68 protein-coding genes are annotated in these 100,675 nt (G+C 44.5%); 53 read left to right on the top strand and 15 right to left on the bottom strand.

The features are described from left to right. Positions 1-343 precede the first annotated feature (343 nt). Together AB6735_RS23875 and AB6735_RS23870 are read right to left on the bottom strand one after the other, a co-directional pair. Positions 344-538, bottom strand: coding sequence for a hypothetical protein (locus AB6735_RS23875; RefSeq protein ID WP_370998640.1), 195 nt, complete (start codon positions 536-538; stop codon positions 344-346). A gap of 169 nt (positions 539-707) precedes the next feature. After that, a complete protein-coding gene (locus AB6735_RS23870) occupies positions 708-2,000 on the bottom strand; it encodes an esterase-like activity of phytase family protein (RefSeq protein ID WP_370998639.1) in 1,293 nt (430 codons plus the stop codon). Between the two features lie 392 nt (positions 2,001-2,392). On the opposite strand from AB6735_RS23870, the gene AB6735_RS23865 reads away from it, so the two are divergent. Both AB6735_RS23865 and AB6735_RS23860 read left to right on the top strand, forming a co-directional pair. Next, positions 2,393-3,136, top strand: a complete 744-nt coding sequence (locus tag AB6735_RS23865) for an SGNH/GDSL hydrolase family protein (RefSeq protein ID WP_370998638.1) — start codon at positions 2,393-2,395, stop codon at positions 3,134-3,136. Positions 3,137-3,330: 194 nt separating this feature from the next. Beyond that, on the top strand, positions 3,331-3,648 hold the full coding sequence (locus tag AB6735_RS23860) for a hypothetical protein (protein ID WP_370998637.1): 318 nt from the start codon (positions 3,331-3,333) through the stop codon (positions 3,646-3,648). 9 nt (positions 3,649-3,657) lie between these two features. Here the strand turns inward: AB6735_RS23860 and AB6735_RS23855 are convergent, their stop codons facing one another. After that, positions 3,658-4,563 (bottom strand): AraC family transcriptional regulator, encoded by a 906-nt coding sequence (locus tag AB6735_RS23855; protein ID WP_370998636.1) that lies wholly within the window; start codon positions 4,561-4,563, stop codon positions 3,658-3,660. A gap of 480 nt (positions 4,564-5,043) precedes the next feature. On the opposite strand from AB6735_RS23855, the gene AB6735_RS23850 reads away from it, so the two are divergent. From AB6735_RS23850 to AB6735_RS23750, 21 genes are all read left to right on the top strand, one after another. Continuing rightward, entirely contained in the window at positions 5,044-7,194 is a 2,151-nt protein-coding gene (locus AB6735_RS23850) for a hypothetical protein (RefSeq protein ID WP_370998635.1), read from the top strand. 39 nt (positions 7,195-7,233) lie between these two features. Then, positions 7,234-8,580: a sugar porter family MFS transporter gene (locus AB6735_RS23845; RefSeq protein WP_370998634.1), complete on the top strand. Its 1,347-nt coding sequence runs from the start codon at positions 7,234-7,236 to the stop codon at positions 8,578-8,580. Positions 8,581-8,597: 17 nt separating this feature from the next. After that, complete coding sequence (locus tag AB6735_RS23840; RefSeq protein ID WP_370998633.1) at positions 8,598-11,942, top strand: DUF5107 domain-containing protein; 3,345 nt, start codon at positions 8,598-8,600, stop codon at positions 11,940-11,942. Next, positions 11,939-12,982 carry an aldose epimerase family protein gene (locus AB6735_RS23835; RefSeq protein WP_370998632.1) on the top strand — a complete coding sequence of 348 codons (1,044 nt, stop codon included), beginning with the start codon at positions 11,939-11,941 and terminating at the stop codon, positions 12,980-12,982. The genes AB6735_RS23840 and AB6735_RS23835 overlap by 4 nt, the downstream gene beginning before the upstream one ends. A 524-nt stretch (positions 12,983-13,506) precedes the next feature. Next, positions 13,507-16,773, top strand: coding sequence for a SusC/RagA family TonB-linked outer membrane protein (locus AB6735_RS23830; RefSeq protein ID WP_370998630.1), 3,267 nt, complete (start codon positions 13,507-13,509; stop codon positions 16,771-16,773). A 28-nt stretch (positions 16,774-16,801) separates the two neighbouring features. Then, entirely contained in the window at positions 16,802-18,709 is a 1,908-nt protein-coding gene (locus AB6735_RS23825) for a RagB/SusD family nutrient uptake outer membrane protein (RefSeq protein ID WP_370998628.1), read from the top strand. Positions 18,710-18,759: 50 nt separating this feature from the next. Further along, entirely contained in the window at positions 18,760-20,004 is a 1,245-nt protein-coding gene (locus AB6735_RS23820) for a DUF4959 domain-containing protein (protein WP_370998626.1), read from the top strand. Between the two features lie 23 nt (positions 20,005-20,027). Then, positions 20,028-21,242 carry a DUF4998 domain-containing protein gene (locus AB6735_RS23815; protein ID WP_370998624.1) on the top strand — a complete coding sequence of 405 codons (1,215 nt, stop codon included), beginning with the start codon at positions 20,028-20,030 and terminating at the stop codon, positions 21,240-21,242. 320 nt (positions 21,243-21,562) lie between these two features. Then, a complete protein-coding gene (locus tag AB6735_RS23810; protein ID WP_370998622.1) occupies positions 21,563-22,423 on the top strand; it encodes a helix-turn-helix domain-containing protein in 861 nt (286 codons plus the stop codon). Between the two features lie 64 nt (positions 22,424-22,487). Then, positions 22,488-23,027 carry a carboxymuconolactone decarboxylase family protein gene (locus tag AB6735_RS23805; RefSeq protein ID WP_370998621.1) on the top strand — a complete coding sequence of 180 codons (540 nt, stop codon included), beginning with the start codon at positions 22,488-22,490 and terminating at the stop codon, positions 23,025-23,027. Between the two features lie 6 nt (positions 23,028-23,033). Beyond that, on the top strand, positions 23,034-23,444 hold the full coding sequence (locus tag AB6735_RS23800) for a nuclear transport factor 2 family protein (RefSeq protein ID WP_370998619.1): 411 nt from the start codon (positions 23,034-23,036) through the stop codon (positions 23,442-23,444). 26 nt (positions 23,445-23,470) lie between these two features. Continuing rightward, positions 23,471-24,157: a ribose 5-phosphate isomerase A gene (gene rpiA / locus AB6735_RS23795; RefSeq protein WP_370998618.1), complete on the top strand. Its 687-nt coding sequence runs from the start codon at positions 23,471-23,473 to the stop codon at positions 24,155-24,157. A gap of 14 nt (positions 24,158-24,171) precedes the next feature. Beyond that, positions 24,172-24,735, top strand: coding sequence for a Crp/Fnr family transcriptional regulator (locus AB6735_RS23790; protein WP_370998617.1), 564 nt, complete (start codon positions 24,172-24,174; stop codon positions 24,733-24,735). 100 nt (positions 24,736-24,835) lie between these two features. Continuing rightward, a complete protein-coding gene (locus tag AB6735_RS23785; RefSeq protein ID WP_370998616.1) occupies positions 24,836-25,306 on the top strand; it encodes a RidA family protein in 471 nt (156 codons plus the stop codon). 53 nt (positions 25,307-25,359) lie between these two features. Next, on the top strand, positions 25,360-26,559 hold the full coding sequence (locus AB6735_RS23780; RefSeq protein WP_370998614.1) for a glycoside hydrolase family 105 protein: 1,200 nt from the start codon (positions 25,360-25,362) through the stop codon (positions 26,557-26,559). A gap of 815 nt (positions 26,560-27,374) precedes the next feature. After that, positions 27,375-28,565, top strand: coding sequence for a DNA polymerase IV (gene dinB / locus AB6735_RS23775; RefSeq protein ID WP_370998613.1), 1,191 nt, complete (start codon positions 27,375-27,377; stop codon positions 28,563-28,565). Further along, positions 28,555-31,500: a DNA polymerase III subunit alpha gene (locus tag AB6735_RS23770; protein ID WP_370998612.1), complete on the top strand. Its 2,946-nt coding sequence runs from the start codon at positions 28,555-28,557 to the stop codon at positions 31,498-31,500. The genes dinB and AB6735_RS23770 overlap by 11 nt, the downstream gene beginning before the upstream one ends. 864 nt (positions 31,501-32,364) lie before the next feature. Then, on the top strand, positions 32,365-34,200 hold the full coding sequence (locus AB6735_RS23765) for a family 16 glycoside hydrolase (RefSeq protein ID WP_370998610.1): 1,836 nt from the start codon (positions 32,365-32,367) through the stop codon (positions 34,198-34,200). A 12-nt stretch (positions 34,201-34,212) separates the two neighbouring features. Next, positions 34,213-36,177, top strand: a complete 1,965-nt coding sequence (locus AB6735_RS23760) for a c-type cytochrome (protein WP_370998609.1) — start codon at positions 34,213-34,215, stop codon at positions 36,175-36,177. Positions 36,178-36,658: 481 nt separating this feature from the next. Beyond that, on the top strand, positions 36,659-37,510 hold the full coding sequence (locus AB6735_RS23755; RefSeq protein WP_370998608.1) for a ThuA domain-containing protein: 852 nt from the start codon (positions 36,659-36,661) through the stop codon (positions 37,508-37,510). 103 nt (positions 37,511-37,613) lie between these two features. Beyond that, positions 37,614-38,474: an alpha/beta fold hydrolase gene (locus AB6735_RS23750; RefSeq protein WP_370998607.1), complete on the top strand. Its 861-nt coding sequence runs from the start codon at positions 37,614-37,616 to the stop codon at positions 38,472-38,474. Between the two features lie 143 nt (positions 38,475-38,617). Here the strand turns inward: AB6735_RS23750 and AB6735_RS23745 are convergent, their stop codons facing one another. The 4 genes from AB6735_RS23745 to rhaT all read right to left on the bottom strand — a co-directional run bounded on the left by AB6735_RS23745 (position 38,618) and on the right by rhaT (position 44,766). Next, a complete protein-coding gene (locus AB6735_RS23745) occupies positions 38,618-40,003 on the bottom strand; it encodes an FGGY-family carbohydrate kinase (RefSeq protein ID WP_370998606.1) in 1,386 nt (461 codons plus the stop codon). A 1-nt stretch (position 40,004) separates the two neighbouring features. Next, the gene (locus AB6735_RS23740) at positions 40,005-41,279 is read right to left on the bottom strand and encodes a sugar isomerase (protein ID WP_370998605.1); all 1,275 of its coding nucleotides are present in this window, start codon (positions 41,277-41,279) and stop codon (positions 40,005-40,007) included. A gap of 182 nt (positions 41,280-41,461) precedes the next feature. Further along, a complete protein-coding gene (locus AB6735_RS23735) occupies positions 41,462-43,582 on the bottom strand; it encodes a bifunctional aldolase/short-chain dehydrogenase (protein ID WP_370998604.1) in 2,121 nt (706 codons plus the stop codon). A 104-nt stretch (positions 43,583-43,686) separates the two neighbouring features. Then, on the bottom strand, positions 43,687-44,766 hold the full coding sequence (gene rhaT / locus AB6735_RS23730) for an L-rhamnose/proton symporter RhaT (RefSeq protein ID WP_370998603.1): 1,080 nt from the start codon (positions 44,764-44,766) through the stop codon (positions 43,687-43,689). Between the two features lie 622 nt (positions 44,767-45,388). Between rhaT and AB6735_RS23725 the strand changes: the two genes are divergently transcribed. Next, the gene (locus tag AB6735_RS23725) at positions 45,389-46,885 is read left to right on the top strand and encodes a gluconokinase (RefSeq protein WP_370998602.1); all 1,497 of its coding nucleotides are present in this window, start codon (positions 45,389-45,391) and stop codon (positions 46,883-46,885) included. An 11-nt stretch (positions 46,886-46,896) separates the two neighbouring features. Here AB6735_RS23725 and AB6735_RS23720 read toward each other — a convergent pair whose 3' ends face one another. Continuing rightward, a complete protein-coding gene (locus tag AB6735_RS23720; protein ID WP_370998601.1) occupies positions 46,897-48,090 on the bottom strand; it encodes a GTP-binding protein in 1,194 nt (397 codons plus the stop codon). 105 nt (positions 48,091-48,195) lie between these two features. After that, positions 48,196-48,828, bottom strand: a complete 633-nt coding sequence (locus AB6735_RS23715; protein WP_370998600.1) for a phosphatase PAP2-related protein — start codon at positions 48,826-48,828, stop codon at positions 48,196-48,198. Positions 48,829-48,969: 141 nt separating this feature from the next. Between AB6735_RS23715 and AB6735_RS23710 the strand changes: the two genes are divergently transcribed. The 13 genes from AB6735_RS23710 to AB6735_RS23650 all read left to right on the top strand — a co-directional run bounded on the left by AB6735_RS23710 (position 48,970) and on the right by AB6735_RS23650 (position 65,504). Then, the gene (locus AB6735_RS23710) at positions 48,970-49,386 is read left to right on the top strand and encodes a MerC domain-containing protein (RefSeq protein ID WP_370998599.1); all 417 of its coding nucleotides are present in this window, start codon (positions 48,970-48,972) and stop codon (positions 49,384-49,386) included. Positions 49,387-49,488: 102 nt separating this feature from the next. Next, on the top strand, positions 49,489-49,935 hold the full coding sequence (locus AB6735_RS23705; protein WP_370998598.1) for a Fur family transcriptional regulator: 447 nt from the start codon (positions 49,489-49,491) through the stop codon (positions 49,933-49,935). Next, positions 49,932-50,762 carry an N-acetylmuramoyl-L-alanine amidase gene (locus tag AB6735_RS23700; RefSeq protein WP_370998597.1) on the top strand — a complete coding sequence of 277 codons (831 nt, stop codon included), beginning with the start codon at positions 49,932-49,934 and terminating at the stop codon, positions 50,760-50,762. The genes AB6735_RS23705 and AB6735_RS23700 overlap by 4 nt, the downstream gene beginning before the upstream one ends. Before the next feature lie 225 nt (positions 50,763-50,987). Further along, positions 50,988-53,282 (top strand): family 20 glycosylhydrolase, encoded by a 2,295-nt coding sequence (locus AB6735_RS23695; RefSeq protein WP_370998596.1) that lies wholly within the window; start codon positions 50,988-50,990, stop codon positions 53,280-53,282. Positions 53,283-53,512: 230 nt separating this feature from the next. Continuing rightward, positions 53,513-54,952 (top strand): serine/threonine protein kinase, encoded by a 1,440-nt coding sequence (locus tag AB6735_RS23690; RefSeq protein WP_370998594.1) that lies wholly within the window; start codon positions 53,513-53,515, stop codon positions 54,950-54,952. A gap of 114 nt (positions 54,953-55,066) precedes the next feature. Beyond that, positions 55,067-56,029: a hypothetical protein gene (locus tag AB6735_RS23685; RefSeq protein ID WP_370998593.1), complete on the top strand. Its 963-nt coding sequence runs from the start codon at positions 55,067-55,069 to the stop codon at positions 56,027-56,029. Between the two features lie 90 nt (positions 56,030-56,119). Beyond that, entirely contained in the window at positions 56,120-57,562 is a 1,443-nt protein-coding gene (locus tag AB6735_RS23680) for a PP2C family serine/threonine-protein phosphatase (protein WP_370998592.1), read from the top strand. A gap of 136 nt (positions 57,563-57,698) precedes the next feature. Next, positions 57,699-61,814 carry an FtsW/RodA/SpoVE family cell cycle protein gene (locus tag AB6735_RS23675; RefSeq protein ID WP_370998591.1) on the top strand — a complete coding sequence of 1,372 codons (4,116 nt, stop codon included), beginning with the start codon at positions 57,699-57,701 and terminating at the stop codon, positions 61,812-61,814. 338 nt (positions 61,815-62,152) lie between these two features. Beyond that, positions 62,153-62,947: an FHA domain-containing protein gene (locus tag AB6735_RS23670; RefSeq protein WP_370998589.1), complete on the top strand. Its 795-nt coding sequence runs from the start codon at positions 62,153-62,155 to the stop codon at positions 62,945-62,947. Continuing rightward, the gene (locus tag AB6735_RS23665; RefSeq protein ID WP_370998588.1) at positions 62,904-63,083 is read left to right on the top strand and encodes a hypothetical protein; all 180 of its coding nucleotides are present in this window, start codon (positions 62,904-62,906) and stop codon (positions 63,081-63,083) included. The genes AB6735_RS23670 and AB6735_RS23665 overlap by 44 nt, the downstream gene beginning before the upstream one ends. Positions 63,084-63,123: 40 nt before the next feature. Then, positions 63,124-63,612: a hypothetical protein gene (locus AB6735_RS23660; protein ID WP_370998587.1), complete on the top strand. Its 489-nt coding sequence runs from the start codon at positions 63,124-63,126 to the stop codon at positions 63,610-63,612. Between the two features lie 331 nt (positions 63,613-63,943). Then, the gene (locus AB6735_RS23655) at positions 63,944-64,879 is read left to right on the top strand and encodes a ring-cleaving dioxygenase (RefSeq protein ID WP_370998586.1); all 936 of its coding nucleotides are present in this window, start codon (positions 63,944-63,946) and stop codon (positions 64,877-64,879) included. 4 nt (positions 64,880-64,883) lie between these two features. Beyond that, positions 64,884-65,504 carry an alpha/beta hydrolase gene (locus AB6735_RS23650; protein WP_370998585.1) on the top strand — a complete coding sequence of 207 codons (621 nt, stop codon included), beginning with the start codon at positions 64,884-64,886 and terminating at the stop codon, positions 65,502-65,504. Positions 65,505-65,692: 188 nt separating this feature from the next. Here AB6735_RS23650 and AB6735_RS23645 read toward each other — a convergent pair whose 3' ends face one another. Then, positions 65,693-66,205 (bottom strand): hypothetical protein, encoded by a 513-nt coding sequence (locus AB6735_RS23645; protein ID WP_370998583.1) that lies wholly within the window; start codon positions 66,203-66,205, stop codon positions 65,693-65,695. A gap of 423 nt (positions 66,206-66,628) precedes the next feature. Between AB6735_RS23645 and AB6735_RS23640 the strand changes: the two genes are divergently transcribed. The 7 genes from AB6735_RS23640 to AB6735_RS23610 all read left to right on the top strand — a co-directional run bounded on the left by AB6735_RS23640 (position 66,629) and on the right by AB6735_RS23610 (position 82,885). Next, positions 66,629-69,892, top strand: coding sequence for a SusC/RagA family TonB-linked outer membrane protein (locus tag AB6735_RS23640; RefSeq protein ID WP_370998581.1), 3,264 nt, complete (start codon positions 66,629-66,631; stop codon positions 69,890-69,892). 91 nt (positions 69,893-69,983) lie between these two features. Further along, positions 69,984-71,480 (top strand): RagB/SusD family nutrient uptake outer membrane protein, encoded by a 1,497-nt coding sequence (locus AB6735_RS23635; RefSeq protein WP_370998579.1) that lies wholly within the window; start codon positions 69,984-69,986, stop codon positions 71,478-71,480. 218 nt (positions 71,481-71,698) lie between these two features. Beyond that, complete coding sequence (locus tag AB6735_RS23630; protein ID WP_370998578.1) at positions 71,699-74,488, top strand: family 78 glycoside hydrolase catalytic domain; 2,790 nt, start codon at positions 71,699-71,701, stop codon at positions 74,486-74,488. Between the two features lie 458 nt (positions 74,489-74,946). After that, positions 74,947-76,098 (top strand): acyltransferase family protein, encoded by a 1,152-nt coding sequence (locus AB6735_RS23625; RefSeq protein ID WP_370998577.1) that lies wholly within the window; start codon positions 74,947-74,949, stop codon positions 76,096-76,098. A gap of 14 nt (positions 76,099-76,112) precedes the next feature. After that, entirely contained in the window at positions 76,113-78,392 is a 2,280-nt protein-coding gene (locus AB6735_RS23620; protein ID WP_370998576.1) for a beta-N-acetylhexosaminidase, read from the top strand. Between the two features lie 11 nt (positions 78,393-78,403). Further along, complete coding sequence (locus tag AB6735_RS23615; RefSeq protein ID WP_370998575.1) at positions 78,404-80,713, top strand: glycoside hydrolase family 3 N-terminal domain-containing protein; 2,310 nt, start codon at positions 78,404-78,406, stop codon at positions 80,711-80,713. 3 nt (positions 80,714-80,716) lie between these two features. Continuing rightward, positions 80,717-82,885, top strand: a complete 2,169-nt coding sequence (locus tag AB6735_RS23610; protein WP_370998574.1) for a GH92 family glycosyl hydrolase — start codon at positions 80,717-80,719, stop codon at positions 82,883-82,885. A 264-nt stretch (positions 82,886-83,149) separates the two neighbouring features. On the opposite strand, the gene AB6735_RS23605 is transcribed toward AB6735_RS23610, so the two are convergent. Beyond that, positions 83,150-83,956, bottom strand: coding sequence for an SDR family oxidoreductase (locus AB6735_RS23605; RefSeq protein ID WP_370998572.1), 807 nt, complete (start codon positions 83,954-83,956; stop codon positions 83,150-83,152). 123 nt (positions 83,957-84,079) lie between these two features. Here AB6735_RS23605 and AB6735_RS23600 point away from each other — a divergent pair, with 123 nt between their 5' ends. Further along, entirely contained in the window at positions 84,080-84,610 is a 531-nt protein-coding gene (locus tag AB6735_RS23600; RefSeq protein ID WP_370998571.1) for a lipocalin family protein, read from the top strand. Between the two features lie 175 nt (positions 84,611-84,785). Here AB6735_RS23600 and AB6735_RS23595 read toward each other — a convergent pair whose 3' ends face one another. Both AB6735_RS23595 and AB6735_RS23590 read right to left on the bottom strand, forming a co-directional pair. After that, entirely contained in the window at positions 84,786-86,276 is a 1,491-nt protein-coding gene (locus AB6735_RS23595; RefSeq protein ID WP_370998570.1) for an OmpP1/FadL family transporter, read from the bottom strand. Between the two features lie 22 nt (positions 86,277-86,298). Continuing rightward, positions 86,299-87,192, bottom strand: a complete 894-nt coding sequence (locus AB6735_RS23590) for a hypothetical protein (RefSeq protein WP_370998568.1) — start codon at positions 87,190-87,192, stop codon at positions 86,299-86,301. A gap of 101 nt (positions 87,193-87,293) precedes the next feature. Here AB6735_RS23590 and proS point away from each other — a divergent pair, with 101 nt between their 5' ends. The 5 genes from proS (at position 87,294) to AB6735_RS23565 (ending at position 94,800) form a co-directional block, all read left to right on the top strand. After that, positions 87,294-88,766 (top strand): proline--tRNA ligase, encoded by a 1,473-nt coding sequence (gene proS, locus AB6735_RS23585; RefSeq protein ID WP_370998567.1) that lies wholly within the window; start codon positions 87,294-87,296, stop codon positions 88,764-88,766. An 85-nt stretch (positions 88,767-88,851) separates the two neighbouring features. Continuing rightward, entirely contained in the window at positions 88,852-89,991 is a 1,140-nt protein-coding gene (locus tag AB6735_RS23580) for a cystathionine gamma-synthase (protein WP_370998565.1), read from the top strand. A 93-nt stretch (positions 89,992-90,084) separates the two neighbouring features. After that, complete coding sequence (locus AB6735_RS23575; RefSeq protein ID WP_370998564.1) at positions 90,085-90,936, top strand: TIGR02757 family protein; 852 nt, start codon at positions 90,085-90,087, stop codon at positions 90,934-90,936. 511 nt (positions 90,937-91,447) lie between these two features. Further along, on the top strand, positions 91,448-93,445 hold the full coding sequence (locus AB6735_RS23570; protein ID WP_370998563.1) for a KUP/HAK/KT family potassium transporter: 1,998 nt from the start codon (positions 91,448-91,450) through the stop codon (positions 93,443-93,445). 299 nt (positions 93,446-93,744) lie between these two features. After that, complete coding sequence (locus tag AB6735_RS23565; RefSeq protein WP_370998561.1) at positions 93,745-94,800, top strand: GTP pyrophosphokinase family protein; 1,056 nt, start codon at positions 93,745-93,747, stop codon at positions 94,798-94,800. Positions 94,801-95,087: 287 nt separating this feature from the next. Here AB6735_RS23565 and AB6735_RS23560 read toward each other — a convergent pair whose 3' ends face one another. Next, positions 95,088-96,146 carry a nucleoid-associated protein gene (locus AB6735_RS23560; RefSeq protein ID WP_370998641.1) on the bottom strand — a complete coding sequence of 353 codons (1,059 nt, stop codon included), beginning with the start codon at positions 96,144-96,146 and terminating at the stop codon, positions 95,088-95,090. A 539-nt stretch (positions 96,147-96,685) separates the two neighbouring features. Between AB6735_RS23560 and mnmE the strand changes: the two genes are divergently transcribed. From mnmE to AB6735_RS23545, 3 genes are all read left to right on the top strand, one after another. Then, positions 96,686-98,104 (top strand): tRNA uridine-5-carboxymethylaminomethyl(34) synthesis GTPase MnmE, encoded by a 1,419-nt coding sequence (mnmE, locus tag AB6735_RS23555; protein WP_370998560.1) that lies wholly within the window; start codon positions 96,686-96,688, stop codon positions 98,102-98,104. 412 nt (positions 98,105-98,516) lie between these two features. Beyond that, entirely contained in the window at positions 98,517-99,083 is a 567-nt protein-coding gene (locus tag AB6735_RS23550; RefSeq protein WP_370998559.1) for a helix-turn-helix domain-containing protein, read from the top strand. Beyond that, positions 99,076-100,200 carry a site-specific integrase gene (locus AB6735_RS23545; RefSeq protein ID WP_370998558.1) on the top strand — a complete coding sequence of 375 codons (1,125 nt, stop codon included), beginning with the start codon at positions 99,076-99,078 and terminating at the stop codon, positions 100,198-100,200. The genes AB6735_RS23550 and AB6735_RS23545 overlap by 8 nt, the downstream gene beginning before the upstream one ends. Here AB6735_RS23545 and AB6735_RS23540 read toward each other — a convergent pair. Beyond that, positions 100,184-100,540, bottom strand: coding sequence for a helix-turn-helix domain-containing protein (locus AB6735_RS23540; protein ID WP_370998557.1), 357 nt, complete (start codon positions 100,538-100,540; stop codon positions 100,184-100,186). The genes AB6735_RS23545 and AB6735_RS23540 overlap by 17 nt on opposite strands. Positions 100,541-100,675 lie beyond the last annotated feature (135 nt).

The following is a 100,675-nucleotide window of genomic DNA, read 5'->3' as shown; positions in this document are numbered from 1 at the left end:
TAACGTTTATGAAGGATGGCTACTCTATCAAGATTACAACTAAAAGATGTGTCCACACAGTAGCCCCACGGGAGGGGTTTATTCATGCGGCATAAACCGGTATGATGTATAAACCCCTTCCTTCCCCTTCCCGAGGGAAGGAATCGCACGTGGCCCGGGCTTTTAATGGAGTGTTATGTTTCGATATTCAGAGTGACAGCCCCTTTATCAAACAAAAAAGCATTACCCTATTAAAGGTAATGCTTGTGTTGAGGCCGGTCAGGACCATTTAACTAAGCATATCACCAACAATATACTTAATTTTGTTTGCACTTTCTCAGGGTGCTTTTCATAGGTAGTATTCTTAATATACCCCCCTCAGGAGGTATGATATATTTGTAAACAACGCGATAACTGATCTCAGGTGTGGTATCAATCCCAAATGGAGATGTAAACTACTCACCATACCGTTCACCATCTGATAGCTTGGGCGTTGTACTATAATTGCCATCAGCAGGATAAAAAAAATAAGTGCCTTATCAGTTAACCTTAGCTTCATTATCAGCGGTTTTAGTAAAACGCCTTGATACAAATGTAAGTAGAGTAATAAGTCGCCGCAATCCGTGAAAACACCGTATTTTTAAGAGTAAAATTACGGTGTTTTAGCCATTCCGAACTTCGGGATGGCCTTGAGTACAATTGTTATCTTAACTTTTGACTCTAACCTCTTACAACTTGATCTTAACAAAGTAAATGCTGTTATGATCAACCGTGTTGGTAGCCGGCAGTATCTTGGCCGCGAAGCCACCTTTGCCATTATCCAGCACGCCAAAGTCATCATCGTTAGAGATGGCCAGGATATTACCCGGTAACAGGGCCAAACCTTCGGCCTTATCATGCGGATAAACGGTTGGCAGGTCTTTCAACAGATCAAGCACCAGTGTTTTGGATACCGGGGTAATACCGGCACCTTGCAAACCGGCCTGGTCGTTCAGCTCTTCTACGGTTTTGCCGCCATAAAGCTTGCCATTAGCACCGTTTGCCTCATCGGAGATATCCGTAGCGCCGGTAAGGCTGATTTTAAATACTTTTTTAAAGGTAGCCGGTTTTTTTGGATCACCACCGTACAAACCATCGCGCTCAATGGTTAAAAAGGTAGTGGCGTTCACCGCTACAATATCACTCACGCCGGTAAGCGATACATTGTCCATTACATAAGCGTATTGTTTGGTTGCACCCGAGGCGATATCGAAAGTTAAGATGCGCAGTATAGTTGAAGCGGCACCCGCTGCTTTGGTTGGGTTAAGCATAGGCGATTGCATCATGCCCACCAGTGTTTTGCCGTCGGGGGTAATGGTAAGGCCTTCCATGCCACGGTTGGGTTTGCGTTTGGCAAATACCAAGGGGATTTTACGACCGCCCGTGCCGGTTCCAAACGGGTTGATACGTTCAATAGTACGACCGGCAGCATCAAAGTGAACAATATGCGGACCATATTCATCGCTGATCCAAAAAGAGCCGTCGGAGGCTAAAACCATGCCTTCGGAGTCGATACCATCAGCGCTTGGCGCTACCTGGTTGCCGTTCAGGTCAAAAGCGATCTCTCCGGTACCGCCCTCATTGATAGGGTTAGGTAAGCCGTTTAGGGGTTGCCCCGCAGCATTTTTAAGCTGGATGGTTTGCTCCAATACCAGTTTACCATCTTTTAGCCTGAACTTGCCTATTTCGGGTGTAAAATCGGCTTTACCGAAGATGATGGCATTGGCAGTGGAACCAGCAGCGTTTGGTCCGCGATCGGTAAGCAGGTAAAATACATTAGCGTCCTTAGGATCGGGCGCTATGGCCGAACCAAAGCCGCCGTTGTATACTTTTACCCCATCGGCAGTGGTCATCAAAACGGCAGGATCAGCCGCTTCGGCCATATCCGGGTACGGTGGAGCTATATTTACTTTGTGATCCTTTTTACAGGCGCTAAATGCTATAGCACTAAAAGCGAAGAGGGTTAATAAAGTTTTTTTCATGGGTTATAGGGTTTTATAATAAAGTTGTCACAAAGTAAACCCCGGCCTGTAAAGGAATTGTTAACTTAAAAATAATTGATTGGGGGATGAGGTGCTGCGGAGGACTCAGCCTACCATTGTTTCGGCTTGGTCGCTGGAAAAAGAAGTTTGGAAAAATATTTGTTATACCGAGTGAAGTATCTATTGTGCGCCGGACATGGCTGCAGAAGTCCTTCGTTATCGCTCAGAATGACAACGGGGATTAGGAGAATCAAAACCGCGTTAAAATTTGTTAAAAAGTGTTAAAATCGATGGTTTTGAATAATTTTTAAGCGTTTTTACACTGTTTTAGAATCGAAAATTGTTAAAATTTAAGGTTTAAAAAGTTTTTGTTACCGATATTTATCATCCATATGAATACAAAACTTACACTATTATTATCCGCCGGATTACTGATCGCTTCTGCCGGCTACGCGCAGCAAAGTGGCCCCGATACCGGCAAAAATAAACCGGCCGCTGTCGTAAAAGAAGATCTCCGGGATGATTGGGCCGCGTTATCGCACTATGCCCTGGAAAATAAGCAGATAGGCGACCCTAAACCGGGCGAAAATAGGGTGGTTTTTTTGGGAAGCTCTATTTTTGAAAGATGGAAAACTACTGTGCCTGAGTTTTTTAAGGATAAACCTTACCTGGACCGGGGCATCAGCGGTCAAATTTCAGGGCAGCTACTGATCCGCTTTCGTCAGGATGTGATCAACCTGAAACCCAAAGCCGTGATCATATTGGCAGGTAGTAACGATATCGCATCCAACTACGGGCATTTGACCAACGAGTACATTATGAACAACATCCGCTCGATGGTTGAGCTGGCTAAACTGCACCATATCAAGGTGATATTGTGCGCGTATTTACCTGTATTTGATTATCCATGGCGTAAAGGCATTGAGCCTGCAGGCAAGATCATAGCGCTCAACAAGCTCATCAAAACATACGCAGCCGAAAATAACCTGACTTTGCTGGATTATTTTACACCTTTTGTTGATGAACGCAACGGCCAAAAGCCCGGGCTCACTACTGATGGGGTACACCCCAACGCTGCAGGTTATCAGGTTATGGCTACGGTTACAGAGCAGGCTATTGCCAAAGCTTTAAAATAGGAATTAAGAAAACCTTTAGCTGCAGGTAGTTTGAATAGTAAATTTACTATAATTATTTACCGACCGAAAACGAACAATCGCATGTATCAAAACAGTACATGTTTTAACATGTACTGTTTTTAATTTGCTGATAATCAAATATATAAAACGATGGCACTCGCTTTGTTGATAATATTGAAGCCAGGTAGATTATTATGAAACAGCGTAGATATTTGGAGCGACGTACGTTTAACCAGGATCGTTTTGATATTTTGATAAAACGACAGCAAAAGGGGGTAGCTACCTTTAATGAGCTTACAGAACTGGATGCTATTGTGAACCGTGATCCTGATATACGCGAAAGTGTCCTGGAAGAAATGCAGGCGATAAATGACCCTCCGGATGAGCCAAATCGAGAGGGAATAGCCCAAACTCCTGCTGTAAAAACGCAAACCTGGCTGGATAAGATCGCTTCCTTTTTTAAACGGTTATTTGCACATACAGATGTACCAGCCTCTGCCTTAATAGCCTGAAATAGCAGTTTATAGCACCGATTTGATCTTTTTGCGGTATTCATTAGGCGAACTTCCCATGAGTTTGGTAAACATTCTGGAAAAATAATACTGATCTTCAATTCCCAGGCTAATAGCTATATTTTTGATAGACATGGCTGTAAAGGAAATATACTGACACGCTTTCTGTACTTTAAGCTGATTGAAGTATTCGATAGGGGCATAACCCGTTTTAGCCCTGAAAAGCGCCGAAAAATGCGAGGTTGATAAATTAGCAAAAGCCGAAAGATCATCAAGCCGGAGGATCTTATTGATGTTATCCTGCATAAAGCCGATGGTTTTCTCCACTACATTATTATCCGTATTTTCTTCCAGGTGATTGAATTTATCTTCATAGATGAGCGAGGATAAGAAATGTGAAAATATCATGTTTACATAGCGTAGCGTATCGCCGCTATAGCCCTTCTCCAGATTATAACAAATATCTTCAAATAGTTTAATACGGTCTTCATTATAAGATAGATATGGCTTATAGTTTTCTGAGTTTTGGAGGATAAGGTCGATGATGAAAGCCGATATTTCCCCTTTAAAGTGGATCCAGTAAATGGTCCAGGGTTTATCCATATTAGCGGCATACTTATGCGGCGTATTCGCCGGAATAGCTATAAATTGTGACGGTGAAACTTCTACTTTCTTTTTATTGATCTCCAGCCAGCCATAACCCTCTGTACAATAGATAATAATATGCTGATTGATGCCATTAAGGCGTTCGGCATAATGATGACTGGCTTTGGGGTAATACCCTATATCAGTTATATAGATCTGTTTGGTAACAGGGTCTTTACTTAAAAAGTTGGCGATGATCTTTTTGGGCAGTACAATAAGTTTCTGCCCTTCAAAACCTTCACGCCGTCTTAACGCTGTGCTTTTTGTCATTTTTTCAAGAGGATAGGGATACGCTGACCGGTTTATAATATGGGTGCACAACGTTAATCAAAAAAACAAAATCATCATAAAATATTTCATTTTATGATGTTCGGGACCTTCAATTTTAACTTCGCCGAATATTCTATCCGCCCTCTTTATATATCCTGAGATGCAAAATAGCTAAACCAAAGGTTAAATCTTCACTTAATATCAATTGTGCTTGTTGTCATAAAAAAGTCCATCATTATCGTAACATTAACTATTTTTTAATCTGTTTTAATCCGGGAGCTTTACATCGAACCAATTGAACATATTATCCATATTTAAGAGTGCCTGCCTTGCCGCTATGTAAATAACGGTATGCCTGTTAATAACAGATAATATGATTTGCCGGTATAAGCCATGATGAAAATATTACTTTGCCCATTTACTGTTATTGTTTTGTTAATATGTGGTCAGTGTGCATTTGCGCAGAAGACCATTACCACAGTGGATAAGTTAGAAATGATCACCAGTTACGTTACTATTAAACTGGATGCTCATACCGGTATGGTAAACTACACATTTTTCAATGGCATCCGGATCGAAAATACAGTGGCCTACATCAACGACATTAAATCAGGAGTTACCTCAAGCGCCGATTTTGCCAACCATGAATTTGTTACTGCCGAAGTTCATGACAGCATAGGTACTGGTAGGCAAATAATTATTACACATAGCGATCAAAAGCACCCGTTTATACTGGAACAACGTTTCACCAATTACGAAGGGCACCCATATACGCTGATTACTTTGACCGCGAAAAATAAAGACACGAAAGCCGCCCTTTTAGAAACCCGCGATATCAGTCCGATAGCGGTATTGCCCAAATATAAAGGCCGGTTGTTTATTCCCGGTACCGAACCCCGAATACTGGATGTACCTTTTGATAATGACGACTGGACACCTACAGTAGAAAGGAGCTGGCCTAAAACAGGTTCGCCAAAAACTACAGGGATCACCTACGAGTTCGCGGCTATTTATGATATGCTGAAAAACTCGGGCCTGGTTATCGGTAGTGTAAAGCACGATTTCTGGAAAACCGGCTTGGCTTATCAAACCTCAACAGAGTTGGGTTATGTGGATTCGCTCCGGGTTTTTGGCGGTGCCTCTACGCCCGACGACTCTAAGTTACCACCGGCTTACGGCGGTAACGATGGCACGCACGACCTGGTGGCGCATGGCACCGCGGTAGGGCAGTCAGTAAGCTCGCCTCCCATATTTTTATGCGCGATGGACGATCTACATAAGGCTTTTACACAATACGGCGAGGCAAATTCGACCATTAATGGTAAACGCACATGGACTGGTAATGCCCCGGTGTATTGGAACAGCTTTGGTGTGGAAGGTGTGTTAGGTTACGAAGGGGTAATGATGCCGCCTGCGGTTGAAAAGATCTCTGATTTTTTGCATACCCTAACTAATTTCAGCGGCTATTCTAAACCGGTCATGAGTATAGACTCCTATGATCAGGGTATTTACTCGACTGAAGTTTTGGCCAACCTGGGTAAATATTTCGCTAAGAATAACCAGCAAATGGGCTTTTACTTTATCCCCTTTGCCATGTGGAACTGGAAGGATGATATCGAGGGGAAAAAGGTAGCAGGCTCAAATTATGCTTTAAAAGATGTATTGCTGCATGATAATGAGGGAAAACCTATTATGTATAAAGATGGTAAATGGGGGGCTTACGCGATGGACCCTACGCATCCGGCTGTTCGTCTGTATATCATCCAGCAATTGAAAAAGGCCAAAGCCATTAACGCTAAATTCCTGAAGATCGACTTCCTGACAGGTGGTGCATTAGAGAGTACCACCAGATATAATAAAAACATTCGTACAGGGATGCAGGCCTATGATTATGGCATGAAAACATTGCGTCACCTGGTTGATTCTATCCTGGGTAAAGATATTTTTATTACCCAGGCCATATCGCCTATGTTCCCGCACCAGTATGCACACACCCGTTTCATATCAACCGATGTGTACTCGCATCTGCGTGATGATCAGCCTGGCTTTCCGCATTATGGCAGTACGGAGGCCTCACTGGCTACGGGTTCACACATGGGCTGGGTGCAGGGCACCTTGTTCCCATACACCAACCTGGATGTAAGCATCATGAAAAGCTTTCAGAAAAATCCCGATTTGAATGATCAGGAGATCAAAGTACGATTATATGCCATGATGGTAATGGGTAGTATCCTGGGCGATGGATCAGATTTCAGGCACCCGCTGGCTGCAAGCCGGGCGCAGAAGTTTTTAAACAATAAGCGGATAGCAGCGTTTTTTAGTCATCCCCAAGCCTTTATTCCACTGAAAGCAGCCGATGGCGAAACGTTTGATCAGCAAATGGCATTTTACCTGCCGGGTGAAAATACCTTGCTGGCCTTGTTCAATTTCGACAGGCAGAAGAATTTTGAGCAGGTTTTAACCCGCCCGGTCCTGCACCTGGAGGCCGGGAAAGCTTATCAGTTTAAAGATATGCTGACCGATACTGTCGTGGGCGAATTAAAAAAAGGCGACACTGAATTTAAACTGAGCGCCGCACCTGCCAATGCCCTGATGCTAAAAATAATCCCGGTAAATAAAGAGAGCAAATAACGATATTACACTTAAACCAGCAAATACATATCCTAAAAAATGAGTAGTTCAAGAACATTTAACAGCCGGTATATTATCGGGATCTCCTTTATTTCGGCCCTGGGCGGATATCTTTTTGGGTTCGATTTTGCGGTGATCTCGGGCGCTTTACCATTTCTGCGTACCCAGTTCGCGCTCGATCCGGTGTGGGAAGGATTTTTGACCGGCTCCTTAGCTTTAGGATGTATTATAGGCTGCCTGATTGCCGGTAATCTGGCCGATAAGTATGGCCGCAAACCCGGACTGATGGTAGCGGCCCTCATTTTCGCGATATCATCCATTGGTATCGCCTTTGCGCAAACCCTTACCTATTTTATCATACTGCGTTTTGCCGCGGGTATTGGCGTGGGCATGGCTTCTATGCTGTGCCCCATGTATATAGCCGAAGTTTCGCCGGCTGAGGTACGCGGCCGTAATGTGGCTATAAACCAGCTTACGGTAGTTATTGGCATATTGGTAACCAACATGGTCAATTATTTTTTAGCCGATGCCGGTCATGATGCCTGGCGCTGGATGTTTGGTTTAGGCGCTGTACCTTCAGCGGTGTTCCTGATCGGTGTTACCTGGCTGCCGGAAAGCCCGAGATGGTTGATGAAATCGGGCCAGGTGGCCAAAGCGCAGCAGGTGCTGAACAAAATAGGTTCAACAGATTTTGCCGACACCACGATGAAAGCCATTGAAAAATCATTGGCAGGAAGTACAGCCAAACAATCGTACAAAATGGTATTTGAAAAAGCCGTGCGCCCGGCGGTTGTGGTGGGTATCACGTTGGCCGTTTTTCAGCAGTTTTGCGGTATCAATGTGGTGTTTAACTATACCTCCACCATATTTGAATCGGTAGGGGCCAACTTGAACCGTCAGCTTTTAGAAACAGTTTCTATTGGCGTAGTGAACCTCGTATTTACCTTACTGGCCATGTGGCAGGTGGATAAGTTGGGCCGTCGGCCGCTGATGCTGGTGGGTTCGCTGGGTTTGTCCATCATGTATATTGTGCTGGCTATTGCCTTACAAAACCACTTCCCGGCGGGGTTGGTATCCATATTTGTGCTGCTGGCTATCAGTACTTATGCCATTTCGCTGGCCCCGGTTACCTGGGTGCTTATTTCAGAGATCTTTCCTAATAAGATCAGGGGTGTGGCCTCGTCGGTTGCTATAGTTTCGTTATGGGGCGCTTACTTTATATTAGTTTTTACGTTCCCTATCCTGGCCAAAAAGTTAGGTACCTACGGACCGTTTTACCTGTATGCGGGTATCTGTTTCCTGGGTTTCCTGTTTGTAAAGGCACGTGTTAAAGAAACTAAGTGCCAAACCCTCGAAGAACTGGAAGAAAATTTAATCAGACATTAATCCATTAAGAAGAATATATGATGCATCATTCTAATGTATCCGTTTGGGAAGAAAAAGTTGTGATCCCTACGTATGGTGTGGGCAAGCCCGATAAAAACCCTATGTTTTTTGAAAAACGTGTTTACCAGGGCAGCAGTGGCGTAGTATATCCCAACCCGGTGATCGAAAAAATTGCCGACGAGAAAGAAAACAAGGAATATACCGGTTTATTCCTTGAGAACAAATACCTCAAAATAATGATCCTGCCAGAGCTGGGTGGCCGTATCCAGATGGCGTTTGACAAGATCAAACAGCGTCATTTTATCTATTATAACCAGGTGATCAAACCGGCGCTGGTAGGCTTAACAGGTCCCTGGATCTCGGGTGGTATCGAGTTTAACTGGCCGCAGCATCATCGTCCAAGTACTTTTGATCCCATTGATTACACTTTGGAAGAGCATGCCGATGGCAGCAAAACCGTTTGGGTCAACGAAGTAGAGCGCATGTTTCATACCAAGGGCATGGCCGGTTTTACGCTTCGCCCGGATACAGCTTATATCGAGATCAAAGCTAAACTGTTTAACCGTTCCTCCTTGCCGCAAACCTTTTCGTGGTGGGCAAACCCGGCGGTAAAAGTGAATGATTATTACCAGTCGGTTTTTCCGCCTGACGTGAACGCGGTATTTGATCATGGCAAGCGCGATGTGTCTGATTTTCCTATCGCTACAGGTACCTATTACAAGGTTGATTATTCGCCGGGTACCGATATTTCGATGTATAAAAATATCCCCGTACCAACCTCGTACATGGCCATCAATTCCGACTATGATTTTGTTGGTGGTTATGAGCATGACTCGCAGGGTGGTTTGCTGCATGTGGCTAATCATCATGTATCGCCGGGTAAAAAACAGTGGACCTGGGGCCATAGCGATTTTGGCCAGGCCTGGGACAGAAACCTTACTGATGAGGACGGGCCTTATATAGAACTGATGACCGGCGTATTCACCGATAATCAGCCCGATTTTAGCTGGCTGATGCCTTACGAAGAAAAAACTTTTACGCAGTATTTTTTACCCTACCGTGAATTAGGCATGGTAAAAAATGCCACTAAAGATATCCTGCTGGCGTTAAGCAAAGAAGGCGGTAAAGTAACTACCAAGATACAGGTAACTTCGGCACAAAGCGGTTTGAATATTATCCTGAGTTATAAAGGAGAAATATTATTTGCGCAGACGACAGATATCAATCCTGAACAGGTTTTTGTGCAAGAAGTGGCAGTAAATGCCGATATAAATGAGACCGAGTTATTGCTGATCATCACCAACAGCAGCAAGCAGGAAGTACTGCGTTACGAACCGGCAAAAAACAAAAAGAACGAGATGCCTTTGCCGGCAAAACCCGCACTGACCCCGGCCGATGTGGAAAGCGTGGAGCAGTTATTTTTAACAGCTCAGCACCTGGAACAATATCGCCATGCTACGTATAGCCCTATCCCGTATTATGAGGAAGCGCTGCGTCGTGAACCAACAGATGTCCGCAATAATAATGCGCTGGGTAAATGGTATATCCGCAAAGGGCAGTTTGCCAAGGCCGAGCCCTATTTGCGCCAGGCGGTAGAAACCAGCATCCAACGTAACCCTAATCCTTATGATAGTGAGCCTTATTACAACCTCGGTCTTTGCCTGAAATATTTAGGCAGAGCCGATGAGGCTTACACCGTGTTCTATAAAGCCACCTGGAGCAATGCCTGGAAAGATACCGGCTTTTTCTGCGTAGCGATGATAGATCTGGCTCGTGGTCATTACCAATTGGCGTTAGATCACATTAATCAATCCTTAGACAGAAATGCCGCCAACAGTAAATCATACGTGATCAAAGCGACAGCCTATCGTAAGTTGAATCAGTTAGATAAAGCGCTGGCTACAATTGACACCGCTTTGGAACGTGATGGTTTTAACCTGGGCGCGTTGTTTGAAAAGATATTGGCTTACAGGATAAGTAATGATGCGGATAAGACAGAGGAAAGCCTGAACCAATTACTAACACTTTCTCGTCGTGACGACCAGAATTTTATAGAGTATGCCCTGGATTATGCCGCTGCCGGTTTGTATGACGAAGCATCGCAATTGCTGCAATTGGTGGTAAAACCTGCAGAATCAAACCCGATAGTTTATTATACCCTGGGTTGGCTGAGCCATCAAAGTGGCCGTAAAGCCGAGGCTGCGGAATGGCTGGCTAAAGCTGCGAAAGCCGATTCGTACCTGTGTTTCCCAAACCGTTTGGACGAGATCACTATCCTGAAACTGGCCATTGAGCTTAACCCGGCTGATGCCAAAGCGCCTTACTACCTGGGTAATTTGTTTTATGATAAACGCCAGTATGACGATGCGGTGAGTCACTGGGAACGCTCAGCCAAACTGGACGATCAATTCCCGACAGTTTTTCGTAACCTGGCTATCGCTTATTTCAACAAACAAAACAACGAGCAAAAAGCGCTGGAATATTTTGAGAAAGCTTTTGTTTTAGACAAAACAGATGCACGTGTACTTATGGAGCTCGATCAGTTATATAAGAGATTGAACAGATCGCCGGAGGAACGTTTGAAATTCCTGGAAGATAACCTGGCTGTGGCCGATCAGCGCGATGATGTTTACCTGGAAAGGGTAACGCTCTATAATCTTTTAGGTGATCATGAAACTGCTTTGAACCTGCTTAATGTACGCCAATTCCATCCATGGGAGGGGGGCGAAGGCAAGGCATCAGGCCAGTATATATTCAGCCTGATTGAGCTGGCTAAAAAATATATGGAAGAGGGTTTGTACGAGAAAGCTATTACCTACCTCACAAATGCTAAAACCTACCCCCATAACCTGGGCGAAGGTAAATTGTACGGAACCCAGGAAAACGATATCGATTACTGGTTAGGTTGTGCCTATGAAGCCGCTGGCCAGCCCGTGCAGGCAAAAAAATACTTTGAACAGGCTACCATTGGTTTAGACGAGCCATCGGCCGCCGTGTTTTATAACGACCAGCAGCCCGATAAGATCTTTTACCAGGGATTGGCCTGGAGAAAACTGGGTAATAACGAACGGGCCAACAGCATATTTAAAAAGTTGGTTAATTACGGGGCGCAGCACGCCGATGATGAGGTGAAGATCGATTACTTCGCGGTGTCATTACCAAACCTGCTCATATTTGATGACGACCTGAACCTGCGTAACCGCATCCACACCAGCTTTTTACAGGGCTTGGGCGCATTGGGCTTGAACGATCTGGATGTCGCGCAAAAAATGTTAAATGACGTGCTGGAACTCGACGCTGCTCATGCCGGAAGCAAGATCCATCTGAATATGGCAATACATGCTTTAAATATCCAGGAGTGAACAGTACCGCCAGAATAACCTGTCGGGAATGGGGGGATCATGCCGGCGAGCCCGTGTGTCTCTTTAAAATGGAGAATACTCATGGTGCTTATGTAGAATTAACCAATTACGGGGCTACCCTGGTTTCGGTGGTAGTACCCGATAGGCATGGTGTTTATAGTAACGTGGTTTTGGGATTTCCGTCATTGCACGCCTACCTGGATGATGACTGTTATATTGGTTCAACCATCGGCCGTTATGCCAACAGGATAGGTGGTGCCAGTTTTCAGCTGGATGGCATAACCTGGTACCTGGAAAATAATGACGGTGAAAATACCAATCATGGGGGTAGTAAGGGTTTTAATACCCGGGTTTTTAAATATGCGGTTACCGCCGAAGGGCTATATTTTACAATACAGAGCGCTGATGGAGAAGGTGGGTATCCGGGTAATCTGGAACTTACCGTGCATTATGTGTGGACGGATCTGAATGAGTTGATCATCAGTTATTACGCGTCGACAGATAAAAAAACGGTTGCAAATTTTACCAACCATGCGTACTTTAACTTGTCAAATGATGGGGCTAAAATATTCGACCATACATTAACCATCCATGCTGGTAATGTGCTGCAAAACGATGCGGATTACATACCTACGGGCATTGTTGAGCCTGTTGGTAGCAGAAGACTTTCAGGTACATCCATCAAAAATAAAATGATGGTGAATGAAACCCATATTACGGGTTTAAATGACTGTTATATATTGGATGAGCAACCCGGTACCTATCATAAACTGGCCGCCGAACTAATCGAAAAAAGGTCGGGCCGTAAGCTGGAGATATTTACCACTTACCCTGCCCTGATGGTTTATACCGGAGATTATTTACAAAGTGAATATTTAGGGCATCACCAAAATCCATACAGCCCCTTTGATGGTATATGCCTGGAATGCCAGCATTATCCGGATAGCCCCAATCATTCCAACTTCCCAACAACAGTTTTAAACCCCGGCGATACTTATCATGAAAGTATCATTTACAAGTTTGGTATTATAACGCTTTAAGGGCCTCCCCGCAATTTTTTATAGCTGGTTTATAGTAAGGAATAAATAATGGACAAAACCACACTTGAGTTATAAATTCATAAAATTGTCCATCTTTTTTGAAAGTTTATCCATTTTTAAATGCGATGCTTCCACTTACATTTACAATACCAATTGTAAACTAAACCAAATATGTATGTAAAAAAATCGACTACCACATTAGCGGGAAAGCGAGCGCCGGTTTATCCTTAATCCAGGTGATCTGTTAATTCTATATGCTTAATTATTAGGTGATTATTGTTAAAAGTCTTGAGCTAAAAAAAGACTTAACAGGATTTTTATGGCCTGTTCGGTTCATATTTTAACCGATAATGATCTACCTAAAGCTTCGGATTTTATCAGGTTACAAACCTGGCTTTTGAACTGGAAAATTCCGGTTAAATAATAAACACGCTTCGCGAATATCCCCGTGCTATCCGGTGAATAATACAAATCTGATTGGATTAAATCCTGATTAATTAAAATAATTTTTATGACCCAATTTTATGAAGCAATCTTACATTTTTAGTAAAGCACTTTTTAAAAAGTATGAGAAGCCCGGACGGTTTTTGATAAGATGCTGCTTACTGTTTTTAACATTAACCTTATTTTATAGTACGGCCCATGCGCAAACCAAAATTACGGTTACCGGTACTGTATCTGATACGGCGCATGTTAAATTGCCCGGTGTAACTATCTCTGTGGTGGGCAATTCCCGCTTAGGTACTGTAACAGATGGCAACGGAAGGTTTATTCTGGATGTTGAAGACGGTTCGGTATTGCGGATCTCCTTTGTAGGCTTCAAGGCACAAACCTTTACCGTATCGGCACAAAACAAGATCTTTAATGTAGCCCTTAAAGAGGATAAGCTGCTTGCCGATGAGGTAGTAGTTACCGCTTTTGGTAAAAAGGAGCGCAAGGAGGCCCTTGTTGGCTCGGTTACCAGTATTAAACCCAGCGAACTGAAAATTCCGGCGAGTAACCTCACCGCGGCGCTTGCCGGGCAGGCAGCGGGTATAATTGCCTATCAGCGCAGCGGACAGCCGGGGCAGGATAATGCCTCGTTCTTTGTGCGTGGGGTAACCACCTTTGGTTATAAACAAGATCCGCTGATCCTGATCGATAACGTAGAATTAACCACAACCGATCTGGCCCGTTTACAGGTTGATGATATAGCCAGCTTTGTGATATTGAAAGATGCAAGCGCCACCGCGCTTTATGGTGCAAGGGGAGCCAATGGCGTCATCCTGGTAAGCACAAAAGAAGGTAAAGAAGGTCCCGCCAAGATCAACTTCCGCTCGGAGTATTCCTTATCGCAATCAACAAGGACGCTTGATCTGGTTGACCCCATTGAGTACATGAACCTGTATAATGAGGCCACCCTTACCCGCGACCCTACATTGCCATTACCCTTTACACAAACCAGAATTAACAATACCCAAAACACCCTTAACGGTGGCCCGGGCAGTAACTCTTATGTGTATCCAGCTGTGGATTGGTTAAAGATGTTGTTTAAAAAGAACGCTACCACTATGCGTAACAACATGAGCGTTAGTGGTGGTTCGGGTTTGGCGAAGTATTATATCACTGGTACTTACAACGTGGATAACGGGGTGCTGAATACCGATATCCGTAATAATAATGATAACAATGTAAAGTTCAGGAATTACCAGTTGCGGTCAAACGTAAACATCAACCTTACCAAAACAACCGAGATCATTGTAAGGTTATGGGGTAACTTTAACGAGTACAATGGGCCCATCACTTCTGATGGTTCCTTTGCATCCGACCTGTACAACGTAGCTATACATACCAGCCCGGTATTGTTCCCGGCCTATTATCAGCCCGATGCTGCTAATGCCAACGCACAGCATATTTTATTTGGTAACGTAGGCGGGGTTGATGGCACCAGCAGTAACAGTATTTTATACAACAATCCATATGCTGCCCTGTTACGCGGGCACAAAAATTCGTCGGAATCAAGGATGCAGGCGCAACTGGAACTAAACCAGAACCTGGGTTTTGTAACCGACGGCTTAAAATCCAGGAGTATATTCAGTACCAACAGGCACTCTTATTTTGATTCGCAGCTGGCTTATAACCCATTTTATTATAATATAGGTTCTTATGATAAGAAAACCAATAATTATACTCTAAACTGGCTCAACCCGCAGCCTACGGGTAATAACGTAGCGCAGGAATACCTCTCATACTCGCGCAGTACGCCCAATGCCGATACCTTCTTCTATCTGCAAACCTCGCTTGATTATAATAAGCAATTAGGTAGCCACAACATTAACGCCACCCTGATCGGTACTGCTCAGCAAACTGTTTATTCAAATGCTGTCGATCCCAAAACCAACCAGATATCCTTACAATACTCGTTACCCTACCGTAACCTGGGTTTAGCTGGTCGTGCTACCTATGGTTACAAAAGCAAGTATTTTGCCGAGTTTAACTTTGGGTATAATGGTTCTGAGCGATTCTCAGCCAATCATCGTTATGGCTTTTTCCCAACTATCGGCGCTTCTTGGGTAATATCCAACGAGTCGTTCTGGAACCCATCATTTATTGATCGGTTAAAGATCCGCGGAAGTTACGGTTTGGTGGGTAATGATGCTATTGGCTCACAGCGTTTCTATTACCTGTCTGATGTGCATTTTAATGAAGGTTACAACTATGCTCAGTTTGGTTTCAACAACTCCTATGAGCGTAAAGGCTTAACCATTGTAAGCTATGACAATAATAACATCACCTGGGAAACCTCAAGGCAAACCAACGTTGCAGTGGAGATGACCGTGTTAAAAAACCTGAACATTATTGCCGAGTTTTATAAAAATCACCGCTATAATATTCTGCGGGATAGGTTGGTGCCGGCTACCGAAGGTTTTGAAACTTCTATCGCAACCAACTTAGGTCAGGTTGATTCAAAAGGCATCGATTTATCTGCCGATTATAAGCAAAGCTTTAGCAATGGCTTGTGGGCATCGTTCAGAGGTAACTTTACTTATTCAACCAATAAATATACTTACATAGAAGAGCCTAACTATGCTGAGCCGTGGCGCCACTTTATTGGCCAGCCAATCAGCCGCGGTTATGGTTATGTGGCCGAAAGGCTATTTGTTGACGATCAGGAAGCCCGCAACTCGCCAACGCAGAATTTTTCTTCCGCACCACCAAAAGGGGGCGACATCAAATACCGTGATTTGAACGGTGATGGTAAAATTGATAATCTGGATCTTACCTTCCTGGGTTATCCGCAAACACCCGAAATTGTTTACGGATTTGGCTTCTCAACAGGTTTTAAAGGATTTGACCTTTCTGCATTTTTCCAGGGGCAGGCCAGGGTTTCTTTCTTTGTTGATCCAAACAGGGTAAGCCCTTTTATCCCGAGTCCTGACCAGTACATTTATGGTAATACGCAGGTTCTGAAAGCATTTGCCAATGATCACTGGTCTGAAGAGAACCAGAATTTGTACGCTTTGTACCCAAGATTAGGCACCAACCAAACAGTAATAGCCAACAACCTGCAACCCAGCACCTGGTGGTTACGCGATGCCAGTTTCCTGCGATTGAAATCATTAGAGATCGGCTATACCCTGCCAACGCGTATAGCAAAGGCCATGAAACTGACCAATTGTCGCATTTATTTTAACGGATTGAACCTGTTTACCTGGAGTCCCTTCAAACTATGGGATCCGGAGCAGGGAGGCAACGGGTTTGCTTACCCCATCCAAAAGGTGTTTAACGTAGGTCTGAATGTGAATTTATAATTACAAACCGATTTAAAAAGAGAACGATATGAGATCATATTATAAATTATTACTGGCAATAACGCTTTGTACAACAGGGGTATCCTGTAAAAAATACCTGGATGTTACCCCCAGTAACGTAGGTACGTTGGAGTATGCCTTCAGAAACCGTAATGAAGCCGAAAATTATCTGTTTGCCTGTTATTCAACCATGCAGCAAACCTCAAACGTAATTTATAACGCGGGTTTTACCACTTCTGCCGAAATTGTGTACCCTAACAATTTAACGACCAACTTTTTTGACCAACGGGGCTTCGACCTCATCCGGGGAACGCAAAACACCGGTAGCCCCTCACTAAATTACTGGGGAAACAGCAATGGCGGCGCTCCGCTTTTTCAGGCTATCAGGCGGTGTAACATCATGCTCGAAAATATTGATAAACCCATAGATCTTGGGGCCGATGAAAAAAAGCGTTGGATAGCTGAAGTGAAATTCTTGAAAGCCTATTATCATTATTACCTCATCAGGATGTACGGTCCAATTGTGCTGATCAAAGATAGTTACCCTATTGATGCACCTCCTGATACTTTAAAACGTAAAAGAGCATCGGTTGATGAATCATTTGCTTATGTGGTATCCTTGCTGGATCAGGCCATACCCGATCTGCCGCCAAATATTCAAAATCAGGCGCAGGAATTTGGACGTATCACCAAGTTTATAGCCATGAGTGTAAAAGCCGAGGTTTTAACCACAGCTGCAAGTCCGCTGTTTAATGGCAATCCGGATTACCAGGGATTTAAGGATAAGGCGGGTAAAAGCTTGTTTTCTACTTCGTATGATGCTTCCAAATGGCAAAAAGCCGCCGATGCCTGCAAGGCTGCCATTACCGAATGTGAAGCACAGGGCATTAAATTGTACACTTTACCACCAACTGGTAATATCAACGTATCTGACGAACTGAAAAAGATATTAACGCTGCAGCTCATCATCACCGATAAGTGGGAGCAAAACCCGGAGCTGATATGGGCGCTTAATTATACCTTTGGTTACCAGGGTTATGTTATTCCCAAATTAACCAGTGCGGCAGTAGGTATGGCCAATACATACCCTTCAAACTGGGCTGTGCCATTGGCCGAGTCGGAGTTGTTTTATACCAACAATGGCGTACCGTTGATTGAGGATAAGAATTTTGACTATACCAATCGTTTTATACCCCAGGTTGGTGATGATGCTAACAAAGATTATATAGAACAGGGATATGAAACCGCCCGTGAGCATTTTAACCGCGAAAGAAGATTTTATGCCTCGATTGGTTTTGATGGCGGCATTTGGTTTGGTAACGGGGTAACAGACCAGAGCAAAGCTTATTATGTGCAGGCCCGCGGTATTTTTGGTTTGGCCGGCCCAAAAAGCTTTAACTCAACCAATATAACCGGTATATGGCCAAAAAAACTAGGTAACTATCAAACTGTAATGGATCAATCTTTTACCACGGTTGATTTTCACTTGCCGCTTATTCGCTTATCAGGTTTGTACCTTTTATATGCCGAAGCCTTAAATGAGGTACAGGGCCCAACAGCCGAAGTGTATTCCTACATCGATCAGGTGCGTGCACGTGCCGGACTAAAAGGCGTAGTGGAGTCATGGAACAGTTTTTCGAAGAATCCATCCAAGCCGGGTTCAAAAGATGGTCTGCGCCAGATCATACACCAGGAGCGGCGGATCGAACTGGCATTTGAAGGCCAGATTGGATGGGATCTGCGCCGTTGGAAAGAATTACAGGATGTATTAAGTCGCCCTGTACAAGGCTGGAATATTAATCAGGCTGCATCGGCAAATTATTATCGCCCAACCAACGTGATCACGCCGCTTTTTGGTTTGCGGGATTATTTATGGCCTATCAGCTCAACAGACCTGGTGGTTAACGAAAATCTTACCCAAAATCCATACTGGTAGTAGTTGAGACTAAGGCATTATTGATAAATAATTAATATAAAATATAAATTATGAAAAAGATTAATAACGGCAGATCCAGAGTATCGATGCTTTATATATCGGCACTACTCGTCGTGTTTTTGATTTCCTGTAAAAAAGGTCAGTCAAATATCGAGATCGTATCCAACGACAAAACCAAGCCGGGTGTAGTTACCAATATAAAGGTCGAGAACCTGAATGGTTCGGCACGTATAACCTACACACTGCCCGATTCAAAGAACCTGTTATACGTTCTGGCGACGTATAACATCAATGATAAGGTGGTAAGGCAAACCAAAGCCAGCTATTATACCGATACGGTAATGGTTGATGGTTTTGCCAAAGCTAAAGAGTATACGGTGACACTGAACGCGGTAAGCCGTGCCAACATCATGTCAGACGCGGTAACGGTAAAGGTTAATCCTAAAATACCAAATTACCTGCTTATTAATGATAACCTGGCCATTACACCTGATTTTGGCGGGGCCAACTTTTATGGTTTCAACCCCAATAAAACTCCGGTGGCCATACATATTTTATCTTATAATGACGCTACCAAAGGCTATGATGAGCAGGATCCGCAGTACCTGAGTAATGATACCGTAAATATATCGGTTCGGGGCTTCTCGGTAAAGAATACCAAATTCGCCGTTTTTACTACGGATAGGTTTGGGAATGTTTCTGATACAGTGACCAAAGAATTAACACCCCTGTTTGAAACACAACTGGACAAAAGCAAGTTCTTTACGTTTCACCTCACCACAGATAGCCCGATAGGTTATGGCTGGGAGCTTAAATATCTTTTTGATAACAATCTTGGCGATCCAGGATGGCACACCACCAGCGCTCCTTTAAAAATATGCAGTTTTGGTATAGGCCCGCTGGCCAAAATAAGCCGTGTAGTATTGTATAACAGGTTGCCTGATATATGGGGGTATCAAAATAGTCGCCAGTTTACCATTTGGGGCTCAACAAAAGATAATCCGGGCGATTACCCATCGTGGCCTGCTACTGTTACCGTGGTAGGTACCGTATTGGGCGATTGGGTTAATCTGGGCAACTTTGTGGTGCCGCTGCCGCCATCGGGCGCACCGCCAAACCAGGCTACCGATGCCGATAAAGCTACAGCGGGCGCAAACGGCTTTAGCTTCAATATGCCAAATGTAAGCCAGATGCCAGCGGTAAAATACATACGTTTCCAGTGTACGCAAACCTGGGCCGGCCTTGATTATGTGAATGCCAAAGAGCTTACCCTGTTTGGTGCACCTGTACAGTAAACCGTTAATTAAAACTTAAAGAAATGAAAATAGCATTCAACGTTACTGTTTTCTTGCTCATGTGTTTGGCAATTGCAGGTTGCAAAAAATATGATACGGATTATAAGTCGTTTTTAGATAATCATGAGGTAACCTATCCCGGATTAGCCGCCGGATTGAATTATCATTCCGGTAACCTGCGTGCCGTGCTGGTTTGGCACCCAAGTCCCGATCCAAGTATCAGCAGATACGTGATCAAGTGGAATAACGGTCTTGACTCCCTGTTGCTTAGCGCCGCCAGCCATGATCCGGGCGATTCCGTTGTGGTAAGTATCCCCAACCTGCAGGAGTATGTATACAGCTTTCATATTATTGCGTATGATAAGGATAATCATCCATCCATCGGTCAGGATATCAATAATGTAAGGGTATATGGACCGGCTTATCAGTCAACCCTGTTAAACAGGGCTTATAATACCGCTAATCCCTACGTTACACATAACGATGGTTCCGTTACCCTCAATTTTAACAAGGCCGATACCGGGAATGTGGCTACCACTATAAGGTATACCAATAAGTTAGGAACCACTACAGAGCGTTCTTTTGTGGCCGATAGCAACTCGATAACTCTGACCGATTATAAGTATGGCACAGATGTAACATACCGATCGTCATATAAACCGGTAAAAGATGCTGTAGATACATTTAATGCCTTGAGCTATGATAAATTCCCAACGATTATCGGGACAATCGAAATGGATAAGAGCCTGTTTAAAGCAGTGTATTTACCAACCGATGTTGGCTCGGCCTATGGTTGGGAGCTTCCATTTTTATGGGATAAAAGTACCAATGAGCCGGGCTTCCATACCCCGGGTACCGACTTCCCCATCTGGTTCACCATCGATCTGGGGCAATCGGCCAGCCTGACACAATTAAGGCTTTGGCAACGGATGTCGGCCCTGTATGATGTGGGTAATGCTAAACGCTTTGAAATATGGGGAACCAATACCACGCCTGATCCATCGGGCAGCTTTAACGGCTGGACCCAGCTTGCCAGCTTCACTTCCTATAAACCTTCGGGCTTACCTCGCGGGCAAAATTCAGACGAAGATAAAGCATTTGCCGCCGCCGGCGAACCGTTCAACTTCCCGGCAAATGGCCCAACGGTAAGGTATATCAGGTTTAAGACCTTGGAAACATGGGGCGGAACCAATTATTTTCACGCCATTGAAATATCAGTTACTAAGCAATTGAAATAATCAGAGAGGTATCAAAAAGGGAGTAGTTGTTATCAACTGCTCCCTTTTTGATTGGAGGTCACGTCTAAGGCCCAGTCTGGGTGCAGAACCGACTCACTCAGTCTATTTCCGCAAGCTGGCAGGTGGACCACCTCTGCGGCTTCGCCGCAAAGAGGGTGGCGGAAAATCCCCTCTATGCGCGAAGCGGAGAGAGGGGTGACGAGCGCAGCGATGTCGGGGTGAGTCGATATGACGGCTGATTCGACGCACTTTTTGTTTTTTTATTAAGTATACGCATCAAAAGAGCCACTCAATAGCTACTTTTGGCTTATTATAAATTAATGCAAGAAGTATTTTCAAGAGCTGGCGAGTATCTGATCGGGTTAAAAAACGCCGATACGGATCTGTTGAGTTCACCGGCCCAGTTCTCTGAATATACCATATTGTTTATCCCCGAAGGGGAAGGCGTTTATCATGCTGACTTTGGTACATTCAATTACTCGGGCCCTATTTTGTTATTCTCCACGCCCTTGCAGGTTATTTACCTGGAGCATAACAAACCCGCCAGGTTAACCATGCTGCAATTTCACTCCGATTTTTATTGTATTGAATATCACCGGGAAGAAGTGGCCTGCAATGGCCTGTTGTTTAACAATATTTATATACAACCCTGTGTTAAGTTAACCCATACCGATGCGCGGGTTTTTGAGCAGCTATTAACCGATGTTGACCAGGAGTTCGGGCAGGATTCGCCTTCGGAGATTGTACTGCGGGCATATCTGCAATTGTTCCTGGCTAAATCAAGTTCCATCAAAATAAAACTGATAAAAAACCATCAGGATCGTAAAGAAAAAGATGAGCAGATGGAACAGTTCAGCAAATTGTTGGATCAGCATTATCTTACCCTGCACAAACCCAACGATTATGCGCAGCTATTAGCCATAACGCCCAATAATTTCAGTAAGCGCTGTATGCGGTATTTTAAAAAAACACCTTCGCAACTGATCCAGGAGCGCCTGATACTGGAGGCTAAAAAACGACTGCACTTAACCCGGCAAAGCATCAAGGAAATAGCCTACGCACTTCAGTTTCAGGATGAATTTTATTTTAGCCGTGTTTTTAAAAAAGTAACCAAGGTATCGCCCCAAACCTTTCGCGATAAAACCGGGATCTCCATTGTGGCAGATTTGTCCAAGCAATAGCCACATTCGTCCATGTTGGGGCGTTGAAAACGGATGTAGCTTTGATTAAACAAAAATTAATATCATGAAAACAATACAAGTTCCTTCCCGGGATCAGGTAAGTGTCGGATCGCAGGTTATATTTGATCAGTATCAAAAACGTATGGGTAAAGTTCCCAATCTGTATGCCACTATGGGTTATTCCGAAAATGCCTTAAAAGGCTTTGTGGATTTTGAAGGCGCTTTGAATCATGGTGTGTTCCGTCCCAAAGAAAGGGAGGCCATTGCCCTGGTGGTGTCAGAAATAAATGGTTGTGCCTACTGTTTGGCAGGGCATACTTTAGCCGCCATAAAAAATGGCTTTACCAAAGAAGAAACCCTCGACCTAAGAAGGGGCAAGATCAACGACGATAAGCTGGATGCCATATTACAATTGGCCAAATCTATCACCGTAAATAAAGGCCATGCCGATCAGAAAGCCCTGGACGATTTTTATGCCGCCGGTTTTAATGAAGCCGCCTTAATAGATTTGATAGGTCTGGTTACCGTGCGGGTATTTACCAATTATGTTTTTGCTGCAACAGAAATTCCGGTTGATTTTCCTTTAGCAGAACCATTAAACTAAGCAGCAATGAAAAATAGCGATCTGCCATCTGATGATGACAAACTACAGCTGGCCAACACTTTTATTACTTCACTAAAAAATAATGATTGGGAAACCATGCACTCCATATTAGCCGCTGATGCCAGTTGGACGTTGCCTGGCACAAGCTTACTATCCGGTCCGGCAAATGGGGCCGGGGCCATTATCAAGCGGGCACAGGGCCTTAAACATTTCGGGGTTAATTTCGATCGGAAACATATCCTGATCGGTCTTAATGGTTTCACCTTGTCTTTACATAACACCGCAAGCCGCGGCGATCTGATCCTGGACGAGCAGGTAGCCATTGTTTTTGAAGTGAGTGATGGCAAGATAGCAGGCATGGCTACTTATCTTTCGGACGTGGCCGGCATCAATGCTTTTTTTATTGCAGGGATATAAAGTATCTTGCCGTAAAATTAAAGCACATGGCTGATCATAAACTGGAGGCTGCCAAAGCCGCTTTTAAATTTATAAAAACAGGGCAAACCGTTGGTTTGGGTGCCGGCACAACGGTTTTGCACCTCGCCGGGATGATAGCACAGGATACGGAGTTGGCCCGCTCGGTTGTTTTGGTGTCATCATCATTCAAAACCAATAGCTACCTGCAGGAGCAGGGCTTAAACGTAAAGTCGGCATCCGCAGTAAAACACCTGGATCTCTATTTTGATGGCTGCGATCAGTTCGATCAACAGCTGAATGCCCTCAAAAGCGGCGGCGGGATCCATACCACCGAAAAGATCCTCGCTTCGATGGCTGCTGAGTTTGTTTTAATGGGGGATGATACCAAGTTTGTACCGCGATTGAATACCACTTATCCATTGGTGATCGAGATTTTGCCACAGGCTTTACAGGTCGTATTGGCTAAACTCCGGTCGGCCTATCCCGATGCCGATATTAAATTACGCATGGGCGATCAGAAAGACGGGGCTGTTATTTCTGATAATGGTAACCTGCTGGCTAACATTCGCTTTAATGCACTGCCGCAATGGCAACAGCTCAACATCCGGGTAAAAATGATCCCCGGTATAGTGGAGCATTCCTTGTTTTATGGCATGGCTACCAAAGCGATTATTGCCGGTGAAGGCGGGATACAGATTATTACGCCTCAATAATAAATTGCTTATACATGCAGGAGATACTAAGGAAACATATAGAAAAAATAGTGCCGCTTACCGATGAGGAGTTTGCGTTTGTATGGAGCCATTTTACTGCCAAAAAGTATAAGAAACATCAATTCCTGATACAGGAAGGCGAAGCGGTAAAGCATCATTACTTTGTGCTCTCCGGACTTTTAAAACTGGTTTATACTGATGATGATGGAAAGGAACATATTGTTTCTTTTGCTATGGAAGACTGGTGGGAAAGTGATTTTTATGCATTTTACACCCAAACCAAAGCAACCCTTTCTTTGGAATGCCTGGAAGACACCGAAGTGCTTTGCCTTTCGCTCGATAATTACAAAAAGCTATGCGATGGTCTCCAAAAAATGGTGCGTTTTTTTCTGGAGAAGGCCAATTTTGGTTTTATCGGATCACAGCGCCGCATTATATCCTGGCTCACCTTAAGCTCCAAGGAGCGTTATGAACAGCTGCTTAAACAATATCCCTCTCTCATTCAGCGGGTGCCCAAAAGTCTGCTGGCTGCTTATCTGGGAGTTTCGCGTGAAACCCTGAGCCGGTTATCTTCTTAGTTTTTAGTGTGACATTTCTCACATCATAATCGTGAGGTTTGTCAACCCTCCATTCCGGGTGTTATGCGCAGTTTTGCCTTATGGATTTTTAACAGAGATCATGAAAAAAACAGCAAAGCTTTTAGCATTACTATTAATAACTACGGTGCCTGTTTGGGCACAAACTAAAAACACCAATAAGATGGAAAAAAGGATTATTAATCCCTGGCAATGGCAGGATAAGCGCAGCTATGTACAGGCTGTTGAAGTAAAACACGTGGAAAGTACCCTTTATATTTCGGGACAGACAGCCATTAGCGACGATGGCGTATCCAGTAACGACGATATGAAAACCCAATTAGTTAAAGCCCTGCAGAACCTGGAAAAGGTGATTAGCGAGGCCGGATACAAACCCGAAGGTATCGTCAGGCTAAATATCTACACAACCTCTACCGAGGAGCTTTGGCCCAATTTTCAAATTTTTCAGGATTGGGTGGCTAAACATGGCATCAAACAATCGCTCACGCTGTTAGAAGTGAAAAGCCTTTTTGAAACACTAAAAGTTGAATTGGAAGCTACGGTGGTGAAGTGATCAATTTTGGGCAAAATATTTATCTTTAAAGCCTAACCTAAAAACTCATAAAAATGATCTTCCCGCTAAAATCCAAACGTGCCTGCTCGTTACTGTTGGTACTGTTATTCCTGATACAGGGTGTAAAAACCTATGCCACAGGGCCGGTTGTTAAACAGGATTCGCTGCTGCAGAAAGCATATATACTCAATATTATGCGCCGGGTGGCCGATTGGCAGATCAACGATTGGAATACCAACGGTTTTAAACACGCCAAGGTCGATTGGACAAACGCTGCCTGTTATACCGGAATTTATGCGCTGGGATCTATGAAACGCAATGAGAAATACCTAACGGGATCTATTAAAGACAACGAGAAATACTTAACCACGCTGGTGAATATTGGCAATGATCTGGGCTGGAATACCGGGCGCGACCGTTTTATGGCCGATGATTATTGTATAGGCCAAACCTATTCTTTATTGTATGCAAAATACAAGGACAAAAAAATGATAGCGCCTTTTACTTTGCTGGCCGATAGTATTGTGAATAAACCGCATGACGAATCGCTGGAGTGGAAAAACCGTATAGCCTCCAGGGAATGGGCCTGGTGCGACGCGCTGTTTATGGGGCCAACAGCTTTAAGCTATTTGAGCACAGCTACCGGCAACCCGCAATATTTAAATACAGCAACAAAACTTTGGTGGAAAACAACCGATTATCTGTATGATCCTGCCGAACACCTGTATTTTAGGGATGGCAGTTACCTGGATAAAAAAGAAAAGAACGGTAAGAAGATCTTTTGGGCGAGGGGTAACGGATGGGTACTGGCCGGCCTGGTAAGGGTAATGGAAAACATGCCTGCCAATTATCCGGACAAAGTTAAATTCGAAAAACTTTACCACGATATGGCTGCTAAGATAGCCTCGCTGCAACAACCCGATGGCAGCTGGCATGCCTCTCTGCTCGATCCGGAAAGCTACCCGGTTAAAGAAACAAGTGGTACCGGCTTTTATTGTTATGCCCTGCTCTGGGGGCTTAACCATGGTTTGCTGGATAACAAAACCTACTGGCCTGTAGTGAAAAAGGCCTGGGCGGCGCTGGCAACGTCGGTTCATGCCGATGGGATGCTGGGCTATGTACAGCGTATAGGCGCCAGCCCGGATGCCGTTACCGAAAACAGTACCGAGGTGTATGGCGTAGGCGCTTTTCTGCTTACCGGGGCCCAGTTATATCAATACCTGAATGCACATCCCGCAGCTGCAAAAAATTAAGTATTTAACAATATCGAATAGTGAATTTCGAATTTCCAACACCGGATTCTTCCATTCATTATTTGATATTGGATGTTCAGTGTTCGATATAAATAGAAGCAGAGCGTTTGGCTTTCCGCTTTCTGCATTAGGCTTTCAGCTTTCGCATGCGTAAAACTACGTATCAGATACAGTAAATCCCGAAGGTTATTTCAGTAGTAACCCTGCCTATATTTGATAGCGATCAAAATATCTTTGACCATACAAAAAGCCAAAGAATATTTATGAAAAAACAATGCTACTTAAATCTATTACGCTACAGCTCATTAATGTTAACCGTTATGAATAAGTTTATGAACCTGCAATAGCAGGAGCAAGATAATAAGTTATAAATTAGGGATAATAACTTAGGAGCAGCCGCTTACAGCAATGTAACGGCTGTTGTTTGTTTATAGCGGGTTTTTAGCTCCCCTCTTGAGAGGGGGAGCGACGGATGGTGTAATGGCGGGGTGTGTTTAAACGCGGCATAACACACTCCGCTGTCCGAAGTCTCTGACTTCGGATTGGCTATGTTTGTAGTCTCTGACTACAGGAGAACGAGTAACAATACTTAGCTTGGTTTAATGTATCGGTAGTTGAAAACTACCGGCATAATTGTCCGAAGTCGGAGACTTCGGACAGCGTGGGGCTTTTAAATGCACCGGTCCAGGGTACGATTTTGATGTTCGTCTTTTTATTCCCCTCAATAACAATAATTTAACAAAAAAATGGCATAGGTGTTGCATGATAATTGCTAAAAATATTAGTAATTTAGCATTGTATTTACAGCAATCAACATGACAACCCTGGCCGACCGTCGTTTTATATCACATCTGGATCTGGATACTTTTTTTGTGAGCGTGGCCCGGCTGGATAACAGTAAGCTGATAGGCAGGCCCGTTATTGTTGGCGGTTTGAGCGACAGGGGCATTGTAGCTTCCTGCAGTTATGAAACCCGGGCCTTTGGCGTACATACCGCTATGCCCATGAAAATAGCCCGGCGTCTTTGCCCGGCTGCCGAAATTGTGAACGGCGATTTTGATCGTTATAGCCAGCTTTCTCGCGATGTTACCGAGATCATCCGCGAGCAGGTGCCTTTGTATGAGAAAACCGGTATTGATGAGTTTTATGCCGACCTTACCGGGATGGACCGCTACTTTGGCTGCAGCCTCTTCATGAGCGAGTTGAAACAGCGCATCGCCAAACAGACAGGTTTGCCTATATCCTATGCACTGGCTTCCAATAAACTGATCTCCAAAGTAGCCACTAATGAAAACAAGCCCAACGGTCACAAGGAAGTGCCTTTTGGTACCGAGCGGGCATATCTGGCCCCACTGGTGGTGCAAAAACTGCCGGGCGTGGGTGAAAAAACATCGTCGCTGCTGAGGCAAATGGGGGTAACTACCATTAAAATTTTAAGCGAGATACCACAACCCATGATGCAGAGCCGTTTCGGTAAGCAAGGTGTCGAAATGCATCGCCGATCGCATGGTATCGATGAAAGTCCGGTAATACCGTATTCCGAACAAAAAAGCATCGGCACCGAAGAAATTTTTGAGAATGATACCATCGATATCCAGTTTTTACACCGCGAACTGGTACGCATGACCGAGAAGGTAAGCTTTCAGCTCCGGCAGCAAAAAAAGCTCTGTGGCTGCGTCACCATTAAGCTGCGGTATTCTGATTTTAATACCGAGACCAAACAGGCCGTGATCAGCTATACCTCGTCTGATGATGTGCTGCTGCAAACCGCTAAAGAGCTTTTTAAAAAAGTGTATGACCGCCGGCAGCTGGTGCGCTTGCTGGGTGTGCGGTTAAGCCACCTGGTGCAGGGGCAATACCAGATCAACCTGTTTAATGATACGGTAGAAAACATCCGGCTTTACCAGGCGATGGATCATATCCGCAAGCGTTTTGGCGAGGATGCCGTACATCGCTCTATAGCCCAGCAGCTCAATGCCATAGAAAAGGAGCGTTATGTACGTTAATTGCAAAACATGGTTCAGCTACCGGTATGGTACGTATGAAACCAAAGCATTGATAGCGCAGGCAAAGGCAATGGGCATTGGCTCGCTGGCCCTCACCAATATTAACGGCAACCCCGATGCCTGGGACTTTGTACATTATTGCCGCGAAGCCGGCATTAAACCAATTTTAGGCTGCGAAATTCATAACGATAAACGCTTTTGTTACCTGCTGATAGCCCGTAACGATCAGGGATTGATGCAGATTAACCGTTTTGTGTCCCGCTATAAAATGGCCGATCAACTCTTTCCAGCACGGCCTGTTTTTGATGAGGATGTTTTTATTATTTATGCCCTGGGTACATTACAGCCCCGGGAGTTACAGGATAATGAATTGATAGGCGTACGGCCAAGCGAGGTAAACAAGCTGTTTAGCGTACCCGTAAAAGATCATCCCGAAAAATTCATCATCCGCCAGCCGGTAACTTTTCAGGATAAAAAAAATTTTAACCTGCACCGGCTTTTAAGGGCCATCGACGGGAATACACTGCTATCAAAATTATCGCCTGAGGATGTAGCATCGCCCGATGAAATGTTTATGACCGAAGAGGAACTAATGGAGAAATTCAGTCAGTACCCACCCATCATCAGCCGCACGCGGGAAGTAATAGATGCTTGCGGCACAGCAATGGTCATCGACCCAAAATCGGACAAAAACAAACAAACCTATACCGATTCGTTAGAGGAAGACCGCCTATTGCTGGAACATTTGGCTTTAACCGGGATGAAGGAACGCTATCCCGATGACCCGGTGATTGAAGCCAGGGTACAAAAAGAATTAAAAGTAGTTAACGACCTGAGGTTTAACTCTTACTTTTTGATTGTGTGGGATGTAGTGAACTTTGCCCGCGACAGAGGTTTTTACTATGTAGGCCGGGGCAGCGGCGCCAATTCCATCATCGCCTATAATTTAAAAATAACCGATGTCGACCCCATCAAACTGGACCTGTACTTTGAGCGTTTCCTCAATAAATTCCGCACTTCGCCGCCCGATTTTGATATGGATTTTAGCCATAAGGACCGGAACGAGATCATCCGGTATATTTTTAACAAGTATGGCGAAAATCATGTGGCCCTGCTGGGCATGCACGGTACTTTTCAGCGCAGGGCCGCCATCCGCGAATTGGGTAAGGTATTGGGACTACCCAAAGAAGAAATAGACATACTGGTTAAAAACAAGAATGCCACTTTTAAGGAAGACAGCATACAAAAGGTTATCCTGAAATATGCCAGGCTGATGCAGGATTTCCCAAACCACCTGAGCATACATGCCGGCGGGATGCTGATATCCGAAGAACCTATTCACCAGTATACCGCGCTGGAAATGCCCCCGAAAGGCTTTGCCACCTCGCAGGTAGATATGTTCGGGGCCGAGCGGGTGGGATTGATTAAGCTGGATATCCTGAGTCAGCGGGGATTGGGGCATATTAAGGATACCATACAACTGGTTAAACAAAACAAAGGGATCGACATAGATATTACCCGGGTTGATGATTTTATGAAAGATCCGCTGGTGGCCGACAGGATTCGCCGGGCCGATACCATTGGCTGCTTTTATATCGAAAGCCCCGCTATGCGCCAACTCCTCATGAAGCTGGAGTGCGATGATTACCTCACCCTGGTGGCGGCAAGTTCCATCATCAGGCCGGGCGTGGCGCAATCGGGTATGATGAAGGCCTATATTTATAATTATCACAATCAGGACAAGGTACAATATCTGCACCCCAAAATGGAGGAGCTGCTGAAGGAAACCTTTGGAATTATGGTGTATCAGGAGGATGTAATCAAGATAGCTCACCATTTTGGCGGCCTGGATATGGCCGAGGCGGATATCCTGCGCAGGGCCATGTCGGGCAAGTACCGGGGTAACGAGGAAATGATCAGGATCGAGGGCAAATTCTTCAGCAATTGTAAACAAAAAGGTTATCCGCCCCATATCAGCAGGGAGGTTTGGCGGCAGATAGCCAGTTTTAGCGGTTATTCGTTCAGTAAGGCTCATTCGGCCAGTTTCGCGGTGGAGAGCTACCAGAGTCTTTACCTTAAAACCTATTTCCCGATGGAGTTTATGGTAGGGGTGATCAATAATTTTGGCGGCTTTTACCGCACCCCCTTTTATTTTCACGAGCTAAAAAGGGCCGGCGCACGCCTGCATGCACCCTGCGTAAACCAAAGTGATACCTATACCAATATTAAAGGCACCGATGTATATGTGGGCCTGGTACATATTGAAAGACTCACCGCCGGCTTGCTGGAGGCTATTATTACCGAACGCCAGCGCAATGGCCCCTACCTTAGCATGGAAGATTTTATGGAACGTACCCAACCCGGTATGGAGCAGCTGAATATCCTGATCAGGATCGGAGCGCTGCGCTTTACCGGCATCAGCAAGCAGGAATTGCTGTGGCGGGCCAACTTTTTTCAGAAACAACAGGAAGATCAGCCTGTTACGGTGGCCCTGTTCCATGAGCCTGTGGCTGATTTTCAGCTGCCGGCACTGAGCAGTCGCCCGTTGCAGGATGCTTTTGATGAGATCGAGATCCTGGGTTTTGCCCTTACAGATACCTTCCCGATGGTTGATGATGACCAGCAGGGCCTCACTTATGTAAAAGACCTGTCCAACAAGCTGGGGCAAACGGTGAAGATACTCGGGCAACTGGTGGCCATCAAAGAATCGAACACCATTAAACGCGAGATCATGAACTTCGGCACCTTCCTTGACCCTCACGGCGACTGGCTCGACACCGTACACTGGCCCGAATCCCTAAAACGCTACACTTTCCAGGGAGATGGTTTTTACCGGATGACCGGCAAAGTAGTAGAAGAGTTTGGCGTATACGCCGTTGAAGTATGGGAAATGCACAAAATAGGCTTCAAACTGGAAATGCTGCAATGGATGTAAGGAGAGAGAGTCAAGAGATAAGAGTCAAGAATCAAGAGGTAAGAGTCAGGAATCCAGAAAAAGGTAGCCGTCATGGAGTCCTAAAATTCTTTCTGTGGGATTACCGTGTATACACAAGTTGCTATGCTCCGTTAGGAGCTATCTGTTTGTAGCAGATCAAATCAAAAAACAAGATTGCTCCGTAGGTGCAACCTTCTAATTAGCAGATAATCGCATTTGCTATTATGGGTAGCCTCTACGAGGCAAAGGGTATAAATTTTAAGTGCTACAAATAGATAGCTCCTAACGGAGCATATTATCCTGTCGGTTGTTTTCGAGATGTGTCCACACAGTAATCCCACGGGAGGGAATCGCACGACCCCAGGCTTCTCGCGCTGTTCGAAGTCAGAAAATCAAACAGCGAAGGATTTCTCCTTGCAGTCGCTCAGATCCAGCCGAGTGACGTTATTATCCGGCCTCCGGCCGCTGTAGAAATCGATCATTTTGCTCGCGCTGTTCGAAGCCTCTGACTTCGAACTATTATGCCTGTAGTCTGAAGACTACAGGAAAACATTGAATCTGTCAACAGCTGTAGTTTTAAACTACAGACATAGTCGTCCGAAGTCAGAGACTTCGAACAGCGAAGAATTTCTCTTTGCAGTCGCTCAGCTCTAGCCAAGTGGCGGATATACCTGGCCTCCGGCCGTTGTCAGTAAGAAAATATCTACCATTCAATATTCAGCATTTGAGCAATGTGAAATTAAATTCAGCTTATTTTTTAATTTTTCGCAATCGATTGTTAAAAATAATTACCTTGGCATCGCCAGTGTAAGTCGGGTATTATTATTATCCGATAACCAATAAATCATATTATATTAAAAATCGATGGATTGCTTTAATCAATTTCCTAAACTATTTGGGCGGAAAAAGTTTTGGATAGTGTGTTTTTGCCTGTTGGGTTGCCAGCAACTCAGGGCGCAAAACGCGGTATCTCTTCATGACCTTTCTTTTTTCGATAACCCTTCATCAAACTGGAAAATTGCAGCCGGTGCACAGGCTGACCTTATGCAGGATGAAATTTTAACCGTTAAAGATGGTACCGGAATTTTGGTAAACCTGCCCGGAAAAAAGGGTGCGAAAGACCTGTTTACCAAAACTGTTTATGGTGATGCCGATCTGGAGCTTGATTATATGATGGCCAAAGGATCAAATTCCGGCATCTATTTGCAGGGTCGGTATGAAATTCAGCTTTTGGATAGCTGGGGAACAGTAAACCCAAAATCGGGCGATAACGGTGGTATTTACGAGCGCTGGGATGACAGCAAACCAGATGGTCAGCAGGGTTATGATGGCCATGCGCCAAGGCAAAATGCCAGCCGTGCGCCAGGTTTGTGGCAGCATATAAAAATCTCGTTCCAGGCGCCACGCTTTGATGGTAAGGGGCAAAAGATCTCCAATGCCAAAGTACTTTATATTTGGCTGAATGGTGTTTTGATCCAGGACAATGTAGACCTTAGCGGTCCAACCAGGGGGGCGTTTGATAAGGGAGAGGCCGCAACCGGTCCGCTGCGTTTGCAGGGTGATCATGGCGCGGTAGCTTTCCGCAATATCAGCATAATTAGTTATGATAAGCCGCAGCCCACGCTTTCAAACCTGAAATATTGGGTTTACAAAGGTGGGGATATTGCCATGGATGGATATAAAAAGCTAAAGCCCGAGTCGGAAGGGACTTCGCCTGTGTTGTCATCCAATCAAAGTAAACTGAATAACGATTTTTTAATGCGCTATACCGGTAATATCCAGGTTAAGGAAACCGGCGAGTATGCTTTTAACCTAAGTGTGCCGGGTGGAAAAGGTCTATTTCGTATTAATGGTACCGACGTTGTGGCATTGACCGGGAACGGGGGCAAGGGCAAAATACAACTGCAGGCCGGCGATCATCCGTTTGAATTATTCTATTCAAAAACCGTTGATTGGGCAAAGCCAGCCCTGGGACTTACTGTAGCCGGTCCAGGAGTACGCGAGTACCTGCTAAGTGATGCCAACGTAAGTAACAATGACCCGGTTGATCCTATTTTGATCAATGCTGCTTCAAGTCCTATTGTTCGCAGTTTTTCTGATCTGCCTGGAGGTATCAGGGTTACCCATGGCGTAAATGTAGGCAGTACTGGATTGTTGAATTATACTTATGATCTGGATAAAGGGATGATAGTGGCGATATGGCGTGGCAGCTTTTTGGATGCTACACCGATGTGGCATGACAGGGGCGATGGCTCATCCCGTCCGGCTGGTTCTGTTCAATATTTGGGTAAGCCGGTACCGGCTATCGAAAAGCTCCATGATGCCAATACCGCCTGGGCTTTGGATACCGCAGGTACCGGTTATAAACCTAAAGGCTATGTATTAAATGCCGACGATGTGCCAGCCTTTAAATATATTATTTATGGTGTGCCGGTAAATGATGCCAGTACTTTGATGGATAAAGGGCAGGGTATCCACCGGGAAATAACGCTTGCCAATGCTGTGGATGGCCTGTTTTATCACCTGGCTTCGGGTAATATCGAAACGCTTGGAAACGGATTATACGCTATTGACGACCAATCGTACTATATCCGTATTGATGACGCTGGAGGCGCTAAAGCCCTTGTTCGTGATGCGGGAGGGAAGCAAGAGCTTATCATTCCTATTCAAAAAAAATTAACCTATTCTATCATTCTTTAAGCTGCCTTGATCATGAATAATACTTTAAAACAAATGATAAAAAGGAGCGCGTTTTTATGTACGCTTGTCGTTATCGCGCTGTTAAGCGATATCAAAAATACCTTGGCCCAGGCCGAATCGCCTAAAGAGGATGATTTTTTTAAGATCATGAAAGTACCGGCGCCCGAAGGTACTATACTGGAGGTTGGCGGCTTGTGTACGCTGCCTAATGGTACTTTGGCTGTAACCACCCGTCGCGGGGATATTTTTATGGTCGAAAATCCTACCGGCCAGCATCCTTTCTTCCGCAAGTTTGCTTCCGGTTTGCATGAGGTGCTGGGCGCCGCCTGGAAAGATGGCGCTTTATACGTTGTTCAGCGCGGTGAATTGACTAAACTGGTGGATACCAATATGGATGGCAAGGCCGATGTTTTTGAGACCATTTATGCCTGGCCTTTATCTGGCAACTATCATGAATACAGTTTCGGACCTAAAATTGCTCCTGATGGTTCATTTTTTGTAACCCTGAACCTGGGTTTCCCGCCCGATTGGTGGCACCCTAAAAGTTTTGTACCATGGCGTGGCTGGGCCTTAAATATTAAGGAGGATGGTACGGTTACACCTTGGGCGGCCGGATTCCGTTCGCCTTGTGGTATCAGTATGATTGATGGCGAACTTTGGTATGCCGATAACCAGGGCGATTGGGTTGGATCGGGCAGTATTATGCCCATCAAAAAAGGGGCTTTCATGGGGCATCCTTCCAGCCTGGTTTGGACAGGCTTGCCGAACTCACCACTAAAGTTGACGTCTGAGCAGTTCTTCGCTAAAAACAATCCGCGAATTGAGTTTGATAAAAACGGGCAACCTGTAAAACCGCAGGATGTAGTAAATGAAAAATTCAAAACCGAGTTTGAGGCTAAAAAGGAATTTCCGGAATTACAATTACCCGCGGTTTGGTTACCTCATGGCATTTTAGGGATCTCTAACTCCGAAATTGTGAAGATACCGGATGGGGCATTCGGCCCGTTTTCGGGACAACTACTGATCTGCGATCAGGGGCAAAGTATGGTCGACCGGATCTTTTTGGAAAAAGTTAACGGCGAATACCAGGGCGCGGCCTGGGCTTTCAGAAGCGGTTTTCAATCGGGCATCGTAAGGCTGGCCTGGCTGCCTGATGGTTCATTAGCTGCCGGCGAAACTAACCGTGGCTGGGGATCGGCGGGGGAAGCTACCATGGGCTTACAGCGTTTGGTATGGAATAACAGAGTTCCGTTTGAAATGCGTGCCATCAGGGCCATGCCCGATGGTTTTGAAATAGAATTTACCAAACCGGTTGATAAAAAGGTAGCGGCCGACATTGCATCCTACTCCATGGAAAGCTTTATTTATAAATATCATGGCGTATATGGAAGTCCGCCGGTGAACACCGAAAAATGCCCGATAACAGGGGTTAAAGTATCAGAGGATGGCTTAAAGGCAAGGCTTATCGTTAATAATTTACGCAGGTACTATATCCATACCATTACGCTTGCTGCCATCCGCGATAAGGAGAGTTATTTTAACCTGGTGCATCCTACTGCATATTACACTTTGAATAATATCCCCGAAGGACAAAAATTGTCCATGAATGAGGTAAGTACCGTAAACTCGGCTAAAGCAGCGGCTTCGGCAGGTGTGAAAAAAGCGGGGGGCGCTAAAAAAGGCGCGACAGTAAAATCTGGAACGTTGGTAAACGCTATTCCTACCTATGCCGAAGTGCAGCCTCTTTTGCTGAAAAATACTTGTCTTTCGTGCCATAATGCTACAAAAAGGCAGGTTGGCCCGGCATACACAGATGTGGCCAAACGGAAATACAGCGTATCCGAACTGATACAGCTGATCCATAGCCCCAAGCCTGAGCACTGGCCGGATTATTCGACACCGATGCCGCCGATGCCGCAGGTGCCTAAAGAAGAAGCGCGTAAGATTGCCCTGTGGATCAAATCGCTGGCTAAATAAATTAAAGTTTGACTCCGCATTCCGCGTTTAAACTGCGGACTAAAATGCGTATATTTGTATATATCAACAGCCCGGTTTTCCTGATTAAAAAGGGAACCGGGCTGTTGGGTTAAGGGAGAAAATAGCCCGAAAATCGACTGATTTTTTATGGTTATTTGATAGTCAAAAATTAATACTTTTTAAAGTTTTAAAAACACGCTAAAACCGCGTTGGAATTTGTTAAAAAGTGTTAAAATCGATGTTTTTGAAGCGTTTTTTAGCCGTTTTTAATCCCTTTTTGAGCAGAAAAGTGTTAAAATTTAAGGTTTAAAAAGTTTTGTGCGATAAATGGGTCGTGGAATTGTTAAGATCTTATGTCTTGACTCTAACTTCTTGATTCTCCCTCCCGCCCCTACATCACCTCTCATGCCAGGTTTTTGGGTGCGTGGTTTATAAAAATCGTTTAGTTTTATGGCTCTAACCCAAAACCATATTTTAAACTATGATCAACCGTACAGGTCTCCGGAAAATTGCAGCACTGGCTATTGCCATTTGCACCCTGTGTTTTAGTTTGTATAGCGCTAAGGCGCAAGGCATTAAACCAAAATTTAAGGTAATAGCCTTTTATACAGGCCGTAACGATAAGGCGCATATCAGTTTTATGCACGAGGCTAACCGGTGGTTTCCGGCCATGGCCAAAAAGTATAATTTCGCCTACGATTCTACCAATAACTGGAGTAACATGAACCCGGAGTTTCTGGCCAAATACCAGATAGTAATATTTTTAGATACCCGTGCCGATGACCCTGCACAACGGGATGCTTTTGAGCAATATATGAAAAACGGTGGCGCCTGGATGGGTTTCCACTTCGCGGCCTTCGCGCTCACACCATCAGATTATCCTCAAAACTGGGACTGGTATCATAATGAGTTCCTGGGATCGGGGCAGTATAAAAGCAATACCTGGCACCCTACCTCGGCTATTTTGCGGGTTGAGGACCGTAAGCATCCGGTAACCAAAGGTTTGCCGGTTACCTTCAAAGCATCACCAAATGAATGGTATCGATGGGAAATGGATCTGCGTACCAACCCGGATATTAAGATATTACTGTCTATTGATTCAACCAGTTTCCCGCTGGGCACGGGGCCAAAACCTTACGAAATATGGCATAGCGGCTACTACCCGGTAGTGTGGACAAACAAAAATTATCGCATGGTTTACTTTAACATGGGGCATAATGCTATTGATTATGATGGCGGTACCAACAAGGAGCAATCACAAACTTTTGATAACGATATTCAAAACAAGCTGATCCTCAATACACTTCTGTGGCTGGGGAATGGTGAAAAGTAAAGATCTTAATTCTTCGTAATGGTGTCATTTTTTTAGAAAGTCATCCTGTAAAGGGTGGCTTTTTGCAGCCGGTTTATACCTTTGGAGATACCAATCTCCACCTATGAAGAAAATAAAAGAGATTTTTACCCAGGTAAAAGAGCTGCAACACAGTGATAACGAAGACATAACCGACCTGCTTTGGCAGCTGATCTGCTATTCGCCAAAATTCCCGCTAAGGTTACAGCAGCAACAGTTATTGGATGAAGCAGCACTATTTACATTGGAAGTTGATGATCCGCATTTTAGTCATTCCATACTAAAGTTTAATGGCTTTATATGGGGTAATGGCAGCCGTAAAGTGCTGATTACCCACGGCTGGGGTTCAAAAGGAGCCGATTTTATTGATCTGATCACCGCGCTCCGAACCATAGATGACTTACAGATCATCGCGTTTGATGCGCCGGGTAATGGCAGCTCGGAAGGGCAGCTCTCCAACCTGCTGTTGTTTGCGGAGGCGGTTAAGGCCGTCATCCGCACTTATGGTGCGCCTGATATTATGATCGGTCACTCATTGGGTGTAATGGCTAATACTGTGGCTATAAAGGAAACCGGCATTAAGCCACCCTTGCTGATCAATATAACGCCTATGGTGAATTTAAAGGAAAACTTTATAGTAACCATGAACAGCGCAGACGTGCCAAAAGCTGCTCAGGATAAGTTTTTTGAGCACTTTAATCAAATATTTGATGTGCCTACTTCTTATTTTAACCTTGCCGATATATACCAGGAAGACATCGCGGTAAAACACTGGCTGGCTTATGACAAGGATGATAAAATGACCCCGTTCCCTTACATGCAGGAGCTTTTAAACAGGCACCCGGTTATCACATCTAATGAATATCCAAATGCCACGCATGAAAGGATCATTAAAGATCCGAGGTTGATAGTGGATGTTTTGGAGTTGGTGAGGCAGGCGTTATAATAAAACAATATAAAATCAAAGCGTCATTGCGAGGCACGAAGCAATCCCCAATAAGCAGAGCCGCTCTGTATAGTATAGAGATTGCTTCGTACCTCGCAATGACGTGGTTTTTTGCTTAGAGGTCTGGTCTCCTGGTTCTCTCCTTAAACTACCTCACTTTGTCCTGAATAATACTTCAACTCAATAAGATCATGAGGCAGCGGTTTGGTATTCCAGGCCTGATGGATGGCCAGCGCGGTGCCTACAGCGGTAGCCTGTGCCATGGATGCGGCGTACACTTCCAGGTGTGGAAAGGCGAAAGCGAGCAGGTGCATAAACACAGCATTTTTACTGAATCCGCCGTCTACAAAGATTCGTTGTACTTTACAACCCTCTAACACATACCCGGTTGAAACGGCTTGCTGTTGTACAATATCCATCATCAATTGATGATAGGCTTCGGTATCGGTTTTAAAATCATGCAGATCGCGCAGTTCAAAAACTGATTTTTGCAGTTCGCCTTTTTTAGAATTGTGCTGTACTGCCTGTTGATTTTGTAACTGGGTAACGATAGCCGGTTCAAAAGCCATTGTACGATATTTTATCGCATCCTGGTTAAAATGGGCGGCTATGCGCTTTACCTGCTCCTCGTAATCGTAACCGGAAAATAATCGAGAAGCTTTAACGGGACTGCCTTTGTATTGCAGATAGTTAAGACAATCGTGTTTCAGTTCATCTTCGGTAAGCGGTGTTTGGTTAAAAGGGTTTAGGCTGATAGACCAGGTGCCCGTTGATATCAATACAAAAGGCATATTAAAGCTTACCAGGTAGGGGATAAGCGCCGCTGAACTATCATGCAGTCCGATACCCACACTGTAAGTACTTCCCGGAAATATAGCTGGAAGCACCGTGTCTGCAGGTTTAAGCGGGGCCATTTTGGGTAAAATGCTCTCCCGATCAACCCAGTGGTGATAGTTGTTCTTGCCGAAATCCCAAAGGGCAGTATGGCAGCCGATACTGGTTAAGTCGGTTACCATCTGCCCGCTAAGCAAGTAGCTCATGTACTGCGGCAAATGCAAGGCATATTTTATCTTTTTAAATGCCTCTGGTTGTTGATATTTTAAGCGATACAGCTGTAAGCCTGAGTTCAGGTTGCCTAAAACGGGTGAGGCGGTTTCACGGGCAAACCGGGCTTCATCGCCGTAGGTTTCATAAAACTGCCTGCTTAATTCCGGTGGATATGGCTTAAGGTAATTATACAAAGGCGTAAGCGGGTTGCCGCTGTCATCAACATACACAAAACTGGCCCCGTAGGTGGAGAAATTAACCGCTTTAAGGTCAAACTCTTTGTGTTTGAATATCTCGCGCAGCGAATCAAATACCGATAACCGCAGGCTGTCCAGGTTTTCGCAGGCGTCGCCATCCTCGTCATGAGTTTCGGTAAAGCGAGCCGTTCTTTCAAAAACTATTTTATAGTTCTCGTCAAAAAGAAACAGCTTTTTATTGGTTTTACCCACATCAAAAACGGCTATAACGGGTATCGGCTCCATATTATAAACCTGTAGATACGGCTAATGCGCCGCGTTCGCTGATCAGTTGCTGACGTACTGCTTGTTGCCGGTATACTTCCAATGGTTGTAACGCCCCACCTGCTCTTAAGCGCGATTCGGCAACAAGCGGACGTACATCAGTGCGGTAGGCATGTTGTAGAATTTCCTGGGCAAGTACTACATCATTTTGCTGTTGCGCCTGTTTCAGTGCCTGCTGATCAACCAATAACGCCTGCGTGTACGCTATTTTGATGGCTTCAACAGACTGTAGCAGGTCTTCCACCGGGTCTTTGATATTATGCGATGCGTCGATCATCCAGCCAATACCGGTAGCATGGTTCATGCCGCGAGCGTCCATACCTTCTACCAGTTCATTAAATATCAGGAACAGCTGGTATGGGTTAATGCTACCCACAGTAAGGTCGTCATCACCGTATTTAGAATCGTTGAAGTGGAAACCGGCCAGTTTGCCTTCCATCAGCAAAAGCGATACAATTTGCTCAATATTGGCACCTTGTAAATGGTGACCGAGATCGACCAGTGTTTGTGCCTGATTGCCTAATTTGGATGCCAACAGATATGATTGACCCCAATCGCCGATGGTGGTGGAGTAAAAATTAGGCTCGTAGGGCTTATATTCTATCCAGAGTTTCCAATCGGCAGGCAGGGCAGCATAAATTTCCTGCAGGCTCACCAGTGTCCGTTCAAAGGCGCCGCGCATATTGAGTTGCCCCGGAAAGTTTGACCCGTCTGACAGCCAAAGTGATAGAGCTTTAGAATTTAGTTCGACACCATAATTGATTACCTCGATATTATGTTCGATAGCCTGCTTGCGCACTGCTTTATCTACATGGTGCAAGGAACCGTATTTATAGCTATGCTGCTGCGATGGCTGATCCTGGAAGGTATTGGAGTTTACCGCATCAAAATGTAAGCCATGCTGACTGGCAAGTGCTTTAATCGAAGCTGCATTGTCTGGAATATCCCAGGGAATGTGCAGGGAAATGGAGTTACTGCTTTTGTTCAGGGCGTGTATCAAGCCTACGTCTTCTACTTTTTCTTCCAGGCTGCGGGGCTCGCCACCACCCGAGAAACGACCGAAACGCGTACCCCCGGTACCTAATGCCCAACTGGGTATAGCCACCTGGAAATCGCCCAGTTTTTTAAGAACGGTATCCAGCCCCTTTATATCAGCGGCCACAAAATCAAACTTGCGCTGGTGCACGGTTTGTTGTTTGTGGTTGGCTTCATCAATAATGCTCTTCTCTAATTGCATGATTATTGGTTTATAATTATAATAGGTATTACTAAAACCATGTCATTGCGAGGAGGAACGACGAAGCAATCGCGAACTGTGCAGATTTGCCCTGTATAGTTCGCGATTGCCACGCTTCGCTCGCAATGACATGGCTGGTTTTATCTTTTGTCCTTTATCTCCAAATCTTTGCTCCCAAAAAATTACCTCACAAAAGCCATCGCCACACCGCCATCCACATTCAATACATTACCGGTTGATTTGCTGAGCAGGCCGCCGGTAAAGGCAAAGCAGGCATCGGCAATATCGGCAGGCAGAATGATCTGGTTCAGTAGTGTACGTTTAGCATAATAAGCGGGCAACTCTTCAACCGTAATACCATAGGCTTTAGCGCGACCTTCGGCCCATCCGCCGGCCCAAATGTTACTGTCGCTGATCACCGCATCGGGGTTCACTACATTTACCCGGATGCCATCGGTACCCAGTTCAGCAGCGTTTAGTCGACTCAGGTGCAGCTGTGCCGCTTTTGCCGAGCCATAACCCGCGTTGTTAGGTCCGCTTACCAGGGCGTTCTTGCTTACTATATTGATAACATCGCCGCCGATATCTTGTTTTTTCATCACGGCTACAGCGGCCTGGGTGATAAAAAACTGGCCTTTTACCAGTACGTCATACAGCAGGTCCCAATCTTGCTCGGTATGATCCGCAATGGATTTGGATATAGATAGGCCCGCGTTGTTCACCACAATATCCACTCCACCAAAAGCTGAGGCAGCGGTTTCTAAAGCGGCGTCTATCTGTCCGGCATTGGTAACATCCAGCACTGCAGTAGTGTAGGAGTCTTTGCCATATTGTTTTTTAAACTCTTCGCCGGCGCTGTTCAGGCGTTCGGTGTTCATATCATTCAAGATCACTACCGCGCCCTCGTCTACAAATTTTTTGGCGATGGCCTTGCCTATACCACCGGCACTGCCCGTGATCAGGGCTATTTTGCCCGATAATGCTTTGGGTTTTGGCATCCGCTGTAGTTTGGCTTCTTCCAGTAACCAGTACTCGATATCAAAAGCTTCCTGACGGGGTAAGGAGGTGTATTCAGAAATAGCTTCGGCACCTTTCATTACGTTGATTGCGTTGGTATAAAACTCGGCGGCTACGCGTGCGGTTTGCTTGTCTTTGGAGAACGAGAACAGACCAACACCCGGATACAGGATGATCACCGGATTGGTATCCCTGATAGCCGGGCTGTTATCATGCTTGCAGGTATTATAATAGTCGGTATACATTTGGCGGTAAGCAGCAAATGCCGGTGCAAGACGTTCCTGTAATGCTTTTACATTGCTCAGATCCTCATTGGGTTGAAGATCCAATACCAACGGACTAATCTTAGTACGTAAAAAATGATCCGGGCAGCTGGTTCCCAAAGGCGCCAAACGACCAAGATCATTGGAGTTAATAAATTCCAGCACCCGGGCATCATCGGTAAAATGGCCGATCATATGCCTTTCGCTGGAGCAAAAACCACGCAGGATAGGGGCAATAGCGGCAGCCTGCTTTTTACGACCGGCTTCATCCAGGCTTTGGATTTTTTGCCCGCCAAACACAGGGCCCTTTTTGCCATAGTTTTCTTCCAGGTATTCGGCACAGCGCTCTATCACTTCCAGCGTATTGATATAGCTTTCATAAGCGGTATCGCCCCAGGTAAACAACCCGTGTGAACCCAACATAATGCCCCGGATACCCGGATTTTCATCCAGGCATTGCTTGAGTTGCAGACCCAATTCAAAACCTGGTTTTTTCCACTCCACCCAACCAATGGTACCGTTAAACAGTTCCTGGGTTATTTTTTTACCATCCTTAGCTGCTGCTATAGCAATGGCGGCGTCGGGATGCAGGTGGTCGATATGTTTAAATGGCAAAAAGCCATGCAGGGGGGTATCAATTGATGGCGCTTTAGAGGCCAGATCGTATATGCAATGGTTAAAAAGCTCTACCATTTCATCCTCATAGGCTACACCCCGGTAAACGTTTTTAAGGCTGCGCAGGCGGTCGACGTACAATGCTGCCAGTCCGCTTTTTTTGAGCGTACCGATATCACCACCCGAGCCCTTGATCCACATAACCTCTACCTCGCTGCCGGTGAGCGGGTCTTTTGACAATACCTTGCACGAGGTATTGCCGCCCCCGTAATTAGTGAGCCGCAGATCGGCCCCTAACAGGTTCGAGCGGTATATTAACAGGGCAACTTCATCCCCTTCTAACCTGGCGGCTTCGGCATCATCCCACAGATAGCTTACGTGTTTGAATGGTGTTGTTCTGACAGACATATATTTTAATTATTGAATTATTGAGTTAGTGAATTAGTGATTTAAATTAGAATTGCTCAGTTTTGAATTAATGATTTGGGTTACTGAATGTTTTAATTATCTGTTTACTTGATCGAATTGCCATAACCAACTACCAGTACCGATAAAATGATAACCGCTATGCCGGTTATTACGGTGGCAAAGGCTCTTTTACTCACGCCCTTCCATTCTTTTAATATCAATCCCCACATATTGGCTATCAGGATAATAAAGGCCATGTGCAGTATCCAGGAGCTGGCGCCATTACCCATTTTGCTTTCGCCCATGCCATAAAAAAAGAACTGCAAAAACCAGGTAGTCCCTGCCAGCGCCGCAAACAGGTAGTTTTTAAGCAATGGTGTTTTTTGATCGGTATAATTGCCAAAAGTTTTATTGCGGGCATTTAATACCATGCACCATATAAAGTTGGTGGTTAGGCCGCCCCATAGGATAATAATATAGGTAACGTTGTTCTGGAACAGGAAATTACCCTGTGCCGGATGAGCAGCCTGCCAAAACTGATTTGCAGTATCGGCCATGCTTTTACCGGCCTCTATGCCAAAATTAAAACAGGCGCTTAATACCCCGGATACAATAGCCACCAGTATACCCAGGCCAAAGCGGTAATCCTTATTTTCCTGGGCTATAGTCCCATTGGCTGATAGTTCTTTTTCCTTCATCATACCGGCTTTGCCGCATATCACAATGCCAGCTACACAAAGCAGAATGCCCAGCAATACCATTTGCCCCCAGTTAGAGTGCAGCATCATGCTAAAAGTATCTTTACCAGCTTTTGGGAAGATATCATAATAAACCGATGGTATCAGGGCGCCAAAAACGGAGCAAAGGCCCAATATAATGGTGCTGCCTAATGATACGCCTAAGTATCGTACGCCCAAACCATAGGTGAGGCCCCCGATACCCCAGAGCAGGCCCATGAGGTATGTCCAACCGATAACAGAGCCTTCGGTATGACCGATGATATCTGCAAAACCCGGAATAGTTAACCATGCGGCCAGCGGCGGTACTATGAACCAGGAAAAAATACCGCCCACTATCCAGTAACTTTCCCAGGCCCAGCCCTTAATTTTTTTATAAGGGATGTAAAAGCTCCCCGAGGCAAAGCCGCCGATAAAATGGAAGAAAACTCCAAAGATTATTTGCATATACTAACAGGTTTATATTGGTAAAGCTAATTTAGGGAATAATTAGGCTGAAACTGTCATGGACTGTCATGGAAACTCACCCCGGCCCTCTCCAAAGAGTAATAGCCCATGAAAAGGCATAAAGCGAAAATTAAGCGTCTATCGACTCACCCCGACGTCGCTGCGCTCGTCACCCCTCTCTCCGCTTCGCGCATAGAGGGGATTTTTTTCTTTCTTTTTCTCAACCCTCTTTGCGGCGAAGCCGCAGAGAGGGTGGTCCAGCGAAGCGTAGACCGGGTGAGTAGGCTATGCCACTTGTTTTAACCTTGTAAGTTTAAACGCTGCCTTTTCACGGGCTATTACTTTCCAAAAGAGAGAGATTTGTCTATTTGCGCTTGTTTGTAACCCTATGTATAGGGAAGACAAAAAGGGCGGGAGATGGTACGATTCCCTTTTCAAGCGTAATAGCCCATGATTAGACATAACAAACGAATGACATCCAAAAAAGGGGCTGTCACCCTGAGCTCCGTCGAAGGGTCGAGCGCAGAGGCTTGCCCACCATGCTTCGACGGAGCTCAAATAGGAACGTGTTTGTTTTTTATCCTTTCGTCCATTGTCTTTTTATCCTAATTTAGGACTTGATATGCAATCATACATTTTAGGTATAGATATAGGCACGGGCAGCACCAAAGCGGTGGCTGTAGCTTTAACCGGGAAGGCTTTGGGCGTGGTACAAAACCATTATCCTATTAATAGTCCTGAGCCGGGCTACAGTGAGCAGGATCCGCTATTGATATGGCAGGCTTTTGTAAAATGTATGCAGGATATAACCACTAAGATAGGTTATGCACCTATTGCCGTAAGTTTTAGCAGCGCCATGCATAGTATTATCCCTGTTGATGAAATAGGAACGCCGCTATCGCCTATGATCACCTGGGCCGACTCGCGGAGTGAGCATATTGCACAGGAACTGAGGGCTTCGGCGCAAGGTCCTGGAATATACCGGATCACCGGTACACCTATTCATGCCATGTCGCCGTTGTGTAAGCTGATCTGGTTGCGTACTAATAAACCGGAAGTGTTTATACCAACACACAAATTTATATCGATCAAGGAGTTTATCTGGTTTAAGCTGTTTGGTAGTTTTGAAGTCGATTACTCCATTGCTTCGGCTACGGGTTTGTTTGATATACTAAAGCTGGATTGGAGTTCGGAAGCCTGTGCGCTTGCAGGTGTTTCAGCCAATAAATTGTCAATTCCAAGGAATACCACCTACCATCGTGATGATCTGAATCCGAACACAGCTGCTCTGTTGAATATAACCTCCAAAACCAGCTTTGTTATTGGTGCGAGCGATGGCTGTTGTGCCAATTTAGGCAGTCATACCATCGGGCCGGGCATCGCCGCGCTTACCATTGGTACCAGTGGGGCTGTACGCATTACCAGCCCAAGTCCGGTATATAATTTTGAGGGGATGACCTTTAACTATCTGCTTAACCAGGATACTTTTGTATGCGGCGGTGCGGTAAATAATGGTGGCATAGCCATTAACTGGCTACTGCAAAACTTTCTGCAAAAAGAAAAACTAACCCCGGCAGATTACGACGAATTGTTCACAACGATAGATACCATACCTGCAGCAAGCGATGGATTGATCTTTTTACCCTATTTATATGGCGAACGTGCCCCGCTTTGGGATACCCAGACCAGCGGCGCGTTTTTTAATATCAAACCAACTCATACCCGGGCTCATTTTTTAAGGGCAGCGCTGGAGGGCGTTTGCTTTGCCTTGTATGATGTATTGAAAACGGTGGAAGATGCCTCGGTGAATATTACCCAGGTGAACATTAGCGGGGGCTTTGTAAGTTCGGCTACCTGGACGCAGGTCCTGGCCGATATTACCGGTAAAAAACTGGTGGTATTGCAGCCCGAAGATGCATCGGCAGTGGGCGCTATTTACCTGGCTATGCAGGTGCTGCACCCTGAAAGTTATGATCAGCTTATACACATAGATAATCAAATAGTTATCGAACCAAATGCCCAAAACCACGAGCGGTACAGCAAATTATTTCCGACATTTAAGAAGCTGTACCGTGATCTCATGGATTCTATGCACCGACTGCATGATTTAGATATTTAGATAAGGGTATTTTAATGGGTAAAGGGATCGGCGAAGGCTTTTCCGGCTAAAAGGTCCAGAAATTCAGCATCGGTGATCAGGCAGTTGTTTAGCTCTTGTGTTAGTTTTTCCTTATTTAAATGCTCGCCAATAAAAACCAGTTCGTTGTGGCGGTCGCCAAATTCTTTCGACCAGTTTTTTTCAATCAATTCCCGGTTCTCTACAAAGTCATGAAATTTGATGCGCTTTTGATAAGGCATGCTGGCCCACCAAACGCCGGCGTTCTCCAGGCGTGAAGAACCGCCTGCCTGCGAAAAATTCAAGGCATCATCGGGTGCCGAAGCTATCCAGAACAAACCTTTGGAGCGGATAATATTTTGGGGGAAATCATGATGCAGGTAATGATAAAATCTTTCTGGATGAAACGGTTTTTTTGACCGGAATACGGTGGAGCTGATGCCATACTCCTCGGTTTCGGGTGTATGTTCACCGTTTAGTTCTCTGATCCATCCGGCCGACTGCGATGCTTTGTCAAAATCAAACAGCCCGGTATTCAATATCTCGGCAGGATCGATTTTGCCAAATTGGGTATGCAATATTTTAGCGCCGGGATTTAATTTGGTGATCACGGCCTCTAATACTTTTACCCGTTGGGGCGATGACAGGTCGGTTTTGTTAAGCAGGATCACATCGGCAAATTCAATTTGATCGGTAAGCAGGTTAACAATGGTACGGTGATCGTTGGGATCATCCACCAGATTGCGGTTTAATAATAACTCAGAGCTGCCAAAATCCTTATAAAAGTTAAAGCAATCTACCACAGTAACCATAGTGTCCAATCGCGAAAAACGACTCAGGTCGATGCCTGCTTCTTCATCCGCGAAGTTAAACGTCTGGGCAATGGGTATCGGTTCAGAAATACCTGTACTTTCAATCAGCAAATAATCAAACCTGCCTTCTTTGGCCAATTTCTCTACCTCGATCATTAGATCCTCGCGCAGGGTGCAGCAAATACAGCCATTGCTCATTTCTACCAGTTTTTCTTCGGTGCGTGATAACGTTTTTTGATTGGCTACCAATTGCGCATCAATGTTTACCTCGCTCATATCATTAACTATAACGGCTACTTTCAGGTTCTGCTTGTTATGTAGTATATGATTAAGCAGGGTTGTTTTGCCGCTGCCTAAAAAACCGCTGAGCACGGTTACCGGTAATTTCTTTTCCATCGCTTATTATTTGAGACAAATATAAACGATTTAAAATTAAATGCAATTATGTTGCATTTAAAAATTAGAACAAAGAAGGTCTAAAAGGCATATGATCTCTACTAATTACAGGTCAAAAGCCCGGGCAAAACGGTAGCAGCAATAAACTATTACAGGAGCGGCTAATACGTCCATAGTGTAGTGGATGTGTTGTACAAGCAGTAACGCCATTACAATAAGGGCGGCAATAAGGGCGATAGCCTTATCGCGTTTTTTCTCCAGATGAAGGAAAATAAGCACCATGGTTGAAGTGTGCCCCGAAAAGAAGAGATCTTTGGTGATGGCAGCATGTCCATAAAAATAACTGGTGAGCGGATCAACCAAAGGAACCAGGCCCAGAGGAGGATCAAGCTTTACCAACGTGAGGGATATAAAACGGGCGATACAAACAAATATCAGCGTCCAGATGTAGGTAGTGCAAATAGCAGGCTTATAAAAAGCCCTTACAGCCATCAGGATACCCATACCCCATATCAGCGCAAAAATAGGTATGGAAACATCGTAGGCTGGCAAATGAGTCAATACCCAGTCATTAAGTATCATGCCATTCCGGCTTTCGATTCCTCTGAAAAAACCGGGCATAATGTTAATAATGGCTGTTATGAGGATACTGCCAATGAGTAGCTTAACGCGTTTTAAACTGGTATCATAAGCAGTTAGCCAGTTTTGTTTTAATCTATATAGAGCAGTATTGGGCACAGTTTATATCTGGATAATGTGTTCAAAAATAACGTATTGACGTCAATATTAATTAGTTGTTACCAAAAAGTTAAAATAAATATTGTAAAAATATGAAATTAAATTGATGCAATTATGTTGCGTTATGCTTTATATTTGCATATGAATATTCCAAAAAACACGTCCTGGCTTGATCATATCGGAATAACTGCATCAACTTTGTGCGCCATACATTGCGCTATAGTACCGGTGCTGTTTACCAGTTTGCCGCTGTTGGGGTTGGGCTTTTTGGCTAATGTTTGGATAGAATGGGGGATGATTGTGCTGGCATTGGCCATCGGAATATATTCTATAAGTTTGTCTTATATCCGGATACACAAACGCTTGCTGCCTCTACGTTTACTGCTGGCAGGTTTTGCAGTTATTTTGCTGGGACATGCGTTTGTAAGCGGCTGGCCAGAAGTAATCATCGTACCAACCGGCGGATTGCTGATTGCGGCCGCGCATTTTGTAAACTATAAATACACAGGCAGCTGCAGATATTTAATAAAAGAGAATGATCAATTGCCGGTATACTGAATGATAGGCGACAATCTTAAACTTTCACCAATTAGCCAAACCTTATTTTAAACCATTAGTTATTCTTGCTAAATTTGCAGGCTTATATTATAACCTAATTAAATGGCACAAACCCGCAATAATTTTCATTTTGAAGATTTGCTGAACAAGCATCATTTAAAAAAAACTGCGCCAAGGCTCAGGGTTTTATCCATGATGTCATCAAGGAGTGCAGCTACTTCCCAGCCCGATCTGGAGAGCGTAATGAGCGACATTGACCGGGTTACGCTTTATCGCATCCTGAATGCCTTTGAAGAAAAGGGCATTATTCATAAGGTATTTGATTTAAATGGTACGGCTAATTATGCGCTGTGCAGCTCCAATTGCGATGAAGGCCATCATCATGACGAGCATTTGCATTTTAATTGTACCAACTGTAAAAACGTTTATTGCCTTGACGATCTGCATCTGCCGGCAATAACCCTTCCACCTGGATTTGAACCCACTGGTTTTACCTTGTATGCTACCGGCTTATGTCCAAAGTGCAGTAAAAAAGCGCCTAAAAAATGATCTTTACTAAAAAGCTTTTTTACATAAGCGTAAACTGCGGGTTGCTCTTTTTATTTCTTGGTCTTTGTTCATTTACTCCTGGAAGGGACACTATTCCAACTACATCTACTTTTAAGTTTAAGACTATTATTATTGATGCCGGTCATGGTGGTAAAGACCCAGGAGCCCGCGGATCATACTCCAACGAAAAAACGGTGACATTAGCCATTGCTCAAAGGTTAAAGGCCGCTATTGATTCGCAGATCACCAGCGTTAAAACCATTATGACGCGTACTGATGATACCTTTATTCCGCTTAATCAACGATCGGTAATTGCCAATCAGAATCATGGTAACCTGTTTATCTCCATACATTGTAACTCGTCACCGGAGGGTAACGCGGCTATCGCACATAAACGTAAAGGTGTACTGCTGCTGGTTTATGGTTTCCACCGCTTAAAAGAACAGGAAGAAGCTGTGCGCGAAAACTCCTCTATATTTATTGAAAAAGATTACAAGCAAAATTATGAGAGCTATGATGAAAGTGATCCGTCTAATCTCATCATCCTCAATGCCTACATCCAAAAATACCGCAAGCAAAGTATCCTTTTTGGCGACCTGCTGAATACCGAGTTTGTGGATACCAATGGCCGTGAGAGTAACGGCGTAAAGGAACAAGGCGTATTGGTGCTGGCTCACAGCGCCATGCCGGCCGTACTCATCGAAACAGGCTTTATCAATAATCCGGAAGAAGAAGATTACCTGAACTCACCCGAAGGACAAAACGAGATCGTTCAGTCAATCATCAGAGCTATCAATAATTATCGAAAAGCTATCGGAGCGCTGTAATTAGTCTACTCACCCGGTCTATCTGCGCCAGCTGGCGGATGGATCACCCTCCTTCGGCTTCGCCGGAAAGAGGGTAGGAAAAATAAAAAATAAAATCCCCTCTATGTGCGAAGCGGAGAGAGGGGTGACAAGCGTAGCGACGTCGGGGTGAGTTGATGCCATCCTGTAATCAGGTTAAAATTTTCACCATAAACAGCTATATTCGGCTTTAACAACTCCATGCCGATGATCAATACCTGTACCGTCGTTTTAAAATATATCCGTTATACATTATGCTTTTGTTTATTGATGAATGTGGTACATGCCCAGGTCAAAGAGCAGGGTATTATACCACAGCCTTATAGCATTCAAAAAAACGGTGAGGTATTCAGGTTCTCGCCTGCTGTGGCTATAGATATCGGTGATGGTATCAGTACAGATAATCTGATTTTTTTTAACCAATATTTTCATCAACTGGCGGGATATAACTTATCAGTCAAAAAAACTATTGCTCCTTCCATTCAATTAAGTATAAATTCTAATAAGATTACAGAGCCCGAGGGCTATCAATTATCTGTAACCTCAAAACAGATCAGTATTATCGGGCATGATCTGGCCGGCGTGTTTTATGGCTTGCAGTCATTGGTTCAACTACTGTATAAATCAAACGGAAAAGTAACTGTACAGGGATGTACTATCGAGGATCATCCGCGATTTGCCTACCGGGGGATGCATTTGGATGTAAGCCGTCATTTTTTTAAAGTGGATGCTATTAAAAAATGGATAGATCTGCTGGCCCTTTACAAGATCAATACTTTTCACTGGCACCTCACTGATGATCAGGGCTGGCGCATCGAGATCAAAAAATATCCACTGCTGCAAAGCATTTCCGCTTATCGCGATGAAACCATTATTGGTCATAAAAAGGATAGTCCGCACCGCTTTGATGGCAAACGTTATGGAGGCTATTATACCCAGGAGGAAGTAAAAGCTGTAGTGAAATATGCTATGGAAAGACATGTCAGCATTATCCCGGAAATTGAAATGCCCGGTCATGCACTGGCAGCATTGGCGGCTTATCCAGAACTGGGATGTATCGGCGGTCCTTATAAAACAGCCACTTACTGGGGAATATTTGACGATGTGTATTGTGCCGGCAACGAGCAGACGTTTACCTTTCTACAAAATGTGCTGGACGAAGTGCTGCCGCTTTTTCCGTCTAAATATATTCATATCGGCGGTGACGAATGCCCGAAAACCAAATGGAAAACCTGTCCAAAATGCCAACGACGCATTAAAGATGAGCATTTGAAAGATGAGCACGAGTTGCAGAGTTATTTTATTGGCCGGATGGAAAAATACCTGAACAGCAAAGGGCGGCAGATCATTGGCTGGGACGAGATCCTCGAAGGCGGATTGGCGCCTGGCGCCACGGTGATGAGCTGGACAGGCGAGGAGGGTGGCATTTCCGCAGCCAAGCTGCATCATAACGCCATCATGACACCTGAAAAATATGTTTACCTGGATTATTATCAATCCTTGTATCCCAGCGAACCGTTGGCAGGCGGCGGGTACACGCCATTAAGTAAAGTTTATAATTACGAGCCGATAACCAAAGAATTAAGCGGTGATGAAGCCAAATATATTAAAGGTGTGCAAGCCAATGCCTGGAGCGAATACCTGGCCAGCACCGCACAAGCTGAGCACCAGATATTTCCAAGGATTCTGGCTTTGGCCGAAATTGGCTGGACAGACAAGGGAAATAAAAGCTATCCCAACTTTTTGAAACGTTTGCGTTACGAACAACCACTCCTTAAACAACTAAATATTAGCGCGGCTGATGCTTTCGATGAAATTACCGATAGTGTTACGGAATCGGCAGACCGTCAGGTGCAGTTGGCTTTAAGCAGTACTTTGCCTGGCAGTCAGATCTATTATACCACCGATGGCACTACACCAGGATTAAAAAGTAAGAAGTATGACAAACCGTTCTTGATCAGTACATCGGGTAAAATAAAGGCAGCTGTATTTAGCGGAACAAAGCAATATGGGCGCGTATATGAAAAAGATTTTCATCTTCATAAAGCTATAGGTAAAACGGTAACACTTACCAACCAGCCTCAAGGTGGATATAATCCCGGCAATACATTTGGCATGGTGAACGGAGTTTTTGGCAGTAAACTGTATAACGACGGGCAATGGTACGGTTTCAATGGTGATGATCTGGAAGCGGTGGTTGATTTGGGAAAAGCTCAGCCGGTATCACAACTGGGCATCAATATTTTAAAATATCATTGGCAAAAAATGTGGGAACCTACGCTCCTCACCTTTGAAATATCGACAGATGGAAAAAACTATACCGAGGTGTACCGTCAAACTACCTTTAACGATAATGGGATCAACGCGGTAAGAGCGAATATAAAAACCACGCAAGCCCGGTACATCCGCGTAAAAGGAACCAACGAAGGCATCATTCCACCCGGCGAATACATTGCCGGGGCAAAGGCATGGTTAATGGTGGATGAAATTGTAGTAAAGTAGGTTGTGCAGATTTCAAATGTGCGGATGTGCAAATATGCAGATGTGCAAATGATTTTATTTGACTATTTTCATCTGCACATCTGAAATCTGCATATCTGCACATCAATCACCTCATCCATATTTTTTTTCCTAATTTTATACCAAACACTAATGCGTGCGTTATGTTGAAATAATATAATTTTTATTATGAAGTTATTTTACACCGAAAGCACCACGAGGACAATTACTCCATGAGCAAAGTATTTACAATAACCGAGGGTTTGGAGAATATGGGCGCTTTACGAACGGGCGGCCAGGGCTCAGTTTACAAAGGCAGACGCTACGGCCCCATTATTACCGCGGTAAAATTATTACCAACCCCCATCCATACCGAAAGTACCGACGATAAGAATTTTCGTAATTTTCAAAACGAGGTTGAAAAATTAAAAAAGGTAAACGAAGAACCTAACCCTAATGTAGTTAAGATCCTGAATTCGGGTATTACAGAAAGCGGTTCGTTCCCGTTTATCGAAATGGAATTTATTGATGGCCCCGATCTGGAGGACCTGCTAAAGCCACCGCACGAACCCATCTTTACCATCAAAGAGATCATCAAACTGGCTGATCAGCTGGCGAATGCGCTTTCTCATTGTCATAAAGTTTCCGTAAAGCATGGCGATATCAAAAGCAATAACGTTAAGTTCAATATCCACACGGGCAATTATGTACTGTTGGATTTTGGTCTTTCGGCTATGTCTGATGATCAGCGCCGTACCAGTATCCGGCACGCGGGAGCTATTGAATTTATGGCGCCTGAGCAAAACGAAGGACTGATGTATTTTCAGACCGATGTGTACAGCTATGGCGTTATTTTGTATGAGCTGATAGCAGGCCAAGTACCATTCCCGCTGCGCGATAATGGTGAAACCGCGCGTAATGCCGTGATGCTGGCCCACATGGAATCTCCGGTGCCCGATGTGATGGAACTGCGCAAAAACAATCTGCCGGAAAGCTGGCCAGATAAGAAGAAAGAACACGAAATGCTGGTACCGGCCTGGCTGCTGCAGATAGTGGCCAAATGCCTTAAAAAAGATCCGGAGGATAGGTTTGCTGATGGTATTGAGCTGCAGGAAACCTTGATGCACAGCAGTATATCGGCAGTGAGTAATAACCAGGTAGATGACAGTTGGAACTCATCGGTATTGCTTAAAGAGAACGAGCGCTTGCAGGGCTTACTTTTATATTACCAGGAAGCCGAAAATAGTAAAATGGTTCAGCCTGTAATCACCGGAGAGGTTGAAAAACCTGTAGACGATGGAAAACAGGTGCGCATGTCGAAACCAATTTTTGTGTTTTTTATAATCATGCTTTGCGGTTTTACTGTGTTTTCGGCAGCGGTATTAAGCAAATATGGCGACAGGATATATCATGGTGTTTATAACCGGCTTTTTAAGTCGAAAAAGCCGGTGGATTCCGCTAAGAATGTTATACTTCCGCAACAAAAAAAGGAACCTGAGAAACAACAGCAGGACACTACCCCAACTAATGATGAGTCGGGTATACCGCCAGAAGTTGATTCGCAAACCGATTCTATACTCAAGGGTATGAAATATAAAAAAACAAATACACAGGAACCCCAGTTTTATCGCGACAGCGCCAAAACCAAGGATACCTCTAATTTGAATTTTTAGCTTTGAATGGATCAAGGATTAAGGGATTAAAGATCAAGGATTTATAATTTGGGTTTTAGAGTTTAGTATTTAGAACTTAGAGTTTAGAACTTAGTATTTAGAATTTAATAAAGAATGGAATCAAAATCAACATTCTGGCAAAAAATAGGGCTGCAGGATTGGTTTTTGCCGAACGGGAAACCAGCCAATGCCGAGGCCGCTACTATAAAAGCGCTTACCCCCGATGATGTTTATTTATACATCATCGAAAAATTTAAGGAATCTATCGGCCAGCTTTCATTTGCCGATAGGGTGGTATTTTACCACGAATTTATCATCAGCTTTAACGAAGAAGACTACCAGGAATTTATCAATAACCGCTCCGGCCTTTTTGGTATCATCGTTAATGAATCGGTAAAAAAGTTTTATGAAGTATTACGTGAATACCAGGAAGTTGGCAAAAAGGTAGAGCCTTCCAGTTCCAAATGGGTATTCCGGTTGGTTTCGCACCCAGATTATGCCAAAGGTGATAAAGGTTTTATTGGCAAGCTGTTGCCTGGCAGCGATAAAAAGGAAGAGAATTTACGGGTAACTTTCATCCCCAGGCATACCGGTGTGGCCCAAACACTGGATATCAGCAACGACATACTCAAAGGCTTTACCTATTACAGTGAGGGCTATTACGAACTGCCTTATGCCTATGATCTGAACCATAAAGAAAAAGAAATTGACCGGCCCGGCGATAAAGTATTAGCCCGCCTGGATACCATTATGCCCGACAAACAGTTTGTGGGCCGAAAGGTGGAGTATCTGGTAATGGACGATGATATTGTAGTATCGGGTAATGAAGAAAGCCGTGAGGAACGTGCCATATTTAAAGTACCAAGCGATTGGGTGAATACCCCGCACCTGCGTATACGCCTAAATAAGGCCGATGGTAAATTTTACCTGGCCTCGTTTGGCGAGCTTACCTTAATTAATGAGCAGGAGGTGCCGCGCAGCGATGTAAACGCGCCGCAATGGGTGGATCTGCCTTTCAACTCCAAAATATTGCTGAATGGCATCATCGGCATCAACCTATTTAAACCCGAAGCATAATGTCACAAATATTATCATTCGGGCTGTTGGCAATAGGCGTTTTATTATTAATGGCCCATTTTATCGACATCAAAAATTCCAGTAAAAACCATGGCAAATAATTTTTTCGGAATAACAGATATTGGCCGGCAGCGGGATAATAATGAGGATACCTTTATTGCCCAGAGATCCGGTGATGGCAATTTTATTATTGCCTGCGTAATTGATGGCGTAGGGGGTTATGTAGGTGGTGAAGTGGCTGCTGATATAGCACGAGATTGTATCCTGGAGCAGCTCTCTTATATTGCTGGCGATGTGGTGCCACTGCTGGTAAATACCATAGTTATAGCCAACCAAAAAATATACGACAAAAAGCGAACAGATAAACAACTGGAAAGCATGGCTTGTGTACTTACGCTGGCCGTGATCGACATACAGAATAACCAGTTTTATTATGCCCATGTGGGCGATACCCGTCTGTATCTGCTGCGCGATCATACGCTTATTAAGATCTCCAAAGATCATTCGTTCGTGGGCTTTCTGGAAGATTCCGGGCGGTTGACCGAAGAGGCAGCCATGGATCACCCTAAACGTAATGAGATCAACAAGGCCCTTGGGTTTAATCCCGAAATATCAAAAGATCCGGATTTTGTGGAGACCGGGCATTCGCCTTTTCTGCCCGGCGATACCCTGCTGGTTTGCAGTGATGGTTTAACCGATCTGGTTGATAAAAGCTTGATTACCGGTATCCTGACCAGTGATAGCACTATTGAAGAGAAAGGTAAAAAGCTCATAGATGCCGCCAATAGTAAAGGAGGAAAGGATAATGTTACCGTAGCGCTGGTTCAAAATGATAAAGCTCCGAGGCAGCACAGTGCTACCCGCCCGGCAGCGAAGGTCACAGATGAGATAGTTGACCCATTGGCGCAACCCAAACTGCCCGATGGCCCGGTAACCATACCAGTCAGGAAAAAAAGCAACCGGGGCAGTATGATTATGCTTTTTATATTGCTGGCGCTGGCAGTAGCGGGTTTTTTATGGCAATATTGGCTCAATTATCAACTCAAACAAAAGCCTGTTAAAGTACTTGTTGCACCTGTGAAAGTAAAGAATGCCCAAGAAATTAAACTGCAGGATACTATCAATAAATTAAAAGGAAAAACGCTGGTACTATCCGCTGCTGATTATCCCCAACCCATTGTTTTAACTGACAGCCTGCATATTGATGGCGACAGTTTGTACATCAAAGCAAAAGGAAACATCCTGTTTAAGCGTGACTCCTTATATAACGGCCCCGCGCTCACACTGGCCGCAACCTGTAAATTTATCGTACTGGACAGCGTAGTTTTTGAAGGGTTTAAAACAGCAATCACTACGCATAATGATGCCCTGGTATTAAAGCACGTGGTGTTTAATAATTGTGTTACGCCGGTGCAAACATCCTATAGTTTTCCTGCAAATAAACAGGTTTCGGGCAGGTTGTTTGGTGGTATGTTTCGCATAGACAGTTTGGGAGGAGTTAAGAGTCAAGAACCAGGAATCAAGAAAAAATAATGTGAGATGAAGAATTTTTTTAGTTGTAAAAATATAAACCAAAAATCAAGAAACGTCTGTCAGAAACCTGGATTAAGAATATCGAATAAACTCTTGATTCTTGATTCTTGGTTCTTGACTCTATCTTATTCGCACAATGGATAAGTCGCCGGGCAGGGGAATGGAGCGGTTATTTTTATTGCTGACGGGCGTTATATTAGTAGCGCTTTTTGGCAAGCTTTATTTTGTACTGCAACAAAAGTTTGTTGATGTAGATAAGCGTCTTCAGGATGGTACCATCGTTAACCTCAATACGCCTAATACCGCCCGTAATGTGGCTGCCTTGCTACATAAAGGTTATTATTTCGATGACCCTAAGGATGTTGACTATATCAAGTCGACCATCGCTTCAAAAGTAAATATTGGTGAGGAGATTGATAACGCTGGCGAGTTGAACAAACGCCGTTACTATGTAAATGCTGACGATGCTTTTGCCAATGGCGGGGAGTCGTTCAAAAAAAGGGTGCTGGTATCCCGTTCGTTACTGGGTTATACCGGTGATGATTCTATCCGGTTTACACAGGAACGCGTTCATCCGCCGCAATTACCGGCACAAACCGATCTGGGTTTAGGCGAATACAGTATATCCGGAACCATCCATTATAAAGAACAACCCATAGCAGGAGTACTGGTTCGATTAAATATGATACTGCCGCAGGATAGTATCTATAGCGATGAAGAAACCACTTCAAGAGGAGCCACCACGCAAGCATCAGCTGCATACAAAAAGGTTTATGTGGTCAATACGGATAAAAAACGCCAGCTGCAATCATTAACCGCCTTTGCCCGTACCGATGCCGAAGGGCATTACGCGTTTAAAAACTTGCCCACAGGCAAAGCTTTTGAAGTACTGCCACTGCAGCCGGGTTTTGAATTTGGCCGCTCGCAGGGTGTAGTAGAGTTGAATAAAGATAAAACGCTTAATTTCATACAGGCACCGCACACTATAAAACTATTATCCACCCGTGATTTTAATATCCTGAAAAAAGAAGGTGCATTCATCGTTCGTACCCATGAGGAATTTAATGAATGGTACTGGATTATTGTAGGAAGTTTTCTTGCAGGGTTCCTGATCGTACATTTGTTACTCAGCAGTCGTTACCCGCAAGCCGATCAGTTGATATTGCCGCTGGTCATGCTGCTCACGGGTATTTCTATACTCACGCTATTGAGTTTACAAGACCCCTTGCGCGACCGCTTTTTAGCTAAGGATACCTTAATGTATTTAGGTATCGGTGTGGGTGGTATCTGCATTATGCAGTTCTTTAACCTGCGCCGCTTTAATGCCGATTCTACCTTGTACAGGTTGTTGTTTTTTAAAGGTGCCCGCAGTGCGGCCAATGGCTGGCCCTGGGCTTTGGTGGCTATGGCCTTATTATTCGGTACTATTTTATTTGGTACCGGGCCCGAAGGAAGCGGGGTAAAGGTGAACCTGTTGGGGGTGCAGCCCAGCGAGATCGTGAAATACCTGATCATGATATTCCTGGCAGGCTTTTTTGCTGCTAATGAGAAGTTTATCAGTCAGTACGCCAGTTGGGGTAAACGCTGGTCGTTCTTTTCTTTTGCGCTCATCGCTACGGTGATTACCTTGTTATTGTTTTTGGTACTGGGCGATTTAGGTCCGGCTATGGTGATCTGTTTTACCTTTATTATCCTGTTCTCTTTTTCGCGCGGCGATTTTATGCACATGGCCGCTTATGTGATATTGTTTGTACTGGCCACCTGGTTTTTTGATAATGTTTGGATCAGCGCGGCCATTACCTTTGGCGTATGGGGTATTGTAGCATTCCTGAAGCCCCGTTTGCTTAGCGAGTCGGCCTTTATGGCTTTGATCGTGATCACCGCGTTTTTAACTATCGATAAAATACCCGGTTTAGATAAGATCATCCCCGGCCCGGTAGAACGTTTGGTTGAACGTAAAGCCATCTGGCAGGATCCCTGGAACAATGAAGTGTATGGCGGCGACCAGGTAGCTAACGGACTTTGGGCCATGGCCAGCGGTGGCTTAAGCGGTACAGGCGTGGGGCAGGGTTTTGCCAAAACCATTCCCGAGGCGCATACCGATATGATTTTGCCATCCATCGGCGAGGAATTTGGCTGGGCGGGCATGGCAGCTATATTCATCTTGTTTTTGCTTTATCTGCATCGCTCCATCATCATAGGTCGGCAAACAGGTACGCCGCTGTTGTTTTATCTCAGCGCGGGTATCGGTGTTTGTAGTTTTGTGCAGTTTATACTCATTGCAGGTGGGTCCATCGGGGCGCTGCCCTTATCCGGCGTATCATTGCCGTTCGAAAGTTATGGTGGTTCGTCATTGGTGATCAATATGGTGGCGGCAGGTTTTCTGTTATCCGTATCTTCTGTAAAAGGGACGCAGGTACAAATGAGTTTTATTACCAAGCAGCAGGACAAAAACCTGGTACCCGCCCTCGCTGCTGCTTTGGCCGCTGTGGTATTGCTTACTTTAAATGTATCGCGCTATAGCGCCGATAATAAACATTGGGTGGTAAAACCGGCTTTGGTGGCCGATAAAAGTGGTCTGCGGATGTTTAGCTACAATCCGCGTATCGCCATATTGATGAATAAGCTGCAGGCGGGCTCATTGCTCGATCGTAACGGACTGATTCTGGCTACCAGCAAACCAGAACTCATAGAGAAGCAAAAAGAAAAACTGGCTGCTACCGGCATCATGCATTATGACCTGGATTCGGCTATGCATAAGCGTTTGGAGCGGTATTATCCTTTCGAAGAGAACATGTTCTTCTGGACAGGCGACGAAAATACCGGCGTATTCAACGGCAGCACCAACGGCTACTTTGCCGAGTATGAACACGCAGCCGAATTGCGTGGGTTTAAAATGCCGATAACCAGCTACAACGTTAAAGCATCCCGTTATCAGGAAGACCGCTTTTTACCCCGTGGAATGAAAGAGATGACGGTGAGCAAACGTGATTACAGCGCGTTAGCGCCATTGCTGTTAGCCGACATTAACGGCCCGGAGATAGCCGCCTTTAAAAACAAGAACCGTGATGTGCAATTGACGGTAGATGCCGAATTACAAACCGGTATACAACAAGCCATAGCGGCCGATACATCCTTACAAGACAATCGCGTATCCGTAGTAATTATGGAGGCCAATACTGGCGATGTGCTGACTTCTGCGGTGTATCCATTACCTCCCGTGCATAATTGGGATCAGCTTACCATGCCGCAGGCCGATCAGAATAAACTGGCTACCTGGATGACCACTACCGACCTGGGTTTTACCTATGCTTCGCAGCCTGGATCGACAGCTAAGGTGCTCACGGCCATGTCTGCATTTAATAAGCTGGGTATTGGCGCTGCCGATGTGGTGTATCACGTAAGTACCGAAGAACGCATTCGGACAAAAGGTATCGAACCCGATGAAACCGGGATGATCACCATGGCAAGGGCCATTGCAAAATCAAACAACGTGTATTTTATCAAACTGGCCAATCAGCAGCATCTGGAAGAGTACATGGGTAACTTGTATTTAAAAACGGGTATGTTTTTGCATGGTGTAGGCGGCTACTATTATAACAAACCACCCGAAAATGCCGATCAGGAAGAAAAATGGCGTAACCTGTGGCGTAAAACCGAGTTTAATACCAAACCACGGTACGATCCTAACAATATCCATAAAACCAGGGCAAAAGGTATCTCGGGTATGGCCTGGGGACAAGGCGAACTGATCGCGACCCCGGCTGCTGTAGCCAGACTTATATCCGGCGTAGCTAATGAGGGGATGCTGCATCCTAACCGCTTTGTTCTCAAGATTAACGATACGGCAATTGCGGTAAAGCCCGCCTTTAAACTGGCTGAAAAACCGGAATATGCGGCTTTGCTGAAACAATACATGATAGCGCAAAGTGCACCAAAAGTACCTATATTGCATATAGCGGTGGCTGGTAAAAGCGGGACGCCCGAGCGGATTGTGAAAAATAAAAGTGTGAACGATGGCTGGTATGTATTTTTCGCCCCCGAAGCCAAAGGCACCGGGAACATGGTGGTTTGTATTCGCATCGAATCCACCCGTGGCTCGTCAGACGCGGTGCGGCTGGCCGGAAATCACATCATCCCGCTGTTATTGAAAAAGGGTTATATGAAAAGTTTTGATCCCGAAAAAGTGGTGATTCACGAAAAAGAGGAAGCACCTGAGGACATAAATTTTCCTGTGGATACCACGCAGTAGTGAAGTAAGGATTTTTGGAACAAGGAGCAAGGATTTTGACTGCAAAGAACAAGTACTTGGAAAAAGCGTTTCTTTTAGAAACTGTCGACGAGGACTATTCATTGCCGTTGACTTTAGTCAACGGTAAAAGAAAGTACTAAGGCAGGCTTTAGCCTAATTATCCCAGTGGTACTTTGGCTAAAGCCCCATGATTTTCATTTATTATTCCGTTGACTAAAGTCAACGGCAATGATCTTATAGGATATATAAGTAATCTAAACCAGATTTAGACACAGGTTCTTAGAATTTAGAGTTTAGTTTTTAGAGTTTAGAATTTAGTTTTTAGAATTTTACCAAACATGTCATTTAAATTATTCAGAAATAAGGGCGAAAAGCCAGACTGGGATGTAAAAAGCCTGCGCGATACCCTTTTGCGTTTTATCAAAGAAGCATTACAAAAAATAGAAGGCGGTGAAGGTGGTCATATAAAGGAATTGCTGCTTTATATAGCTGCCAATCCCGAAGATAAACATCTGTATGAAGGTGCGGTTTATGTACACGATAAAGAAAAGTTCAGGAACGAGGTACAAAAAATAGCCGATGATTATGCGCTTGACTTACCATCCGACTGGACAATGGAGGTAGAATTTGTTGATGAGCTACCACCTGAAGCAAGCCCAATCCCTGACCTGGACGCAGCATTCCTGATGCACACCCGCAGACAAGTATTGCACAATGCCTCATCAGCTGTAGCCTATATCCGGATATTGAATGGGGAAGCCGAGCAGGAGGAATATGTGATCAAAGCTACAGACGATAAAATAAACATTGGCCGCGATAAAAAAGCGGTTACTGACAACGGATCGTTCCGTTTAAATAAATTGGTTTTTCCGGCTGATAGCAAAGATGAAAGTAATAAATTCATCAGCCGCCAACATGCGCATATTGAGTGGAATAAAGACTCAGAGTGCTTTATGATATTTGCTGATGAAGGTGGCGTACCACCACGCAACAAAACCAAGATCCATATTGCTGCCGATGGCAAGATGATCAAGCTGAACTCCACGCAGATCGGTCATCCCATGAGTGAAGGCGACCAGGTGATCCTGGGTGAATCGGCGGTATTTCTGTTCAGTACTAAGGCGGAGGGGTAGATGGCTTACTTATTTTTATACTGGCCGGGCCTGGAAAGTCGATGGTTTTAGCCCGTATAAATATGATATCATCGGTGCATTGGTGACTTTGACTGGTGCTTGTATTATTATTTATATGCCCAGGAACGCAGTGTAGGTTAATCTGAGTATATTAGCGTTAAGAAAAACCTAAACCGATGAAACTGCTCATCATACTGATTTTTATATCAACCTTTATAACGGCCTGTAATTTTAAAAAAAATGATATCAGCAAGTCCGAAGCAGATCAGCCATGGAACGAACTTACTATTATCGATGATCATAGAATAGTAACTACAATAAATAATGATAATGACTCTTCAATAGTTAGAATTTATCATACCGGTTCAATTTTCACACCTCGCCCCAAAAAATTAGTTATCGATACCTTAAAAGCATGGTTTACTAAATCTGAAAAGGATACACTTGCTTATTTAACTAAAGAAATAATTTTGAATCCTATCAGTACGACAAATTATTGCACCGAATTTGTAGGTTCAGTTGAAATGAAGATTTCTTATGGACAATTTAAACTAAGTGGGGAATATGATTCGGTATGTGACTGGACTATATTGTCCGATCGGACAAAGAAACTGAATAGTATTCTTCAAAGACAATTGAAAACGTTAAAAGTAAAACAAGAATAAAAGGAAGCTCATGATCTAACAATATAAAATATTTTTATCCTTGCTCCAAAAATCCGCTGTTCGAAGTCTCTGACTTCGGACGATTATGCATGTAGTCTTTAGACTACATGAACGGAATTTATGATCAATGTAGTTGCAAACTACAATCATACAGGTTCGAAGTCAGAGACTTCGAACAGCGCATAAATATCTTAATCTTTGTCCCCTCAATCCTTATTCCCAAAAGCTCCTCACATTTCTTATCCTACATCAAGTGTAACCCATATTTTGTGGGGTAACTTTGAATCATCAATTAAAACAATTATTAATTTTTGATCACGAAAGGAAAACAATGGAAAATACAATAAACGGCATCCACCACATTACTGCTATTGCAGGTAACGCCAAAAAGAACTACGACTTTTATACCCGTGTTTTGGGTTTAAGGCTGGTTAAAAAAACAGTGAATTTTGATGACCCGCAAACCTATCACTTGTATTATGGCGATAAATTTGGTACCCCTGGCACTATCCTTACCTTTTTTCCATGGGAAGGGATTACCGCAGGCAGGAGAGGTGCACGTCAGGCTACAGAAATTGGCTACAGCGTACCCGAAGGCAGTTTAGATTTTTGGTTAAAAAGGTTGGAGGCCAATAATGTACTGTATAACAAACCCGCCGAAAAATTTGGCGAGCAATACCTTACCTTATTGGATCCGGACGGTTTAAAGCTTGAACTGATAGTACCCAAAACAGCCGATAACAGGCTGCCCTGGGAAACAGCAGAGGTGAAAGCCGAAAATGCTACCCGTGGTTTCCACAACATTACCATCACGACCAATAAAATGGATGCTACCGCTAAAATATTAACCGATGTTTTTGGTTATAAATTATTGGAGCAGCATGTAAACCGTTTCCGTTTTGTGACTGATGCGGTAGATAACGCGGCCATAGTTGATCTGGTTGAAGTAGCCGGAGAAGTAGCAGGCCATGTAGCAGGTGGCTCCGTACACCACGTAGCGTTTCGGGTTAAAAACGAGGAGATATTGATGCAATACCGCGAAAAGATAGCTGCGCTGGGTTTACATATTACTGATAAGATTGACAGGAACTACTTTTACTCGCTGTATTTCCGCGAACCGGGTGGCGTATTGTTTGAACTGGCTACTGATAATCCGGGTTTTTCTGTTGATGAACCGGTTGATCAATTAGGCAGTGGTTTAAAACTACCTGCACAGTACGAGAATATACGCGAAGATCTGGAAAAATCCTTACCTTCATTAATATAAAATCATGTATACGCATCATAAACAGATAGTTACAGCGGGGGCACCTGCTGGTCAGGCCAAAAAAGCCATGATTATGGTGCACGGGCGCGGAGCATCGGCAGTAAGTATCCTTACCTTGAAAGATCACCTGCAACTGGATGGTTATGCCATTTTTGCACCGCAGGCTACCGAGCACAGTTGGTACCCTTATAGCTTTATGGCGCCGGTGAGTAATAATCAGCCGGCACTGGATTCAGCGCTGGAAGTGATCGGTAGCTTGGTGGAGGATATCAAAGAGCAAGGCATCACACAGGAAAATATTTACTTCCTCGGTTTTTCGCAGGGGGCATGTTTAACGCTGGAGTATGTAACCCGCAATGCCGGTAGATATGGCGGTGTGATAGCTTTTACCGGAGGATTGATAGGTGAAAAGCTGATGAGTGAAAATTATAAAGGTGATTTTGACCAGACCCCTTTATTAATTACCACTGGCGATCCTGATCCGCATGTACCTGTAAGCCGGGTGAACGAAACCGTGAGCCTGCTCAAAAAGCTTAACGCTAATGTTACCCTGAAAATATATAAGGGCCGCCAGCATACAGTAACCACCGAAGAACTGGCTTTAGCTAATGGTATATTATCATAACTATATCTCCAATAAGTAACATAAAAAGGGCAGCTGAAAAGTGGCCCTTTTTATTTGGGATATTTATTTAACTAAATTTAAAATTTAGTTTTTAACACAATCTATCCGAATGAAATCATCTTACCAGAGCATTAAGGTATCTGCGCATTTACATTGCAAGCATTTTGCTGTTATATCTTTTAAAGTACTTAGCAGATCAGGTTTTCCGTAGTTTCAATTGGTTCATTTTTTTCCATTAAGCAGGCACCCTGCACGGTTGCTCCAATAACTACACCTGCCGATAACAGTACCAGGTTTTTGATGATGTACTGGCCTAACAAAGTAGGGACAAAGATATTGACGGTCCAGGTGTCATGCAGAAAAAAGAATAAAGGCAACATGGTTCCCGCCATTTGAAAATAAAGCAATAATAGCGTAAAGCTAAGCCATCGTTTACAAATGAGTCCTAAGCCTATAGTACACTCCCAACAAGCAAGTACAGGTAAAGCCACAATGGGCTTAACCAAACCAAAGGTTAATTTATAAATAGTTTTCCCCGCAATTACTTCGGCGGCACTTAATCCGTGGAAAAATTTGATGGCCCCAAACCAGATAAAAACAATCCCTAAAGAAACCCGCAATATGTTAAGTCCGTTTTTTACCTTCCATTTAACCATCGTACTCTCTGTGGTTATTGCAAAATTAATGAACCTGCGTATCATAAAAGGAAGTTTAGATAGATATGTATTCAGATGTATACCCCAGATACGGAAAAAACACCCACACAGGTTTTCGATTTCAGGAAATAACCTACACCTGTGTTGTTTATAGATATAAGGTTTTAATTGAGTATATCTTTTAGTGAAATCAATCTACATGAGCCTGTTTATTTCACTAATAAATTTGCTTCCTCTGTAATTTGAATTAAGTTAAACTTAAATTTATTTCAATTTAATACAACCAATTCCCTGATATTTTGTTGGACCTATAACTGTTTGTTATACAGGTTATTTAAAGACTTACCAGTCGAATCGATCTTATTATCATTTAATATGATAAGCTATCAGAGCCGGCATTATATATCACCATAAACCAAACCGAAGTATAAACTATGAGCAAACACCGACAAAACCCGTAGCGCTGTAATGAAGCGCTTATCCTCAAAAAGCGGAGTAAGCAGCACTCCCGAACAGAAAATCAACCTGCTGAGTTCATTAACCGATACATTAACCAAACACAACCAAGGTATGCAATTAAACTTTACGAGTAGGGTATTACATGCGCCCAGGACATCAGCCTCAAAACTATTTTTAATTTTAAAATTAACAGGTTTATTACTCATGGCCGGCTGTTTACAGCTTAGGGCTAAAAATTTCACGAAGACCGGCACTGAACCCATAACCATAACAGGCCAGGTAAAGGATGCTCAGGGACAGCCCCTGCCGGGTGTAAACGTAAAAATAAAGGGGACAAACATAGGAGCCACCACCGGCGTCGACGGTAAATTTAGTTTACAGGCCGATGATAATGCGGTATTGGTATTTACGTTTGTGGGCTTTAAACCCAAAGAAGAACCGGTAAATAAGCGCACTACCATTAACATTGTACTGGACGATGATAAAACCCAGTTGAACGAAGTGGTGGTAGTAGGTTACGGTAACCAGGAGCGAAAAGATGTAACAGGTGCCGTTGGAACGGTTAAAATGTCCAACATCAAGGAGATCAAAGCGGCCAGCGTTGATCTGAAACTGGCAGGGCAATTGGCTGGTGTAACCGTGAACCAGGTAACCGGTACCCCGGGTGGTGGTGTATCTGTTAACATTCGTGGCGCAGGCTCGGTAGGGGCCGGTGACGATCCGCTGTATGTGATCGACGGTTTTCCGATCTCTCCGGGGTTTGACCAGTATTCCAATCCGCTCAGTACCATTAACCCAGATGATATCGAGAACATCAGCGTACTAAAAGACGCGGCTTCTACAGCCATATATGGTTCACGTGGTGCAAATGGTGTGATACTGATTACCACCAAAAGAGCTAAAAAGGGTGAATCGACGGTTACCGTGAATACATCTACCGGCATTCAAACCATATTGCCAAAAACAAAGCTTAAAATGATGACGGCTTCTCAATTCGCGCAATGGCGTACGGAGGCTATACAGGATGCCAATAAAGTTAATGGTACTGATAATCCTATACCCGATGAGTACAAGAATCCGGCATCACTGGGTAAAGGTACCGATTGGTTTGATGCCGTTACCCGTGTGGCTCCAATGCAAAATTATGATGTTACCATTGCCAATGGCACCGATAAGATAAGATCATTATTTTCATTGGGTTATTTTGATCAGCAGGGTACGGTGCTCAATACTGGTTTTAAAAGGTACTCCTTAAAAGCCAATATGGATGCCAATGTATTTAAAAATGTGACTGTAGGCCTGAGTGTTGCACCAAGCTATAGCTTAAGGAACTTGCAGGAAACTGATGGTCATTTCCTTTCGGCCGTATTAAGTCAGGCTTACCTGGAAAGCCCTCTGGTACCCGTAAAACAGCCCGACGGCTCTTATACCAATGTGGTAGGTTCGCCCGGTACCTTCCAGAATGCTAACCCGGTAAGCGAACTGGTGAACACCACCAATAAGCGTAATGAATTCCGCGGCCTTGCCAATACTTATGTAGAGTGGCAGCTCATCCCTGGATTAACCTTAAGGTCGACTTTTGGAGTTGATTATCAGACTAAGTCGCAGGATTATTTTAGACCATCTTTCCTGGGGGGATTTAACAACCCCAATAAAACCGGGAATGAGCAAAAGGCTATAGGCTCCACCACATCGGCCAGCTCACTTAACTGGCTTAATGAAAACACTGTTAACTATAAAAAAACATGGGGTAATCATACTTTAACCGTATTGGGCGATTATTCTATACAGCAGGAAACCATTCATAACAGGTATACTTTCGCAACGGGTTATCCCGATGATGTTGTTCAGTCGGTAGGTGCAGGAACCATCATAACAGCGCCCTTAGATAATAATTTTGACGAAGAATGGCGTTTGTTATCGTTGATAGGGAGGGTAAATTATGCTTACAAAGATAAATACTTATTAAGCGCGTCTATCCGCCGTGATGGTTCATCAAGGTTTGCACCCGGGCACAGATGGGGTACCTTCCCATCTGTATCAGGTGGCTGGCGCATATCCGACGAATCATTTTTTCCTAAAACATCATTTATCGATCAGCTAAAATTCACAGCCAGTTACGGGCTTGCGGGGAATAACAATGTGGCCAATTATGATTACATAGCAAGGGTTAGCCAGGACAATTATACATTTGATGGCACTCTTGCCCCCGGCGCCTCAGTAACAGAGCAGTTAGGTAATACCGAGCTTGGATGGGAAACTACAAAACAGTTGGATATAGGTATGGATCTGTCGTTGCTCAAAGGTCGTATTTATTTAATTGCCGAATACTACAACCGTTATACGCAAAATATGTTGCAATTTATTCCTGTTCCAATAGCATCGGGCTATGCAAACGCGCTTACAAACGTTGGTAATGTGCGTAACCGGGGATGGGAATTTACGCTAACCACAAAAAATATTATTGGTAGCGGGTTTAATTGGTCAACCGATCTTAACATATCTTTTAACCGCAATAAAGTGCTCGATCTGGGTACCACACCACAAATATACGATGCTCCCCCAAATGATAACCCCACCAGTATCACTAAAGTAGGCTTGCCCTTAGGTCAGTTTTACGGTTATATTTTTGAAGGTATATTCCAAAGTCAGGCCGATCTGGATAAATATCCGCATTTTGACGGAGAGCAGGTAGGCAACATCAGGTATAAAGATGTTAACGGCGATGGGGTAATTGACGGTAATGACCAAACTGTTGTAGGTAACCCCTGGCCTAAATTTACCTTTGGTTTCAATAACCATTTCTCCTATAAACACTTTGATATGAACATCATCTCGGCTGGTTCGGTAGGCGGGCATGTGTTTGATATGTATAAACAATTTACCACCAACCTCGACGGCGTTTTTAATGTAGAGCAGTCTGTCATACAACGGTGGCGCTCTCCAAGCCAGCCCGGAGCAGGTTTGTTACCAACAACGGTATCCAATACCGGTTACGCACGTGATAATTATCCTTCGTACTGGGTTGAAAACAATTCCTACCTCATGGTTAAAAATATCGACCTCGGATACAACTTTAAAACCAAATTCAGTAAAAACTTCAGGGTTTATTTCAGTGCGCAAAACGCTATCCTGATCACCGGTTATAAAGGTGGTAACCCCGAAGTGGGCATTGAAGGGCAGTTGGGCAATCGTTCCCTTTCTCCTAATATCAATTTCACAGGTTACCCTGTTTCTGCTGTTTATACAGTAGGCTGTAATGTGACTTTTTAGAGGGCTCCCGGGGTAAGGATCTTTAGAGTAAAGAGTAAGGATTTTTAAACCTTGAACAAACCAATAAACGGATGAACTAATAATTGAAAACATGAAAAAATACACATATATATTGCTGATAATCACTGTGTCTGTAATAGCCGGTTGTAAAAAGGATTATCTAAGTCTTCAGCCTACCAGTACACAAAACACAGAGAATTTTTATAAAACCCCGGTGCAATTTACACAAGCGATTAATTCGGCTTATGCGCCCTTACAGGGTTTGTATAACGGCTCGTTTTGGGCATTGGGCGAAATGCGGTCAGACAATACGTCTTATGAATTTAATCCCAATGATCGTTCGGGTACCAACAAAGAAGAGATAGACGAATTCAGGGATATCAATACCAACGATATGGTTAATGCATTTTTAGTATCCAGCTATACAGGTATAGGCAGATGCAATGTTATTCTGGATCGTTTACCGGCGGCTAAACTGAATACTGCCTTTACTGATACTATTGCAGGGCAAGCCTATTTTTTACGGGCCTTTAATTATTTTAACATTGTGCGGATGTTTGGTCGGGTTCCTTTGGTGCTTAAAGAAGTGAGCTCTGTAAGCGAGGCTTTTAAAGTAGCAACCAAAGCCGATGTAGAAGCAGTATACACGGCCATTATTGCCGATGCCCAGGCCGCTATCACTAATTTGCCGGTTCAGTATACAGGCGATGGGAACAAAGGCCGGGTAACAAAAGGTACTGCCCAAACTATGCTTGCAGAGGTATATATGACACAGAAAAAATTCGACCTGGCTATCCCGTTGCTGCGCAGTGTAATATCATCAAATGTTTACCACTTAAACGCTAACTACGCGGATAATTTTGATATGAGTAAAGAGAACGGTCCCGAATCTATATTTGAGATCCAGTATATTGAAGGTCCTAATGGCTTGGGCAGCGATTTTATTGACACATTTGTTCCCTGGGATGTACCTGACGATTCCGTAACCGGCTGGAATATTCCGCACAGCGCGCAAAATGGCTGGAACATACCCACCCAGGATCTGTTGGATGCGTATGAGCCGGGTGATAAAAGAAAGGCAGCCTCAATTGATACATCCTTTACATCAGATGAGTATGGCGTGATTATGCCTTTTATAAAAAAATACCAGAGTAAAGCCGCCGTTAAAGGAATAACCGGTAATAACTTTCCGGTGTACCGTTATGCCGATGTTTACCTCATGTTGGCAGAGTGTTTGAACGAACAGGGCTTTGCCGGTGGTGGCGACTCGTTTAAATACTTGAACCTGGTGAGGGAACGCGCGGGTTTGCCAGATAAAAGTGCAGGTAATACCAAACCCGAACTGAACGTAGCCAGCCAGGAAGATTTTAGGGCAGCGGTGGCACATGAAAGACAGATTGAGTTATGCTTTGAAAATCATCGCTGGTTTGATCTTTTGCGTTCCGGAAAAGCAACAGCTGTAATGACGGCTCATGGTGCCAGGGAAAAAGCAATTAAAAAGGATCTGTGGGTAATTAATCCGGCTGCTTATACCAATGTTAAATTGTTGTTCCCTTATCCGTTAAGTCAGGGGAATTTGGAGCATTAAAAAAGAGTCAAGATATTAGAATCAAGAATCAGAAAGGTAAATTGGAGTCAAAATATTTGATATAAGAATCAAGAAAGCATAAATTACAAGTAGGTTTTTGTCTTGATTCTTGTATCTTGATTCCTGACTCTCATACTTGTAACATCATATTTACTTTTGAGATTAAAAAATATGATATATATACAAACAAAAACTGTTCTTAAGCTATATTTAGTAGCATGAATTACATAGCCCAAACAGGTGTGCTTAAAAAGGCATATCTGAGTATCGTAATATTGTTTTTTATTTGCCGCCAGGGTTTTGCACAGGCTCAAAATGTGCCTGTTAATTTTAAGGTTGATAATTTGATATGTGAATATAAAGTTAACCCTATAGCAGTCGACGCAGCCAACCCGCGCCTGAGCTGGAAACTGATAACACAAGATCGTAACATACAGCAAACTTATTATGAGATACGGGTAGGTACAAACGCGGTATCGCTGACCAAAGGACAAAATCTGATCTGGACCTCGGGTAAGGTCCCGTCAGATGAGTCGGCGCATGTATATTACGGTGGGCCGATGCTTACCTCGCGCGAAAAGTGTTACTGGCAGGTACGGGTATGGAACAATAAAAACCAGGTAAGCCCCTGGAGCATGGTCAACTTTTGGAAGATGGGTTTGCTGAAACAGGAAGACTGGTCGGCCAAATGGATCCAGGATAATTACGTGTCTGATACCACCGGCGGTCCCAGCCCCATGTTCCGCAAAGCATTTAAACTTGATCATAAAATACGCGCGGCCCATTTATATATCACTGCCCATGGCGTATTTGAGGCCCAGATCAACGGCAAAAGGGTTGGGAATGATTACTTCGCGCCCGGCTGGACAAGCTATAACAAGCGCCTGCAATACCAGGTATATGATGTTACTTCGCTGCTTAAAAGGGGCGATAATGCAACCGGCGTAACCATTGGCGATGGCTGGTACAGGGGCTATACTTATAATCGTAAAAAGAATGTCTACGGCAAAAAACTGGCCCTGCTATATCAGCTGGAGATAGTTTATACCAACGGCAAACGCGAGGTGATCTCCTCAGACAAAAGCTGGAAGGTAGCCTATGGGCCCATCCGCTCGTCTTCATTTTTTGATGGTGAGGTGTATGATGCCCGTAAGGAAAAGAACGGATGGACGGACCCCCTGTATAAGGATGCCACCTGGGATACCGTAAAAACAGACGAAAGCATCAAAAGCAATTTGATCACTACTATTGGTCCAACGGTAAAAAAACATGAGAAATTTTTACCGCTAAAAGTATTCACCACCCCGGCCGGCGAACGGGTGATCGACTTTGGACAAAACCTGGTAGGTTGGGTACAATTTAAGCTGAAAGCCAAAACAGGCGATACCATTCACCTTTTCCACGCTGAAGTGCTTGATCAGAAAGGTAATTTTTATACCAAAAATCTGCGTACCGCCAAACAAGAGATCACCTACATATTTAAAAGCGATAGCGCAGAAAGCTATGAGCCCCATTTTACCTTTCAGGGCTTCCGTTATATGAAAGTAGTGGGCTATGCCGGGCCGCTTGATTCAACCAACATTGCCGCATACGCGGTATATTCTGATATGGCGCAAACGGGTAAATTCTCTACCTCCAACCCCCTCATTAATCAGCTACAGCATAATATACAGTGGGGGCAAAAAGGTAATTTTGTTGATGTGCCTACCGATTGCCCGCAACGGGATGAGCGTATGGGCTGGACCGGCGATGCGCAGGCCTTTTGCCGTACCGCTACTTTTAATATGGATGTGGCCGGTTTTTTTACCAAGTGGTTAAAAGATCTTTCCGCCGATCAGCATAAAGATGGCGCGGTACCCTATGTGATCCCAAACGTGCTGGATAGTGTTTCATCAGCCGCCTCAGGCTGGAGCGATGTGGCTACCATTGCACCCTGGACTATTTACCTGGCCTATGGCGATAAACAGGTATTGCAGCAGCAATATGAAAGTATGAAGGCATGGGTGGGATATATCCAACTCCATAGTCGTAATTATCTTTGGGATACGGGTAACCACTTTGGCGACTGGCTCTTCTACGCCGGAACTAATTATGAGGATGGCGCCGCCCTGACCGATAAAAATTTGATAGCACAGGCATTTTACGCTTACTCTACCCAGTTGCTCATCAATGCGGCCAAAATTTTGCACCGGGGCGATGATGTGCAGAAATACACCCAACTGTTGTACAATATCAAAAAAGCCTTCCAGAGCGAGTACGTGACGCCCAATGGCCGCATGATATCGGGTACGCAAACCTCCTATGTATTAGCCTTGAACTTTGACTTGCTGCCCGAAAATTTACGTGAATCAGCGGCAAAAAGGTTAGTGAACAATATCCAGGATTACGACGAGCATATCACCACTGGCTTTTTGGGTACACCCTATATTTGTCATGTATTGAGCCGTTTTGGGCATACCGATATTGCTTACGACCTGCTGATGAAAGAATCGTACCCATCGTGGCTGTACCCGGTGAAGCATGGGGCCACCACCATTTGGGAACGCTGGGACGGCATCAAGCCCGATGGTAGTTTTGAAGACCCCGAAATGAACTCCTTCAACCATTACGCTTACGGCGCCATTGGCGATTGGATGTATCGCGTGATAGCAGGTATAAATACCGACGAAAATTCGCCGGGCTTTCATAGGATCATCATCTCGCCGCACCCGGGTGGCAAACTGACCAGCGCCCAGGCCGAACTGGAAACTTTGTATGGTAAAGTAAAATCGGCATGGAGTATTGATAATGGTATATTTACATTGGATGTTATTGTGCCGCCCAATGCCACTGCCGAGATCGTGCTGCCATCAGTAACCGATCAGATCACAGAAAATGGCCTTGATATCAATACCGAAAAGGAAATAACCGGTATCCAAAAAATAGGCAATGATGAGCATTTGAATATTGGCTCGGGTACATACCATTTTGTGTATACGCTAAAAACGTTTGGCAAACACGTTAACTAAGAAGAAGTAATTGGGTTTACATAGTTTATCCATTGTGTCATTAAATAAGGGTTTAGTGATTAAAAAAATGATAAAAAAACAGAATTTAAGGCAAGGACTGTGCGATTCTCCTCTCGAGAGTAATAGCCCATGAAAAGGTGGCGTTTAAACTTACAAGGTTAAAAACAAGTCGCATAGCCTACTCACCCGGTCTACGCTTCGCTGGACCACCCTCTCTGCGGCTTTGCCGCAAAGAGGGTAAAGAAAGAAAAACCCCTCTATGCGCGAAGCGTAGAGAGGGGTGACGAGCGCAGCGATGTCGGGGTGAGTCGATAGGTGCCTAATTTTCGCCTTATGCCTCTTCATGGGCTATTACTATCTCAAGAGGGGGAGTTGCATAACGATAACATTTTCAAGAAGATAATAGTTATCTGTTTTAAACAGATGTTAAGGTTTTTTGATCAACAAAGGATAAAACTATGGCAAACACCATCGTTGGCGATAAAGCCACCAGTATCAGTCGCCCGCGCTTGCTTTCGCTCGATTTTTTTCGGGGATTTACCGTGGCTGCTATGATACTGGTGAATGATCCCGGCGACTGGGGCCATATTTACTGGCCGCTGGAACATTCTAAATGGAACGGCTGCACACCGACGGACCTGGTTTTTCCTTTCTTTTTATTTATGGTGGGCGTATCTATAGTTTATGCCATGCAGGCCAAAAAAACAGATGCAACTGGTCATCCCAGGCTGATGTTATCCATCCTTCGCCGTACCCTTATTATTGTATTGCTGGGGATCTGTTTACCGCTTATCGGCGATTTTCAGTTCAGCCATTTGCGTTTCCCCGGTGTATTGCAGCGCATTGGTATTGTTTTTGGTATTACGGCTGTGCTGTACATTAAAACCAATACCCGCACACAGATATCCATTGCCCCGGCTTGCTTAATTGGCTATTACCTGCTCATGACTTTGGTTCCTGTACCCGGCTTTGGTCATGCCAACCTCAATCCCGAAACTAATCTGGGCGCCTGGGTTGATAGACTGGTATTTACGCCGAATCATCTTTGGGGCGCATCCAAAACCTGGGATCCGGAAGGTTTGCTGGGCATTATCCCCGCTATCGGCACCTGCCTCATCGGAGTACTTACCGGTACCTGGCTCAAAAGCGACAAACTGAAAACCGGCAGCCAGATACTCCGGTTGACAAACGCGGGAGCCTTGTTGGCTGTAGCCGGATTGCTCTGGAATACGTTTTTTCCCATCAATAAATCCTTATGGACAAGCTCCTTTGTATTGTTCACCGCGGGGTTGGCTATTATTATCCTTTCCATATCCTATTGGCTGATCGATGTAAAGGGTTATAAAAAACTGTTACCGCCCTTCCTTGCTTTTGGGCGTAATGCCATAGCGGCTTATGTGCTGGCCGATGTTATCCCGGCTGTGATAGCCATTATCCCGGTTATGGATAACGGGCACAAGACCAATATCTGGTCGTATATGTATTTTCATTTGCTCACGCCAAACTTTTCGCCCGAGAATGCCTCGCTCATATCGGCTATCTTTACCGTCATTATCATCTTTATACCGGTTTGGATATTGTATAAGAAAAACATCACGGTAAAAATTTAAACCTTTATTCCTTTATGATTCGTTTCAGCAAAATATACCTGCTTTTAATAATAACCTGTTTGGGCTTAGGTGTAAAAAAGTCGGTCGCGCAGATGCACATTATTCCGCAACCACTACACTTAACCACACAAAAAGGCAATTTTATATTGAACAGTAAAGCCGTTATCGGGGTTGATAAAGAAAGTGCCGCGGTGGGAAAATACTTGCAAGGCTACCTCGCTCAATATTATAAACTGCAATTAACCCTGAAAGTTTATACCCAGATTCCTCCATCAACAGCAATCAGATTGATCAGCAGCAACCTGAAGGGTACGGATGGCGCTTATGCCCTGAGTGTTACCGCCGGCAAAATAACCATATCGGGTAAAGGGGCGGGCATATTTTATGGGGTGCAATCACTTATACAATTGTTGCCCGGAGTTGCTGCTAAGCCCCTGCAAATACCCGTTTGTGCCATTAGCGACGAACCCCGCTTTCAATGGCGTGGACTGAGCCTGGATGTATGCCGCCACTTTTTTACGGTGGATGAGGTAAAGAAATACATAGATGTAATGGCGCATTATAAGCTGAATGTATTGCACTGGCATTTGACTGATGATGAGGGCTGGCGCATCCAGATAGATAAATATCCAAAGCTGACCGAAGTTGGTTCGAAAATAGCTTACTATGCCAAAGAAGGGAAGTTCCGAAAGCTGGATAACCTGGTAGATGGGGGTAACGATGGCTTTTATACCAAAGCCGAGATCCGCGACGTGATCAAATATGCACAGGACCGGTTTGTGACCATTTTGCCCGAGATTGAAATGCCCGGCCACAGCGAGGCCGCCATATTCGCCTATCCCGAATTGGGCTGTAAAGATTCTACAGGTGCCAAACACCGGGTACGTATGCTCGATCCCAGTGAATATACCTTTAAGTTTATGGAAGACGTGCTGACCGAGGTGATCGCCTTATTCCCTAATCAGTACGTACACATCGGTGGGGATGAAGCCGAAATGGCCGACTGGCTCAAAAGCCCAACAGCTGTTGCCCTGATGCGAAAAGAAGGCCTGAAGAACGAAAAGGAAGTACAAAGCTATTTTATTAAACGCATCGAGAAATTCCTGATCTCCAAAAATAAAAAACTGGTAGGCTGGGACGAGATCTTACAGGGTGGTTTGGCAGAGTCGGCAACAGTGATGAGCTGGCGGGGCGAAGAGGGGGGAATTGAAGCCGCACGTATGCACCATCATGTAGTAATGACACCGCTGCCTTATATGTACTTTGACGCGCCGCAGGCCAATGAGCAATTGGAACCCATAGGCTGGAATCCGCCGGTTACATGGCAGATGGTGTATAACTACGAACCGCAATCGAGCCAGTTGACGCCTGCCGAGACAGCCTATATTTTAGGTGCGCAAGGCAACATCTGGACAGAAAAAATACCCAATGCCCCGCATCTGGAGTATATGGTTTTCCCCCGTGCGCTGGCCGTTGCCGAACTGGCATGGAGCAGTAAAGAAAATAAGAACATCGACCGTTTTGAATATAAAATGAAACAGCAGTATCCTTATTTTAAACGCTGGAATCTGAACGCGCGCCTGCCTGATATTGTGGGCATTGACCATATCACCACCAATGCAGAGCGGTTTAAGCAAACCTTACAATACCCTTTATTGGGTGCGCAGATACGGTATTCGCTTAACGGCAAAATGCCCGATAGTACAGCCAAAGCAGTAGCGTTTCCCGTAAATATTGATGTTCCGCTGGAGGATAGTCTGGAGCTGAAAACTTATACCACCTGGAACCTGAACGCGCAGCACATATTGCAAAGTGCTACCATAAAACATGTAAAAATTAAACCACGGGTAGTTTATACAGCCGAACTGAAACCAGGTTTAGGCTATAAAATTTTCAAAGCCAAGGAAATCAATTATGCCAAACTGGAGGCTGTACCCCCGGTGGGCATGACCGTGATCTCAACTGCCACCCCGGCAATATTACCTGTAACTGATGGAGATTTGACCTGGGTTAAGTTTAACGGTCTGATTAAAATAGATACAGAGGGTGATTACGAATTGACATCGGGATTTGAGGTGAGCCCGACTTTAAATTTGGATAATGAATTGCTTATCAGAGGCGAAAAAAACAGGTATGTGGAACCGCAGAAGGCCTTGCTGCATCTTAAAAAAGGCTTTTACGAGTTTAGCGGCTATTATACCGCCACCGAAGCCAATAGCAAACAAATATTGTTTATGCTAAAGGATGCTGCCGGTAAATTGCTCGATCCGCAGAAATACCTTTTTCATTTATAGATCATATCAATATGATGCGAAAAAAATGGAGTTTAACAATAGCGGCATTTTTGATTATGTCCGCCGCCCGTGCCCAGGTTTATAAAGACCCGAAAGCCCCTGTGCCTGCCCGGGTCAAAGATCTGCTGGGCCGCATGACGCTGGAAGAAAAAGTAGGGCAAATGAGCATGAACTCCTTAAAAGGCTCATTGAGCAATCCTATTGCTTATGGCGTGTGCGAAAGCCCCTTTGTAACCATTAATGAAATAGCATCCTTATCCATCAAAGCCAAAAAATACGCCCGCGAAAAAACACGCTTGGGCATTCCACCCATACAAATAGGCGAGTGCCTGCACGGGCAGCTGGCAGCAGGGGCTACTATATTTCCACAGGCTATAGCGCAGGGCAGCAGCTGGAACCCGGCGCTCATTAAACAAATGGGTTCGGTTATCGCTTACGAAGCATCTTCATCAGGAGTTGACCAGGCGTTGTCGCCCTTGTTTGATTTGATCCGTGACCCTCGTTTTGGCAGGGTAGAGGAGTGTTACGCCGAGGATCCTTACCTGGTAGGTCAATTGGGAACCGCTTTTGTAACCGGTATGCAGGGCGATGCTGAGCAAAGCCTGATGGGCATAGGAAAAGATAAGGTGATGTGTACTGCCAAACATTTTGCTGCTTACAGTATCCCGGTGGCGGGTATTAATTTGGGGCCTGCCTCCATTGGTGAGCGCGAACTCCGGTCGATATTCCTGCCGCCTTTCCGCGATGCGGTGCAAAAAGCCAACATCTATTCGGTGATGCCATCCTACAATGAAATGGACGGCATACCTGCCCATTCCAACCGGTTTTTATTGGAGCAGGTATTGCGCAAGGAGTGGGGTTTTAAGGGTTATGTATTCTCTGATTATGAGGGTTTGAAAATGTTATACAGCTTTCAGCGCACAGCCAAAGACGCAGAAGCCGCCGCCCCCATGGCCATCAAAGCCGGTGTCGACCTGGAAGCGCCCAGTCCGGATGTATATAGTAAACTGATAGAACTGGTAAAAGTCGGTAAGGTAAAGGAATCACAGATAGATACCGCCGTGGCCCGCATCCTTACTGCCAAATTTAAGGCCGGTTTGTTTGAGAAACCTTTGGTGGATACCCTGCAGCTTAAAAAACGCGTGCATACCCCGGCGCATGTGGCCCTGTCGCAGCAAATAGCCGAGGAATCTATTATCCTGCTTAAAAACGACCAGCAATTGTTGCCCCTAAATATCAATAGATTGAAGTCGCTGGCGGTGGTCGGCCCCAACGCCAACCAGGTACAATACGGCGATTATAGTTCCACCCGTGATAACCGATCCGGTACTACCGTATTGGATGGTATTAAACAACTGGTGGGTAATAAAATAAAGATCAATTATGCCAAAGGCAGTACGCTGTCTGGTCAGGATACGAGCGGCTTTGTGGAGGCCGTTACCGCTGCCAAAAACAGCGATGCGGTAGTCGTGGTGCTGGGTACCACCAGCGTAGTATTCTCGGGCATCGGCTGGAACGGTCATACGCCCGAAAGCGAGCCCAAAGATCCGTTTACCTGTGGCGAAGGTTATGATGTAACCGATATTAATCCTGATGGTGTTCAACGCCAGTTATTGCAGGCCATTTATAAAACCGGTAAGCCCGTGATACTGGTGCTGGTACACGGTCGTCCATGGAGCATCAGTTGGGAAAAAGAGCATATCCCGGCCATACTCGAAGCCTGGTATCCCGGCGAAAAGGGTGGCGCGGCGGTTGCCAATATCCTGTTTGGCAAGGTGAACCCATCGGGCAGGTTAAACGTATCCATGCCGCAATCCACAGGGCATATACCGGTATTTTATAATCATGTGAGTTCGGGCAGGGGATTTTATCATAATCCCGGCTCGCCGGATAAGCCGGGGCAGGACTATGTTTTTTCATCCAGCGATCCGCTCTTTCCTTTTGGTTTTGGCTTGAGTTATACCTCTTTTAAGTATAGTAATATGCAGGTATCGGCAACCTCGTTTGGCAAAGCCGGACAAGTGCAGGTTTCTGTCGATGTAACCAACAGTGGGAGTATGACAGGTAAAGAAGTGGTGCAAATGTACCTGGGCAACAAAGTTAATTCGGTAACCACACCGGTAATGGCGCTGAAAGGTTTTGATAAGATAGCCCTGAAACCCGGCGAAACCAAAACGGTAAAATTTACCATAACACCCGAAGACATTGCCATATGGAACATGGATATGAAACAGGTGACCGAACCCGGCAAATTTGATGTGATGATTGCCCGCTCGGCAACGGATGTAGTGTTCAGCAAAACATTGGAATATAAAGAATAAGCCATGCGGAAAAGCCTGTTAATAGGAATGCTTTTTTTATGCGGATGCTTTGGCACTTATGCGCAGAGTTACAGCAAATACGTCGATCCTTTTATCGGCACTTCTGCTACGGGGCATACCTTTCCAGGTGCCACGGTACCCTTTGGTATGGTTCAGCTCAGTCCGGAAACGGGTAATTTTGGCTGGCATTATTCGTCGGGTTACCGTTATGAGGATAGCACTATAACAGGCTTTGCACATACCCATTTAAGCGGCACAGGCGGTGTCGACCTGGGCGATGTGCTGTTTTTTCCTTTCCAGGCTAAAGATCCGCGGCAATTTGTGAGCAGGTTTTCGCATCGTAAGGAAAAAGCCTCACCGGGTTATTACGAAGTGGTATTGGACGATCATGATATTAAAGTACAGCTTACCGCTTCCGCGCATACCGGTCTGCACCGCTATACCTTTAACAAAGCCGGGCAATCACATTTGCTTATTGATATGCAAAGCGGACTGGTAGAGAATGCAAACGAATTGAAAGAACACGTATCCGAAGGCAGCATCTCTATCGATTCAAAAACTTCTGTTAGTGGCTTTGCTTTTTCCAGTCAATGGGTTGAGAAAAAGGTTTACTTCACCGCGCGGTTCAGCAAGGCTTTTACCGGCTCTCACTTTATCGACGAGGATCATCGCCGCCTGATAGTCGATTTTGATACCAAACCCGGCGAAACCATCGAAGCCAAAGTAGCCATATCTGGCGTAAGTATTGATGGCGCCCGCAAAAACCTGGCTGCCGAAACCGCTACCAAAACATTTGACCAGGTTAAAGCGGATGCTGCCAAAATATGGGAAAATTATTTCGGCAGGATGAAGGCCGAAGGAACTACCGCGCAAAAGACAGCCTTTTATACCAGCATTTACCACGCCCTGATCCAACCTGACAATATTGCCGATGTGGATGGTCAATACCGTGGCGCCGACGGTGAAGTTCATCAATCTGCAGACAAGGTGTATTACTCCACCCTGTCGTTATGGGATACCTATCGCGCAGCACAGCCATTTTATACGCTGATCTGTCCGGATAAGGATGGACAGATCATTGAAGCCATGCTGCAGCATTTTAACACCGCCAAACTGCTGCCCGTATGGACTTTATGGGGTAAGGAGAGCTACGCCATGATCGGTAACCACGCGGTGCCTGCCATAGTGGATGCAGCGTTAAAAGGCATCAAAGGTTTTGACCGGCAACAGGCATTTGCCGCTGTTAAAGCCTCGCTCACCAATAATAAAAACCCTAAATACAACTGGGGTACCTATATGCACTATGGATACTTACCGTCCGACTCGGTAAAACGCGAGGCTGTTTCCCGCACGCTGGAAGCTGCTTATGATGATTGGTGTGCCGCGCAACTCGCCAAATCCCTGCATAAAACAGCCGACTATAACTATTTCAGCAAGCGGTCCAAATACTATGTAAACCTGTTCGACAGATCAACCAACCTAATGCGGGGGCGTTTAGCCAATGGCGATTGGGTACGTCCCTTTGCCAACCTGGATAGCGGGCAGCTGGCCATTGGCGGCGATTATACCGAAGGCAACGCCTGGCAATATGTATGGTCGGTGCAACAGGATATTCCCGGTTTGATCAAACTTATGGGCGGGAAGAAGCCTTTTGCCGCCAAACTCGATTCCTTATTTAGCATGAGCTCTAAAGTGTTTGGCAAAGGTTCTACACTGGATGTTACCGGGTTGATAGGCCAGTATGCACACGGCAACGAACCCAATCATCATGTGGCTTATTTGTATACACTTGCCGGTCAACCCTACAAAACCCAGCGCCTGGTACGCCAAATAGCCGATCAGTTTTATCAGAACAAGCCGGATGGTCTGTCAGGCAATGACGACTGCGGACAAATGTCGGCCTGGTATATTTTTACAGCCATGGGTTTTTATCCCGTTAATCCAGCCGATGGTCGGTACGTTTTTGGCGCGCCGCAACTAAGCAGGGTAAGCATTGCCATAACCAGTGGTAAAAGCTTTGTGATGGAAGCCAAAGGTTTATCGGCGACTAACAAATATGTGCAAAGTATCAGCCTGAATGGTAAGCCTTATCTGAAAAATTATATTAGTCACGCAGATATTTTAAAAAGTGGGAGCTTGGTTTTTGTGATGGGTGATAGGCCGAAGATGTGATTGTCTTTGTGGAAACCTTCGTTGTTCGAAGTCTCTGACTTCGGACGATTATGTCTGTAGTTTAAAACTACAGACAGCAGGCCGGTTCAATGTTTTTCTGTAGTCTGAAGACTACAAGCATAATGGTTCGAAGTCAGAGACTTCGAACAGCGCAAGTATCTTTTGTAGAGACGCATATTTGCGTCTCCCGCCGGACAATCACCTATGGCACCGTGTTTTAATTGCATAGAGGGAGACGCAAATATGCGTCTCTACAGACATGGATTAACCCAGCCGATCCACTTTATACCGATACCCCAAAACCTCCTCCATATTTACACTCCTCACCGTTTTCCATTCCTTCAATTCATCAAGAAATTCCGGGCCTTCCAACCCCGATCTGATGCTTGCCACCGTATAAAATGCCGAACGGCTTGGATGATCAGGAGAGCAGCCATTAAACAAATAACCAAATGCCTGCCGGGCAAGGATAGCCATGCTTAAACCAATACAATCATCCAAATGAATAAGGTTAACCGGGGCGTTGCCGTTGGCGATGTCCTTTTTGCCGGCAAAGAATCTGCCCGGATCACGACCCGGACCGATCAGCCCCGCGAAGCGGATAATCGTAGTTTTGAAGGTGCTTTCCGCTCTGAACAGGTCTTCTGCTTCCAATAGTATCCGTCCTGCCTCGGTATTAGGTTGCGGATCACTTAATTCATCAACCTCCGCGTTTATATCGGCATAAACACCTGTGGAACTGATAAAGACCACATTTTTTACATCATGTTTTTTGATGGCTTTGATGATACCTTGTATTTTATAAATAAACTCAGGTCCTTCACCGCCCCGGCTTTTGGGCGGGATACAGATAAAAAGCACATCGCAGGTAAAAAACGTATCGTCATACTGTTCATCGCCCGGCAAAAAACTTACCAGGTAGGGCTCAATACCATCGTCAGCCAGTGCTTCCAGTTTTTGTGGTGATGTGGTGGAGCCTTTTACCGTATGACCGGCAGTGATCAGGGCTTTTGCCAGTGCCTGGCCATACCAGCCGCAACCTAAAATACTGATGTTCATTTTCTGTGGCATTACCTGTTTTTAAGCTTATTTTAATGAATTGGCGCAAAGGTAATTAAATATTTAAGGCAGATAAATGCGCAGAATGTGCATTTATCTGCTAAACTTTTTGCCTGCTATAATCGTTGTTGTTGTATGAAAAAGGAGATTTTAGCAACATCTGTCGTTTTAGGATTGACCGCCCTGGCCCTGCAAGCCAGGTGTAAACCCTTAGAAACTGTTAAATACGTAGAATTAAAAAAATATTTAGGTACCTGGTTTGAGATAGCTGCCTTTCCGCAAATTTTTGAAAAGGGTTGCAGCTGCACATCGGCAACTTACGGGTTAGCCGAGGACGGCTCGCTGATCGTCAAGAACCGCTGTATTAAAGACGGCAGCTTAAAAGTAAAGGAAGGTCGTGCTTTTGTAACCGATCATACCAACGCGAAACTCGATGTTGAATTCTTTTGGCCGTTCAAGGGTAAGTATTGGATCATCGATCTGGCTAAAGATTACAGCTATTCGGTAGTTGGTCATCCAGACCGTAATCATTTATGGATCCTGAGCCGCCGCCCTACGCTCGACGAGCAAACTTATAATGAGCTGGTAGTACGCGCCGCTGATAAAGGTTTTGATGTACGCAAACTGGTAAAAACAGAGCAGATAGCTGATGTATCGGGGATATAAATACAGAGCGAAGAATCAAGTTTATTAGGATAAAGAATATGTCTTCCCCGCTGGCTGTGTCCTCACAGCCAGCTTACAATCGACAACATAAAAAAACCGCCTGTGAGGACACAGACGGCGGAATAGTATATTTGTAGAGACGCATCACATGCGTCTTTTTTATGAGCGAATAATATTAAAACCGGTAACCCAAAGTTAAAAAGGCGTTATCGTTTGTCTTTTTGAAATTAGCTGTCGGGTTGCCGTTGTTGATCAGGTAAGGCGAGAACGATTCGGAGCCGGTAACATGCGCATAGGTAGCATCTACATAATACTGACCAAATCTTAAACCAATACCACCGCTAACGGTTTTGATATCGCTGCTTACATCGGTAGCGCCGGTATTATTTTTAAACGGACTGCCTTGCTGGCTGTATCCGCCGCGTAAGTAAAATACATTGGTTACGCGTGCTTCGGCACCCACATGTAGGTTGATAGCCGATTTGTAATTGGCTTTAATGGCATCGATATCGCTGGAATTATCATAACTATCATTACTACTGATGTGGGTGGTTGAATAGTCGATATATTCCACATCGCCCGATATAAAACCGTATTTACCAATAAATACCGCCGCGCCACCAGCCAGTTTAAGCGGTGTGCGCATGTTGTAGTTGAGCGCGTAATCGCCGGATGAGTTAGGTTGGTTGGCTTTTCCATTAATAGAGGTAGCCAATCCTTCAGCATACACATCGCTGATGCTATAAAATGTAGGAGAGGTAAACGTAAAGCCTAAACGAACGGCTTCAACCGGTTTGTAAATAACACCCAATTTTACATTTGCGCCAGAGCCTCTGGTCGATTGATTTTGCGCATAGTTGGAATTAAAAGGAGTACGAGTGCCCGTTGTGCCACCGTTGGCTGTTATAGAAGCAGTGCCATCTTCGATAAACTGGCGGGAGTAATCATACCGGATGTCGGTTATGGCAACACCCAAACCCAGGTACAGCTTATTGCTATAGTTGGCTCCAAAGGCAAGATCAAACTCCGACTGGCCACCAGTGCGGGTGATCACTCCTGTTTGATTTACCGGGACGTATACTGTACTTGCAAAATCAGGTTTTTGAGCGGTACCAAAATTATCAATCAGGTTATCTTTATAAGCCCATTGTGCAAGGGCATCGTCCGGGCGGTTATTAGCTGTTCCGGCATAATAATCAGATATGGAGTTGGATGCGTTTTTACCATTGTAAACTATATTCTCATAAAAATTATTGGTGCGACTATAGCCTGCGCCATAATTGATGCTGAGCCATCCCTTGGTTTTATCGCTTCCTTTAGGGCTGTTAAGGCGCTGATAATACACAATGGAGGCATTGCTCAAATTAGCGCTGTTTTTGCTGTCGTTGCCGGTTTGCCCAAAATAGCTTGATTTTACTTTCGATCCATTGAATTCCGGTGTTATGCTGAATTCTGAATGGGTGAAAAAGCCCAAACCCGCTGGGTTGCCGCTGAGAGAGCTCAGATCGCCGCCTATAGCCGTACCCGCATTGCCAATTGCCTTGATACGCGATGTAGAGCCGTTTTGAAAGGTCGAAAAGCGGACTACATCCTGTGAGTACTGCGCAAAACTATTTTTGGTAATAGCTACTATAGCGATTACACTAAGTAAGTATTTTATCTTCATGGAATTTCGGGGATGATAAAGTTTATGGTCTTGATGGTCTGCCGCCTCCGCCACCACCGCCGCCGCCCGAACTTCTGGAGCCACCGCCCGACGAATTATTGGAAGGTGCTGAAGATGTACGGTCAACCTGGGGCTGTTGATATTGTGGTCGTTGTTGTGTAACCGGTCGTGAGTTATCCGCATTGGTTTGTTGTGAACCCGGGCGCGACGGACGGCCATCTGTACGGGCCGGTCGCGAATAATTGTTGTTGGTGCCCCGGCCACCTGGTATATAGCCTATACCGCCACCGGCAGGTACACGTGAACCATAGCCTGGTCTGCCACCGGTGCTCTGGCTGCCGCCACCGCCGCCAAACGGAATGCCCGGTCCCCGGTTTGGACGAGGCCTGCCAGAGGTAAAGTAATTGCTGCCCCAATATCTGCCCGGATAACCGCCGCCATAGTAGCCGCCACCCCAATAGCCGCCACCATATCCGTTCCAGCCATATCCTAAGCCCCATCCGCCGTAGCCATAACCCAATCCCCAGCCGCCATACCCGTAGCCGTAAGGAGAGTAGCCATAGCCCCAGGGGCCATAATTAAAGCCTAAGCTAAAGCCGTTGTTGTAATAAGGGTCGCTGTAGCCATAATACAAATTGTCATAAAAGCTAAAAGGCGAGAAATAATTGAAACGGTTGATGCGCGATGTATAATCATCATAGTAAAAATAATCATCGTCATCATCAACATAAGTCTGACCTTGTGCAGCGTTGGGGTTATAATTGTCGGCCGCGGCGTAAGTAGGCTCGTCGCCGGCCGTTGCTTTTGAAAAGTAAACGTCATCGCTGGTATCTGTATTGGCAAGCTTGGTTGTGGAGCAGGAACTCAACGCCATGGCGCCGATCAGAAAAATTCCTGTAGCAATGTTCCGTTTCATATGCAGGTATGTGAAAAGTTCGAGTTCAAATAACTTTTTAATTTATAAATTTGGCGCAATATACAATATTCGCACAAGTCAAATTATATATTCCAATCAATATGAGTAAAGGTGTTATTAGTAAAGACGAAGATTATTCGCAATGGTTTAATGACCTGGTAATAAAATCCGACATGGCCGAATATTCGCCGGTTAGAGGTTGCATGATCATTAAGCCGTACGGATATTCGATATGGGAAAAAATACAAGCCGTACTGGATCAGATGTTTAAAGATACCGGGCATAGTAATGCCTATTTCCCGCTGCTGATACCCAAATCTTTCTTTAGCAAAGAGGCCAGCCACGTGGATGGTTTTGCTAAGGAATGTGCTGTGGTTACTCATTATCGCCTTAAAAACGATGGCGATGGCAATATCATAGTTGATGAAGAAGCCAAACTGGAAGAAGAACTCATTATCCGCCCCACATCTGAAACCATTATCTGGAACACGTATAAGGGCTGGATCCAATCATACCGCGACCTGCCTATCCTGGTAAACCAATGGGCCAACGTAATGCGCTGGGAAATGCGCACCCGCTTGTTTCTGCGTACCAGCGAGTTTTTATGGCAGGAAGGCCATACTGCCCACGCTACATCTGAAGAGGCCGTTGCTGAAACCGAGCAAATGCTGAATGTCTACGCCGATTTTGCCGAAAACTGGATGGCGCTGCCGGTGGTAAAAGGCCGTAAAACAGCCAACGAACGTTTCGCGGGCGCTTTAGATACCTATTGTATTGAGGCCCTGATGCAGGATGGTAAAGCCCTGCAAGCAGGTACCTCGCACTTCCTGGGGCAAAACTTTGCTAAGGCTTTCGATGTGAAATTCACGAATAAAGAGAACGTACAGGATTTTGTTTGGGCAACCTCATGGGGGGTGTCAACCCGTTTGATCGGCGCGCTGATCATGGCTCATAGTGATGACGCCGGACTTGTATTGCCGCCAAAATTGGCCCCTATACAAGTGGTAATTGTGCCTATTTACAAGCACGATGAAGAGCTGGACAATATTGCCGCTTACGTAGCAGGCTTAACCAAGGAGTTGAAAGCAAAAGGGATCTCTGTAAAATTTGATAAACGCGATACCCACCGCCCTGGAGCTAAGTTTGCCGAGTACGAGCTGAAAGGCGTGCCATTGCGCGTAGCCATCGGTAGTCGTGATATGACAAACGGAACTGTTGAGTTGGCCCGCAGGGATACTAAAACCAAGGAAACCACTACGCAGGAAGGTTTGGCGCAGAAAATAGAAAGCCTGCTGGAAGAGATCCAAAATAACATTTACAAAAAAGCCTTCGATTTCCGTGCTGAAAACACTACAGAGGTGGACACCTGGGACGAGTTTAAACGCATGCTGGATGAAGAGCCAGGTTTCCTGAGCGCCCACTGGGATGGCACACCGGAAACCGAACAAAAGATAAAAGAGGAAACTAAAGCGACAATCCGTTGTATACCTTTGGATAACAAACAGGAAGAAGGCAAATGTATCCTTACCGGCAAACCGTCGACACAGCGGGTGCTGTTTGCAAGGGCATATTAGAGCCAGCCTATAGTTCATGGTTAATAGTTCATAGCCAAAACTATTAAACTATGAACTATGATCCATTAACTATGAACTACCAATTATGAAATTCGCAACAAAAGCTATACACGCAGGGCAGGAGCCCGATCCAACAACCGGCGCTATCATGACGCCGATATATCAGACATCAACCTACTGGCAAAAATCGCCTGGTGATAATAAGGGCTACGAGTATTCGCGCGGTACCAACCCAACCCGCAAGGCGCTGGAAGATTGTCTGGCTGCTTTGGAGAATGCCAAATTCGGACTGGCATTTTCAAGCGGCATGGGCGCTACCGATGCGGTAATGAAACTGCTGGCTCCCGGCGATGAAGTGATCACCGGTAATGACTTATACGGCGGCTCATACCGTATCTTTACCAAGATATACGCCAACTACGGCATCAAGTTTCATTTCCTTGATCTGTCGAACCCAGAGATCATCCGCGAGTATACTAACGATAAAACCAAGCTCATCTGGATAGAAACGCCTACCAACCCCACCATGCAAATTGTGGATATAGAGGCGATAGGCAAAATAGCCAAAGAGAAAAGTCTGCTTTTTGTGGTAGATAATACCTTTGCTTCGCCATACCTGCAAAACCCTATTGATCTGGGTGCCGATGTGGTGATGCACTCGGTAACCAAATACATCGGCGGTCACTCAGACGTAGTGATGGGCGCCCTGATGTTGAATGATGAGGACTTGTACAAAAGACTGTGGTTCATTTATAACGCCTGCGGCGCTACACCGGGCCCGATGGACAGCTTCCTGGTGCTGCGCGGTATCAAAACCCTGCACCTGCGCATGAAAGCCCATTGTGAGAATGGCAGGCAGATAGCAGAGTTCCTGAAAACGCATCCAAAGGTAGAGAAGATCTACTGGCCGGGCTTTACCGATCATCCCAATCACGAAATCGCTAAAAAGCAAATGCTTGATTTTGGTGGTATGATCAGTATCGTGTTAAAAGGTGCCGATTTGCAGGAGACATTCCGCATTGCGTCATCATTCAAAATATTTTCACTGGCCGAGTCGTTAGGCGGTGTAGAATCGCTGATCAATCACCCCGTAAGCATGACCCACGGATCGATCCCCAAAGCCGAGCGCGAAAAAGCCGGCGTGGTTGACAACCTGTTACGCCTGAGCGTAGGGGTAGAAGATATTGAGGACTTGCTGGAGGATCTGAAACAAGCACTTTCTTAGTAGCAAGTAGTTAGTATCAAGTATCAAGATTTTTGAACACACCATCGGAGATTCTGTACTTGATACTTGATACTCGCTACTTGATACTAAATTATGATCGAAAACGTAAAAGCCTTCCTCGATGCCAAAGTAGCCCAATACAACCAGCCTGGTTTTATTGAGAATGACCCCATATCTATTCCGCATATGTTCAGCCGTAAGCAGGATATCGAGATCATGGGTTTTTGGGCGGCTACTTTATCCTGGGGACAACGCGTTACCATCATCAAAAAATGTAAAGAGCTCATCACGCTTATGGATGGCGCGCCCTATGATTTTATCATCAATCATGAGGAAGTCGACCTTAAAAAGCTGCTCAGTTTTAAGCATCGCACTTTTAACGATATTGATACCCTGTATTTCATCGCCTTTTTCAGATATCACTATGAAAGATTTGAATCATTAGAGGACGCGTTTTTGCCTGCAATTATAAAAGAGTTTGTCATCCTGAGCGATAGCGAAGGATCTAATCGCCGACAGATTCTTCGCTCCGCTCAGAATGACAAAAGGGTTGATGCCGAAACAGCGCTGAACCATTTCCGTTCATACTTCTTTTCCCTGCCCGATTTTCCGCACCGTACCAAAAAACATGTATCATCGCCATCGCAAAAGTCTACCTGCAAGCGCTTGAATATGTTTTTACGCTGGATGGTGCGCCAGGACAATTGCGGGGTTGATTTTGGTATCTGGAACCGCATAAAACCTACTGATCTCATCTGTCCGCTTGACCTGCATGTGGATAGGGTGGCGCGTAAGCTGCTGCTCATCACCCGCAAACAAACCGACTGGCAAACCGCCGAAGAACTCACCGCCCGCCTGCGCGAATTTGATCCCACAGATCCCGTGAAATACGATTTCGCCCTCTTTGGATTAGGGATCGAAGAGCGTTGGGGTGTGCAGTTTTAGCCGATCTTTTACATCATTTTCAGGCATCTCGAATTAACTTCCGCTCGTCATTACGAGCGTAGCGTGGCAATCCCTAACTGTACAGAGCCGCTCTGCTAATCGGGGGATTGCCACGTCGTTCCTCCTCGCAATGACGCGTAGAGAAAAGAATTTCCTCTTTCCGCCGAAGGCGAAGAGAGGGAGGGCCAGCATAGCGCAAAGGTCAGCTGACTCTATTTTACAGGAAATACCCCTATTTCAATCACCCTATCAAAATGATAAAATCTATCAAAATGATAGGTTTTAAATCGCCATGAAAATCATAGGTGTTTAGTTATATAACTGTTTTATAATATCTTATATAAATAGGATGCCCAACGGCATACATTTTGGCTATGGCGAATCATCAATCAAATTAATGTATGATGGTACTGTTTTCTGTAGCTGCCGGCCAAAAAATAAAACAAATGGCAAAAATCTCCCGGGCAGCCTTTTTTCCATCATACCAACCCCTATTTTTTTATTTCATTAAATGAATTCGCACGTTAAGCAACTCTCTTTCGCGGGTCTTATAGTTACCCTTGGTATTATTTTTGGCGATATCGGTACCTCGCCCCTGTATGTTTTCCAAACCTTACTGGTAGAGGGCGGCAAGGTAGACATGGCGCTGGTATTAGGCTCTATATCCTGCATCTTCTGGACACTCACCCTGCAAACCACTTTTAAATATATCGTGATCACCCTGCAGGCCGATAATAAAGGCGAAGGTGGTATATTTTCCCTGTATGCCCTGGTAAGGCGCTATGGCAAATGGCTGGCTATCCCGGCTATTGTAGGCGCAGGTACTTTGCTGGCCGATGGTATTATTACCCCACCCATATCCGTAACATCGGCTATAGAAGGCCTTAACCTGGTACCCGCGTTTTCCAGCGTTATTGTGCCGGGCAATAATCTTATCCTCATCATCGTGATCAGTATCATCATTCTGCTGTTCTTTTTTCAGCAGTTTGGTACCAAGGTGGTGGGTTCGGCGTTTGGGCCTATCATGCTGCTGTGGTTTGTAATGCTGGGCATTTTGGGTACCATGCAGGTAGTGCATCATCCATCCATATTTAAAGCTTTAAACCCATATTACGGCGCACGCTTACTGATGGATCACCCTAAAGGTTTCTGGCTGTTGGGCGCTGTATTTTTGTGTACCACGGGTGCCGAAGCGCTATACTCAGACCTGGGTCATTGCGGGCGCAAAAACATACAGGTAAGCTGGATTTTTGTAAAAACTACCCTGGTTTTAAACTACCTGGGGCAGGGTGCCTGGGTTTTGGCACAAGCACCGAGTAAAGATTTTACCGGCGTTAACCCATTCTTCGAGATCGTGCCGCACCAATTTTTGATTCCCAGCGTAGCATTGGCCACTATGGCAACCATTATTGCCAGCCAGGCTTTGATCAGCGGATCATTTACCTTGATCAGCGAAGCGGTGAGCATGAATTTCTGGCCGCGCATCACCATTAAATATCCATCCAACATACGCGGACAGATCTATATCCCCAGCATCAACTGGATCCTTTGCGTTGGTTGTATCCTGGTATCGCTTTACTTTAAAACATCTGCCGCTATGACAGCCGCTTATGGTTTTAGTATCACCATAGCTATGCTCAGTACCACCATTTTAATGTACTACTTTATGCGCTACGTAAAGCACTGGCCGGTATGGATGGTTACTGTGATCCTGTGCGTGTTTTTAACGGTGGAGTTTTCGTTTTTTGTAGCCAACGCGGTGAAAATTATACACAGGTTGTTTTTTGTAGGCTTTGAAATTGGTTTGATATTTACCATGTACGTTTGGTTTAAGGCCCGCAAGATCAATAACCGCTTCCTCAACTTTATTGATATCAAGGAAAGATTACCACTGCTTAACGCCCTGAGTGCCGATACTACGGTAAACAAATATGCCACACACCTTATCTATTTAACCAAGGCCAACAACGGCAAACAGATAGAAGAAAAGATCATGTACTCCATCATGAGCCGCCGCCCTAAACGTGCCGATACCTATTGGTTTGTGCACATTGAACGTACCGACGAACCCTATACCATGGAGTACAGCGTTGACCAGATAGAACCCGGCAAAGTGATCCGCATTGAGTTCCGCTTAGGTTTCCGGATACAGCCAAGGGTAAATGTATTATTCAGGAATGTAGTAGAGGATATGGTGAAACGCAAGGAAATTGATATCACCAGTCAGTACGAATCACTGAACAAATACAAGATAGCCGCCGATTTCAGGTTTGTGATCATGGAGAAATTCCTGTCGTACAATAACCTGTTCAGTACGTCGGAAGCGTTTATCCTCAATAGTTATTTCGCTATCAAAAAACTGGCCCAGTCAGAAGCCAAAGCTTTCGGTTTGGATACCAGCGAAACCCGGATAGAAAAAATACCGCTGGTAGTAAAACCTGTAAGTAACGTTCACCTTAAAAGGGTAGAGGCGGTTAGTTATAGCAATGGTGTTTTGGAAGTGAACTGATAGTAACTGTAAGTTAATAATGATAGGCCTTATCCTGTTTTCAGTACAGGGTAAGGCCTATTTTTAGTTGGCGCTGTTCGAAGTCTCTGACTTCGAACTAATATGCCTGTAGTTTTATAACTACAGATAGTTTGTTTAGTAACTCCGTGTAGTCTAAAGACTACGACCATAGTCGTCCGAAGTCAGAGACTTCGGACAGCGACGTTTTGGGTTAATAGGATTTAGATATCGGCGTTTATCAATTTTATTCTTTACATTGCTATAATGTATTTTCTAAAGAACCTAACCAATCACAGTAAATGAAAGAAGAAATACTTGAGAATTTTAGAAATAATAAAAAAACCTTTAACGCTTTCAAAGATCGATTGATTTATTTAGTAAGAGACTTAATAGAAAAAGAAAATATTATTCCTCATCAGATTATAGGCAGAACAAAGGATATTAGTAGCTTATCAAAAAAAATTGATAAAAAGGGAGATAAATACAACCATTTAAGTGATATCACAGATGTAATAGGGTTGCGAGTGATAACATACTTAGAAAGTGATGTTGATCCCATAGCTCAGATTATTGAAAAAGAATTTGAAAAAGATGAGGAGAATTCAATAGATAAGAGAATCTTAAAGAATGATCAATTTGGATATAGATCATTACATGTTGTTGTTTCACTTAATGATAAAAGAATTAAGCTTCCAGAATATTCTAAATATAAATCCATAAAGTGCGAGATTCAAATAAGATCTATTCTGCAACATGCTTGGGCGGAAATTGAACACGATTTAGGATACAAAGGTATAGATGTCCCGGATAATTATAAACGTTCGTTTAATAGAGTAGCTGCTCTTCTTGAAACAGCGGATTTGGAATTTGTGAAACTTAAATCCCAATTAACCAATTATGAAAAGGATGTTCCTGAATTAATAGAAAATAAACCGGAAGAAGTAGATATAAACAAGGCATCTATAAGTTCTTTTATTCAAAAAAGTTTAATTATTGCGGAAATAAAGAAAACCATTACTGAAGCTACAGGACATGGACTCCGGTTAGCTTCTAATTATAATCTGGTAATTGCCATATTAAAGTATTTTGACATAGGTACAATCAAAGCTCTTAAGACAATTCTTGAAGAGAATAAGATACAATATTTTGAATTTTTAAAACACTACATTGATGTAAGAGATTTTAAAAGAGTTCTCAGTGAAAATGTGGTGTTAACTTATTTTGGTAATTATTTAGCTTTAAGCAAAAATGATCCAGGAGAGCTAGAACGGTACCTTCAAAGTTTTGGCCCCGATAAAGTTGATGAATTAACACAAGATCTTTTAAAAGCCTATCGTGAGTCAAAGGGTTATTAAATCAATCTGTACTCGTTGCAAACGAACTCAAGTAAAATTGACTAATTAATCTACCCTCTGCTAGCGCACGCGTGCCGCGTGTGACCTTGTAATACATACCAAAACGTTGTTTAGTTAAATATAGACACACGCGACACGCGCGCGCCAGTGAAAGTCGAAGGCGCGCATAGAGGCCTATCCGTCATGCCTCGACAGCGCTCAGCATGACACCCTATTTAGGCAAACAGTGAGAAATTTGGTGCTATTAAATCACTAATTCACTAAATCAATAATTCACTAATTAAAAACTACGCTTCTTCCTTAAAGTAAACTTTATAGTAGTTCATAGCTCTGCCATCGTCAAAGCCTTTTTCAATGAGCTCTTTGTCGCCGTGAATGTAGATGTGGAAGTTTTTATCCAGCTTGAGTACGCTTTTATAAACACGGGCCTGCTTTTTTACGGCATTATCTGATATTACAAAGTTATCGGCAATGGGGCTGTCGAACTCCTGCTCGTATTGGTTTTTAAAGTTCTTGAACGATTCGATGGCCTCCGGATTGCCGATTACCTCGTTGGAGAATTCATCCATATTAAATTCATCCTTTTCCTTAAAGTACTTCATGGAGCGGTTCAGCAGATCGATCTTGTCGGCCTTGCTCATTTCAAACTGGTCGTCGAGTTTTTCGGTAACAAAGTTTTTGTAAATACCCAGGGTATTATTGGTTTGGTTAAAGCTGTCGTTACGGATACGGAGTTGCAGAAAATCGTCTTTCCAGTACACTGCAGCATCTTGTCCGCCATTGGTTTTATCAACTACCACCACTTTGTAGCCGTTCTCTTTTTCGATATTAAAAATGAGTACGCCTTTGTCCAGCTTATTGATGTTGATAGCATCCTGCTCATAATCAACCTGGAAACCGCCCTTGTCCGGGTAAACTTTAAGATAAGTCTCCTTATTCTCCGATTTAAAAATACCGATAGCATCCAGTGGGTTGCCTTCAATTTGTACATCGTTAAAATAAACCACGTATAGCTCTCCGCCTTTAATATTGGGATGCGTGGTAGTTTTGTACAGGTGTTTGGCTATCTGCTCCGATGCTTCGTGAAATTTCTCTTTGTCCTCAAAAGCCTGTGTGGCAAAGTGATGGATCTCATTGAGCGCTAGGTTGCCGCTGCTGTGCATGAGGTGATATACCTCATTGGCTTTTTCAAAGGGCTTTAAAAAATACTGCATCAGCAGGTTGGGAATAATATCGTCCTTCAGTTCCAGGGGCTGGTTTGACAGGGCATACATCTCTTCCTGCGACTGGTTGCCGACATGATGAACGGAAATAGTATCGAGCGAGGCTTCAAAAAAAGTTACCATAATTGACGCGAAGGTAGGGCTTTTGTGGCGTAGTACATAGTTCATGGTTGATAGATCATAGTGAAAATTACAGGAGAGTTATTGACTATCGATCATGGTCAATGGTCTATTGACTTCTTTTCATTTGCCACTGTCCCGGCAATTTCGTATCTTTATATCAAGTGAACAGCCCGGCTCTCAAAACGAGAGAGCCGGGCTGTTTTGTTAAGGAAAAAAACAGGACAAAAAAACAGCTGTTTTTATTTAGTTATTTGATAGTGAAAAATTTAAATACTTTTTAAAGTTTTAAAAACGCATCAAAACCATGTTGAAATTTGTTAAAAAGTGTTAAAATGAGGGATTTTGAACAAATTTTGAACCGCTTTTACCCCGTTTTTGAGCAGAAAAGTGTTAAAATTTGAGGTTTAAAAAGTTTTAACGCCATCCAAAAGTAAAAGCTTGACTGGGGGGTGACCCCTGGCAGTCCGGTGCAATTTATTTGTGCTAAATTTGTGCTTTGGTCCATGATCACAATGACTATGAACCATCGACTATTGACCATGGACAATTCACAACTCACAACTCACCACTCGCAACAGGAAACCATAGTAGCCCTGGCCACACCAAACGGGATAGGGGCAATAGCGGTGATCCGCCTTTCGGGCCTGGATGCTATCCATATAGCCAACAGCGTATGGAAAGGCAAGGATTTGACCAAACAGGCCTCGCATACCATCCATTTCGGCCATATTATGGATGGCGACCTGATGCTGGACGAGGTGCTGGCATCGCTATTTGTAGCACCCAGATCTTATACCCGTGAAAACGTAGTGGAAATAAGCTGCCACGCTTCGGGCTATATCATTGAGAGTATCATTAAGCTGTTTATCAAAAAGGGTGCGAGAAGTGCCAAACCCGGCGAATTTACGCTGAGGGCGTTTCTAAACGGTCAATTGGATCTATCACAGGCTGAGGCTGTAGCCGATCTGATCGCCTCCAACTCCAAAGCTTCACAGCAAGTAGCCTTACAGCAATTGCGGGGTGGATTTAGTAACCAACTGCAAGGTCTGCGTGAACAACTGGTGAACTTTGCTTCACTCATTGAACTGGAACTTGACTTTGCCGAAGAGGATGTAGAATTTGCCAACCGCGATCAGCTTAAACAACTCATCGTGGATATTACCCGCATTATTGGGAGATTGATACAGTCGTTTGAACTGGGAAATGCCATAAAACAGGGGGTTAACACCGTGATAGCCGGCAGGCCCAACGCGGGTAAATCAACCCTGCTCAACGCCCTGCTGAATGAAGAAAGGGCTATTGTGAGCCATATCCCAGGTACAACCCGAGATACGATTGAAGAGGTATTGAATATACAGGGCATCAATTTCAGGCTGATAGACACCGCTGGCATACGCGAGGCTACGGATGCTATTGAGCAAATAGGGGTACAGCGTACCATGGAGAAGATCAGTCAAAGCGCGCTGCTCATCTATGTTTTTGATGCGGAACAGATAACGCTGGAAGAGCTAAAAAGCGATCTGGAGAGCTTGCAGAACCCCGGTATAGCTATGTTGCTGGTAGCCAATAAAATGGATCTGTTACAACAAGATAAAAAGCGGGAGAGCATCCATGAGTTTTTCCATACCTCCGGACTTCCGGATCTGCAGACCATCTTTATCTCGGCCAAAGAAAAACTGCATATAGACGACCTGAAAAATAAGATCTATGGCACCGCCATCAAGGATCAGCTCAGCGGTGATGAAACGCTGGTAACCAATATCCGCCACCTGGAAGCCCTGCAAAAAACAGAAGAAGCGCTGATCAGAGTATTAGGCGGTATTGACGGTAGCATCACCTCCGATTTCCTGTCGATGGATATTAAACAAGCTCTGCACTACCTCGGCGAAATAACCGGAGCCGTTACTACAGATGATCTGCTGGATAATATATTTAGTAAGTTCTGTATCGGCAAGTAGGCCTGCCAAAAATCCTAAAACTCTGTAAACTTACGACAAGTAAATTGCTCATTGTTAACAAATTATGTTAATTATTCTTGTCCAAATCCTTGGATAATTGCCCTTGTTTTTCCGACTTTTGTTACTCAGATGTTACTCAAAAATTTATTTTTTGATTTCATCGGAAATTTGGATGAATTAAGTCGCTTCGGGCACTTAATTACTCTTACATAACCTTAATCACCTTTAAGGGAGACCTGACCGGTTACTTCTTTACCAGAATTTAGCAAATTCTGATCAGAAATAACATCAGTGGTAATTAATTCGGTTAGCTCTCCTTCGATTGATAATCAGTAAGTTATCGAGGCGAAATTATCAGGTGGTTTGGATTTTTAAAACAAAAACAGGAAGTAGAAGAAATAATGTTATTAAAATGAGTTCCAATATCACCGTCAACAAAATATGTGAGCATTGCGGGAAGGTCTTTACGGCGAAAACAACGGTTACCCGGTTTTGCAGTTCCAAATGCAACAGCAGGAATTACAAGCAGAAAGTTCGCAATGAAAAGCTGGGCATTGCAAAACAAGAAGTCCGTAAGGTAATCAGTCATCAGTTGGAAGAACTGACCTCGCTTGAATTTCTAACTGTGAAAGCTGCCGCAAAACTATTAGGAGCCTCGGACAAAATAGTTTATACGATGATCAAATCGGGGCGGTTAAAATCCACCAATCTTTCTGTAAGAAAGACAGTGATAAATCGTGCCGATATTGACCGGCTGTTTGAATTGCCCGAAATGGCGGACGAAAGGAAACCTAACAGCTCAAATTTATCTGAATGTTGCCATATGGGGGATGCCCAAAAACTTTATAACATCTCTGAGAAAGCACTTTTCGATATCCTCAAAAGAAATGGCATCCCGAAATACCAGGTAGGTAAGTTTACCTATGTGCTCAAATCACATCTCGATCAAATCTTTAATCCGGGAGGTAGCCATGCCTAAAGTACATATCCGAAAGAAAGCAATTTCCAAGGGAAGGCATTCTGTTTATTTGGACTTTTCGCCGCCGCTGCGAAATCCAAAGACCGGAAAACCACAACGGTTTGAATTTTTGGAACTGTTCCTTTATGACAAACCGGCCAACATGTGGGAGCGGCAGCATAACATCGAAACAAAAGCTTTGGTCGAAAATATCCGGTCGACACGACAACTGGATATTCAAAACCGGAGGTTCGGCTTTATATCTGATCGCGACCGCAATTCCAGCTTTGTTGATTATTTCCGCGAATATACGGGAGCGAGGCAGGAAGCGGATTCCGACAACTACGCGATGGCCTTCCGCTATTTCCTGGAGTTTGCCGGGCACGATGTGATTTTTAGCGACCTCGACGAATTCTTTTGCGTTGACTACCGTAATTTCCTGTTAAGCGGGCCTGGAATTGGCCGTAAGGGCAGGCCGATCACTACCAACACCGCTGTCAGCTATTTTGCCAAATTCCGTTCTTCATTAAAACAGGCTTATAAACAAAGCTTGCTGACCACCGATCTGTACAGCCAGGTCAACGCGATCAGCCCTAAAGAAACCCACCGTGAACAACTTGAACTGGAAGAGTTTCAGCAGTTGGTGGATGCCCCTGCGAAATCCAGGCTGATCAAAAGGGCGGCTATCTTTTCAGGGTTAACCGGACTGCGATTTTCGGATGTGCAAACTTTGTACTGGTCAGAGGTGCGCGGCTCCGAAGGCAAATACCACCTGCAGTTTACGCAGGAAAAAACAGAGGGCGCAGAGATACTGCCGATCTCTGACCAGGCTGTCGAGATATTAGGTGAACGCGGTGAACCGGGTGACAGGGTGTTTGCGGGATTAGCTTACTCCAGTTTAAAGCCCTGTTTTACAGACTGGCTGAAAAATGCAGGGATTTCAAAGAACATTACTTTTCACAGCTTCCGGCATACCTATGCTACACTGCAAATAGAGTTAGGAACGGAACTGCTGACGGTTTCCAAATTGCTCGGGCACCGGAGTTTCAAAACAACACTGGTTTATACCAAAGTAAAAGACAAAAAGAAGATTGAGGCGGCCGGAAGAATCAAGCTGAATTTTAGCGGTATTTTCTGATGGCCGGTCTTAGCCGGTTGCGGTAAGGCAGTACTTCTGCATCCTGCCTGATCTCGATAAGTGTTTTTCTTTTTCCCAGCCTAATCCATTCTTTCAAATCGGTGCGGTTAAAGTATAATCGTTTGCCTGGTTTATTGTATGGAATTTCCTGCCGGCTGACTTTAGTGTATAATGCACCTACAGAAACTTTTAAAAAATCCGCTGCTTCTTCAATATTTAACAGTTCATTTTGGTCCGGCTCTTTGGGTTCTAGCCTGGCCAGTATAATCTCTATCTGCTCTACTTTTTCAAAAAGCTGGCGCACCACTTCGGGAAGTTCATTGAAGTTAAATGGTTCCATTGCGCAATGATCGGTTATTGTTATGGGATTCTTCCGCCATATAATCGGTAGTTGCGAGCAGGGCTGACGCATAAGAAAGGATAAAAATGCGTGGTGTTATCAACAAAATGTTAATAAAGAAGGAGTAAGTTTAGG

Origin of the sequence: Mucilaginibacter sp. RCC_168, assembly GCF_041355315.1 — a bacterium.
GTDB lineage: Bacteria > Bacteroidota > Bacteroidia > Sphingobacteriales > Sphingobacteriaceae > Mucilaginibacter.
The sequence above is the reverse complement of the archived record's forward strand: the minus strand, read 5'-3'. Positions and strand labels throughout refer to the sequence as shown.

Bases quoted from the DNA above. Each gene is read 5' to 3' on its own strand.
- AB6735_RS23860 (WP_370998637.1), top strand. From the start codon at position 3,331: ATGAAACAGCGTAGATATTTGGAGCGACGTACGTTTAACCAGGATCGT.
- AB6735_RS23770 (WP_370998612.1), top strand. From the start codon at position 28,555: ATGTACGTTAATTGCAAAACATGGTTCAGCTACCGGTATGGTACGTAT.
- AB6735_RS23590 (WP_370998568.1), bottom strand. From the start codon at position 87,192: ATGAAACGGAACATTGCTACAGGAATTTTTCTGATCGGCGCCATGGCG.
- AB6735_RS23720 (WP_370998601.1), bottom strand. From the start codon at position 48,090: ATGGAAAAGAAATTACCGGTAACCGTGCTCAGCGGTTTTTTAGGCAGC.
- AB6735_RS23845 (WP_370998634.1), top strand. From the start codon at position 7,234: ATGAGTAGTTCAAGAACATTTAACAGCCGGTATATTATCGGGATCTCC.
- AB6735_RS23805 (WP_370998621.1), top strand. From the start codon at position 22,488: ATGAAAACAATACAAGTTCCTTCCCGGGATCAGGTAAGTGTCGGATCG.
- AB6735_RS23750 (WP_370998607.1), top strand. From the start codon at position 37,614: ATGAAGAAAATAAAAGAGATTTTTACCCAGGTAAAAGAGCTGCAACAC.
- AB6735_RS23675 (WP_370998591.1), top strand. From the start codon at position 57,699: ATGGATAAGTCGCCGGGCAGGGGAATGGAGCGGTTATTTTTATTGCTG.
- rpiA (WP_370998618.1), top strand. From the start codon at position 23,471: ATGGCTGATCATAAACTGGAGGCTGCCAAAGCCGCTTTTAAATTTATA.
- AB6735_RS23765 (WP_370998610.1), top strand. From the start codon at position 32,365: ATGGATTGCTTTAATCAATTTCCTAAACTATTTGGGCGGAAAAAGTTT.
- AB6735_RS23620 (WP_370998576.1), top strand. From the start codon at position 76,113: ATGATTCGTTTCAGCAAAATATACCTGCTTTTAATAATAACCTGTTTG.
- AB6735_RS23645 (WP_370998583.1), bottom strand. From the start codon at position 66,205: ATGATACGCAGGTTCATTAATTTTGCAATAACCACAGAGAGTACGATG.
- AB6735_RS23605 (WP_370998572.1), bottom strand. From the start codon at position 83,956: ATGCCACAGAAAATGAACATCAGTATTTTAGGTTGCGGCTGGTATGGC.
- AB6735_RS23660 (WP_370998587.1), top strand. From the start codon at position 63,124: ATGAAACTGCTCATCATACTGATTTTTATATCAACCTTTATAACGGCC.
- AB6735_RS23570 (WP_370998563.1), top strand. From the start codon at position 91,448: ATGAATTCGCACGTTAAGCAACTCTCTTTCGCGGGTCTTATAGTTACC.
- AB6735_RS23855 (WP_370998636.1), bottom strand. From the start codon at position 4,563: ATGACAAAAAGCACAGCGTTAAGACGGCGTGAAGGTTTTGAAGGGCAG.
- AB6735_RS23655 (WP_370998586.1), top strand. From the start codon at position 63,944: ATGGAAAATACAATAAACGGCATCCACCACATTACTGCTATTGCAGGT.
- AB6735_RS23740 (WP_370998605.1), bottom strand. From the start codon at position 41,279: ATGCAATTAGAGAAGAGCATTATTGATGAAGCCAACCACAAACAACAA.
- AB6735_RS23870 (WP_370998639.1), bottom strand. From the start codon at position 2,000: ATGAAAAAAACTTTATTAACCCTCTTCGCTTTTAGTGCTATAGCATTT.
- AB6735_RS23755 (WP_370998608.1), top strand. From the start codon at position 36,659: ATGATCAACCGTACAGGTCTCCGGAAAATTGCAGCACTGGCTATTGCC.
- AB6735_RS23735 (WP_370998604.1), bottom strand. From the start codon at position 43,582: ATGTCTGTCAGAACAACACCATTCAAACACGTAAGCTATCTGTGGGAT.
- AB6735_RS23610 (WP_370998574.1), top strand. From the start codon at position 80,717: ATGCGGAAAAGCCTGTTAATAGGAATGCTTTTTTTATGCGGATGCTTT.
- AB6735_RS23600 (WP_370998571.1), top strand. From the start codon at position 84,080: ATGAAAAAGGAGATTTTAGCAACATCTGTCGTTTTAGGATTGACCGCC.
- AB6735_RS23540 (WP_370998557.1), bottom strand. From the start codon at position 100,540: ATGGAACCATTTAACTTCAATGAACTTCCCGAAGTGGTGCGCCAGCTT.
- AB6735_RS23820 (WP_370998626.1), top strand. From the start codon at position 18,760: ATGAAAAAGATTAATAACGGCAGATCCAGAGTATCGATGCTTTATATA.
- AB6735_RS23650 (WP_370998585.1), top strand. From the start codon at position 64,884: ATGTATACGCATCATAAACAGATAGTTACAGCGGGGGCACCTGCTGGT.
- mnmE (WP_370998560.1), top strand. From the start codon at position 96,686: ATGGACAATTCACAACTCACAACTCACCACTCGCAACAGGAAACCATA.
- AB6735_RS23780 (WP_370998614.1), top strand. From the start codon at position 25,360: ATGATCTTCCCGCTAAAATCCAAACGTGCCTGCTCGTTACTGTTGGTA.
- dinB (WP_370998613.1), top strand. From the start codon at position 27,375: ATGACAACCCTGGCCGACCGTCGTTTTATATCACATCTGGATCTGGAT.
- AB6735_RS23635 (WP_370998579.1), top strand. From the start codon at position 69,984: ATGAAAAAATACACATATATATTGCTGATAATCACTGTGTCTGTAATA.
- AB6735_RS23580 (WP_370998565.1), top strand. From the start codon at position 88,852: ATGAAATTCGCAACAAAAGCTATACACGCAGGGCAGGAGCCCGATCCA.
- AB6735_RS23840 (WP_370998633.1), top strand. From the start codon at position 8,598: ATGATGCATCATTCTAATGTATCCGTTTGGGAAGAAAAAGTTGTGATC.
- AB6735_RS23710 (WP_370998599.1), top strand. From the start codon at position 48,970: ATGAATATTCCAAAAAACACGTCCTGGCTTGATCATATCGGAATAACT.
- AB6735_RS23545 (WP_370998558.1), top strand. From the start codon at position 99,076: ATGCCTAAAGTACATATCCGAAAGAAAGCAATTTCCAAGGGAAGGCAT.
- AB6735_RS23790 (WP_370998617.1), top strand. From the start codon at position 24,172: ATGCAGGAGATACTAAGGAAACATATAGAAAAAATAGTGCCGCTTACC.
- AB6735_RS23725 (WP_370998602.1), top strand. From the start codon at position 45,389: ATGCAATCATACATTTTAGGTATAGATATAGGCACGGGCAGCACCAAA.
- AB6735_RS23760 (WP_370998609.1), top strand. From the start codon at position 34,213: ATGAATAATACTTTAAAACAAATGATAAAAAGGAGCGCGTTTTTATGT.
- AB6735_RS23695 (WP_370998596.1), top strand. From the start codon at position 50,988: ATGATCAATACCTGTACCGTCGTTTTAAAATATATCCGTTATACATTA.
- AB6735_RS23690 (WP_370998594.1), top strand. From the start codon at position 53,513: ATGAGCAAAGTATTTACAATAACCGAGGGTTTGGAGAATATGGGCGCT.
- rhaT (WP_370998603.1), bottom strand. From the start codon at position 44,766: ATGCAAATAATCTTTGGAGTTTTCTTCCATTTTATCGGCGGCTTTGCC.
- AB6735_RS23595 (WP_370998570.1), bottom strand. From the start codon at position 86,276: ATGAAGATAAAATACTTACTTAGTGTAATCGCTATAGTAGCTATTACC.
- AB6735_RS23615 (WP_370998575.1), top strand. From the start codon at position 78,404: ATGATGCGAAAAAAATGGAGTTTAACAATAGCGGCATTTTTGATTATG.
- AB6735_RS23625 (WP_370998577.1), top strand. From the start codon at position 74,947: ATGGCAAACACCATCGTTGGCGATAAAGCCACCAGTATCAGTCGCCCG.
- AB6735_RS23865 (WP_370998638.1), top strand. From the start codon at position 2,393: ATGAATACAAAACTTACACTATTATTATCCGCCGGATTACTGATCGCT.
- AB6735_RS23640 (WP_370998581.1), top strand. From the start codon at position 66,629: ATGAAGCGCTTATCCTCAAAAAGCGGAGTAAGCAGCACTCCCGAACAG.
- AB6735_RS23875 (WP_370998640.1), bottom strand. From the start codon at position 538: ATGAAGCTAAGGTTAACTGATAAGGCACTTATTTTTTTTATCCTGCTG.
- AB6735_RS23785 (WP_370998616.1), top strand. From the start codon at position 24,836: ATGAAAAAAACAGCAAAGCTTTTAGCATTACTATTAATAACTACGGTG.
- AB6735_RS23830 (WP_370998630.1), top strand. From the start codon at position 13,507: ATGAAGCAATCTTACATTTTTAGTAAAGCACTTTTTAAAAAGTATGAG.
- AB6735_RS23815 (WP_370998624.1), top strand. From the start codon at position 20,028: ATGAAAATAGCATTCAACGTTACTGTTTTCTTGCTCATGTGTTTGGCA.
- AB6735_RS23565 (WP_370998561.1), top strand. From the start codon at position 93,745: ATGAAAGAAGAAATACTTGAGAATTTTAGAAATAATAAAAAAACCTTT.
- AB6735_RS23705 (WP_370998598.1), top strand. From the start codon at position 49,489: ATGGCACAAACCCGCAATAATTTTCATTTTGAAGATTTGCTGAACAAG.
- AB6735_RS23670 (WP_370998589.1), top strand. From the start codon at position 62,153: ATGTCATTTAAATTATTCAGAAATAAGGGCGAAAAGCCAGACTGGGAT.
- AB6735_RS23745 (WP_370998606.1), bottom strand. From the start codon at position 40,003: ATGGAGCCGATACCCGTTATAGCCGTTTTTGATGTGGGTAAAACCAAT.
- AB6735_RS23550 (WP_370998559.1), top strand. From the start codon at position 98,517: ATGAGTTCCAATATCACCGTCAACAAAATATGTGAGCATTGCGGGAAG.
- AB6735_RS23680 (WP_370998592.1), top strand. From the start codon at position 56,120: ATGGCAAATAATTTTTTCGGAATAACAGATATTGGCCGGCAGCGGGAT.
- AB6735_RS23825 (WP_370998628.1), top strand. From the start codon at position 16,802: ATGAGATCATATTATAAATTATTACTGGCAATAACGCTTTGTACAACA.
- AB6735_RS23810 (WP_370998622.1), top strand. From the start codon at position 21,563: ATGCAAGAAGTATTTTCAAGAGCTGGCGAGTATCTGATCGGGTTAAAA.
- AB6735_RS23630 (WP_370998578.1), top strand. From the start codon at position 71,699: ATGAATTACATAGCCCAAACAGGTGTGCTTAAAAAGGCATATCTGAGT.
- AB6735_RS23560 (WP_370998641.1), bottom strand. From the start codon at position 96,146: ATGGTAACTTTTTTTGAAGCCTCGCTCGATACTATTTCCGTTCATCAT.
- proS (WP_370998567.1), top strand. From the start codon at position 87,294: ATGAGTAAAGGTGTTATTAGTAAAGACGAAGATTATTCGCAATGGTTT.
- AB6735_RS23685 (WP_370998593.1), top strand. From the start codon at position 55,067: ATGGAATCAAAATCAACATTCTGGCAAAAAATAGGGCTGCAGGATTGG.
- AB6735_RS23800 (WP_370998619.1), top strand. From the start codon at position 23,034: ATGAAAAATAGCGATCTGCCATCTGATGATGACAAACTACAGCTGGCC.
- AB6735_RS23575 (WP_370998564.1), top strand. From the start codon at position 90,085: ATGATCGAAAACGTAAAAGCCTTCCTCGATGCCAAAGTAGCCCAATAC.
- AB6735_RS23700 (WP_370998597.1), top strand. From the start codon at position 49,932: ATGATCTTTACTAAAAAGCTTTTTTACATAAGCGTAAACTGCGGGTTG.